This window comes from Umezawaea tangerina, assembly GCF_003002815.1.
Lineage (GTDB): Bacteria > Actinomycetota > Actinomycetes > Mycobacteriales > Pseudonocardiaceae > Umezawaea > Umezawaea tangerina.
On the sequence record NZ_PVTF01000001.1, the window covers coordinates 341736 to 453705 of the forward strand.

The window sequence follows — 111970 nt, forward strand, 5'->3', positions numbered from 1 at the left end:
TACGAGCACGCAGCTGAGGAGGTGGCGATCCGCAAGTTGTTGGGGGACAACATGTTCGAGCACGCCGCCGACATCGGTGGCGGCTACGGCAGGCTGAGCCTGCTGCTGCGGCGGTACGCCGAGCGGGTCACCCTGGCCGAACCGAGCAAGCGGCAGCTCGACGTGGCCGCCGACTTCCTGGCCGGGCACCCGGAGATCGAACGCCTGCAGACGCAGGCCGACGACCTCGCGTTCGCCGACGGGTCGCTCGACCTGGTGACCATGATCCGCGTGTCGCACCACCTGCCGACCCCGGCCGTCGAGTTCGCCGAGCTCAGCCGGGTCCTGGTCAGCGGTGGCACGGCCATCGTGGAGGTCGCCAACGTCGCCCACGCCCGCAACCGGCTGCGCTACCTGCTGCGCCGCCGACCGCTGCCGGTCAAGCCGGTCGACATCCGGTCGCCGGAGAACCGGCACGACGGCGAGATCCCGTTCGTCAACCACAACCCGCACGTGGTGATCGACCAGCTGGCCGCGGTCGGACTGCGCACCGTCCGGGTGCTGTCGGTGTCGAACCTGCGCAGCAGGACGCTGAAGAGGGTGCTGCCGCACCGCACCCTCGTCGCGCTGGAGAGCTTCCTCCAGCCGGTGCTCGCCCCGTTGTTCTTCGGGCCGAGCATCTTCCTCCTGCTGCGCAAGCGGTGACGGGTCAGCAGCCGCAGGTGTAGTACACGACGTCCCAGTGGTCGACCTCGCGGAAGTAGACGTTGCCCGAGGGCGCCTGCCACTTGTCGCCGCCCAGCGGGGCGAACGCCGTGGTGATGTGGTTGTTCAGGCAGGTCGACAGCGAGAAGTCGAGCTTGTAGCCGTTCCAGTGGCTGAAGGTGTCGGTGGCGTGACCGACCTCGGTACCGCCGGTCACGTTCACCGCGCACCCGGTCGCCTGCTTGAGCGCGATGACGCCCTGGACGGACGCGAGGTTGACCTGCTCGAACGACGTGCAGGACGGGTTGTCGCGGTCGACGCAGCCGCCGCTGGAGGACCAGGTCACGCCGGCGGCGGCCAGCCTGGCCACCGCGTCGGCGTGGGTCAGCTTGACGGGGTCGGCCTCGGCACTGGCGGCGGTGGACCCCAGTGCCAGTGCCGCGACGGCCAGTGCGAGTGCGGACAGTCCACGGGCGATGCGCACGTGTTCCCCTTCGACGTCGGGACCTTCCACCGACCACTACGAGTGGCACCGCCGCGGGGTTGAGCGTCGACCGGGACTACTCCTTGATGCCGCTCTCGACCACGCCGCGCACCAGGAACCGCTGCAGCACCAGGAACACGACGACCAGCGGCGTGATCGAGACGGCGGCGGCGAGGAACAGCTCGTGCACGTTGATGCTCTGCGCGGTCAGGAACACCGACAGCGCGACCTGCACGGTCCACGACCCCTGGTCCTGGGCGATGACCAGCGGCCAGAGGAACTGGTTCCAGCTCGTCATGAACGCGATGACGCCGAGCGCGGCGAAGAAGCCGCGCGAGTTGGGCACGACGATCCGCCAGTAGGTGCCCCAGTGGCCGAGGCCGTCGATGCGGGCGGCCTCCTCCAGCTCGCGCGGGAAGGTGCGGAAGTACTGCCGGAACAGGAAGGCGGTGAACCCGCTGAACAGGCCGGGGATCACGAGCCCGCGCAGGTCGCTGACCCAGCCGAGCGCGGACACCACGACGAACGTCGGCACGAACGTCACCGCGGCCGGGATCATCAGGGTGGCCAGGACGGCGTAGAACACCTTGTCCGCGTGCCGGTACGGGATGCGCGCCAGGCCGTACCCCGCGAGCGAGCACAGCAGCAGCTGGCCCGCGGTCTGCAGGACCGCGACCACGGTCGAGTTCAGCACGCTGCGCAGGATCGGCACCGCCGGGTCGCCGAACAGCTCGCCGAAGTTCTCCCAGTGCGGCTGGTCCGGGAAGAACCGCCAGTCCCGCGCGGTGATCTCGGCCTCGGTCGCGAGCCCGTTGCGGACGATCAGGTAGAACGGCAGCAGGAACACCACCGCCGCCACCGACAGCGCCAGGTAACGCAGGACCTTCACCGGGTGATCGCCTTGCCCTGCACCAGGGTCACCGCGGCGATCACGAGCGCGAGCAGCACCGCGCCCGCGCCGCCGTGCCCGAAGTCCTGCTCACCGCTGCCCAGGGACGTGTAGTACAGGTACACCAGCGGCGGCCGGGCGAACGGCGGGTAGCCCTGCGCGGTGCCGAGCACGTTGTAGAACTCGTCGAACGCCTGGTAGGCGGCGATCAGGTTGAGCAGCAGCACCGCGACCGACGTCGTGCGCAGCTGCGGCAGCGTGATGTAGCGCAGCGTCTGCCACCCCGGCTTGGCGCCGTCGATCCACGCGGCCTCGTAGAGGTGCTTGGGGATGCGCTGGAGCCCGGCGATGAACAGGATCAGGTAGAAGCCCAGCTGGAGCCACAGCCGCAGCGTCACCAGCACGACCCAGTACCACGGCGGGTCGGTGGACCCGACCCACGCGATCGGGTCGACGCCGAACCAGCCCAGCACGGTGTTCGCCAGCCCGTAGCGGACCCCGTTGAAGATCGACAGCTTCCACACCAGCGACGCCACCACGTAGGAGCACGCGGCGGGCAGGAAGAAGACCGACCGGAAGAACGCCTGCATGACCGTGATCCGGTTGACCAGCAACGCCAAGCCCAGCGACAGCACGAACGTCGTCGGCACGATGAACAGCGCGAACGCGCTGAACGTGCCGAGGCTGCGCAGGAACGGCCCGTCGGTCAGCATGTCCGCGTAGTTGGCCAGCCCCACGAAGTCCGTCGGCGTGACCGTGTTGCGCGCGTCGAAGAACGACAGCGCCGCGCTCCAGCCGATCGGGACGTAGACGAACGCCAGCAGGCCGACGGCGAACGGGCCGACGAACAGCCAGAAGGCGCGGGTGTCCGACCGCCTCATCCGTACAGGCGCTTGAGCTCGTCGCGCGCTTTCTGGGCCGCGGCCCTCAACTCGGTGTCCGCGTCGGCGCCTTCGCGGACCACGCGCGACACGGCGTCGTCCAGCGCCGAGCTCATCGACGGCGCCCAGTCCGGCGGGTTGGAGGACTTCGCGTTGTCCCGGACGAACCTCACCGCGTCGGCGGCCACCCCCGTGGTCAGCTTGCCCGCCTTGGCGGCCAGGCTCTCGCGCGGCGGGATGTGGAAGCCGTAGGAGAGGTTGAAGTCCTCCTGGTAGTCGGTGCGGTCGACCCACAGCCACTTGATGAACGCCTTGGCCTCGTCGACGTGCTTGCTCTTGGCGTTCACCATCGCGCCGTACGCGCCGACCGGCACGCTCGCCCGCCCGTTGTCGTCGAGCTTCGGCCACGGCAGCACGCCGAAGTCGTCGCCCAGCGCCTTCTGCACCGCGGGCACCGTCCAGAGGCCGGTCCACTGCATCGCCACGAGACCCTGGGTGAACGCGTCGGGCTCGGCCCAGTCCTTCACCGCGCCCTGGAGCATCGCCCCGCTGGCGTAGAGCTCCCGCAGCTTGCCGATCGCCACCGCGGCGGACGGCTCGTCGAACCCGACGTCGTGGCCCGCCGTCACGTAGTCCAGCCCGACCGACCACAGCGCGGGCCCGCCCAGCACGGCGACGCCGCCGTCGTTGCCCGCGAAGATGCCCTTCACGTCCCCCTTGGTCAACCGCCGCGCCGCGTCGACCAGCTCGTCCACAGTGGACGGCGGCTTGACCCCCGCCGCGTCGAACATGCTCTTGCGGTAGAACAGCATCTGCATGTCCACGGCCTGCGGGACGCCGTACACCTGCCCGTCGACGGTGTGCCCGGCGAGGATGGTCTTGGTGAAGTCGTCCTTCGCGGACGCGATCACGTCGTCCAGCGGCACGATCTGCCCCGACCGGACCGCGCTGATCTGGGTCACGGACTCGAACACGTCCGGTTCGCCGCCCGCGGCCAGCAGCGCGGCGGCGAGCTTCGAGTCGTAGTCGCCCGGATTCCACTGCACGCTCACGGTCGCCTTGTCGTAGGACCCGGCGTACCGCTCGACGGCCTGCTGCACCCCCGGCTCGCCGTAGGCGTGGTACCACTGCTTGAGCGCCTGGCCGCTCCCGCCGCCGCGGCCGGTGTTCGAGCCGCAGGCGCCGAGCAGGCCCGCCAGCGCGGCGGCCCCGGTCGCGGACAGGACGGTGCGTCGACTGATGTCCCCGGAGTTCACACGGTCCGTACTACTACGGCTGCGCTGTGTGCACAAACCATCCCACCCGCCGGCGACCGGTTCGGAGCAGCGGCGGGGAGGACGGCCACGAGGGGTCTGCCGTGCGGCCGAGCGCCCCACGGCGTGTCCGCCGGATGCCGGTGCACCGCTTCGGGCTGCCGCAGTGCGCCACCCGTCGGGTCGGTGCCGAGCCCGGTGGCGAAGGGCGGGGTCGCCCCCGCCCCCCGCTCACTTGCGGAAGAACCGCTCCCGCTGGCCGAGGCGCACGAGCTTGAGCCACTCGACGAACGCCTTCGGGTCCTTGCGGACGGCGATGAAGTACAGGCCGAACCGGAAGACCTCCAGCGCGCCGAGCTTGCGCATGCCCGGCTGCGACAGCAGGTACCCGCGGTTGCGGTAGGTGTAGTACCGCTTGATCGGGTTCTCGGGGTCCTGCGCGTGGAACCGGCCGCCGAGCATCGGCTTGAACTCGTCCGAGCCGTCCGGGTGCAGGTAGGCCACCTTGAGCGACGTGCCGAAGCGCAGCCCCGTGCGGACGAGCCTGCGGTGGATCTCGACCTCGTCGCCGCGGAAGAACAGCCGGTAGTCCGGCACGCCGATGACGTCCACCGTGGACGCGCGGAAGAGCGCCCCGTTGAACAGCGACGCGATGCCGGGCAGGAAGTCCGTGCCGAGCTCGCCGGTGTTGCGCTTCCACGTCAGGCCGCGGCGCAGCGGGAACGCGAGCTTGTCCGGCGCCTCGATGTTCGACACCACCGGGGAGATCGCGGCGAGCTTGCGCTTCTCCGCCTCCTCCAGCAGCACGGCCAGCACGGTCTCGTCGGCGGGCCTGCCGTCGTCGTCGGCCAGCCACAGCCACTCCGCGCCCAGCGACAGTGCGTGCAGCATGCCGAGCGCGAACCCGCCCGCGCCACCGAGGTTGCGGTGCGAGGCGAGGTACGTGGACGGGATGGGGCACTGGTCGACGAGGTCCTCGACGGGCTGGTCGGGACCGTTGTCCACGACCACCAGGTGGTCGGGGACCCTGGTCTGCGACGCCAGCACCTTGAGCGACTCCGAGAGGAGGTCGCGGCGGTGCCGCGTCACGACCACGGCCACGACGGAGCCCTTGGGCAGTGCCTCGATCACGGTCTAATCGCCACCATTCGTGCTGAGCACGGGATCGCCGCCGATGCGGGCAAGGGTCTCCGGGCTGAGGTACTTGAACGGGTCCTGGCCCTTGTACGCGGTGAGCACCTCGCGCAGGGAGCCCTGCTGCTTGACCATGCCCTCGTCCATCCAGATCGCCGAGTCGCAGAAGTCGATCAGCGTCTCGTCGGAGTGGTTGGCGAACACCAGCAGGCCGGAGCGCTTGACCAGGTCCTTCAGGCGTTCCCGCGCCTTCGACATGAACGCCGCGTCGACCGCGCCGATGCCCTCGTCGAGCAGCAGGATCTCGGGGTCGATGGACGTCACGACACCGAGCGCCAGCCGGACGCGCATACCGGTGGAGTAGGTGCGCAGCGGCATCGACAGGTAGTCGCCGAGCTCGGTGAACTCGGCGATGTCGTCGACCCGCTTCTCCATCTGCTTGCGGGTCATGCCCAGGAACAGGCCGCGGATCATGATGTTCTCGTACCCGGAGATCTCCGGGTCCATGCCGACGCCGAGGTCGAACACCGGCGCGACCTTGCCGGTGATCCGGGAGCTGCCCCTGGTGGGCTCGTAGATGCCCGCCAGCAGGCGCAGCAGCGTCGACTTGCCCGCGCCGTTGTGCCCGACCAGGCCGACCCGGTCGCCCTCCTTGATGGAGAGGGTGATGTCGTGCAGGGCCTCGATTATCGGGACCCGGCCTTCGGAACCGATCTTGCCGCCGACCTTGCCGAGGGCGAGCTTCTTCAGCGACCTCGACTTGGCGTCGAAGATCGGGAAGTCGACCGATGCGTTCCAGACTTCGATGCTGACCATGAAGTGCTGCCTCACTCAGACCCAGTAGGAGACGCGGGCACGGTAGTTGCGCAGCGCCACGAATGCCAATGCCCAGCCGCCGATCGTGAACGCGCCGACCACCACCCAATGGTGCCAGTACTGCGCGTGCCCGATCAGCGGTGCCCGGACGATCTCCACGAAGTGGTAGAGCGGGTTGAGCTCCGCGATCAGGATCCGCCAGTTGCCCTCGCCGTTCGTGACCTTGTTGAGCACACCCGTGTGCCACACGATCGGCGTCATGAAGAAGATCAGGTTGATGAAGCTGTTGATCACCGGCGGGATGTCCCGGAACCGGGTGCTGATGATGCCGAACAGCAGCGCCACCCACACGGCGTTGACGACGACGAGCGCCATCGCGGGGATCACCAGGAGGATCGTCCAGGTGATGCCCGGATGCATGAAGTCGTCGCCCTCCATGTGGTAGGGCTTCGTCAGCGCGGGGAAGAAGACGATCAGCACGATCACGTAGACGGCCAGGTTGTGCGCGAAGAAGAGCAGCTGGCGCCACACCATCCGCAGCACGTGCACGGTCATCGGCGCAGGTAGGTGCTTGATCAGCCCCTCGTTGGCGATGAAGACGTCGGTGCCCTCGGTGATCACCCCGAGGATGAAGTTCCAGATGACGAACCCGACCGTGACGTACGGCAGGAACGTCGCGATGTCCTGGTTGAACAGCGTCGAGTACAGCAGGCCGAGCGCCAGCGCCGTGGAACCCATGGAGATGGTGATCCACAGTGGACCGATCACCGAGCGGCGGTAGCGCTGCTTGATGTCCTGCCAGCCGAGGTGTCCCCAGAGTTCTCGGTGCTGCCACGCGTCTCGCACATCGGCGAACGCGCGCGCGAAGGTGCGCGAGTTGGACGCGGGGGGTGCCTCAGGTCGGTCGACCGTACTCGTGGGTTGCACGAGAGCTGAGACTACCGGCGGCAGGTGTGCGCACTTGCCGCCGGTCGGTCACGGAGCGGTTACCGATCTTCGGAACCGGCCAACACGCTGGTCACCTTCACGATCACCTGTTCGTGGTCGTAGGTGTACCCCTCGTAGCTGAACTCGATGCCGGACTTCTCCACGTACTCCATCCAGGCCCTGTGCTCGTGCTGCTCCCAGCCGGGGAAGTTGAAGTACTCGTCGAACGCGACGACGCTGCCGGGCACCAGCCGGGGGCCCACGAGGTCCAGGACGGTCTTCGTGGACGAGTACAGGTCGCAGTCGACGTGCAGGAACGCCACCGGCCCCTCGTGCTCCTTGAGGAAGCCGGGCAGGGTGTCGTCGAACCAGCCGACGACGAGCTCGGCGCCCGGCACGTCGGGCAGGCCCTCGACGTTGAACATCCCGGCGGGGAAGCCGTTGCGCCAGTCCTCGGGCAGGCCCTCGAACGAGTCGAAGCCGTAGACGTCCTGCTCGCCGCGCGAGGCGGCGATGATCTTCAGGGTGCTGCCGGTGTAGACGCCGAACTCCAGCGCCAGGCCGTCCTGCTCGACCAGCCCCAGCGCGAACTCGAGCGTCTGGTGGGGGTGGCCGAACTGCGGCACCTTGGGCATGTGGTCGCGCACGAACTGCGCGCTCTGCAGCGCGGCCTCGCGCTCACCGGCGAAGACCAGGTCGCGGCGCGCCCTGATCTCGAACTGCCGGGTGGTCTCCACGATCCGGTCGGACTGGTGCCGCACGTCCTCGCGCAGGCCGTCCAGTTCGCGCTGGAGCGCGTCGATCCGCTCGGTCTGCGCGCGGTGGTAGGGGCCGACCACTTCGTCGATCGCCCTGGTCACCTTGTCGCGGAGGGATCGGCGGACCTGTTCGGCTCGCAGGGTGCGGCGGACTCGGTCGAGCACGTCGGGTTCTCCTCTCGGCGCACCAAAGTCGCCGCTTCGTCCATCGGTGTGCGGGTGGCCCCCGGCACCGTCGTGCGTGAGAGGCGCAGTCTGCACCGAACTCAGAGGTACTGGCCAGACCCCGAGATGTGCGGACCTTCGGGAGCTTCCAGTCCGCCGCTGCCCGCGGGCAGCGCGCGACCGCGCATCTGCTCCAGCTGGACCCGCGCCGCCATCTGCTGGGCGAACAGCGCGGTCTGGATGCCGTGGAACAGGCCCTCCAGCCAGCCGACCAGCTGCGCCTGCGCGATCCGCAGCTCCGCGTCGGAGGGGATCCCGTCCTCGGTGAACGGCAGCGACAGGCGCTCCAGCTCGTCGCGCAGCTCCGGCGCGAGGCCGTCCTCGAGCTCCTCGATGGACCTCTTGTGGATCTCCTTGAGGCGGGCGCGGCTGGCCTCGTCCAGCGGTGCCGCGCGCACCTCCTCGAGCAGCTGCTTGATCATCGTGCCGATCCGCATGACCTTCGCCGGTTGCTCCACGAGCTCCGACACGTCCTGCCCGCCGTTGGTGTCGGCGTCGGCGGGGATCCGGGCGGTGCCCACGGGGGTCCCGTCCGGCCCGACCACCACGACGTGCCTCTCGTTCTCGCCTGCCTCGCTCATGCGTCCATCCTGGCCCGATCGGCGGAACGCGCACCAACCGGGTCCTGCCCCTGCTGCAGGCGGACTCGTCCACCTCCGTACGGTGTGCGGCATGGCGTTCGACGTCGCTCGGGTCCGGGGTCTCTTCCCCGCTCTCGGCGACGGCTGGGTGCACCTGGACGCTCCGGCGGGCATGCAGGTGCCCGAACAGGTGGCCACAGCCGTCTCCACCGCACTTCGCGCCCCGGTTTCCGGGCCGGGTGGCATCTTCCCCGCCTCCCAGCGCGCCGAGGCCATCGTGGACGCGGCCCGCCGCGCCATCGCGGACCTCGTGGGCGCCGACCCGGCGGGCGTCGTGCTCGGCCCGAACTCCGCGGTCCTGCTGCAACGCCTGGCCGACGCCATGTCCGACGGCTGGTTCCTCGGCGACGAGGTCGTGGTGTCCCGGCTCGACCACCCGTCGAACATCGCGCCGTGGCAGCGGGCCGCGCAGCGCACCGGCAGCGTCGTGCGGTGGGCCGAGGTCGACATCGAGACCTGCGAGCTCCCCGGCTGGCAGTACGACGAGCTGGTGACCGACCGCTGCAAGCTGGTCACGGTGACCGCGGCCTCCGGCGCCGTCGGCACCCGCCCGGACCTCCGCAAGATCGCCGAGGCCGCCCGCCGCAAGGACGCGCTGGTCGTCGTCGACGCCTCGTCCGCCGCGCCGTTCGTGCCGCTGGACATCACCTCGATGAACGCCGACGTGGTCGCCGTGTCCGCGAACACCTGGGGCGGCCCGCCCGTCGGCGCGCTGGTGTTCCGCGACGCCTCGATGCTCGACCACCTGCCGTCGTGCTCGGTCGAGCCGGGCGCGCGCGGACCGGAACGGCTGGAGCTGGGCCCGCACGCCTACCCGCTGCTGGCGGGCCTGGTCGCGTCGGTGGACTACCTCGCGGGCCTGGACGACGCCGCCATCGGCCCCCGCCGCGAGCGCGTGCTGACGTCGTTGGGCTCGGTGAAGGCCTACCAGGCCGGCCTGCTGGCCAACCTGATCAACGAGCTGCGCTCGCTGCGCCACGTGATGGTGATCGGCGACGCCATGCGCCGGGTCCCCGCGCTGGCGTTCACGATCGCGGGCGTCAAGGCCGCCGAGGGCGTGGAGCACCTGTCCGAGCGCGGTGTCTGCGCGTTCGCCGACCCCGGCCAGCACGGCGTGTTCTCGGTGCTCGGGGTGGGCGAAGTGGGTGGTGCCATCAGAGTCGGCCTCGCGCACTACACGAACGCGGTAGAAGTGGACCAGCTCGTGCGGGCGGTCGCCGAGCTGGGATAGGGGAAGCGGGGAGGCCTGGGTGGACGACTCGCTGGCACGGGAGCTCGCCGACCTGGCGGCGCTGCAGCGGTTGGCGCCGATCATGTCCGACTACCTGCCGAACACGGCGCAGGAGCTGCGGCCCGCCGCGCTCGCGGCCGTGGTCGACGAGATCCTGCTCGGCTCGCGCACCGTCCTGGTGGAGTGCGGCTGCGGCTCGTCGTCGGTGATCCTGGCCCGGTTCCTGGCCAGGCGCGGGTTCGGGCACCTGCTGTCCATCGAGCACGACGAGCGCACCGCCGCGTTCGTGGCCAGCCAGCTGCGCCGCGAGGGCCTCGGCCGGGTCGCGCGGGTCGTGTACGCCCCGCTGGACGCCCACCCGGCCGCGCTGGGCACGTCGACCTGGTACGCCCCGCAGCTGGTGCACGACGAGGTGTCCGACTTCGTCGGCCGCTTCGGCCTGGTGGACCTGCTGCTGGTGGACGGGCCGTCGCTGGGCGACGCCCGCTACCCCGCCCTGCCGGTGCTGAGGGCGGTGCTCGCGCCTGGTGCCGCGGTGCTGGTCGACGACGCCGACCGGCCGGGTGAGCAGGCGGTGCTGGTGCGCTGGGCGGAGGAGTTCTCGCTGCGCTTCCGCACCACCCCGCGCACCTCGCTGGCCACCGCCACCGCGTTGGACTGAGCATCACGCGCAGTGCGCCTGTTTTGTGTTACCCGTTCGTAGAGTAGTTGCGGAATTGGTGTTTGGAAAAAGTTTAGTCGCGTTGAGCTGGGTAAATGCATTTCTCTCCACTTCCGGGTGAACCTGCTCGAAGGGGCATCCGAACGTTCCTCTGTAACAGGTGCCGATTCGTGGAGGGAGGTGAATTTCATGAAGACAACCAGTTCCACCTATATCCGACGAATGCTCATTTCCGCCGGATTCCTGATCGGTTTCGGTGTCCTCGCCGTGGGGACGGCGAACGCCGAGGAGGACAGCTCCTCGGGTCTGCTGGGCGGCCTCTCGCAGGTCGTCGCACCGGTGACCGACCAGGTCGTCGCACCCGTGGCCGATCGACTGGCCCCGGTGACCGACCGGCTGGCGCCCGCGGTGAGCGGGGTGACCGCGGTGGCCGAGCCGGTGCTCGCACCGGTGACCGCCGCGGTCGGTCCTCTGACCGAACCGCTGCGACCGGTGGTCGACCAGCTCGCGCCGACCGCCAACGGCGTCGCGGACCTGGTCGCGCCGGTGCTCGAACCGCTGCGACCCGTGGCGGAGCCCTTGCTGGGCCCGGTGGTCGACGTGGTGGACAGGACGCTCCCGGTGGCGACACCGGTGCTCCAGCCCGTCACCGGACCACTGGTGGACACCCCCGTGGTGCCCACGACCCCGGTCGTGCCCGACGTGTCACCGCCGGTTCCGGCGGAGGCGGCCGCTCCCGCAAGGGACGCACGGCCTTCCACGGGAGTCCCCGCTTGGGGACCCTCGTCGAAGACCGCGACCACACCGCCCCCGTCGACCTCGACGGCCACCACCGCGCCTGTCCCGCGGTACCAGGGTGACGTGCCCGCGGTACCGCACGACATCCCGTTCGCGGTGCAGGGGATGACGACGTCCGCTTCGACGGGTGGTTCCACCGGCTCCGCGCCGGCCGACCTCCCCGTCTCGTCGAGGGCGAAACCGCACAAGACCGCGTCGACCGTCATCACCGGCGGTCCACCCGGTGGGTCGTGGTTCTACGACTACGGCCTCAGCCATCCCAGTTGACCCACCTGATCGACCGAGCCGACAGATCACCGAGCTTGATCATCAGGAAGGTCAGACATGCACAAGTACGTCCAACGCGGCTTGCTCGCCGCGGTCCTGTCCGGCGGGTTCGTCCTGCTGGGGCAGACGATGGCGAGCGCCGACACGTCCCACACCGGACCGCTCGGCCTCGGCGGCGTCGTCAACACCGTGACGTCCTCCATCGCGGGCGACGGCGGTGACTCGGGCGACGGCGGCAACGCCTCCAGCTCGAACAGCGCCACCTCGGGTGGCTCCGGCAACTCGGGGAACTCCGGTTCCACCGGCGGCAACTCGGCCTACGGGCTGTGCGTGCTGGCGGAGTGCAACACCACCGTCGGTTCCGGCGACTCGGGCAACACGGGGTCGACCGGTGACACGGGCAACGCCTCCAACAACAGCAACACCGTCGGCGGCAACTCGGGTTCCGCTGGTGACGGCGGCAACGCGGTCGGCACGGGTGGTTCTCGTGGTGACTCGTCCGCTGTCGCCGAAGGTGGCAACGGCGGTGACTCGGGCAACGGCGGCAACGCCTCCAGCTCGAACAGCGCCACCTCGGGCGGCTCCGGCGACTCCGGTGACTCGGGGTCGACCGGTGGCAACTCGGCCTACGGCCTGTGCGTGCTCGCCGAGTGCAGCACGAGCGTGAGCTCGGGCGACTCGGGCAACACGGGCGCGACCGGTGACACCGGCGACGCCTCCAACACCAGCACGACCGTTGGCGGCAACTCCGGCCCCGCGGGCGATGGCGGCAACGCCACGGCCGAGGGCACCCGGGGCCACGGCAAGTGGAACCGCGGCGACTCCGACGTGAGCGCGGTCGCGGGTAGCGGCGGCAACTCGGGTGATGGTGGGAACGCCAGCAGCTCGAACTCCGCTGTGAGCGGTGGTTCGGGTGACTCGGGTGCCTCGGGGTCGACCGGCGGCAACAACGCCGTCGTGTTCGACCTCGGCGGCAGCCGGTGGAACCACGACGAGTCCAGCACCAAGGTGACGTCCGGCGACTCGGGCAACACCGGTGCGACCGGGGACACGGGCGACGCGACCAACCACAGCAACACGGTTGGTGGGAACTCGGGTTCGGCGGGCGATGGTGGGAACGCCATGGCTTGGGTGTCGGGTGGCCAGGAGAAGTGGGGCCACGGCGACAAGTGGGGCCACGGCGACAAGTGGGGCCACGGGGACAAGTGGGGCCACGGGGACAGCTGGAACCGTGGCGGCTCCGATGTGAGTGCGGTTGCGGGTAACGGCGGTAACTCGGGTGATGGCGGGAATGCCACCAGTTCGAACTCCGCGGGCTCAGGGGCTTCCGGGAACTCGGGTGACTCCGGGTCCACGGGGGGCAACACGGCCATCACCGGGACCCGTGGCGGCGATCACGGGTGGATGAAGTCCGGGTGGATGAAGTCCGGTTGGAAGCACCACGAGGGTGTGAAGTCGTGGACCAAGGTGACTTCGGGCGACTCGGGTGACACCGGGTGGACCGGGGACACGGGTGACGCGACCAACCACAGCAACACGGTCGGTGGGCACTCTGGTCCGGCGGGTGACGGCGGCAACGCCAAGGCGCACGCTCGGGTGTAGGTGGCCATGAGGTGATCAGGGCGGGGTCGGCTGGTGCCGGCCCCGCCTTCTTTTTGGGGTCAATCGGCGGGGGTCGCATCCGCCGTGGGGGGTGCGGCCGGCTTGACTTGGGGCCCCTTTTTTGGGCTTCGTCGGGCGAAAAAGGGCAGGTGGTAGAGCCTGCCCGCCGCCGCAAGTCTAAGCCCAAAAACCCCAAGTCAAGCCGGCCGCCAGCGGACGGGCGTGCTCGCTTCCAGCATCGTGGGCAGGTTGCTCGTTGCCGGCATCGTGGGGCGGTTGCTTGTTGCCGGCGTGGTGGGGCGGTTGGGTTTTTCTCGTTTTCTAGTCGGTTTTCAACAGCAGCTTTCCGAAGACGTCGCCGCCGTTTTCCAGGGCTTGGTGTGCGGCGGCGGCTTCGCGCATCGGCACCACGTCGTGCACGATCGGTTTCACCTGGCCGGAGGCGATCAGTGGCCAGAGGCCCTGGCGCACGGCTGCGACGATCTCCCCCTTGCTGCCGGGTCCTTCGACCGGCCTGCTGCGCAGGCGGGTGCCGGAGACGGTGCCAAGTTTGGCCATGAGCTTGCCGAGGTTCAGTTCGGCGGACACGCCGCCCTGGAGGCCGATGACCACGAGCCTGCCGTTGAGGTTCAAGACGTCGATGTTGCGGTCCAGGTACTTCGCGCCCATGTTGTCCAGCACGACGTCGGCGGCCTTCACCTCGGTGACGAAGTCCTGTTCGCGGTAGTTGACCGTGATGTCCGCGCCGAGCTCGGCGCAGCGGGTGAGGCGGTCGGCTGAGCCGGCGGTCACGGCGACGCGTGCGCCGAGCGCCTTGCCGACCTGGATGGCGTGCGTGCCGATGCCGCCCGCGCCGCCGTGCACGAGCAGCAGTTCGCCGGCGGTCAGCTTGGCGTGCATGACGACGTTGGACCACACGGTGCAGGCCACTTCGGGCAGTGAGGCGGCGGTGACGAGGTCGACGCCGTCGGGCAGGGGGAGCAGTTGGGGGGCCGGTACGACGACCTTCTCGGCGTAGCCGCCGCCCGCGAGCAGGGCGCAGACCTCGTCGCCGACGTTCCAGCCGGTGACGCCCTCGCCGAGCGCGGTGATCGTGCCGGAGCACTCCATGCCGAGGATCTCCGAGGCGCCGGGTGGTGGTGGGTAGAAACCCTGGCGCTGCAACAGGTCCGCGCGGTTGAGCGCGCCGGCCGCGACGTCGAGGAGCACCTCGCCCGGTCCCGGTGTCGGATCGGGGACCTCGGTCCACTCGAGGACGTCGGGCCCGCCTGGTTCACGAATCGTGATCGCGTACATGGTGCCGACGGTAATCCGGTCGCGCCGCGGACGTCGGGTCCGGGAGCATCACGACGCATGGATCCGTGGCCCTTCCGACACCTCGTCCTCCGCACACCCCGGCTCGAGCTGCGCCCGGACGACGACGAGGGCCTCCTCGAGCTCGTCGAGGAGGCGCACCACGGGATCCACCCGCCCGACCAGATGCCGTTCGGCGTCGGGTGGAGCGACACCCCGGCTGAGGACCTGGGGCGCACGATGCTCCAGCACCACTGGCGGGTGCGGGCGGAGCTGACCGCGGCCAAGTGGACCCTCAACTTCCTGGTGCGGTTCGACGGCCGGGTGATCGGCACCCAGGGGATCGGGGCGGAGGACTTCGCGGTCACCGGCGAGGTGCACACCGGGTCGTGGGTGGGGCTGCGGCACCAGGGCAAGGGCATCGGCACCGAGATGCGCGCCGCGGTGCTGGTGTTCGCGTTCGACCACCTCGGGGCGACCAGGGCCCGGTCGTCGGCGTGGAGCGAGAACGCGAAGTCGTTGGGCGTCAGCCGCAAGCTCGGGTACGTCGACGACGGAACGCAGAGAGTCACCAGGCGCGGGCAAGCGAGTGATGACGTCCGGTTGCTGCTCACTCACGATCGGTTCATCAGGCCTGCTTGGACCCTTGAGGTGGCCGGTTCGTCCGGGTGCCTGGGCCTGCTCACGCAGGGCGAACCCGCCGAGTGACGGATTGATTTCGGACAGTCGGCGCTTGCATGGTTCTCCATCCGAACGATTGGGGAATTTCGATCATGTCCGGAAGAACACGACGCGCGGGTCTGAGCGCGATCGCGGCCGCCGCCGCACTGGCGCTGATCGTCGCGCCGACCGCCCACGCAGCACCCAAGGCCGAGCCCGTCGGGCCCGCCCTGGCCACGAAGCTCGTCAAGGCCGTCTCCGCTGACGGCATCAACCGCCACCTGATCGCCCTGCAGCGGTTGGCGGACCGCAACAACGGCACCCGCGCGGTCGGCACGCCCGGCTACGACGCGAGCGTCGAGTACGTCGCGACCAAGCTGCGCGGCGCGGGCTTCGACGTGACCACACCGGAGTTCACCTACCCGGTCCAGGTCACCGACGCCGCCACGACCAAGGTCGGCGCCGCGACGTACGAGACCCTCCCGATGGAGGAGTCGCCGCAGACGCCGGTGGGCGGCATCACCGGCCCGCTCCGCGCGGTCCCCGAGGACGCCACGCCCGGTTGCGAGGCGAGCGACTTCGCGGGCCAGGACTTCACCGGCGCCATCGCCGTGATCCGCCGCGGCGCCTGCACGTTCGACATCAAGCACCGCAACGCCGCCGCCGCGGGCGCCATCGCCGTGGTCGTGGCGAACAACGTCGACGGCAAGCTGTCCGGCGTCACCCTCGGCCAGCCCGGCGTCATCCCCACCGGCGGCGTCAGCAAGGCCGACGGCACCACGCTGTTCGGCCTCGCGGGCCAGACCGCAACGGTCGACATGCGCTTCCACGAGGACATCAAGACCGCGCGCAACGTCATCGCGCAGACCAAGACGGGCCGCAAGGACAACGTCGTGATGGCGGGCTCGCACCTCGACAGCGTCGAGGCGGGCCCCGGCATCAACGACAACGGCTCCGGCTCCGCGTCGCTGCTGGAAACCGCTCTCCAGCTGGGCTCCAAGCCCAAGGTGGGCAACGCCGTCCGCTTCGCCTGGTGGGGCGCCGAGGAACTGGGGCTCGTCGGCTCCACGGAGTACGTCCGGGCGCTCACGTTCGAGCAGCAGCTCGACATCGCGCTGTACCTGAACTTCGACATGGTCGCCTCGCCCAACGCCGCCTACTTCGTCTACGACGGCGACGACTCCGACGCCACCGGCGCAGGTGCGGGCCCCTACGGCTCCGCCCAGATCGAGAAGGCGTTCGTCGACTACCTGACCACGGCGAAGAGCGTGCAGACCGAGGGCACCGACTTCACCGGCCGTTCGGACTACGGCGAGTTCATCAACGTCGGCATCCCCGCGGGTGGCCTGTTCACCGGCGCCGAGGGCATCAAGACCCCGGCGCAGGCGGCCAAGTGGGGCGGCACCGCCGGTGTCGCCTACGACAAGTGCTACCACCAGGCCTGCGACAACCTCGGCAACCTGGACCGCGTGGCGCTCGACCGCAACGGCGACGCCATCGCCTGGGTGACCGCGTCCTACGCGATCAGCACCGAGGACGTCAACGGCGTCCCGCCGCGCGTCCAGCGCGCCGCGGTCCGCGCCGCGGTCCGCGCCGCGTCGGCCAAGGGCTTCAAGGTCGCCGAGCACCACTCGCACGGCCTCACCGCGTAGTACCCAGCACGGAAAAGGCGCGTCCGGGCACCAGCCCGGACGCGCCTTCCGCGTGTGGAGACCTGCGGTCAGCCCAGGTTGTTCGTGTCGAACGTCCCGCACTTCGCGGGGTCGCCGCTCTCGTAGCCGGTGCGGTACCACTTCTGCCGCTGGGCGGACGAGCCGTGGCTGAACTGGGTGGTGTCGACCTTGCCGCCGCCCAGGTTCTTCTGGATGTAGTCGTCGCCGATGCGGCTGGCGGCGTCCAGGGCGGCGTTCACGTCCTCGTCGGTCACGCCGGTGATCAGCGGCTTGCCGGACGCGGTCGGGGTGGTCGTGGCGTGGTTGGCCCAGGCGCCCGCGTAGCAGTCGGCCTGCAGCTCCAGGCGCACCGAGTCGGAGGTGGGGCCGGTGCCCTCCTTGACGCGGCTGGAGGTGCCGAGCAGGTTCTGCACGTGGTGGCCGTACTCGTGGGCGAGGACGTACGCCTCGACGAACGGGCCGCCGGTCGCGCCGAACGTGGTCTTCAGCTCCTGGAAGAACGCCAGGTCGATGTACACCTCGGAGTCGGCCGGGCAGTAGAACGGGCCCGCGGCGGAGGTGGCGCTGCCGCAGCCGGTGTTCACGCCGCCCTGGAAGAAGTTCGTCTTGACCGCTTTGTAGGTGTTGCCGGAGCGGGCGAACTGGTCGCTCCAGTAGGCCTGGATCGAGTTGATGAACGCGACGGCCCGGCAGTCGTCCTCGCGGTTCGCGTCCGCGCCGGTCTTGCACTTGTCGCGCAATGCCGACGAGTCGACCTGCTGGTTCTGCCCGACGTCGCCGAAACCGCTGGGGATCTGGATGCCCCCGCCGCCACCGCCGGCGAACTGGGACAGCAGGAAGTAGATGATCAGCCCGACCACGCTGAGCCCGCCGCCACCGACCGCGACCCGACCACCGATGCCCCCGCCGCCACCGCCACCGCGCTGGTCGTCGATCTGGGAAGTGTCGAGTTCGGCGTCCTCGTTGAACTGCACCGTATGTCCTCCCGCCAGGGCCCGTAGCGGCTCACGATAGCCCGGCGCGCACGCCTGGGCGCGGCGCCCGACGTCGGGGCACCGCACCCAGGTGTTCAAACGTGGAAGTCGACGATCGCCGTCGTCGCGAGGTTGGCGTGGAGGTCGACCGGTCCGCCCCTGAGAGTGGACCGACGTCGAGCTCAACAGCGTCGATGTGCGCGGATGACACCGGTGGCGCCTGCGCACCCGATACCCGGCGGTCTGCCGCTCGCATTCGCGACCGGATCGAAGGATCAGGTCCGATCGCGGGGATGCGGCCGACGACGAACATCAGTGCGAAGAGTTACCTGCACGGCACCACCTGACCCCTTCCGGGTGCGCCATCGGAAATTGTTTTCCGGTTTCTCCGGTGGCCTGTCCCTGCATCGACTATGCGCTTGATCAGCGCGAACCACAACCGTTCGGCACGTCCCTGAAGTGGTGAAATGTTCCATCCACCGGAAGGGTGCACGGAGAGCGCGCAATGGTCGCGGAGAGCGAACGGTTTAGGAGATCACACCCAGGAAAAGGTCCAGGCGATCTTTTCCTGGATCTGCTTTCCGTACCCAACGAGCGAATCCGAATGCTTTTCCACGTTGTTCGGGCAGAACACCCAGTGCTCGGCCGCCACGTGCACCGCGTGCTCGTCGGCGACCGGCGGCGCGGCGGCGGCGAGGTTCATGCCGAACTCGCCGACCCGCACGACCCGGACGCCGAACCGCTCCTCCCACGACCGCAGGAACGCCGACAGCGGCACGGTGTCGGCGTGGCTCGCCGCGCCCTCCCAGCCCATGGCGGTCGGTGCGTCCGCGCTGCGGTCGACCGGCACCAGCGCCAGCCGCGGCCCGTCGGCCTCCAGGATCCCGGCGTACCAGTCCGCGACCGCGTCCGGGTCCCGCTCGGGCTCACCGGCCGCCGTCAGACCGGGGCAGTGCTCGCCGAACGGCGCCAGCAGGTCGAAGTCCTCGGCCCGCTCCACCCAGTCGTCCCAGGTGTCGGTCATGAACTCGTCCGGGTCGTGCTGGTCGACGTACCCGGTGTCCTCGGGCGTGCCGCTGCGGGTCCACCAGGGCGCGTCCTGGACGACCAGGACCGGCCAGAGGCCGGAGGACTCGTGCTTGTTGCGCAGCAGCGCCCACAGGCCGGTGGGGGTGGCGTCGTCGGAGAGCCAGAACGCCGGTTCACCGCCGACCTCGACGATCCGCCCCGGCGGGAGGGCGGCGGTGAGCGCGTCGAGTCGGTCCTGGAGGTCCACGGTGCTCCTAGCGGTGGCGGTCGGGGCGGCGGGACCACCTTGCCAACAGGCTCCGCGCGGCACGTCCAGGGGGCCCCGAACACACCCGTGGGGCGGCGGGCCGAAGCCCACCGCCCCACGGGGTCGCAGCTCGCTACGCGGTGGTCTTGATCCGGCCGAGGGCCGGGGGCGCCTGGTTCGGGTGCGAGCCCAGGTAGGCCGCGAAGGCGTCGAGGTCGATGCCGCCGCCGGTGATGGCGGTGCCGACCGTGAAGCCGGGGAAGCCGTCACCGCCGCCCTGCAGGAAGCTGTTGATCGTGATGCGGTAGCTCGCCGCCGGGTCGACCGGCGTGCCCGCGATCGCCAGGTCGGTGATCTTCGAGCCGATGGGCGCGGAGGTCGACCAGGTGTAGGTCAGGCTCGACGACGGCTGCAGGATGATCTGCCGGGTCGCCGACCACTGCTGCTCCAGCACCGCCTTGAGCTGGGTACCGGTCAGCGTGACCGTCTGCAGGATGTTGCCGAACGGCTGGACGGTGAACGCCTCGCCGTAGGTGACCACGCCGTTGCCCTCGCCCGCGGGGGAGCTGGGGAACGTGAGGTCGGCGCGCACGCCGCCGGGGTTCATCAGCGCGGCGACCGCGCCGTTGCCGGTGGTGGCGGCGAGCTGCGAGTCGGCGATCAGGTTGCCCAGCGGCGACTCGCCGGTGGCGGCCTGCGCGCGCAGGATGTCCGCGCTGATGGTGCCGATCTGCTTGTTCGCGATCGGGCCCGACTTGGACTTCGCCTTGTCGATGATCGCCTGGATGCCGGCGTCCGGCGCGACGTCCTGGGTGACGATCTTGTTCTCGGCCTTGGTCTCCGAGCGGATGACGTCGCGGGTCTTGCGGTCGATCTTCAGGTCGACCACGGACAGCTCACGGCCGAAGGCCAGGCCCTCGATGAACGGGCGCGGGTTGCCCGCCGGGTCCTTCACGGTGCAGTTGTAGTGCTGGTGGCTGTGGCCGCTGAACACCGCGTCGATCTTCGGGCTGACCTTCTCCGCGATCAGCTGACCGGGACCGGGGGTGTTCGTGCAGCCGTTGGGGCCGGTCTGGCCGACGGGGTTGTCACCCTGGTGCACCAGCAGCACGATCGACTTGATGCCGATCAGGTTGAGCAGGTCCGCGTACTTGTTCGCGGCCTTGATCTCGTCGCCGAACTGCAGCTCCTTGATCCCGTTCGGGTCGACCAGGATCGGCACGTCCTTGAGCGGCATGCCGATGAAGCCGATCGGGACGCCGTCGCGGAGCTCCACCCAGAACGGCGGCAGCGCGGGCAGACCCGACCGCGCCTTGGTCACGTTCGCGCCCAGGATCGGGAACTTCGCACCCCGGTAGGTGTCGTCGAACTGGCAGCCGTCGACCGGGTGGCAGCCGCCCTGCTGGATGCGCAGCAGCTCCTTGTAGCCCTCGTCGAACTCGTGGTTGCCCGCGGCGGTCGCGTTCAGGCCCACGGTGTTCAGCACGTCGATGGTCGGCTCGTCGTGGAACAGCGCCGACACGATCGGCGAGGCGCCGATCAGGTCGCCCTGGCCGACGATGACCGAGTTCTTCACCTCGGACTGCAGCTTCTTGATGTGCGTCGCGTTGTACGCGGCACCACCGGCGTTGACCGTCGTGCCGTCGGCCAGGGTCACACGACCGGACGAGCCGGTCGGCGGCTCGATGTTGCCGTGCAGGTCGTTGATGCCGATCAGGCGGACGTCGACCGCGCGCTGGGCGCGCTGGGCGTCGACATCTGCCTGGGCCGGGCTGCCGGCGAACGTGATCGCCAGTCCAACCCCGGCGGTCGCCACCAGCGCGGCGGTCCGTCTGAACGAGCTCATGTTTCCTCCTGCGGGGCGCCTGAGTAGGCAGGCGCGCTACGGCGCAGGAGTTTGCCCTCCCGGGCAGTCGGAAACCAGACATCCGCGTCGATCGTCGGCGAATGGAGATGTCACCGCCCCTCGGCATTAACCTGGGAAGCGTGACGGATGCCGGGCAGGAGCCGCGTTGGCTCGATCAGGACGAGATGCGCGCGTGGCGCAACTACGTGACCGGGGCGGCGATGCTCGAAGACCGGCTGCACCGCGAGCTGCAGACCGGCCACGGACTGTCGCTGGCCGACTACGAGCTGATGGTTCGGCTCTCCGAACAGCCCGGCGGCCGGATGCGCATGTCCCAGCTCGCCGAAGACGTCGCCTCCTCCAAGAGCCGGGTCTCCCACCAGGTCGCCAGGATGGAACGCGAAGGCCTCCTCGCCCGCCGCGAATGCCAGGACGACGGCCGCGGCGTCCTCGCCGAACTCACCCCGAAGGGCCTCGAAGCCCTCAAGACCGCCGCCCCGACCCACGTCGACGGCGTCCGCGAGCACATCATCGACCTGCTGACCCCGCAGGAGCAGGAAGTGCTGGCGAAGGTGTTCGACCGGGTCATCACCCACCTGCGGTCGCTGGACGGGTAATCTCACAGCGCACCGGGAAGCGTGGCAGAGCGGCCGAATGCATCCGCCTTGAAAGCGGAAGACGGGTAACCGTCCGGGGGTTCAAATCCCTCCGCTTCCGCTGGCTTGACCAGCACGAACAGGGGCGGCCCGCCGCACGGTGGGCTGCCCCTCGTGCGTCGTCGTCCCGATCGTCGTCCCATTCGTCCGCGGGCACTAACCGGCGCGGTGCACGGTGGTGCGGGCGGTGCGGGACCACACGGCCTGGTTGCAGTTGGTGAAGGTGGCGATCAGGTCGCCTCCCAGGGTGCCGATGGTGGCGATGGTGCCGCGACCGGGAACGGTGTCGCCGGGCCTGAGGTCGGTGACGGGCAGGTCGGGCAGTTCGCGGAGCATGGCGGTCCTTTCCGGGGTCTGGTGGGGCCGTGGTCCAGCGACGGGGCCTGCTGGTTCGGGACAGCGTGAAGAGAGGGCACCCCGCGCAGGTCGGCCGTGGTGATGTCGACGACGTCGCCCGTGGCGTGCAGCGGCGGACCGAGCCGGGTGACCGGTGCGGCGGTGTCACGTGGATCCCGGTGGTTCCGCGGCGACACCGGAAGTCCCTGCACCCGGGTTACCGCACCGACGGTCGTGCGGATCCCGTGGATTCGCACCGTGGAACACAGCACCCAGCACGTCGGCCCACCGGGCCGAGGCGGGTGCGGGTACGGCGGTCGCCGCCCACTGGGCCGGTGCCGTCGGCCGGGCGGGGACCGCGGTGGCGCGAGGCGAACCACGTGGGGTGGTCACGAAACGGGAAAGATCGCTGGTGAGGGGCCTGTAGGGGTAACGGGCCCGTGGGTGGGGGCGATTGGCCCTTTGAGCGGGCGTGGTCCGTTCCGGTGGCGGCCTGGGGGAGGTCGGCCGAGTGTCGCGGTACCACTTCTCGGGGGAAGGCTCAGCTCTTGTCCAGTCGGATCACGAGCGGACTCGTCGCGGTCGCGGCCGTGTTCGCCATGGTGTTGCCGGGTACGGCGGCGGCGCAGCCCGCGGGTGCCGAGATCGAGGTGACGGGGGCGTTCGACAAGCCCGCGTTCGACTCGGGCGAGGCGATCACCGCGACCATCACGATCAAGAACACCGGGTCGGCCGCCGCGGAGAAGGTGCGGGTCGGGACGAGCGGCGGTACGTCGGGTTTCCGGCCGGAGACGAGCTCGTGGGGGCCGGTGGCGCAGACGTCGACGGGCATCCGGCTCGCGCCGGGCGCGTCGCAGGTCGTGCACCTCACCGGCAAGGTGAGCCAGGTGGTGGACGGGCAGCTGGTGCTCCAGGTGCAGATCGTCACCAGCTCCGCCGAGGGCGACAAGTCGAACAACTCGGTGAACGCCAAGGCCGCCGTCACGTTCGGGGCCGGTACGGCGGCGTTCACCGTGTACGGCGACGCCAACGGCAACAACAAGGTGGACGCCGGTGAGGGCATCGCGGGGGTGGCGGTGCACCTGATCGGGCCCGCGACCGCCTCCCGCGAGCAGGAGCTGACCACCGGCCCGGACGGCAAGGCGGTCTTCCCCGGCCTGGCCACGGGGTCCTACCGGGCCACGTACGTCGGCGCGGCCGGGTACCAGGTGACGCCGGACCTCGCCGTGGTCGTGCAGACCGGCAAGCAGGTCGACGTGATCCGCAAGGCCGACAAGGGCTTGTCCGACCGGCTCGACGCGAAGCTGGCGTTCGACAAGGACGCCTACGCCGCGGGCGACGCGCTCACGCTGAAGGTCACGCTGACCAGCAAGGGCACCGCGTTCCCCGCCGTGCACGCGTACTGCACCGGCGCGGGCGAGCCCTACGAGCTGGTCAACACCGACGACAGCTGGGGCGACCTGAAGTACGAGGGCAACGGCGTCGCGCTCGCCGCCGGCCAGACCAAGACCGTCGAGGTCAAGACCGCCATCCCGCAGGGCTCGTCCGCCTTCGGGTTCGTGTCCGCCACCTGCCAGTTCGGCCCCGAGGTCGACGGCGGCGAGGGCTACCCGCAGTCCGTCGACACCGCCAAGGTCCCCGGCGACCCGGCCGACGCCTCCGGCAGGCTCTCCCAGGACGGCGACCAGCCCGTTCCCGCCACCAAGATCGTCCTGGTGGACACCGGCACCACCCACCCGGTCGCGAGCGCCACCACCGACGCCGACGGCAAGTTCGAGTTCAAGGGCGTCCCGGCGGGCCGCTACGACCCCGTGGTCGTCGGCCCCTGGCAGCTCGTCGCGGGCAAGGACAACCTGTTCAGCCTGGTCAAGGACGTCCCCCACGTCCACGACCTGGCCGTCGTGGCGGGTCCCGAGGTCGCCGACCCGGAGACCGCCACCCCGTCGACCTCCGAAACGCCCACGTCCGAACCGACCTCCGAGGCGCCCGTCGCCGCGGACGGCGCGGACAACGACTCCGGCTTCCTCGCCTCGACCGGCGCCAGCGTGCTCGGCCTCTCGCTGCTCGGCCTGCTCGTGCTGGTCGGCGGGGCGGCGATCGTGGTCACCGTCCGCCGCCGCAAGGGCAAGGGGGACGTCGGGCCCGAGCAGGTCTGACCCGAGCCGATCGCGGGGGTGGTGTCGCGCGGCGGCGCCGCCCCTGCCATGTTTGACGGATGACCGCTCGATTCAAGGACCTCTGCCTCGACGCCGGTGACCACCACGCGCTCGCGGACTGGTGGTGCACGGCCATCGGGTACGTCCGCCGCACCGTCGAGGGCGAGGCCGAACGGCCCACGGCGTGGCCCGTGCCGATCGAGGACCCGACGGGTGCGGGGCCGCTGATCTGGGTGGTGCCGGTCGAGGAGGAGAAGGTCGTCAAGAACCGCATGCACATCGACGTCTTCGGCAGCGTGGACGAGCTGCTGTCGCTGGGCGCGACGCTGGTGCGGCGCAGGGACGACGAGATCGAGTGGGACGTCCTGGCCGACCCCGAGGGCAACGAGTTCTGCGTCTTCACACCCTGACGGCCCTCCCGGCGACCCGGCGCGTGAGCCGTCGAAAGCCCTGAGCCGCGCTAAGGAACTGTCGCACTTGCCACACATCCGACGTCTCGTCCGCCGGGGCGGGCATAGTGCTCGCATCGCGAACCAACCGGGGGAGGCAGCGTGACGCCGCTCGAGATGCTCGCCGTGGTGGTCGCCGGGGTGTTCGCGGGCGGCATCAACACGGTGGTGGGCTCGGGCACGCTCGTGACGTTCCCCGTGCTGCTCGCCGTCGGCTACCCGCCGGTCGTGGCGAACGTGTCGAACAGCCTCGGCCTGGTGCCGGGGTCGCTCAGCGGCGCGTTCGGCTACCGCAACGAGCTCAAGGGCCAGGGCGGCCGGGTCAAACGGCTGCTGCCCGCGTCGATCCTCGGCGCGATCGTCGGGGCGATCCTGCTGGTCACGTTGCCGGAGAAGGCGTTCTCGGCGATCGTGCCGGTGCTGATCGTCATCGCGCTGGTGCTGGTCGTCCTGCAGCCGTGGCTGAACCGCAAGCTGTCCGAGCGCACCGCCGAACGCCCGGCCGACGGCGGGCTGCTGCTCTGGTTCGGCGTGTTCGCGGGCGGCATCTACGGCGGCTACTTCGGTGCGGCGCAAGGCGTCCTGGTGATGGGCATGATGGGCGTGCTGGTCACCGAGCACCTCCAGCGGCTCAACGCGCTGAAGAACGTGCTGACCGCGTTCGTGAACCTGGTCGCGGGCATCCTGTTCATCTTCATCGCCCACGTGGCGTGGCTGCCGGTGCTGCTGCTCGCGGTCGGCTCGGTGGTGGGCGGCCAGATCGGCGCGAAGGTCGGCCGGAAACTGCCCCCGGTCGCCCTCCGCGCCGTCATCGTGGTCGTCGGCCTCGCCGCGATCGCGAAGCTCCTACTCGGCTGACCAGGCCTTCGCCGCGGCCAGGAAGGCGTCGTTCTCCTCCGGCTCGCCGATGGTCACGCGCGCGCCGTCCCCGGCGAACGCCCGCACCACGACCTTGTGCGCCAGGCAGTGGTCGTTGAACGCCAGCGTCCGCTCACCCAGCGGCAGCCACACGAAGTTCGCCTGCGACGGCGGCACCTCGAACCCGGCCGCGACCAGCTCGTCGCGCACCCGGCCGCGTTCGGCCACGATCGCGCGGCACCGCTCCATCAGCTCGTCCTCGGCGTCGAGCGACGCGATCGCGGCGACCTGCGCCAGCGCGTTGACGGAGAACGGCACGTACACCTTGCGCAGCGCCTCGACGACCCGCTCGGACGCCACCGCGTAGCCGACCCGCAGCCCGGCCAGGCCGTAGGCCTTGGAGAACGTCCGCAGCACGGCCACGTTGTCCCGGCCCTGCTCCCACTGGGTCTTCGCGAACTCGACGCCGTCGGGCACGTGCGGGTCGTCGACGAACTCCTTGTAGGCCTCGTCGATCACCACCAGCACGTCGTCGGGCACCCGTGCGACGAACGCCTCCAGGTCGGCGGTGCGCACGGCGGTGCCGGTGGGGTTGTTGGGGTTGCACACGAACAGCAGCCGCGTCCTCGGCGTGATCGCGGCGAGCATCGCGTCCAGGTCCAGCTCGTGCCCGGACGTCAGCGGCACGCGCGTCTGCGCGGCGCCGACCACGTGCGTGAGCAGCGGGTAGGCCTCGAACGAGCGCCACGGGAACAGCACCTCGTCGCCGTCGGCGCAGGTGGCCTGGATGAGCTGCTGGCACAGGGTCACCGAGCCGCTGCCGGTGGCGATCCGGTCCGCGGGCACCCCGAGCTTGTCGGCGAGCCGGTCGACCAGCTCGACGCACCCGGTGTCGGGGTAGCGGTTCATCGCGGTCGCGGCCTCGGCCACCGCGCGGACCACGCTGGGCAGCGGACCGGCCGACACCTCGTTGCTGGCGAGCTTGATCGCCCCCGGAACGGTCTTGCCTGGCACGTAGGACGGCAGCGCGTCCAGGTCGGCACGGGTTCGCACGGACATCCCAGAACTCCTTCCGGCCTGCACCGACGCGGGCCTGAGCTGGACGTTATCCCGTCGGGGGCCCGCGGCGGGACACTGGTCCGTCTGGTTGGTCACGTTGACCGTTGTTCACCCCGGCGTGGAAGGCTGGTCCCATGACTCAGACCCGGACCGAGACGTTTCCGCTCACCGACGGCCGTGAACTGCGGTTGACCGTCGCCGAGCCGGAGAACGCCGTCCGCGGCGGCCTGGTCGTGCTGCACGAGGCGCGCGGTGTCACGGACACCGTGCGCGGCCTCGTGGGCACGCTCGCCGACGAGGGGTGGCTCGTGGTCGCCCCGCACCTCTACCGCGACGCGGACGAGCTGGCCGACGGCGACGTGCCGGACCGGGTCAGCAAGCTGTCCGGCGAGGCGGTGCTGGCGGACACCGACGTGGCGTTCGTCTGGCTGGGCCAGCAGGGCGTCCCGGCCGACCGGATGGGCGTGCTGGGCTTCGACCTCGGCGGCTCGGTCGCGATGGTCGTCGCGGCCAGCAGGACCATCGGCGCGGCGGTCACGATCGGCGGCGGCGGGATCCTCACGCCGCTGTCGGACGGCCTTCCCCCTCTGGTGGAGGCGGCCACCGAGCTGACCTGCCCGTGGCTCGGCCTCTACGGCGACGACGACAGCCAGATCGCGCAGGCGGACGTGGAGAAGCTGCGCGACGCGGCGGCGGCCGCCGAGATCGCCACCGACGTCGTCCGGTTCGCCGACTCGAGCCACCGGTTCGACACCTCCCCCGCCGCGAGCGCGGAGGCGTGGCAACGGGTGCTGAACTGGTTCGATTCACACCTCCGATAAGACGTCTTTCCGGCGGATTGGAACCGAACGTCCTTCCGAGTACATCTAAGGACGTATCCGCGACGGACTCGCGGGTACTTGCTGTGCAAGGGGGTAGTCGATGTCCGAGGACGCAAGCACCGTGCCACCGGTCGGGGGAACGGTGGCCGCACAACCCAACTTCACCGCCGTCGCGCAGGCCGACCTGGTCACGGCGCACAGCGCGGTCGCGGCCGTCGACCAGGCCGTGGACAAGGGCAAGGTCCAGCTGGACAAGGGTTCCGCCGCCGACCTGATCAAGGCGATCGGCGACGCGCGGGACCGGGTGCAGGACCTGTACACCGCGGTCCGCGACCAGCTGGACATCCCGCTCCAGTTCGGCGACAACTGGGTCGGCCGGTCGATCAGCCGCCGGCTGCGCGAGGTCGCCACCGGGGACCACGAGTCCGCCGTCTTCGTGATCCGGGAGTTCCTGGAGGTGCTGGAGGACGTGGAGACCACCGTCCGGCAGGCGTCCAAGCACACGGAGAACACCGACGACGACCTGGCGCACACGATGGGGGGCAAGTACTGATGGTGGACCACAAGAAGGACAGCCCGCCGAACCCCTACCCGGAGCACAAGTCGTCGAAGGAGCCCTCGGAGCTGGGCGAGAAGGTCGACTGGATGACCTACACGCACCAGGAGCTCTACGACATGGTGCACACGGGCGTCGACCTCACCAGCGCCGCGGCGGTCAAGGACAACTGGACCAAGCTCGGCACCACCCTCGCCGAGGTCAAGGACCAGCTCATCGGCGCGATCTTCGCCTCCTCCAGCGGGTGGGAGGGCGAGTCCGCGGAGAAGGCGCGCGACGGCCTGCTCACCGTCGTGAAGTGGGCGGAGAACACCAGCGACCACGCCACCAACGTCGCCGAGTGCATCTCGGTGGAGATCCAGCACGTGCAGACCGCGCGCGAGCAGATGCCCGCGCCCGCACCGGCCCCCGCGGTCGTGACGCCCGCCCCGTCGACGATCGCACCGGTCGCCGTGCCGGGCAGCCCGGTGGCCGCGCCCGCCGTCCCGACCGGCATCGACGCGCTGGCGCCGGTCGCCACGCCGACGGCGCCCGTCGCCCCGGTCAGCGGGGCGCAGTCGCCGTTCACGGGCATCGACTCGATCGGCGCGCCGGTCGTCGACGCGACCGTGGCCGCCGACGCCGGGCACCGCACGGCCGCGCAGGTGATGGCCGCGTTCCAGCAGGGCTCGTTCGCGGTCGACCAGACCGTGCCCGCGTTCAGCCCGCCGGTGAACCCGGTGGCGCCGCCGGAGGTCAAGTCGCCGGTGGGCGGCGTCGACCGGATCGCGGCTCCCACGACCGGGTCCGCCGCGCCCGTGGTCGGTCCGGCGATCGTGCCGCCCGTCGCGGGTCGCACGCAGGCGATGACCACCGGTTCCGGCGGCGGCGGTGGTGGCGGTGGCGGTTACGCCCCGGCCGCCCGCGGTGGCGGTTACTCGTCCGGTGGTGGTTACCAGCCCGTGCCGTCCTCCGGCGGCAGCGGTGGCGGAGGTGGTGCGGGCGGTTCGGCCGCCCCGTCCGGTCCCGGCGGGGCCAGCGGCGTGATCGGCGGCGCGGACTCCCGTGCCGCGTCCGCCCAGCCGTCGGCCGTCCAGGGCCCCAAGTCCGCGGGCGGCCCGGCGGGAGGCGGCGGCATGATGGGCGGCGCCCCGATGGCCGCCCCGATGGGCGGGCAGTCCGACCAGACCGACCACCGCCGTGCCAAGTACCTCGAAGAGGACGACGACCTGTTCGGGCTGGGGAACAAGGCCGCGCCGCCGGTGATCGGGACGTGATCGACGACGAACCGCGGGTCTTCCGGCTCGCCGCGCAGGAGTTCTTCGTGCTGTGGACCTCCGTCCACGGCGACCGCCACCCGCCACCGGTCGGCACCCGGCACTACGGGCGCACCGAGGCCGACCGCGCCGAGCTGCTGGCGACCTGCTCCCGCACGCTCTCCGCGCGCGGCCTGGGCACGGTGGAGCGGCCCGACGGCGAGCTGCACGCGCTGCTGCGCGGCCTGGTCGAGTTCGACGTGGGCCTCGAGCTCGTGTTCTCCCGGCGCGGCGAGACCGCCCGCGGCCTGGCCACGGCGGGCTGGCACGGCGCGTTCGTGGCGCGCGTGGGGGAGCAGGTCCAGCTCGCCGGGTTCCGGCCCACCGCGCTGGCGTCGACGACCGTGTCGACGCTGCCCGCGGCCAGGCCGGGCGCCGGGCGTTCGGTCAACCTCCGCTGGGACGACTACGTGGCCGCCGGTGCAGCGGGCGAACGCGACGGCGTGCCGGGGTTCCTCGGCTCGCTGCGGTACGCCGGGGTGCGCGAACCGGAGGCGACGACGCTCATGCGGGCCCTCACCACCCGCAGCGGTGGCGGGCAGGTCGCCGTGATCGGCCGCAACCGGGCCGGGTACCTGCACCCGACCGGGCGGACGCTGTCGTGGCTGGACAGCTCGGACGGCCGGTACCTCGTGCGCAACGAGGCGGGCTGGTTCGTGATGGCCCCGACCGACCCGGCGCGGCTCACCACCGAACTGGAGGACCTGGTGGAAGGCGCCAGCCGCGACTAGCGCGTTGTGTGGGTCCCAGCTGTGGTTCTCGGCCGTCGGATCGGCTAGGAACTGGGTATGACCGACACGCACGCCGAGGCCGAACTCCTGTGGCGGCCCGACCCCGACCGGGTCGCGGACAGCCGGATCGCCGCGTTCCGCGACTGGCTGCGAGCCGAGCGCGGGCTCGACCTCGCCGACTACGCCGAGCTGTGGACGTGGTCGACGACCGACCTCGAGGCCTTCTGGGGCGCGATCGCCGAGTTCTTCGACGTCGCGTTCCACACCCCGCCCGAACGCGTGCTGGGCGCCGCGACCATGCCGGGCGCGCAGTGGTTCCCCGGCGCCACGCTCAACTACGCCGAGCACGCCCTGCGCCCCGGCCCCGGCCGCGCGGACGACGACCTCGCGGTGATCTTCCACCGCGAGGACGGGCTGGCCGAGAACCTCACCTACGGCGAGCTGCGCCGCCGGGTGGCCGCCGTGCGGGCCGGTCTCGTCGCGCTGGGCGTCGCGAAGGGCGACCGGGTGGTCGCCCTGGTGCCCAACTCGCCGGAGGCGCTCATCGCCTTCCTGGCGGCCGCGAGCCTGGGCGCCACGTGGTCGTCGTGCTCACCGGACTTCGGCGCGCGCGCCATCTCCGACCGGTTCACCCAGATCGAGCCCACGGTGCTGATCGCCGTCGACGGCTACCGGTACAACGGCCGCGCGTTCGACGTGCGCCCGACCGTGGACAAGCTGCGGTCCGAGATCGGCTCCCTGAAGGCCACCGTGCTGGTCGACTACACCGGCGGCGCGCTGCCGGACGCGGTCGGCTGGGCGGACCTGCTGGCCGAGCACGACGGCGCGCCCATGGCGTACGAGCCGGTGCCGTTCGACCACCCGCTGTGGGTCCTGTACTCCTCCGGCACCACCGGGCTGCCCAAGGGCATCGTCCAGGGGCACGGCGGGATCGTGCTGGAGCACCTGAAGATGCTCGGCCTGCACGCCGACCTCGGCCCCGGCGACCGCTTCTTCTGGTTCACCACCACCGGCTGGATGATGTGGAACTACGTCATCGCGGGCCTGCTCGTGGGCACGACCGTCGTCCTGTTCGACGGCAGCCCCGGCTACCCCGACCTGAACGCGCTGTGGCACCTGGCGGAGCAGCACCGGGTCACCTACTTCGGCACCTCCGCGCCGTACATCCAGTCGTGCCTCAAGGAGGAGCTGCGCCCCGGCGAGCGCTACGACCTCACCGGGCTGCGCGTCGTCGGCTCCACCGGCGCCCCGCTCACCCCCGAGGGCTTCCGCTGGATCGCCGACGCCATCGGCGAGGACGTCCAGATCGCCAGCGTCTCCGGCGGCACCGACCTCTGCACGGCCTTCGTCTGCGCCGCCCCCGACCTCCCGGTGTGGCTCGGCGAGCTCTCCTGCCGCGCGCTCGGCGCCGCCGTCACCGCCTACGACGAGGCGGGCCACGAGGTCGTCGACCAGGTCGGCGAGCTCGTCGTCACCAAGCCCATGCCGTCCATGCCGGTGTTCTTCTGGGGCGACGACGACGGCTCCCGGCTCCGCGAGGCCTACTTCGAGGACTTCCCCGGCGTCTGGCGCCACGGCGACTGGATCCGCATCACCCCGCGCGGCTCGTCGGTCATCTACGGCCGCAGCGACTCCACCCTCAACCGCGGCGGCGTCCGCATGGGCACCAGCGAGTTCTACCGCGTCGTCGAAGCCGTCCCCGGCGTCGCCGACTCCCTCGTCATCGACACCTCCGGCGCGGGCCTCACCGACGGCCAGCTCCTCTGCTTCCTGGTCCTGGCCGACGGCACCGCGCTGGAAGACGTCGAACCCACCCTCCGCAAGGACCTCCGCACCAACCTGTCACCGAGACACGTCCCCGACAGGTTCATCACCGTCACCGAGATCCCCCGCACCCTCAACGGCAAGAAGTGCGAGGTCCCCGTCAAGAAGATCCTGGCAGGCACCCCACCCACCAGCGCCGTGAGCCTCGACGCCCTCCGCAATCCCGACTCCCTCACCCCATTCCTCGACCTCGCCCCGAACTAGTCGACGAGACGAAGATCACGATCATGCGCGTCACGCCCCGTTAACCCGCGTTCCGGCGTGACCGCATGATCGGTGCTTGAGTCGTTGACCAGGGGATACGAGGTGCGGAGGGGGTGGCTGAGGCGTTAGAGGGGGGCCGTTTTGCTTGTCAGGTGGGGGCATGTGTAATCTATGCGTCGTAGCCGAGGGCTCCGGGAGGCTTCGCCTAGTCTGGTCTATGGCGCCGCACTGCTAATGCGGTTTGGGTTTATCGCCCATCCCGGGTTCAAATCCCGGAGCCTCCGCAACACCCGGCCTCGGCCGGGTGACAACTGAATACACGCGCCCGTAGCTCAACGGATAGAGCATCTGACTACGGATCAGAAGGTTAGGGGTTCGAATCCCTTCGGGCGCATCTGGAGAGAGTCCCCGTCGAGTTCGCTCGACGGGGACTCTGTCGTTTGACGGCTGGAAACGAATGTGGGCCCCGACGGACGTACCCGTCGGGGCCCACATCGGTTCGAGGGGTCAGTTGTTGGTGTTGTCCTCGACCCTGACCGCTGGCAGGAAGCTGGGGATCGTGTCGTCCAGCAAGGCCGTTCTGGGGACCTCGTGGTGTTCGGTCGGCTTGGGCAGGCGGACGGTGTCCTCCGGGTCGAGCAGAGCGCTCGCTGACGATTCGATGATCGTGTGCGTCGTCGTCTTGGTGTGGCGTCGTGCGCCCAGCGCGCCGGGGCCAACTGGCATCGAGCCCTGGTCGGTGGTGGTCACAACGGTGGCGATCCTGCTGATGGCGCGTTCCAGCCACTTGGCGGGGTGGTCGTCGCCGTCGAATTCCACTCGTCGGTTCGGGAACACCGAGATGAGGTTGTGGACCAACTGGACGACGGCCTCCGGCAGATCGGGGAGGAGTTCGTCGAGCCTGGTGCAGGAAGCGCCGTCCTGGATCTGCTTGGCGATCTCCTTCGCGCCGGATCCCTGGTCGAGGTGCTGGTACGGGGGACGGCCGGTCAGCAGGAAGTACCAGGTCGCGCCAACCGAGTAGAGGTCGGCGAGTTCCGGGTCGTGGCTGGCGCGCAGCAGGACCTCTGGTGCTGTGTACATCGGAGTGCCGCCGACCGCGCCGGTGTCCTCGGTCTGGTTGAGGAGGCGGGCGAAACCCCAGTCGACCAGTACCAAGGTCGGCCCGTCGAGCACCGCGTTCGTCGGCTTGATGTCGCCGTGGGTGACGTTCTCGCTGTGCGCGTAAACGAGCGCTCTGGTGAGTTGCCGAATGTGGTCGATCGAGTGCTGGAGGGTGTAGCCGTCGCCACCCCGTTCGGCGGTCTTCGTGATCCAGTGCACGAGGCTGCCGGGGGAGTAGAGCGGCGAGACGGTCCAGAGGTAGCCGGACTCGACGCCCGAGGTGATGATCTGGCCGATGTTCGCGTTGTCCAGCCTCCGTGCAGCGTCGACCTCGCGCTGCCACATCCTCCGCAACGGGCTTCGACGCACGAGCCTGTTGTCGCCGTCCGCGTCGCGGACGGCCTTGATGACGACGCGCTCGTTGGTCTGGAGGTCGCGCCCCATGAGCATCCGGCCGAACGCACCCCTGTCAGCGCCCTCCAACGGTTCCACCGCCCGGAAGCGCTCGTCGAACAGGTGTCCGATCAGCTCGCGGTCCTCGTCGGTCCAGTCGTCCGGGATGGGCGGCGGGTCGGCGGGGCGGTCTTGCGCACTGACTGGGGGGTTTCCGCGTTGCGAGGGCATGTCGATCGACGGCGGTTCGGTGCCCAGTCGCTCGAACTCGGCTTCCACCCACAGGCGCTGCCGTTCGGCCTCGATCTTCGTCGACGACTCGGCGCGCAACCTGGCCAAGTCGACATCGAGGCTCTGGTCGATGCGTTCGCGAGCCAGTACGCGGTCAAGAGACTCGCGGTGGCGCTGTGCGGTGTACGTGATCTCCCGCTCCCGCCGTTCGCGGCTCGCCATCACCGTCATGTCGTACCCGGTCCGACCTCGCCATATCTTGAGCAGCAGGGGGATGAGGTCCAGCAGCACGCAGAAGATGACGATCAACCAGTGCATGAACATCGCGGTGGTGTCGCGGGTGGTGAAGTCGAGCATCGCGCGCCACCGGGCGGGTACGCCGTCGCTGGCCTTGGCGGCTGCCTGGGCGGTGTCGAGGTCGGCGGTGAGCTTGCCGTCGAGCTCGGCGATGCGATCGTCCAGATTCGTGCTCTGAGCGGCCAAGGCGGTCTTGGCCTCGGTCAACTTCGCCTCCGCGGCCGCGTGCTCGCTGTCGCGCACGGCCGTTTTGTCGCCATCGCCACCGGCCCCGGTGATCTCACCCGACTGCACCAACTCCTGGCACCCGCGCGGATCGCGTTCGCACGCCGCGAGTCGACGGGTCCGGTCGGCTTCCGCCTGTGCCGCCGCGACATCCGTGTCGAGCTTGGCCCTGTCCGCTTTGAGGCCCTTGAGTTCGGCCATTCGGCCGTTCGGGTTGCCGTCGGTCCCGACAACGAGCACGCGGGAGTCGGTGACCTGCTGGGAGATGGTGTCCCGCATCGTCCGTTCGACGTCGTCGTGGAAAATGGCCAGTGCACCCGCCTCGGCGATGATGAAACCGATAAGGCACGCGCAGAGCCCGCGCACCACGTAGCTGAAAGCCCCGCGCGCTTTGCCGTTCGGGTCGGCCGGTTTCGATGCTATGGCGCGGTCGAACGCGGCGATGAACAGTCCCCACACCGCGGTGTACGGCGCCGCCGTGCCGAAGTCCGGCACCACTCCCATACCCACCGCGGCGAGCGTGAACAGCCCCCACGCGATGACGCCGTTGAGCAGGACGAACAATCCCGACAACTGGTAGGAAGACCGGTCGTGGCGGTCGCGGACTCCGCGCCACGAGGCGCCCCCGAGCCACACGAACCCGTTGCCGAGCCACCAGATGGGCATGACGGGCCAGCGAGGTCGTGCTGTGGCGAGGACGTCGTCGGCGTGCTGGGAATTCGGTTTGTCCACAGTGGTCATACCTCGTTCGGATTACCGGGTGGTGGGTGTGGTCCGCCGTTGTCCACGACAAGTCAGACGCTGTCGTAGAGCTCCAATCGCAAGCGCACCGTTCGGCCGAGCCCGAGGATGTCGCCGTGGTGCAGCACACCCATTTCCGTGGTCCTTGAGTTGATGGTCATGCCGTTCGCGCTGTCCAGGTCCTCCACCGTGAAGCCGTCGGCGCGTGGACGGATGCGTGCGTGCTGCCGGGAAACAGTGGGTGCGTCCACCACGATCTGGCACAGTTGTGCGTCTCGACCTATGACGCCTCCACCGGCAGGTAGCCGTAGGTGCGCTCCGGGTTCTGCCACCTGCACCAATCGCGCGCTGCGGCGACTGGCCGTCGGGGGCTCCGGGGGTGCCTCGCCGTCGAAAAGACGGGTGGAGGGGACGGGTGTTCGCGCGCTGGTCGCTGTGACCCGCACCCGGCCGCGGACGACCGTGTCGTCGTCCACGTACTCGCGTATCCGCACCCGGCGGCCGTCCACACCGGCCAGGAGCAGGTTCACCTCTCGTTCGTCTTCGATGAGGTCCTTGCCGACCAACCCCTTGTCGGCCTTGTGGAGGCCTATCGAGACGAACTCCGCTCCTCCTGACTCCGGGTGGGGCAGGCGGACCACGGCTCGGGCGATGCGGTGCAGAAGAGCTTGTCTCCGATTTTGGTATTCACCGTCCATCTCGGACACGGCGGGTTTCGCCAACTGCCTGCGCCCTTTCGCCCAAGCAGCGCGCGCGTGCTCCACGTCCCAGTTCCACCCGCGGTGTCGTGAAAGGGCGAACACAGCGGCGCAACTGGTCAGGATGATGAGCGCAGCCCACATGGCGCATCACATTCCTTCAAGGGTTGACCTGAGAAACAATCATCATTCGAATCGAGGGCAGCCCAATGGGGGCGCTGTTCGCGCGTTTACCCCCAGGTTGCGGTGTCGTCTGTCGTCGTACCGCGTATCGACTGAGGGTGTCGGATTGTTTCAGTGCTGCGGATATTCATTCGAAGGTGTGATAAACGGACCGCAGGCGTCTCGAAACTGCGGTGCTCATTCGGCATGTGTTGCACGTTCGAATGAGACCGCATTCGTGCGGAGTTGATCCCGTGGCTGCGCGGCCGGAGTTACTCCGGGTCCGTTGCCTTCCTGGGTTTGTCGGGGATGGCGATGAGGGTGATGACGTGGCGGGTGCGGGGGGTGGGGGGTGTGGGTGTGCCTGCGCGGGCTAGGACTGCGGTTTCAATTTCTTCGATCATGGTGGCGAATTCCTCTTCCGTGGCCCACACGGCTGCCTGGCGGTAGACGACGCCGTCCTCGGGTGGGGTGGCGCCTGGTTGGGTCAGGTAGCGGTCGAAGTCGCCCAGCAGCGCTGTGGTGAACGTGGTGAACGACCTGCGGTGGTCCTCGGTGGTCATGGCGGCGCGGGCGGCCGGGTCGACGACGGCCTCTTCCTTGCGGATGCGGTAGCTGCGTTCGACGGTGCCGCGCACCCGCTTCTCGCCGACCACCTCGAGCACGCCCGCGTCCGTGAGCACGGCGATGTGGCGGTACATCGTCGCGGGTGGGATGTCGGGCAAGCGCTCGCGCAGCTGGGCGGTGGTGAGCGGGTCGGCGTCGAAGAGCGCCTGCAGCACGCGCATCCGGACTGGGTGGAGGAGGAGGTCCGCGGTTGCCATGCGTTCATGTTCTCATATACGGTAATGTTCTCACAGATGATAAAGTTCCCATCAGTGAGAGTGATGAGAACCCGAACCCCTGGAAGGGGAGAGAAGTGGCCACCGTTACCCCTGCTCGTCACCGCGGCGACCTCGCGCTGTTCTGGACCACGACGTTCGCGACGACCTGGGCGTTCTGGCTCGTGGCGATCGTGCTCGGCGGGTCGCCGACCAGTTCGCCGACCGTGATCCCCTACGTGCTCGGCGGGTTCGGGCCGGTGGTGGGGGCGGTCGCGGTGCGGATCCGACGGCGGCGGCGCGGGGAGCCGGTGCCCGCGCACACCGTGAAGACCCGGCTGAACGTCTGGGTGCCGGTCCTGCTGGTCCTGGCGGTGGCGACGGTGGTGGCGGGCGCGGTGCTCGCCGACCTCCTGGGCGGGCCCGCGGTGAGCCTCACCGAAGGTGAGGAGCTGGTGGCGAAGGTGGGTGGGCCCGTGGCGTTCTTCGTCAGCATGCTGATCGGCGGCCCGCTGGCCGAGGAGCCCGGTTGGCGCGGCACGGCCTACCCGCGGCTGCGGGCGTCGATGAGCCCGTTGCGGGCGGGTCTGCTGATGGGGGTCGTCTGGGCGGTGTGGCACCTGCCGCTGTTCCTCGTCTCCGGCACGGTGCAGGCCGGGTTCGGGCTGGTCAGCTGGAGCGGGCTGCTGTTCACGCTGAGCGTGGTCCCGATGGCGCTGCTGACGGGGTACGCCTACGAGCGCGGGGGTGTCCTGGCGTCGATCGCGGTGCACCTCGGCGTGAACGCGACGATGGCGCTGCTGACCGCCTACTCCCCGGTGACGCAGGCGGTCGTCCTGGCGGTGCAGGTCGTGGCCGTCGGCGCGCTGCTCGCGGCACGGCGCGGTCGCAACGGCGACCTGCCCGCCCGCGCGCTGCCTGCACCGGTCGGGCGCTGAGCCCGATCCGTTGTGGACTCGTGCCTGCCGGGGTTGGTGGTGGGCGTGAGAACGTTGTGGTTGTCGGTGACCACGGCGGGCGGGAGGTGCGGGGTGGCTCTGGCGGTGACGGTCACCGGGGCACGGGCCGTGGAGCACCTGACCGCCGAGGAGCTCGTCGAGGTCTTCGAGGCCTACGTGCTGCCGTTCGCGGTGCCCGGAGCGCACTTCTACCTGGGCGGGGCGGTGGGCGTGGACACCGCGGCGCTGGACTGGCTGGCCGAGGTGAGCAAGGCGGACGTGTCGGTGGTCGTGCCGAGGACCGTGCGCGACCAGCCCGACGAGGCCGCCGACGTGATCGTGAAGTGGCGCGAGGCCGGGCGGTTGGCGGAGCTGGTGGAGCTGGACACCGACGAGGTCGGGACGGACGGCTACCTGGAGCGCAACCGGTGGATGGTGGACCGGTCGGAGCTGGTCATCGGCTTCCCGCGCAGCGGCGACCAGGGCAGCGGGACCGGGTACACGCTCGGGTACGCGGCGTCCAAGGGCAAGGCGCTGCTGGTCGTGCCGATCTGAGCGGCACCGTCGGCTGAGCGGGTGTTATTCCGCCGCAAGACGGGCGCGGGGTGGGATCGTTCGGTTCATGCGCAACGAGGAGATCATGCAGCGGGCCATCGGCGTGCTGACGCTGATGCACGGCGGCGAGGGTGAGGCGGACGACCTGCGCCTCGCGCTGAAGCTCCTCCAGGAGGACGTGTTCAGCTACTCGGTGGCGGTCCCGGACGGCAGTACGGAGGACATGGCCGAGTTCGTCCGGGTGGCGCTGGAGCAGGTGATGGCGCGGGTGGCGGCGTTCACCGCGGGGCTGACGCTGGGGTTCCAGGCGGTCGCGCACGCCTACGAGGAGCAGTGCGAGGACGCGAACGTGCCGGGTGTGCTGCAACAGCTGGCGTTGCGGCTGGAGGCGCAGGAGAGCTGAGGAACGGCCTGCCGGGGCAGGCCGTTCCCCGTGCGGTCAGCGCAGCTCGCACTCCACGAGCGCGGCGAAGGCCGCCTGGCCCGCCCTGCTGGGGTGCAGGACCGCGACGACGCCTTCCTGGCCGGGCGTGAAGACGGCCTCGAGGCCGCGGTAGAACGGGGTGTCCGCCTGGCACATCGAGTGGCCCTCGAGCTCGGTCCGCAGGGTGCCGCCGTCGGTGAACGCGCTGGCGTACGCCGCGTTCACGCCCTGGGCACGGGCGTCGCTGGTCGCGGTGCGCAGCGCTTGGTCGACGCTCGTGGCGACCGTCGCACCGTCGGTCCGCTCCTGCGGGGTGAGGATGCCGTCGCCGCAGATCGGGTCGAGCGCCACGCCGGTGGCGTTCTCACCGGGGTTGAACTGGCGGCCGTAGCCGCTGAGCACGATCCGCGCCCGCGGGCTGCGGGCCTTGATCTCGCCGAGCAGCGCCGTGAGCTTGGCCGTCATGGCCGGCAGCCGGTCGAGCAGGGCCTGCGTACCGGCTCCCGCGCAGTCCGACTGGATGCACTGGCCCGCGTAGGCGGCGAACTCGATGTCGTTCCCGCCCATCGTCATCAGGACCAGGTTCGTGTCCGCCTTGAGGGCGTCCAGCTGCGGCGGTTCTTCCTTGAAAGTGGTGCTCAGATCGGCGATCGCCGCACCGCTGCACGTCACGTTGGTGAAGTCGACCTGCTTGCCGCGAGCCCGCAGACCGGCCACCACGACGGCCGATCCCGAATTGGCGCTGCGGTAGCAGTTCCCGTCGGTCCCCGCCTCGTAGTCACCCGCTCCGACACCCGACGCGTACGAGTCGCCGAGTGCCACGACCTGCAGCGGACGGTGCGAACCAGCCTGGGCCGCCGGTACCACGACCAGCGAAAGAACGCCCGCGAGCACCGCTGTGCAGAGTTTCCTCATCTTGCCCCCATCCGATTAACGCCGAATGCGTCGGAAGTTAGCACGATGGGAATTGACAATCGGTTGCACGAATGGCCAAATGAGATAAGGGCTTGTCAGGCCGACAGTTCGGCGAGAATCGAATCGGTGAACGCGGGCCACGTCTGGACCGCCCATTTCCCGAATGCCCGGTCCGCCAGTGCCACGCACGCCGCTCCCGCGACCGGGTCGACCCACAGGAAGGTGCCGCTCTGCCCGAAGTGGCCGAACGTCGACGGCGAGCTCGACGCCCCCGTCCAATGCGGCGACTTGTCGCCGCGGATCTCGAACCCGAGCCCCCAGTCGTTCTCGCGCTGGTTGCCGTAACCGGGCAGGACACCGGACAGGCCGGGGAACACCACCGCCGTCGCCTCGGCGACCAGCCCCTCCGACACGAGCTTCGGCGCCTGCAGCTCGGCGGCGAACAGGCCGAGGTCGGTCACCGTCGACACCGCGCCCGCCGCGGGGCTGCCGTCCAGCGCCGTGGCCGTCATCCCGAGCGGCTGGAGCACGCCCTCCGCCAGGTAGTCGGCGAACGCGATCCCGGTCGCCTCGGCCACGGTCTCGGCCAGCACCTCGAAGCCGGTGTTGGAGTAGATCCGCCTGCTGCCCGGCGTCGCCTGGGCGGTGCGGCTGTCGAACGCGAGTCCGGAGGCGTGGGCGATGAGATGCCGCACGGTGGACCCCTCGGGCCCGGCGGGCTGGTCCCACTCGACCGCGCCCTCCTCCACGGCGACCAGCACGGCGTACGCCACCAGCGGTTTCGTCACCGACGCCAGGGCGAACGGCCGGTCCACCTCGCCGTGGCCGCCCAGCACCCGCCCGTCGGCGGAGACGACCGCGGCCGCCGCGTTGTCGACCGGCCACTCGGACACCGCGCGCAGGCTCTCCATGGCCCCAACGTTAACGTCGTGCGGTGTCGATCCGTGAGTTGATCGTGCTGGGCACCGCCAGCCAGGTCCCGACCCGTGCGCGCAACCACAACGGCTACCTGCTGCGCTGGGACGCCGAGGGCCTGCTGTTCGACCCCGGCGACGGCGCCCAGCGGCAGATGCTGATGGCGGGCGCGGCGGCGAGCGACATCACCCGGATCTGCGTCACGCACTTCCACGGCGACCACTGCCTCGGCCTGCCCGGCATCGTGCAGCGGCTGTCGCTGGACAAGGTGACCCGCCCGGTGTTCGCGCACTACCCGGCGTCCGGGCAGCACTTCTTCGACCGGCTGCGGCACGCCAGCTCGTTCTACGACGTCACCGACATCCGCCAGGAGCCGGTGCACGACGGGGGCGTGCTCGCGACGGGACCGTTCGGCACGGTCGAGGCGCGCAGGCTGGACCACTCGCTGGACACCTTCGGCTACCGGCTCGTCGAGCCGGACGGCCGCCGGATCCTGCCGGACCTGTTGGAGCAGCACGGCATCGCGGGGCCGCGGGTGCGCGAGCTCCAGGAACGCGGGGTGCTCGGCGACGTGACCCTGGAGCAGGTGAGCACCCCGCGACCGGGCCAGCGGTTCGCGTTCGTCATGGACACCCGGCTGTGCGACGGGGTGTACGCGCTGGCCGAGAACGCCGACATGCTCGTGATCGAGTCGACCTACCTGCACGAGGACGAGCGGCACGCGGTCGCGCACGGCCACCTGACCGCCCGGCAGGCCGCGACGGTCGCCGCGGAGTCCGGGGTGCGCAAGCTCGTGCTCACCCACTTCTCCCAGCGCTACCCGGACCCGACGCGGTTCCAGGCGGAGGCGGCCGAGGTGTTCGACGGCGAGGTCGTGGTCGCTAGGGACCTCCAGCGGATCCCGGTCCCCAAGCGCGGCTGAGCCACTGGTCGCGGACCAGGTCGTCGAGCGCCGAGTGCCTCGGCCGCCAGCCCAGCACCTCCCGCGCCCGGCTCGTGTCCGCCCGCAGCACGGGCACCTCTCCCTCGTGCGCGGGCGCGTGCGCGAGGGGCACGGGTCTGCCGGTGACCCGCTCGACCGCGGCGACGACGTCCCGCACGGAGGCCGCCGTCGCGCCGATGTTGAACACGTCGTGGTGCCCGACGTCGATGTGCCCCAACGCGAGCACGGCGGCCGAGGCGATGTCCCGGACGTGCACGAAGTCGCGGACCGCCGAGCCGTCGCCGAACACCGTCAGCGCCCCCACCCGTCCGGCCGCGGCCTCGACCGCCCGCGTGACCACGCGGGTGGTGTCCGGGTCGCCGCCGCCCGCGGCGTTGAACAGCCGCAGGGTGGCCGCGCCGACCAGGCCCGCCCGCGCGGCCCACGCCACCGCGTCCTCGGCGGCGGCCTTGGAGGCCGAGTACGGGTTGGCGGGCGCTCGCGGGTCGTCCTCGGTGAGCGGGTGCGCGGCGGGGGCGTAGACCGTGCCGGTGGAGGCGAACACCAGCCGCTCGGGCCGGGCGGCGAGGACGTTGAGCGTGCCCGTGACGTTGAGGTCGTAGTAGCGCAGCGGCTGCTCGAACGACTCCCGCACCCGGCCGACCGCCGCGAGGTGCACGACCGCGTCCACGTCCGCCGCGGCGCGCGCGACGGCGGCGCGGTCCAGCAGGTCGCCGTGGACGGCCTCGACCCCGTCCGGACCGGACGTGGTGTGCGTGAGAACCCGTGGCTCGTGACCAGTGGCCAACAGGTGTGCGACGACCGCGCGGCCGATGAAACCGCTCGCGCCCGTGACCAGGACCCTCATGTCGCCCATCCCAGCAGAACGATCCCCGATCGGCTTACGTACAACTGGCCAAAACTGCCCCTAAAGGTCTCGATCGGGTGGACCGATATAACCCAAGTGAGTTACCCGCATCCAGCTGTGCACATGAGCATCGATGGCGCCTTGGCCGGGCACGCCGACCTGATGGCCAAGCGCCAGCGGTTCCTCGAGGACGCCGCGGCGATCGTCGCCGCCGCTCCCGCTTCGGAGGACGAGCTGTCCTCGCTCCACATCGCGTTCCCGAGGCCCAAGGGCGCACGGGCGTTCCTCAACCGTGTTGACCAGGTACTTCGCGACGCCGCTCGCTGATCCGCAGGTCCGGGACAGCCGTTGTCGGGGGGCTGTCCCCCGACTTTCACGCGGTTGTTGCCGGACCGTGCTTCGCCGATCCACCCGGGTGCATCTACAGTGCGGATCACCCGGCGCTCGCCGGTGCTCTCCTCTGCTTCTCTTCAAAGCGAGTCTCGGCGATGAATACTGTCTTCTCCGCGCTCCACGAGCGCCTTCGCACGTTGTTCGGCGACCGCAAGGTCGTGCTCGCCGGGGGTACGCGACTGAGTAGTCGCGTGACCGAGCTGCACCAGCTCGGTGCTCGCCATACGCTCGTCCTGTCGACTGACGACCACGCCCCGCTGCACGACTCCGAGGTGGCCCGCTGGGTGCCGCTCGGGATCGCGGGCGGGTTCGTCGCGGTGGAGCAGCGCAGGCTGACCGGGCTGCTGGAGAACCCGTCCGCCGAGGTCAGGAGCGTCCTGGACGACTTCGACCCGGACGGCGAGGCGCTGGTCGTCAGCACCCCGTACATCTCCACGGCCGAGTTCGCGGGCCGCCCGGTGCTCAACCACCGCCGCCAGGCGTGGGTCGAGCTGGAGAACAAGACCACGATCGACGCGCTGTGGGACGAGCTGTCCGCGCCGCGCGCCCCCGCCGTGGTCCTCGACCTCGACTTCGACGCCCTCTGGCAGGCGACCGTCGAGCTCGACCGCGGCGCGGGCGTCGTGTGGTCCGGCGACGGGCCCGAGATCAACGGCGGTGCGAACTTCGTCCGCCGCGTCCGGTCCCGCGAAGAGGCCGCCGACGCGTTCAAGGTGCTCGCCCGCAAGTGCGACTTCGTCCGCGTGATGCCGTTCCTGGAAGGGATCCCGGTCAGCGTGCACGGGATCGTGTTCCCGGACGGCACCGCCGTGCTCCGCCCGATCGAGATGGTCGTGCCGCGCCGCGCGGGCTCGGCGAGGTTCCTCTACGCGGGCTGCGCGTCCTACTACGACCCGCCCGCGTGGATCCGCGACGAGATGCGCAACCTGGCCCGCCGGGTCGGCGAGCGGCTGCGCGAGACGGTCGACTACCGCGGCACGTTCACCCTCGACGGCATCGCCACCGAGGACGGCTTCCTGCCGACGGAGATCAACACCCGCTACGGCGGCGCGATGGTCTGCTTCGAGGACGCCCTGCCGCAGCTGCCGCTGTCGCTGGTCCAGGTCGCCCTGGTGGCGGGCCACGACCTCGGCGTCTCGTCGATGGAGTTCGAGGAGCTGCTGCTCGCCGCGGCGGACGGCTTCCGGGCGGGCTCGGTCGGCGCGAACGTCCGCGCGGTCAACCCGACCGAGGTCGTGGAACGGCCGGTCGTCTTCACCGACTGGTCGTGCCGCTTCGCGCACCCGGAGGAGGCGCCGCAGGCCACGTTGCGGCTGCGCCCGTCGCCGCTCGGGGCCCGGCTGGAGGTCGACTTCCACGCCGAGCAGGTGCCCGGCGGCCGTCCGGTCGCCGCGCTCACGGTGGCCGCGTTCGCGCTGGCCGACCAGGAGTGGGGCACCAACCTCGGCCCGCTGGAGCCCGCGATCCCGATGGGCGAGGACGTCCTGACGACCGTCGAGCTGGGCGAAGCCGTCACGGCTTAGGGGCTAGTACCCCGGTTGGCCTTCCGCGCTCTCCTCGCCGTAGGCGGCGCGGAAGGCCAACCGGTAGCCCATCAGCGCCATCGTCAGGTCGCCGGGCTGGTTCGGCGGGAACTCCTCGTCCTCGTAGGCGCGCAACAGGTCCGGGTGGTCCTGGGCGGCGCCCAGCAGCGCCCAGTGGTCGGACTCCTGGCCCTGCACGAGGTGGTGGGCGACCGCGGCCGCGTCGACGAGCACGGCGGAGGCCTGGCGGCTCGCGCCGTGTGCGATGCCCCACACCACGTGCGCGGTCTGGGTCGGCACGACCTCGGGCACCGCGGTCGCCAGCGCGACCACGCACGCCACCTCGGCGTTGCTCAGCGACTCGAACACCTTCGGCGCCGCTTTCGCGACGGCGTAACGGGTCTGGGTGACCCAGTCCGGGGACAGCCGGGGCAGCTCGCGGCCGACCGCGTTCCACCGGCGCCAGGTGCGCTTGCCGTCCTCGGTGAACCCGCACCCCGCCAGCGCCAGCGCGGCCAGCAGGAAGATCACCCGGTCGCGGGCGTCCGGCGCGACCTTGTAGTTCGCGCCCAGCTCGGCCAGGAACGGCACGGCGAACGCGCTGGCCTCCGACACGGTGTCCTCGGGCAGGAGCCTGGCGACGAGCCCGTCGAGGGCGGTCGCCCGGACGTCCGGGTCCTCGTCGGTCACCCGGCGCAGCAGCTCGTCGACCCCGCGCGCGGTCCCGCGCCCGTCCGACAAGTCGTTCCAGGGCACGGCTTCCAGACCACGCAACGGATCCGGCCGTTGCCAGGCGGGCGGCAGCTCCATAGCCGGGAACCTACGGGATGCCGTGTGCGCTGCGGTGTCGCCGGGCTGACGGGTCGTCTGCGACAACGGGTGACACCCGCCCGTACGATCACGCTCGTGCCGGCGCCCGTACCCCTCCGCGGTGCCACCTACCGGGTGGCGGACCTGTTCTCCGGAGCCGGTGGGATGAGCCTCGGCTTCCACGCCCACCCCGACTTCGCGGTCGTCGGCGCCGCCGACGCCCAGATCGGCAAGCCCTCGTCGAAGCTGGGGTCGTTGCGCTGCAACGGCACCTACCGGGCGAACATCGGCATCGACCCGCTGGAGCTGGACCTGGCCGCGGTCGACCCGGCGGTGGTGCGCGAGGCCTGGGGGCTGCGGCGCGGTGAGCTGGACGTCCTGGTGGCGTGCCCGCCGTGCTCGGGGTTCAGCCGCACGACCGCGGCCAACCACCTGCGCGACGACCCGCGCAACTCGCTGGTGGGCAGGGTGGCGGCGTTCGCGGCCGAGCTGCGGCCTCGCGTGGTGCTGATGGAGAACGCCCGCGAGCTGGTCAAGGGCAGGCAGCGGCACCACCTCCAGGGCCTGGCCGACGAGCTGGAGAAGCTCGGCTACCGGGTCGCGGCCGGGTCGCACCTGCTGTCCCGCTTCGGCCTGCCGCAACTGCGCGAGCGGGCGCTGGTGGTGGCGGTCGACGCCGGGCTGCCGCTGCGGACCCTGGAGGACATGTGGGACGGCTGGGAGGTGCGGCCGTCGGCGATCACCGTGCGCCGGGCCATCTCGCGGCTGCCCGCGGTGCCCGCCGGGTTCGCGCACCCGAAGGACCCGACGCACGTGTCGCCGTCGTTCCGCCAGGACCGGACGCTGCACCGGATGCGCGCGATCCCGGTGGACGGCGGCTCGTGGGCGGACCTCGTGGGGTCCGAGGCGACGGCCGCGCTGCTCAACCCGGCCCAGCTCAAGATCATCGAGACCGGCCGGTGGGGGTCGCACCCGGACGTCTACGGGCGCATGTGGTGGGACGAGCCCGCCCGCACGATCAAGCGCGAGTGCGCGCACGTCGGCAACGGCCGGTACGCGCACCCGCAGCAGCACCGGCTGTGCACCGTGCGCGAGATGGCGCTGCTCCAGGGGTTCCCGCGCCGGTTCCGGTTCGACGTGTCCATCCTGGGCAACGCCTACCGGCACATCGGCGACGCCGTGCCGCCGATGATCGCCTACCAGCTCGCGGGCCTGGTGCGGTGGATCCTCGGCGGCCAGGAGCCCGACGCCGCCGCGTTCTGCCTGCCGGGCACGTCGCTGCGCGCGGGGGACATCCGACCCGCGGAACGGGCCGAGCTCGTCGCCTGATCACCGGGTCAGGTGACGAGCCGACCCTGTTCCGGTGAAGAGTGCGACCTGCCGTTGCCGGGTGGTGCCGTCCTGTGTGGAATTGCCCGCACCAGGGCCGCGCGACGGGAGTCCCGCCGTGCGGGCCGGTGCACCCGTCGGTCCGGTCGTGACGCACCAAAGGTGAGGCCCGGTGCGCGACCGGTGGACAGCACCGTGGTGGTGAGGCCCCGTTCTTCGTTCGGGTGGTGGGCCGCCGGTTCGACCTCGGCGGACGCCAGCGGAACGGTCACGCCCGCCACCCACGAGCTCGCTGCGGCGGTGCGGGCGGGCGGTGGATCACGCGGATCCGCCGCCCGTGCGCCGATCCCGAGGATCACCGTTCGGTAACAGTGTGACCACAGATCGGTCAGTCCTTAACCGTTGAATCCTCAATAACAGCGTTCGACCTGGGGAAACGTCGGAATGGACCACGCGGTCTGTCTGGCAACATGGACGGGTTCAGCACCGTGGACGAGATCATCCGGTGCCATTTGATCGTCCACTGTGGACGTTTTACTCGCGTTGTAGCTGTTCGTAGCTGTCGACGCACGACGTGTAACCCGAACTCGATCGGGGGTAACCCGATCGGATAGTGTTCCGCCGATTCCTGTCGGATCCGCGTGAATAGGGGGTCCTGCGCCCCTGCTGGACGACAGATCCCACTTCTTTTCTCACCCGATTCGGGCTAGTTAGAGAGCTTGAAGGAGATCCATGGCATCCCGGTTGAGCGCGTCGCGCGTTGGTGCGGCAGTCCTCGGCGCCTCCATCGCCCTGCTGGCTTCGGCCATCCCGGCTTCGGCTGAGGTCCACGTCAAGCCCAAGGGCGAATGGGACCAGGAGGGCATCGGCGTTTTCCTGGAGGGCAACGGGAACTCGCTGACCACGAGCCTCATCGGCCTCCAGATCGACAACACCGACACCAAGGTCCAGTCCTACTGCGTCGAGCTCCCGACCCCCCTCAAGGGCGGTCACGGGCTCAAGGAGGTCGCGTGGGACAAGCACCCCAACCCGAAGACGAAGTTCAAGGAGAACGCCGCCAAGGTCAGCTGGATCCTGCAGAACAGCTTCCCCCTGGTGAAGGCGGAGGACCTCGGGAAGGTCGACGCCCTCAAGGGCCACGACATCAGCGAGAAGGAAGCCATCGCGGCCACCCAGGCGGCGATCTGGCACTTCAGCGATGACGCCAAGCTCGACAAGGGCAAGGTCGTCAAGTCCGACGACAAGGACACCAAGGGCGACGTCCTCGCCGTCTACGAGTACCTGACCGGCGACGCCAACAAGGGCAACGTCGAGCAGCCGACCCCGACGCTGGCGCTCGACCCGGCCGACAAGACCGGTGCCCCCGGCGACCTGATCGGCCCGTTCACCATCACGACCACCGCGGGTGAGGTCGTCCTCAAGGCCGACCTGCCGCAGGGCGTCACGCTGGCGGACAAGGACGGCAACACGCTGTCCGACCCGCAGGGCGGCACCTTCGCCGTCAAGGACGCGGGCACCAAGACCAAGGAGTTCTGGGTCAAGGTCCCGGCCGACGCCGCCGACGGCAAGGCCTCCTTCTCCGTCGAGGCGAACGCCACCCTCACCCAGGGCCGCCTGTTCGTCAGCAGCAACGACCAGCTGCAGACGCAGTCCCTGATCGTGGCCTCCCCGTCGAAGGTCAGCCTCAAGGCTCCGGGCACCGCGTCCTGGAAGGCGGGCGAGGTGACCCCGCCGTCCAGCACGTCGGAGTCGGCCCCGCCGACCTCCACCACGGAGACCGCGCCGCCGTCGGAGACGCCGCCCACCACGACCACCCAGCCCGTCCCGGCCGGTGGCAGCAGCGGTGAGACCGGTGGTCTCGCCAGCACCGGTGCGTCGATCTTCGTGCCGCTCGTCATCGGCATCGTGCTCGTCGGCGGTGGCGCCGGCGCGCTGCTGGTGATGCGCCGTCGCAAGTCGACCCCGCAGCAGTAGTCCGACCCGCACGCCCCGACGCCCCCGTGAGCACCCGCTCACGGGGGCGTCGTCGTGCTACCGGCGGGCGATGCCCGCCACCGAGATGTCGCCGTCCGCGACGGCCACGTCCCTGGCCGAGGAGGCGCCGGACAGCAGCACCCGGACCGGGTCGCGGAAGTGCCCGACCAGCTCCACCCGCTGCACCGGCTTCGCGGTCGGGATGACCGCCTCCGCCGTCCAGGTGCGACCCGGCACCACCCGGTAGGTGGTGACGTTCGGCTTGCCGTCCTCGGTCGCGTAGACCCGCCACGTGGTCGGGGACAGCGGCTCCATCTCGCGCACCCGCAGCCCGCGCGCGACCTCCTCGGTCTGCCAGCGGACCCCGTTCCACCACGACAGGTTGTCGTGCAGCGGGCCACCCGCCTCGTCGCCGCCGAACCAGAGCACGAACGGCCTGCCGAGCGCCGTGCCGACGAGCTGGACGTAGTCCGGGGACTTGACCGCGCCCGGCAGCGCCAACGGCGTCTCGGCGACCTTCAGGTACCGCTCCTGGTCGGCGTCGTCGACCTGCGTGCCCAGGTCACGGCCGCCCGCGGAGGAGAAGTGCAGGGTCCGCGGGTCGAACCAGGTGTAGTAGACGTTGCGGTGGTAGCGGTCGTGCAGGTGCCCCTCGGGGCCGCCGCCCGCCAGCGTGTAGACGATCCGCACCCGGCCGTCCGGCTCCTGCCGCAGCTGCCCGATGTAGACCTCGTTCATGTTGTCCGCCCGGTCGGTGGAGCCGATGGCGAACGGGTTCCCGGTCAGCTCCGCGGAGGTCCGCCAGGTCGCGCCGTCGTCCCTGGACACCACGTACTTACTGCACGGGACGGGTGTCGGTCGGGACCGAGGGCGTCAGGTCGTGCGCGGTCTCCCGGAAGAAGACGAAGATCGTGCCGTCGGCCAGCACGAACGGCATCGGGTAGGTAGCCGCGTCCGTCGAGATCACCCGCTCGGACCAGACGCCCTCCGACGAGTGCGCCTCCGGTGACCGGTTGAGCACCAGCTCGACGTTGTGCCTGCCGCGGAACGAGAGCAGGTGCCCGTCCCCGGCCTGCACGAGCGTGGGGTAGTTGTGCGAGTCGGAGTCGCCGTCGGCGTACTTGACCGGCGACGACCACGTGCCGGACCGGTGGTCGAACGACTGGGCGTAGTTGTCCTCGTACCGCCCCGCCCAGGACACGAAGGTCCTCTTCGCGACGGGGTCGTACAGCCCTCCCGCCACGGGGCGGCGGTCACTGCGGGCCGCGACCGAGGTGGCCGTGGTGGCCGTTGTGAACTTCACGGTCCTCTCCGGGGTGGCGTGCACCGGAGCGGTCAGGACCGAGAGCGCCAGCAACGGCGGCGCCATCAGGCGCATGAGCCGAAACATCTGTGCGTTCCTCCTGGTGATGGCCGTGTGATACGGCCGACCAGGCGGCGGCGCGGTCATCCTCGCACGCGACACGGGGGCGACGTCCAGAGTTGACCGGGCCGATCTTCGGCATCGGGCGTAGCGTGACCGCCGTCCGTTTGGCAGTGGGGGATCGGAGGTCTGCTCCGGTACCCTTCCCCAGGAGTGCGAAGGAGCACCATGAACTTCGATGAGATCAAGAACAAGGCCAGCGAGCTTCTGGAGCAGAACCACGAGAAGGTCGACCAGGGCATCGACAAGGCCGCCGAGTTCGCGGCGGGCAAGTTCGGGCACGACGACCAGATCAAGTCTGTTGCCGAGAAGGCCAAGGACTTCCTCCCGGGTGGGCAGTGAACTCGTTCAACACGGATGAGCGGGTAGCCCCCCAGGGGGAGACCCGCCCTCCCTCAGCGTCCGCACGCCGTCCCGAGATGGTGACCTGGCAGGGCTACCGGGAGCCCCGGCTCGAGCAGGTCCGCCTGCTCCTGTCCGACCAGCGGCGCCTCCGCGCGTCCGGACGACTCGTCACAGCAGGACCCGACGAGGCCTTCAGCGCCTCGTTCGAGGTCGGCGTCGGCGAAGAGGGCACGGTGAAGCGGCTGCTGCTGCGCAGCGCCACCGTGGAAGAGGAGAAGCAGATCTCACTGAGCCGGACCGCCGACGGCGCCTGGCTCGTGGACAGCGGCAAGGGATCCGAACGCGCCGAGTTCGACGGCGCGATGGACGTGGACGTGCAGTTCGTCGTGCTGTTCAACTCGATCCCCATCCGGCGGCTGGGACTGCACCGGGAAGCCGGGGAGCACGTGCTGCCGGTGGTGCGGGTGTCGTTGCCGGACCTGTCGGTGAGGGTTGTGGAGCAGACCTACCGGACGGTGTCGGTGGGGGAGGAGACGTCGGTGGTGAACTTCAGTTCGGGGGAGTTCTCGGCGGATGTCGTGGTGGACGGGGCGGGGATCGTGCTGGATTACCCGGAGGTCTCGCACCGGATTTGAGGGTTGGGGCTTGGCGGTTGGGTGTGTTGTGTCCACCGACTGGTGAAGCCCGGTCCTGGGTTGTGGTGCGCTTGTGGCTGAGCCCTGTCCTCGTGTGTGTTCCGGGGTTTCCGCCGCTGAGAAGCCTGGCCTCCGTGTGTGTTCCGGGGTGCCCACCCTCCCCCGCGAAGCCCGGCTCCCGGCGCGCAATTGTCTCAATGCCCTGCCCTAGTTTGTCAAGACGGTAAAGCTGTCTTGACAAACTAGGGCAGGGCAGGAGGGCGCTGTGTATCGGGGGCAGGGGTAGGTCTGGCTTCGCCAGCATCGAGCTGCGCTCGACACGGCATCCTCGGCTTCGCCGTCGGACAAGGCATCGGCTGGCGCCGACAAGGCCCCAGGCGCTCCGCGCCGGATGCGCGCTGGCGGGCTTCGCCCATTGGCGGTCCGTGCGTGCTCGCTTCGCGTCGGTGGGTAGGTGTTTGCTGGTCAGGCGCGGATGGCGATGGCCATGGCTTGGCCGACGCCGACGCATGCGGCTGCTACGCCCAGGCCGCCGCCGCGGGCGCGTAGGTGGCGGCAGAGGTCGAAGATGATGCGGGGCATGGAGGCGCCCAAGGGGTGGCCGTAGGCGATGGCGCCGCCGTGGACGTTGACCTTTTCGGGGTCGATTTCGGGTAGGTGGTGCAGGACTGAGAGGGCCATGGCGGCGAAGGCCTCGTTGATCTCCCAGAGGACCACGTCCGAGGCGGTGAAGTTGCGGCGGGCCATGAGTTTGCGGATGGCGGTGATGGGGGCGAGGGTGAAGTGGCGGGGGTCGGTGGCGGTGGTGGTGCTGCCGATGATCTCGGCCAAGGGGTCCAGGCCGAGGTGGGTGGCGGTGTCGTCGGTGCCCATGAGAGCCGCTGCGGCGCCGTCGTTGAGGGGGGAGGAGTTGCCCGCGGTAACGGGGCCGTCGGAGGAGAAGGCGGACTTGAGCTTGCGCAGGCGTTCGGTGCTGGTCTCCGGGCGGACGGACTCGTCGCGGCGGAGGGCGGAGCCGTCGGGGAGTTGGACGGGGAAGGCGAAGCCGTCGTGGACGCCCGCGTCCCAAGCGGCGGCGGCGCGGCGGTGCGAGCGGAGTGCGAAGGCGTCCATCCGGTCGCGGGTGATCCCCAGCTCGACCGCGACGTCCTCGGCCGCCCTGCCCAGCGGAACGGTCCACTCGGTGGGCATCCGCGGGTTGACGAGGCGCCAGCCGAGGGCGGTGGGGGCGGGTTCCATGCGGTCCGGGAAGGGTTTGTCGGACTTCGGGACCACGAAGGGGGCGCGGGTCATGCCCTCCACGCCGCCGGCGATGAGGAGGTCGGCGTCGCCGAGGGAGAGGGCGCGGGCGGCCTGGACGACGGCCTCGCCGCCGGAGGCGCAGAGGCGGTTGACGGTGGCGCCGGGGACGCTGGTGGGCAGGCCCGCGAGCAGGGCGGCCATGCGGGCGACGTTGCGGTTCTCCTCGCCCGCGCCGTTGGTGTTGCCGAGCAGGACGTCGTCGACGCTGGCCGGGTCCAAGCGGTCGTGGTGCCTGCGGAGCAGCTCGACGATCGGCAACGCGGCCAGGTCGTCCACCCTGACCCCGGACAACCCGCCCCGGTAGCGGCCGAACGGGGTGCGGGCTACGTCGAGGACCAGGGCTCGCGACATGGGTCCATCCTGCCCCGGAACGCCCGGTTCCGCGCTTCGCTACTCGGCGACGAAGAACGACACGAAAGCCGAGGACGGGCGGGTGGAGGACTCGGTGCTGAAGGCCTTGACCTCGATCATGTGCGGACCCGCGGACAACGAGCCGGTGTTGAGCGCGAGCCGCCACTGACCGGCGACCGCGGGGCCGTCGACGGTGGTCGGGACGCCCGCGACCTCGTCGCCGTCGAGGCGGACGGTGAACCCGGCCAGACCCGGCAGGCGCGCGGTGGTCCGCCTGCCCTCCAGGCCGTCCAGCACGACGTCGAGCACGAGCCTGCCCCGTTGCAGCGGCTTGCCGTCCGGGATGGGCTGGCCGCTCGCGTCGAGCACCTTCCCGTTGACCCGCGCCAGGTCCAGCTCGACGCCGTTCAACGCCTCCGTCGGGGTGCTCGGCGGTGCGACGGTGGGCGCGCCGGGTCGGGGCACCAGTTCGAGGTCGACGTGGGACAGCTGGATCCGCATCGGGGACGGGGGCAGCACGCTGACGGTGAGGTGGTCGTCGGGGCCGAGGAGCGCCAGCGACTCCGGTGGCAGGTCGGCGACCACGGGGTAGCCGCTGTCCGCGCGCCACGCCGTGTCCGGCACGGCGGGCCGCAGCGGCACCGTGACCGAGTTGCCGATCAGGGCGTTGAACTGGGGCGCGACCCCGGAGCCGTCGGTGTGCACGATGGTCATCCGCAGTCTGCCGCCCAGCACGTCCGGCACCAGCTTGGGGTTCGCGGTCGTCGTCGGGGGAGCGGCACCGAGGTCGGCCCGGATGGGCGGTGGGGGCACGAGCGGCGGGGTCGCGGCGGGCTTGCCGACGAAGCCGACCAGGTCCACGTGCACGCGTTCGCCGGACGGGCCGACGATGGAGACCAGCGCGGTCGCCTCGGTCCACTGCGGCGCCACCTCGCCCTTCGCGACGAGCGCGCCGTCGCGCAGCACGCGGACGCCGTCGCGGCGCAGCACGACCTCCCAGCGCTGGCTGATGCCCAGCTTCGCGGCGGGCACCGGGTGCGGCTGCTCGCCGGTGGGCGCGATCCGCGGCGTGCCCGGCGCGACCAGCACCTGCGCGGTCGTGCTGCCCGCGCTGGAGGCGATCCGGGCGCGGACGCTGCCGGGAGGGAGGCCGGGGGCGTCGACGGCCCGGTCGGACACCTGCTCGGCGGGGGTACCGGACACGGTGCTGACGGGGCCGGGCACGAGGTCGAGGAACAGCTCGCCGTCCACGCCGGGAGCGTCGGTCTCCACGACGAACCGGCCGAGCTCGTCGGCGTCGGCCAGCGCGAACGGCGTCCGCGACCGCAGCGCCACCGGCGCGGCGGCGCAGTTGCTGCTGATCACCAGCCGCCGGGCGTCATCACCCTGGCCGGGGGTGGCGCGCGCGCAGTTCTCCCGCGTCGCCAGCCGCCACCGGGTCGGGTCGGGGGCGTTGGCCTGGTCGAACCGGTCCAGCAGCGCGTACTTGTCGTCCGAGGACCGGTCGGTGACCGGTGTGCCGGACCCGGCCGTGGGCGCCGAGCGCCTGCCGAACTGGTCGACCGAGCGGACCTCGACGCGGTACTTCACGCCGTCGTCGAGGCCGTTGAGCTGGGCGAGCGGCTGCGCCACCAGCACCGAGTGGTCGAGGGCGTCGTCCTTGCCCCACCGCACCTCGAACCCCGGTGACCCGCCGGTCCAGCGCAGCTGGAGCCGCTGCGGACCGGTCTGCACCACGAGGCGTTCCGGAGCCTGCGGCTTCTCCGTCGACGACGGCAGCACGACCCCCTGTCCGGCGAACTGCGTCAACGACGTCGGCGGAGGTGGGACCGGGGTCGTCGTCACCGACGGGCCGGTCAGCCCCGTGCCCCGCAGGACCGCGATCGTCCCGCCGATCAGCACGAGACCGGCGGCCACCACGGCGATCCGACGACGGTCCATGGCGTCAAGCTAGGCGGACTCCCGAGCGGGGTCACTAGTCGTTGTCGAGCCGAGATCAACCGGTCCGGATCTCGAACGACTGCTGGGTGTCCCTGGTGGGCACCGCGGGGTCGACCGGCTGCACCCGCGCGGACACCTTGTGCGCGCCCGCGCTCAGCCCGGTGGCGTCCAGCCAGAACTCGTACCGCCCGCCCGCGGACGGGCCTCCTGCCGTGGTGGGCAGCGTGACCAGGGGTTGGCCGTCGAGCTCGACGACGATCCCGGCCGTGGGCGCGATGACGTGGTCGTGGTCGCCGACCAGCTCGACGACGAGCCGGATCTTGCCGCCCTCGGGGAACCGCGTGGGCGGGCTGGTGTTCGACTCGTGCGTGACGCCCAGCCGCGGCGTCGCGACCTTCGGGACGGTCGGGCCCAGGTCGGCGAGCTTCGGCAGCTTGCGCGGGGGCGCGTCCGGCTTGTCGCGCAGGACGACGCTCGCGCTCACCGAGTCGATGTCGGTGGTCGACGTGAGCCGCAGCTTCGGGCTGTCTCCGATGGCCGGGTCGGGCAGCGGGAAGTCCGCGTACAGCGTCGTCGACACGGTCGGCCCGACCGCGCCCCAGGGGAACATCGGCTTCGCGACCACCTCCCGGTCGCCGAGGTGCACGGTCACCCGCGCGTCGTTGTTGCCGTACACGCCCGCCACGACCCGCAGCGACTCCGCCCTGCCGAACTGCACGGACGACAGGGTGCCCAACGTCGTGGCGTACGGCTCCCGCGACGACGGGCCCAACGTGATGATCGACGTGGACTGCGGGTTCTCCGCGGCGCCGCCGACGCCGAACGAGTCGATCGTGGTGCCCTTCGCGTCCCGGAACGCCAGCCGGGCCCGCGCCACCTTCCACGGCACGGCCGCCGGTGCCGCCGCCATCACCTCGCCGTCGCGCAGCGCCACCAGCGCGTCCGGCAGGATCCGCAGCTCCCAGCGGTGCCGCACCCCGGTGGACGGCACGATCGACCGCCCGCTCACCGGCACGACCCGCGACGTGCTCGGCACGTCGACGCCCTGGCTGAAGCTCGCGCCGAACGGGTTGACGTGCATGATCACCGCGCCGGGCGGGATCCGGGTCGGCGCCGACATGCTGTCGTACATCCCCAGCCACGGCAGGTCGTCGAACGGCTCCGGCAGCAGCGTGATCGACACCTCCTGGTTGAGGCCGTTCGGGTCCGTGCCGGGACCGTCCATGGTGAGCACGACCCGGCCGACCGCGCCGTCGTCCTTCGGCTCGGACAGCACCAGCTGCATGTTCGACTGGAGCTCGGCGTTGTCGCAGGTGATCTCCACCCGCTTCACGCCCGGCAGCGACCGCAGCCCGAGGCAGTCGTCCGCGCCGAGCGCGCGCCACCGGTGCGACGACAGCGCGGCGGGCCCGTCGAAGTGGTCGACCGGCGCCACCAGGTGGTCGGCCCACGCCTCGTTGTACTGCAGCCGCGGCACCGCCTTCATGCTCGCGGGCGCCGACCGGTGGCCCTCCGCGTCGACCGCCCGCACCTCGATGGTGACCTCGTCGTTCGCGGTCAGCCCGGTGATCTCGGTCTCCGGCACGAGCACCAGCCGGACCTGGTCCGACCAGCGCACCTCGTAGCCGTAGCCCACCGTCGGCGTCCACGTCGCGCGCAGGCTCGTGACGTCCAGCGAGGTGAGCTTCAGGTCCGACGGCGCCGCCAGCGCCTGCCGCTCCTCGCGGTACTCCACCCGGTCGTCGACGAACCGCGAGAGGCTGACCGGGCCCGTGGACGTCGGCGCGGGCGGCGACGCCTCGTTGCGCAGCACGAACACCGCGCCCACGAGCACGGCGAGCCCACCGAGGAGCGCGATCAACCTGCGACGTTGCACCGGGCCGACATTACGAGGTCTGGGCGCGCGCGGTCGCTCCGTCCAGCGAAACGATACGGCCTCCCCGCGCGCCCACGGCCCGCAAGGCGTCCCGCGCGCCGGGGGAGTCGAGGTCGATCGTCACGTCGGTGCGCACGGCCGACCGCTGCGCGTCCAGCGCCTTCCGCGCGGCGTGCCCCGCCTCGATCGTCTTGGCCAGGCCGCCGGTCGAGGCCAGCGACCCGCGGGCCGCGCCGAGGCGGCCCAGCGCGTCGTCCACGGCGTCCAGGAGCGCGGTCCGGTTGCCCTCGCACATGGCCTGCGTCAGTTCGGGCCTGGTGCCCGCGACCCTCGTGCCGTCGGTGAACGAGCCCGCGGCCAGCGCCAGCGCCAGCGGCCCGCCGTCGGCGCCCACGGCCGCCAGCACCGCGGCCAGGACGTGGGGCAGGTGCGAGATCCGGCCGACCGCGGCGTCGTGCTCGGCCGTGCTCGCCGGGACCACGTGCGCCTCGACGGCCAGCGCGAACGCGACCACCTCGGCCAGCACGGCCATGTCGGAGTCGTCCTCCACCGCCACCACCCAGGCGGCACCGCGGAAGAGGTCCGCCCGCCCCGCGCCCCACCCGGACGTGGACGTGCCCGCCATCGGATGCCCACCCACGTACCTGGTCCGGGGCGCCAGCCGTCGGACCGCGTCGTGCACCGGCCCCTTCACGCTCACCACATCGGTCAGCTTCGCCGTGGGCACGACCGCCGCCACCCGCCTGAGCACCTCGTCGACCGCCGGCAGCGGCACCGCGACGACCACCAGCGCGTCCGCCGCCCTCGCCCGCTCCAACGCGACGTCCAGGTCCCCGCCCGCGTCGAACCCCTCCGCTCTCGCCGCCGTCACGTCGTCCGACGACCTCGTCGCCCCCCACGCCGTCCAGCCCGCCGCCTTGGCGGCGCGCAGCACCGAGCCACCGATCAACCCCAGTCCGAGCACGCACAGGTCAGGCACGGGGCCCATCCTGCCGGCGCGGGGCGGCAAAGCGGAGCAGCGACCGATCTTGGCGGCTCACGCCCCGGACCTGTCGGTGCGGGGATCCGGAACTGCCGGGTTCGGGGGTCCCCCGACGGCGACCGCGGCTACCGCAGGGCGTCCAGGGCGAAAGCGGCGTAGAGGGTCACGCCGTGTTCCATGGCGGTGTCGTCGAACAGGACGCGGTTCGAGTGGTTGGCCTCGGCGGTGGCGAGGTCGACGGTCGGGGGGCAGGCGCCGAGGAACGCCATGGCGCCGGGGACCTGGTTGAGGATGTAGGAGAAGTCCTCGGCGCCCATGAGCGGGTCGAGCATGGGCTCGGAGTAGGACTGGCCGATGGTGGCGGTGGCGAGGTCGAGGACGTGGGGGCCGACGGTGTCGTCGTTCACGGTGACCGGGTAGCCGGGGACGACGGTGACCTCGGCGGTGCAGCCGTGGGCCGCGGCGACGTGCTCGCAGACCTGGCGGATCTCCTTGTGCACCAACGCCCTGGTGGCCTCGGACAGCGTGCGGATGGTGCCCTCCATCAGCGCCGTCTCGGGGATGATGTTGGTGGTGGTGCCCGCCTTGAGGTGGGCGACGGTGACGACCGCGGGCTCGTGGACGCTGATCTTCCTGGCTACCATCGTCTGCAGGGCGCCGACCATCGCGGCGGTCGGCGGGATGGGGTCGATGGCGTCGTGCGGCATGCCGCCGTGCCCGCCGCGGCCGGTGACGGTGACGTGGAAGGTGTCCGCCGACGCCATGATCGGGCCAGGACGGCAGGTGATGACGCCGGAGCGCAGGGTGGACGTGATGTGGATGGCGAGCGCTTTCCCCACGCGCGGGCCCGCGGCGTCGAGCAGGCCCTCGTCGAGCATGATCCTGGCGCCGTGCTGGCCCTCCTCGCCCGGCTGGAACATGAACACGACCCGGCCCGCCAGCTCGTCGCGGCGCGCGCTGAGCAGCCTGGCCGCCGACGCGAGCATCGCCACGTGCGTGTCGTGGCCGCAGGCGTGCATCGTGCCGTCGACCTCGGAGGCGTAGTCGAGACCGGTGTCCTCCTGCAACGGCAACGCGTCCATGTCGCCGCGCAGCAGCACGGTCGGCCCCGGCCGGGCGCCTTCGAGGACGGCGACGACCGAGCTGAGCCCCCGCCCGGTCGTGACCGCGAGGGGCAGGTCCGCCAGCTCGGCCAGCACGGCGGCCTGGGTGACCGGCAGGTCCAGGCCCTGCTCGGGGTGGCGGTGGATCGTCCTGCGCAGCGCGGTGGTCCGCGGCTGCAGCGCGCGGGCCTCCTCGAGCAGGCCGGCGAAGCGCGGTTCCTGGGTCTGCGGCAGCGTTGTGCTCATGGGTCGATACTGACATCGGACGGTCACCCGGCGCTGCTCCTGGAGGCCCCGTGCTACCGGGTCGGTCGACTGCCCCCTACGGTGTCACCATGGCAGAGCAGGAGCCGGTCAACGGCTTCGCTGTCGCGGTCGTCCGGGAGGACGGCCGTTGGCGGTGCAGCACGATGGACAGCTCCGCGCTGTCCGAACTGGACGCGGCGATCACCGAGCTGCGCCAACTCCGCTCGACAGGCGCGGCCTTCGGCCTGCTCGCCGTCGACGACGAGTTCTTCATCATCCTGCGACCGGTGCCCGGCGGGGTGTCGCTGCTGCTGTCCGACGCCGCCGCGGCCCTCGACTACGACATCGCGGCGGACGTCCTCGACCTGCTGCGGGTCGACCCGCCGGACGAGGAGGACGAGGAGCTGTGGCCCGAGGGCGACCTCGGCGTGCTCAGCGACCTCGGGATGCCGAAGCACGAGATGCAGATCGTCGTGGACGAGGTGGACCTCTACCCGGACGAGCAGCTGCAGATGATCGCGCAGCGCTGCGGGTTCGACCAGGAGTTCACCAAGCTGCTCGACAAGATCCAGGCGTGACCGCCGACCACGAGGACATGGTCCGCGCCGCACTCGCCGTCGCCCGCCGGGCCTCGGCGACCGGTGACATCCCCGTAGGCGCGGTCGTGTTCGGCCCGGACGGCACCGAGCTCGCGGCGGCGTGCAACGCCCGCGAGGCCACCGGCGACCCCACCGCGCACGCCGAGGTGCTCGCCCTCCGCGCCGCCGCGGCCGCCCACGGCGACGGCTGGCGGCTGTCCGGCTGCACCCTGGCGGTCACCGTCGAGCCGTGCACGATGTGCGCGGGCGCCCTCGTGCTCGCCCGCGTCGACAAGGTCGTCTTCGGCGCCTGGGAACCCCGCACCGGCGCCGTCGGCTCGCTGTGGGACGTCGTCCGCGACCGCCGCCTCAACCACCGCCCCGAGGTCGTCGGCGGCGTTCTCGAGGACGACTGCGCCTCCCTGCTCGCCGACTTCTTCGCCGACCACCGGGCCGTGTGACCCTCCGCACGGTTCGCACGGGTCCGTTCGGGGCAACCGGAGGACATGAGCATCGTGGACAAGGCGAAGGACAAGGCGCAGCAGCTGATCGGTGAGGTCAAGGAGAAGATCGGCGACCACACCGACAACCAGAGCCTCAAGGTCGAGGGCCAGGCCGACCAGGTCGCGGGCCACACCAAGGAAGCCGGTCACGACGCGCGCGACAGGGCTGTCGACGGCGTCGACAACCTCAAGGACAAGTTCAACCGCTAGAGCCCTTCGCGCTGCCCCCGCGACCCGCACCGGGACGCGGGGGCAGCCGCGTGCCGGGGGTTCTCGATCACCACACCACCCCGATTTCAGTCCTCGGGCACCCGTCTTGTATTGTTCTCGGCGGTGGCGTGTCCGAGCGGCCGAAGGAGCACGCCTCGAAAGCGTGTGAAGTGAAAGCTTCCGTGGGTTCAAATCCCACCGCCACCGCTCAGTCGGAGAGCCCCGCACCTCACGAGGTGCGGGGCTCTCCGCGTTCCGGTGGCACTAGCCCTGGTCAGCCGGTCGAGACTGAGCTTCCACCTTGGCCAGAGTCGACTGCGGCGCACGTGCAACGTGTCCTGTTGACGTCGCAGTCAAGGACAAATGGAGCCTTGCTGCGCCGCGGATTTCCAGACCATGCTGGCACAGGACACCGACTACACAGCTCGACTTGCAGACAGGCACCACCGCCATGGAGGGGGAGGTGGTGCCCATGACTCCGGAGGTCATGCAAGTGAGTGGTGTTGTCGGTGTGGTGGTGGCGCTCAGGTGGCTCACCGAGTTCGTGGTGATCGTTTGGTCGTTGCGGGCCGATGAGCAGGGTCGCAGACATGCGATCCGTCTCCTCGAACACTTGAGGTGGACTCGTCGTGAGCGTCGTAAGCCACCGTGACCCCCTGACGTCTCCCCCTGACGCCGGGGGGTCGGCCTTAACGGGTACTTGGCGCTTTCGTAGGGGCTCAGTTCGGGTCTTAGTTCAGGTGCGTACGGCGGTGGCAACACCACGAACGCCAAGTGGCAGACCGCGAAAGTGTGTGAAGTGAAAGCTTCCGTGGGTTCAAATCCCACCGCCACCGCTCAGTCGAAGAGCCCCGCACCTCACGAGGTGCGGGGCTCTTCGCGTTCTGGTCGCGCTAGCCCTGGTCAGCCGGTCGGAACTGAGGTCACCACAGCGGATTGGGGGCAGCCCCCAGCGGTAGGGGTGGGCTGGCCCCAGGTCGGATCGGCTGGTTGGCCGGATCGTTTGCGGGAAACCGAATTCCTAGGTTTGGCACATGGTCAAACACCCCGTTCCCCTGCGCCGCAAGGCGATCGCCCTCACCTCCGCGGTGCTCATGGCCGCCGCGCTCACGGCGTGCGCCACCCCGACCGCCGCGAGCAGCCCGTCGTCGAGCGCGCCCGCGAGCACGTCCGCGGCCTCGTCGAGCACGTCCACGCCCGTCGAGTTCCAGACGCGCAAGGTGACGAACGCCGAGCACGAGCTGGTCTTCCACGTCGTCGACGGCAAGCTGCCCGCACTGGTCCTGGACGCGGGCGGCGGCCTGAGCTCGTCGTACTGGAAGGACCTGGCGCCGCGGCTGGCGAAGGCCACCGGGTCGAAGGTCATCACCTACGACCGCGCGGGGGAGGGCGAGAGCGACGAGGTGTCGGGGCCGTGGCGGGTGGAGAACGCGGTGTCGGACCTGGAAGCCGGGCTCAAGGAGCTCGGGGTCACGAAGGACGTGGTGCTGGTCTCGCACTCGATCGCGGGTGAGGTCGCCACCACCTTCGTGAACAAGAACCCCGGCTGGGTCTCCGGCGCGGTCCTCGTGGACGCGAACGTGCCCGACTTCTTCTCCGACGAGATGCTGACGGCGTTCGCCCCGGTCGTCGAGGAGCAGAAGGCCGCGCTGATGGCCCAGCCCTCGACCAAGAAGAACCGCCAGCTGCTCGCCGTGATGGTCGACTACGCCCCCGTCCACCGCGCCTTCCACAAGCTGACCTGGCCCAAGGACGTGCCGGTGAACGTGGTCGTCTCGGGCGGGACCCCGTTCGACAGCCCCGACGCGGCGCAGCTGTGGCGCGACGCCGAGGCCCGCTTCGCCCAGGCCGCGCCGAACCGCAAGCACGTGGTCGCCGAGAACACCTCGCACGAGGACATCGTGACCCAGCGGCCGGACGTCATCACCGACGCGATCGACGACGTCCTCAAGGGCATCCGCTAGCCCAGTCGCACCGGCAGCGAGCGCAGGCCGCGGAACAGCGGCGAGTGCTGGTAGCGCAGGTCCTCGGCGGTGAGCTCCCACGTCGGGAAGCGGTCGAGCAGCTTCCCGAACGCGATCTCGCCCTCCAGCCTGGCCAGCGGGGCGCCGAGGCAGAAGTGGGCGCCGTGGCCGAACGCCAGGTGGCCGCCGGGCCTGGTCGGGTCGAACTCGTCGGGGCGGCCGAAGCGGGCCGGGTCGCGGTCGGCCGCGGCGAGCGAGATGAGCACGACCCCTTGCTCGGGGATGGGCACCCCGCCGATCTCCACGGGTTCGGCGGTGAACCGCGGGGTGGCGGTGACCAGCGGGCCGTCGTAGCGCAGGAGCTCCTCCACGGCGCCGGGCAGCCGGGAGCGGTCCGCGCGCAGCGCCGCCAGCTCCTCCGGGTGGCGCAGCAGCACCAGCACCCCGGTGGAGATCAGGTTCGCCGTCGTCTCGTACCCGGCGGTCAGCACCAGCAGCGCGGTCGACACCAGTTCGGCGTCGTCGAGCCCGGAGTGCACCAGCGCGCCCAGCAGGTCGTCGGCCGGGGCGGTCCGCTTGGTCTCGACCAGCCCGCCGAAGTAGGCGGTCATCTCGCGGGACGCGGCCTCGAACTCCTGGTCGTGGCTGTCGGTCGACAGCACCGCGCCCCACGCCCCGAGCACGTCCCGGTCGGCCTCGGGGACGCCGAGCAGCTCGCAGATCACCAGGAACGGCAGCGGCAGCGCGAGGGCCGCGACCAGGTCGACCTCGCCGGTCATCGACTCCAGCAGCCGGTCGGTGGTGGCTTCGATCCCCGATCGCAGCCCCTCGACCCGGCGAGCGGTGAACGTCCTGGTCAACGGCTTGCGCAACCGGGCGTGCTCGGCGCCATCGCTGTTGAGCATGTGGGCCAGGGGCTGCTCGCCCGGCGGTGTGGAGCGCTTGCGCAGCCGGGGGTCGGCCAGCGCGGCCCTCGCCTCCGCGTACCCGGTGACGACCCAGATCTCCCGCCCGCCGGGATCGGTGACCCGCTCGACCGGTGCCCTCGCCCGCGAGCGGGCGAGCACCGGGTGCGGGTCGGCGTAGTACTGCTCGCTGAAGAACATCCGCATCCCCCCAAGGACCGATGTTCCCGTGATCGGGAGGCGGGCGATAGGTCCACTACGGGGGTGCGCACAGCACGAGGCGCCTGCCACCTCGTCAGGTCGCAGGCGCCTCGTCCTTGATCCGCTGTGTGGTGCCGGCGCTGGGAGGGCCACCGGCTCGCACCCTCGAGATCAGCCTAGCGCATCTTCGAACACACGTTCGAGTGATCCTGTCACCTTTTGGTTGCGACGCGGACCGCGAAGCGTGAGGTGACCATACCTATCCACGCGTGCCGGCTGTTCGTTACCGAAGATGTCAACCTCCCGATCGGCGGGTTAACCGTTAGTTACTGCACCTTCCTTCGTTCACTCGATCCGGGGAGGATCTGCGGACCCGCCAACATCCGGAGGACGTTTTGAGACCATCACTGCCCCGCGTCGGACTGGCGGTCACCGCCGCCACCGCCGTGACGCTGGCCGTGGCGCTGCCGGTGACCGCGAACGCCGTGCCGAGCCCGGACGCGCTCATCGCCGAGGTGTACGGCGGTGGGGGCAACTCCGGCGCGACGCTCACCCAGGACTTCGTCGAGCTGGCCAACAAGGGCACCGCGCCGGTCTCCCTGGACGGCTGGAGCGTGCAGTACCTGCCCGCGAGCGCCAGCGCGGCCAGCACGTGGCAGCTCACCCCGCTGGCGGGCTCGGTGGCCGCGGGCGGTCGCTACCTGGTCGGCGAGGCGAAGGGGACCGGCGGCACGGTCGAGCTGCCGACGACCGACGCCACCGGCACGATCGCCATGGCCGCGGGCGGTGGCACGGTCGCGCTCGTCTCCGGCACCACCGCGCTGACCTGCAAGACCGCCGCGGACTGCGCCGCCGACACCCGCGTGAAGGACCTGGTCGGCTACGGCTCCGCGACCGTCGTCCGCGAGGGAGCGCCGACCGCCACGCCGGCCAACACGACCTCCGCGGCCCGCGGTGCCGCGCTGGCCGACACCGACGACAACGCCGCCGACTTCACCGTCGGCGCGCCCACGCCGGTCAACAGCAAGGGCCAGACGCCCGGTGGTGGCACCCCCGATCCCGACCCGGATCCGGACCCCGTGCCGGGTGACAAGCGGATCCACGACATCCAGGGCCCCGGCCGGGTGTCACCGCTGCTCGGCCAGCAGGTCGTGGGCGTGCCCGGCGTCGTGACCGGCACCCGCACGTCCGGCGACCGCGGGTTCTGGATCCAGGACGCGCAGGCCGACGCCGACCCGCGCACCAGCGAGGGCGTCTTCGTCTACACCAACGCCGTCCCGTTCACCGTCGTGCCGGGCGACTCCGTGCTGGTCAACGGCACCGTGGCCGAGTACCGGCCCGGTGGCGACACCGGCACCAACCAGACCCTGACCGAGATCGCCACGCCCACGAGGATCTCCGTCGTGTCGCAGGGCAACCCGGTCCCCGCTCCCGAGGTGATCACCGCTACGTCGATCCCCGAGGCCTATGCCCCGGACGCCGGCGGCGCGACCATCGAGACCATCCCCCTGGAGCCGGCCAAGTACGCGCTCGACTTCCTGGAGTCCCGCGAGGGCCAGCTCGTCCAGGTCGACGACGTCCGCTTCACCGGTCCGACCAACGAGTTCGGCGAGGGCTGGATCACCACCAAGCCCCTGCAGAACCCGGCGGTCCGCGGCGGCACCGTGTACACCGGCTACGACCAGCCCAACAGCGGTCGGCTGAAGGTCAAGGCGGGCAGCGCGGCGCTGCCGACGGCCAACACCGGCGACGTGCTCAAGGGTGCGACCGTGGGCGCGCTGGAGTACACGAACTTCGGCGGCTACACGCTGGCGACCACCTCGCTGGGCACCTACACCTCCGGTGGCATCAAGCCGGAGGTGACCGGCTCGCAGAAGCAGAGCGAGCTGTCGGTCGCCACCTACAACGTGGAGAACCTGGCCCCGACCAACCCGCAGGCCAAGTTCGACCGGCTCGCGGGCGCGGTCGTGACCAACCTGAAGAGCCCGGACGTCGTGGTGCTGGAGGAGATCCAGGACAACAACGGCGCCACCGACGACGGCACGGTCGCGGCCGACGTGACGCTGGCGAAGTTCGTCGACGCCATCGCCGCGGCGGGCGGCCCGCGCTACCAGTCGCGGTCCATCAACCCCGGCAACAAGACCGACGGCGGTGAGCCGGGCGGCAACATCCGGGTCGCGTTCCTGTTCAACCCGGCGCGGGTGTCGTTCGTGGACAAGCCCGGCGGCGACACGACCACCCCGGTCGCGGTCGTGAAGGACAAGGGCCGGGCCGCGCTGTCGGTCTCGCCCGGTCGCGTCGACCCGGCGAACCCGGCGTGGGCGAGCAGCCGCAAGCCGCTCGCGGGCCAGTTCACCTTCCGCGGTCGCACCGTGTTCGTGGTCGCCAACCACTTCAACTCCAAGGGCGGCGACCAGGCGATGCACGGCCGCTTCCAGCCGCCCGCCCGCAGCTCCGAGGTGCAGCGGCAGCAGCAGGCCGCGGTGCTGCGCGCGTTCGTGGACCAGGTGCAGGCGATCGACAAGGGCGCGAACATCGTGCTCGCCGGTGACATCAACGACTACCAGTTCTCACCCGCGGTGCAGAAGCTGACCGCGGGCGGGGCCGTCGTGGACCTCATCGGCACCCTGCCGCCCGCTGAGCGCTACAGCTACGTGTTCGAGGGCAACGCCCAGGTGCTCGACCACATCTTCCTGAGCAAGAACGTCAAGCGCTTCGGCTACGACGTCGTCCACATCAACGCGGAGTTCGCCGACCAGGCGAGCGACCACGACCCGCAGGTGGTGAAGGTGCGGCCCAGCACGGGCAGCGCGCTCGCCGACGAGATCCTGTTCCTGGTCGAGGACCTGCTGGAGCACCTCCAGCGCCAGGTCTGACGTTCCGGGGGACGGGGCCCGCTCCGGCGGGCCCCGTCCGCGTCCTCAGGAGCCGCTGGAGCCCGAGGAGGACGCCACGACGACGGCGGCGGTGACGGCGGCCTGGATCGCCTGCACGGCCTTCTTCACGGCCACGCCCACCCAGTCGCCCTCGCTGATCTCCTTGGCGCGCGCCTTGAGCGCCTTCTTGTCGCCCTCCACGACCTTCGGCACCACGCCGATGGCGTGCAGGAGCGCGATCAACGTCCCGGCCCGCTCGCTCGGCTGCTGACCGCCCACGAGCGCCGCGGTCAGCTCCGCCCGCACGGAGTCCTCGTGCGCCGAGTCGACCGCGGGCCACGTCTTGCGCGGGAACAGCCCGAGCACCTTGTCCTTCTCCTGCTTGATGAGCCCGCGCCCGGTCAGCGCCTCCAGCACGGCCTCCCGCACGTGCTTGGTCAACGCCTCGACGGCCCGCTGCGGCTTCGCGGGGGCCTTCTCCGCCAACCGCGCCAGGCCCGCCTCCAGCACCGGCTCGTCGAGCGAGGCGGTGTCCATCACGTGCAGCTTCCCGCCGTCCTCCGCGACCCGTCCGGCGGCGACCAGGTCCACCAGCACCGCACCCGCGAGCGCGTGGTCGGTGGAGGTGCCGTCCGTGATCAGCTTGCCGGAGTCGTCGTCCAGCAGGAGCAGCAGCAGGTCCTCGGCGAGAGTAGGCATGACCTCGACGCTAGCGCAGACCACGGCTTCCCGAACCCCGGATCGGCGAGTGCCGGACCCGCCCCCGCGGTCCCGGCCAGAATGCCCCGATGACCGTGGAGTTCCCCGCCGTGTGGGCCGCCTCCGCCCTCGGCGAGCACCGCCCGTGCGAGGACACCTACGGGCGCTTCCCGTACAGCGGCGTCCCGTCGTTGGACCACCTGGCGTTCACCGGGGCGTTCGAGTGGTTCGGCGACCTCGGCGAGCCGGTGGACGACAAGTTCACGGCCGCGTTGCGCGAGGTCGAACGGGCCGCGGCGGCCGCGGGCGTCCCGCTGCCCGCCGACTTCCTGACCTACCAGAGCAGGTCGAGGATCCGCGTCGCGCTGGACGGGGTGTCCTGCTGCTGGGGCGACCTCTCCGACCTCATGCCGAGCCCGTTCGAACCGGGCGCCCACCTCCTGCGCTTCCTGCGCGACCAGCAGGACTGCGTCATCTGGTACCTCTACCTGCGGCCCGGCCAGGACGCCTTCGTCGTGCACTCCCACGAGCTGGCCTACCACCTGGACCACCCGTTCGAGGACGACAGCTGGGAACCGCTGCCCGAGCTGTCCGCGGAGGAGCTGGCCGCCGAGGTGTCGTGGTGCGCGCCGTCGTTCGAGCAGTTCGCCTACCGCTTCTGGATCGAGAACCGGCTGCACGAGGTGCTCACCGACGGCGGCCGCGACCTGGAGCCCGCCGAACGCGACTACCTGGACCGGTACCCGCCGCGCCGATGACCCCCGAACGCAGCAACGCCCCGGACGTGGAACACGTCCGGGGCGTCGACCTGCGGAGGATACGGGATTTGAACCCGTGAGGGGGTTAACCCAACACGATTTCCAGTCGTGCGCACTAGGCCACTATGCGAATCCTCCGTGGTCCAGCCTAGCGGACCCCCGTGGCCCGAACCAAAACGGGGTCGGGGCGGCGGGTGCGGATCACGACCGGTTACACTTGCGCCGGACCTCGTGCGGTACTCATCTCGCGAATCTCCCCAGGGCCGGAAGGCAGCAAGGATAAGCGGGCTCTGGTAGGTGCACGGGGTCCCCTTTTTTTGCCCTGGTCCGAGCCGGTCCGCTCCCAGTGCGTCCAGAGCTGTCGTACCCCACCGGTAGGGTCTCGCACGTGGCGCTCGCCCTATACCGCAAGTACCGACCGGCCACCTTCGCCGAGGTGGTCGGGCAGGAGCACGTCACCGATCCGCTGCGCACGGCGCTCGGAGCGGGCCGGATCAACCACGCGTACCTGTTCTCCGGGCCGCGCGGCTGCGGCAAGACGTCCAGTGCCCGGATCCTGGCCCGCTCGCTGAACTGCGCGAAGGGCCCGACGCCCGACCCGTGCGGCGAGTGCAACTCGTGCGTCGGGCTGGCGCCGAACGGGTCCGGCACGGTCGACGTGGTGGAGCTCGACGCGGCCAGCCACGGTGGTGTGGACGACGCCCGCGAGCTGCGGGACAAGGCGTTCTACGCCCCGGCCGAGGCCAAGTACCGGGTGTTCATCGTCGACGAGGCGCACATGGTCACGACGCAGGGCTTCAACGCCCTGCTGAAGATCGTGGAGGAGCCGCCGGAGCACCTGATCTTCATCTTCGCGACCACCGAGCCGGACAAGGTGCTGCCGACCATCCGGTCGCGCACGCACCACTACCCGTTCCGGCTGATCCCGCCGGGCGCGATGCGCTCGCTGCTGGAGCGCAACTGCGCGGCCGAGGGCGTGACCGTGGCCCCGGCGGTGTTCCCGCTGGTCATCCGCGCGGGCGGTGGTTCGGCGCGCGACACGCAGTCGGTGCTCGACCAGCTGCTGTCCGGCGCGGGTCCGGAGGGCGTGACCTACGAGGGCGCCATCGCGCTGCTCGGGGTCACCGACGTGGCCCTGATCGACGACGCGGTGGACGGGCTGGGCAACGGCGACGGCGCCGCGGTGTTCGGCACGATCGACCGGCTCGTCGAGGCGGGCCACGACCCGCGCCGCTTCGCCTCCGACCTGCTCGAACGGCTGCGCGACCTGGTGCTGCTGTGCGCGGTGCCCGACGCCGCGGACCGCGGGCTGGTGGCCGCGCCCGAGGACGAGCTGGTCCGGATGGTCGAGCAGGCCAAGAGGATCGGCCCGGCGACGCTGACCAGGTTCGCCGAGATCGTGCACACCGGCCTGGTGGACATGCGCGGCGCGACCGCGGCCCGGCTCGTGCTGGAACTGGTCTGCGCGCGGATGCTGCTGCCCGCGGCGAGCTCCACCGAGGCCGCCGTGCTGCAGCGCGTCGAGCAGTTGGAGAAGCGCGGACCGGCCCCGGCCGCCGCCGTGGCCCCGGCCGCCGTGGCCCCGGCCGCGTCGGCCCCGGCGCAGCAGGCGCCCGCGCAGGCCCCCCAGGCCGCGCCCCCGGCGCCCGCGAACGGCAAGCCCGCCTTCCAGCGCCCGTCCCAGCGCGCCGCCGAACCGGAGCCCGCCCCCGCGGAGCCGGTGGCCACGCGCCCCGCGGCGCCGACGAGGCCCGCGGTCGTGCCGCCGAGCCGTCCGGCCGCCGCCGCGCCGACCCCCGAACCCGCCGCGCCCGAGCCGGAGGCCCCGAGCGCGGGCCTCGACGTGGCCGCGGTCCGCCGCCGGTGGTCCGAGCTGGTCGCGGCCGTGCGGTCGATCAACACCGTCACGGCGGCGATGCTCGCCAACGCGATGGTGACGGACGTGGACGGCATGTCGGTCGTCATCTCGCACCCGTCGGCCCCGGTCGCGGGCAGGCTCACCGACGCCCGCGCGGTCGGTGCCCTCACCCAGGCGTTCGCCGCGGTCCTGAGCGGGTCGTGGCAGGTCACCGTCGTGCACGGCGACCCGGCGGCGGCCGGTCCCGCGCGCCCGGAGAAGACGAAGGCCGCCAGGCCCGCGCCGACGCGGCCGAGCCAGGCCGGCAAGGCGGCGGCCGTGCAGCCGCCGCAGCGCCAGTCGTCGGGCCGTCCGCCCGCCGACGACGTGCCGCCGCCTCCGGAGCCGCCGGACCTCGACGAACCCCCTCTGCCGCCGGAGCCGGTGGACGAGGAGGAGATGCTGGCCGAGGCGTCGCTGCCGACCGACCCCGATGCTCCGCGCCAGGACCCCGAGGCCGCTGTGCTGCAGCTCCTGGCCGATGAGCTGGGGGCGCGTCCCCTGAAGACGGAGCGCGCCAAGCGCTGAGTACTACCCCGGTCTGAGGGGCGTACCGCGCTCGCGGTACGCCGAGGTGTCTGCGGCGGTACGACGATCTTGGGGCGTCATCGGACGACTCTTGGGAAACCACAAGCGATCCCCAGGAGCAGCGATGATCGAGGTAGCGAACCTCACCAAGCGGTACGGGGCCAAGACCGCGGTCGACGGGCTCACCTTCACCGTCCGGCCCGGCACGGTGACCGGGTTCCTCGGTCCCAACGGCGCGGGCAAGTCGACGACCATGCGGATGCTCGTCGGCCTGGACACGCCGACGTCCGGCACGGCGAAGGTCAACGGCAAGGTCTACGCCGAGCACAGGGCGCCGCTGCGGGAGATCGGGGTCCTGCTGGAGGCCCGCGCGGTGCACCCCGGCCGCTCCGCCCGCGACCACCTGCTGGCCATCGGTGCCACGCACGGCATCACCGCCCAGCGGGTGGACGAGGTGCTGGAGCTGGTCGGCCTCACCGAGGTGGCCCGGCGCCGGGTCGGCAACTTCTCGCTCGGCATGGGCCAGCGGCTGGGCATCGCCGTGGCGCTGCTGGGCGACCCGCACACCGTCATGCTGGACGAGCCGGTCAACGGCCTCGACCCGGACGGCATCAAGTGGATCCGCACCCTCCTCAAGGGGCTGGCCGCCGAGGGCCGCACGGTCTTCATCTCCTCGCACCTGATGAGCGAGATGGCGCTGACCGCCGAGCACCTGATCGTCGTCGGCCGCGGCAGGCTCATCGCCGACGTGTCGGTCGCCGACCTCATCGCCTCCGCCACCCGCGGCGTGCACGTCCTGAGCCCGCGCTCGACCGACCTGGTCCGCCTGCTCAACGGCGACGGCGTGAAGATCAGCTCGGTCGGCGGCGGCGTGCTCGACGTGGTCGGCCTGTCCACCGAGGACATCGCCCTGCGCGCCCTGGCCGCCGGGATCCCGATCTACGAGCTCACCCCCCAGCGCGCGTCGCTGGAGGAGGCCTACATGGAGTTGACCGAGGAGTCCGTCGAGTACCACGGCGGCACCACCACCACGTCGTTCGGAAAGGCAGCCTGATGAGCACCACGACGATGGAACGACCGGTGGCCAGGACGGCCGTCGACGAGCCCGAACCGCGCCTGCGCTTCACCGGGGTGCTGCGCAGCGAGTGGGTGAAGCTGCGCAGCGTCCGGTCCAGCGCCATGACGCTGCTGGGTGCCGCGGTCGCCATGCTCAGCGCTGGCCTGGTCTTCGCCTCCACGCGGACCAGCGGCGGCAACGGGCCCGGTCCGCGGGACCTGGTCGACCCCACGGCGATCTCGTTGGCGGGCGTCAACATCGCGCAGCTGATCATCGGCGTGCTGGGCGTGATGATCGTGTCCAGCGAGTACTCGACCGGCATGATCCGGTCCACGCTGACCGGCGTTCCCTCCCGGCTGCCGGTGCTCGCCGCCAAGGTCTCCGTCGTCATCGGCACGGTCTTCCCGGCCATGCTGCTGACCGCGCTGACCGCGTTCCTCGGCGGCCAGGCGATCATGGGCGGCGCCGACCTGCCGACCGCGGCGCTGGGCGACCCCGGTGTGCTCAAGGCGGTCATCGGCTCCGCCGCCGCGCTGACCGGCATCGCCGTGATCGGCGTCGCGCTCGGGTCGATCCTGCGCAGCACCGCGGGAGCCCTCTCCACGCTGTTCGGCCTCGTGTTCCTGGCGCCCGGCCTCGGCCAGCTGCTGCTGCCGACCTCGTGGCGCGACGACGTGCTGAAGTTCCTGCCCTCCAACGCGGGCGGTTCGTTCACCAGCGTCGTGCCCCCGGCCGACGGCCTGGGCACCACGGCGGGCGTGCTGGTCTTCGCCGCCTGGGTGGTCGTGCCGCTGATCGCCGCCGCCGTGCTGCTGCGCGGCCGTGACGCGTGACCGGCCTAGGGTGACGGGGTGTCCACGGTGAAGAGGTTCCGCGCGACGACGCGGAGGCACCCGACCGCCGTGGACGCCGTCGGTGCCGCGTTCCTCTACTTCGTCGCCGCCGCCCCGCACGGCCCCGGCTCGGTGCCGGTGTTCCGGTCGCCCGCGGTCCTCGCGCTGCTGGGACTGGGGTTCGCGGCGCTGGTGGTCCGCCGCAGGTGGCCGTTGGCGACGCTGGCCGTCGCCACGGCGGTGGTCGTGCCCGCGGTCGCGGTGGGCGCCCAGATCGAGCCGTTCCTGATCCCGGTCGTGGTCGCCACCTACACGGTCGCGGTCCGCACCGACCGGTGGACGGCGCTGCGGTCCGCGGTGCCCACGGCCCTGTTCCTGGTCCTGGTGGTCGTCCTGCTGACACCCACCCCCGGCTTCACGCTGGAGAGCTTCGCCCGGTTCGCCTGGATCGGCATGGCGGCGGCGATCGGCGACGCGGTCCGCAGCCGCCGGGCGAACATCGCGGCCATCGAGGAGCGCGCGGTGCGGGCCGAGCGGACCCGCGAGGAGGAGGCCCGCCGCCGGGTCGCCGAGGAGCGGCTGCACATCGCCCGCGAGCTGCACGACGTGGTCGCGCACCACATCGCGGTGATCAACGTGCAGGCCGGGGTGGCGGGCCACCTGATCACCTCGCAGCCCGAGGCCGCCGCCGAGGCGCTGGCCCACGTCCGCCGGTCCAGCCGGGCCGTGCTGGACGAGCTGGGCGGCCTGCTCGGCGTGCTGCGCAGGCCGGAGGAGTCGAACACGCCCACCGAGCCCGCCCCCGGCGTGGCGCAGCTGGAGTCGCTGGTCGGCTCGTTCCGCGCCTCCGGCCTCGACCTGCGCTCGACGTTGTCCGGCGAGGTCCGCGACCTGCCCGCCACGGTCGACCTGGTCGCCTACCGGGTCGTGCAGGAGGCGCTGACCAACGCCCACCGGTACGGCACCGGCTCGGCGCGCCTCTCGGTGTCCTACACGGAGTCCGAGATCATCCTGGAGATCACCAACGCGGTCGGTGAGGCCCGCGAGGGCGGCACCGGCCTCGGCCTCGTCGGCATGGGGGAGCGGGCGGGCGCGGTCGGCGGCACCATCCAGGCGGGCCCCGACGGCGGCGACCGCTTCCGCGTCCTGGCGACCCTGCCACTGCACCTCGGGAAGAAGCCATGACGATCCGCGTCCTGCTCGCCGACGACCAGGCGCTCATCCGCGCCGGGTTCCGCGTCCTCATCGACTCCGCCCCGGACCTGGAGGTCGTCGGCGAGGCGACCAACGGGCTGGAGGCGCTGGAGCTGGTCCGCACCACCCGCGCCGACGTGGTGCTGATGGACATCCGGATGCCCGAGCTGGACGGGCTGGAGGCGACCCGCCGGATCAGCGAGGACGAGGACCTCGCGGGCGTGAAGGTGCTGATCCTGACCACGTTCGAGATCGACGACTACGTCGCCAAGGCGATCAGGGCCGGTGCCAGCGGGTTCCTCGGCAAGGGCGTCGAACCGGCCGAGCTGCTGACCGCGATCCGGACCGTCGCCGAGGGCGACGCCCTGCTGTCCCCGAAGGCGACCCAGTCGCTGATCAGCCAGTTCCTGTCCCAGCCCACGACGAACGCGGCCACCCCGGAACGCCTGACCGTGCTGACCCAGCGCGAGCGCGAGGTGGTCGCCCTGGTCGCGAACGGCCTGTCCAACGACGACATCGCCGCCCGCCTGTTCGTCTCGCCGCTCACCGCGAAGACCCACGTCAACCGCGCGATGACCAAGCTCCAGGCCCGCGACCGCGCCCAGCTCGTCGTGATCGCCTACCAGACGGGCCTGGTGCGGCCCTAGCGCCCCACGTAGGTCAGGATCGAGGCCGCGATGGCGTTCGCGTACCGCTGCTTGCCGTCCTCGCTGCTGAGCACGGCGGCCTCGGCGGCGTCGCGCATGTTGCCGCACTCGACGAACACCGCGGGCCGCTCGGACAGGTTCAGCCCGGCCAGGTCGTCGCGCCCGTCCAGGCCGTCGCGGCCGATGTAGTTGGCCGGGGAGAACCCGGCCGCGACCATGCCGTCGCGCAGCACCGACGCGAGCCGCGCGGACGGCTCGCCCTGCGCCTCGTTGAGCGCGGGCGCCGGGTAGGCGACGTGGAAGCCGTTGGCCCCGGCCGCCTCCGAGCCGTCGGCGTGGATCGACACGACCGCCGCGGCGTTCGCGCGGTTGCCGATGGCCGTCCGCTCGTCCACGCACGGCCCGACGCCGGTGTCGTTCTCGCGGGTCAGCACGACGGTCACGCCCTTGGCGGCCAGCACGGCGCGCACCCGCTGGGTGACGTCCCAGGTGAACGCGTGCTCGGGGTAGCCCGCGTTGGTCTGGGTGCCGGTCGTGTCGCACGCCTTCACCTGCCCGCCACCCGCCGGGACCTGGGCGTTGATCACGTCCGGGCTGGCCGCGTTGCCGCCGTTGTGGCCGGGGTTCAGCACGACCACGACCTCCTCGCGCGGCGGTGCGGGCGAGGTCGTCGTGGTGGGGGCGGGGGTCGTCGTGGTGGTCGCGGCGGGGATGTCGACCGACGGGATCGGGTCCAGCAGCGGGGCGCGCGTGGCGGCCGGGGCCTCGCTGCCGCAGCCCGCCAGCAGGAGTCCGACCACCGTCACCACCATCCACCCGCGCACGCCGCACACGGTGCCAGACCGGACGCGACTACGCTCGGGGGCGGTGGCAAATCCGACGAGAGGAACCGCGGTGCAACCCGGTCAGCCCAACATGCAGCAGATCCTCCAGCAGGCGCAGAAGATGCAGCAGCAGCTGGTCACCGCGCAGGAGGAACTCGCCGACGCCGAGGTCACCGGCACGGCCGGTGGCGGTCTGGTGACCGCCGTCGTGTCCGGCGCGGGCGAGCTGAAGAGCCTGGAGATCGACCCGAAGGTCGTCGACCCCGACGACACCGAGACGCTGGCGGACCTCGTGGTCGCCGCCGTGCGCGACGCCAACCGCGCCGCCCAGGAGCTCGCCGCCCAGAAGATGGGCCCACTCGCGGGTGGCATGGGCGGCATGGGTGACTTCGGCGGTCTTGGCGGGTTGCTCGGCTGATGTACGAAGGTCCCGTTCAGGACTTGATCGACGAACTCGGCAGGCTGCCGGGCGTCGGGCCCAAGAGCGCGCAGCGCATCGCCTTCCACCTGCTGGCGGCCGAGCCGGCCGACATCGGGCGGCTTCAGGACGCCCTGCAGAAGGTCAAGGAGGGCGTCGTGTTCTGCGACGTCTGCGGCAACGTCTCCGCCGAGACCACCTGCCGCATCTGCCGCGACACGCGCAGGGACGTGACGCTCATCTGCGTGGTCGAGGAACCGAAGGACGTGCTCGCGGTCGAGCGCACCCGCGAGTTCAAGGGCCGCTACCACGTCCTGGGCGGGGCCCTCGACCCGTTGTCCGGCGTCGGCCCCGACCAGCTGCGCATTCGCCAGCTGCTCCAGCGGATCGGCAACCAGGTCGACGGCAAGGACGTCGCGGAGATCATCATCGCGACCGACCCCAACACCGAGGGCGAGGCGACCGCGACCTACCTGGTCCGCATGCTCCGCGACTTCCCCGGCCTCACCGTCACCCGCCTGGCCTCCGGCCTGCCCATGGGCGGCGACCTGGAGTTCGCCGACGAGCTGACGCTGGGCCGGGCGATGTCCGGCAGGCGGGTCGTCTGACGCCGTGAGACTGGTCGCTGTGGACGGTCCGTCGGGCGCGGGAAAGTCCACAGTGGCCAGGACCCTCGCCCTGGAGCTGGGCGCACTGGTCGTCCCGACGGACCACTTCGCCACCTGGGACGACCCCGTCTCCTGGTGGCCGCGCCTGGTCGAGGGCGTCCTGGATCCCTTGGCACGCGGCGAAACCGGCCGCTACCGCAGGACGGACTGGACGGACGGGTGGCCGAAACCCGGCGACTGGCTCACCGTCGACCCGCCGGAGGTCCTGATCGTCGAGGGCGTCTCCTCGGCCCGCCGCTCCATCGCCCCCAGGCTCGACCTGGCCGTGTGGGTCGACGGTCCCGATGAGACCGAACGCCTGGAACGCGCGGTCCGCCGCGACGGCGAACGCAGCCGCGCCCACCTGCGCCGCTGGCAGGAGTTCGAACGCGGCTGGTTCGCCGTGGACGACACCCGGTCGAGGGCGGACCGGATCGTCTAGCGCGGTGACCGCGGGAAATTTCGCCTGAGCCCGGAAACGCCCCCGAGGGGTGCGGTCACCGCATTAGCCCAGCAGGCTTCGCAGCGGGTGCGCTTCCGGGGCCCCGATCTCCGCGAACAGCTCCAGGGCCTCCCGCCACTTCCCCGGCGCCCCTTCCACGTCCCCCACCAGCTGCAGCGCCCGCGCGTGCACCAACCGCTGCCCCGTCACGGCGCTGAGTTCCACGGCCCGCCGCGCGCACTCGCCCGCCTCGCGTTCCGCGCCCTTCTCCAGGTGCAGCCTGCCCAGCAGCACCAGCACGTCCACCTCGGCGATCCTCAGCCGGTAGGACCGCGCGCTGTCGTGGGCCAACGACGCCGACGCCATCGCCTCGTCCAACCGCTGCGCGGTCCGGTACGCCTGCGCCATCCCCTTGCGGGCCGCGCAGATCCCCCACGGGTAGCTCGTCTCCTCGGCGATCCGCAGCGCCTCGGTGTGCTGCCGCAGCGCCTCGACGTGCTCCTCCAGCCCGTTCAACGCCTCCCCGAGCACGTTGCGCGCGTCGCACACGCCCTTGAGGTTCCCCGACTCCTCCGCCGTCTCCAACGCCTGCCGCGCCTCGGACACCGCCTCGGCGCACCACCCGCGCATCGTGTGCGCCTGCGCCAGCCCCTCGTGCGGGAGGTTCGCGAACCCGCGGGCGGCGGCCTGCTCGTAGAGGACGCCCGCGCGGTCGAACAGCTCGGCCGCCCGGTCCGGGTACCCCTGCAGCAGGTGCACCTCGCCGAGCGCCCGGTAGCTGTTGGCCTGGGTCATCCACGCGTCCAGCCGGGTGCCGACCTCCAACGACCCCTCGAACGAGTCGACCGCCCGGTCCAGCTGCCCGAGCAGCAGGTACACGCCGCCGAGGTTGAGCTGGGCGATCCCCTCCTGCTGCGGCGCGCCGATCTCGCGGGTGATGGCGAGCGCGCGTTCCAGGTGGTGCGCGGCCTGCTCCAGCTCGCCCAGGTCGATGTAGACGCTGCCGAGGTTGGACAGCACGGCGGCCTCGGCGGCGGGGGCGGTGACCCCGCGCTGCTGGATCGGGAACGTCCGCCGGTAGTAGTCGACGGCGACCCGGTGCTGGCCGATGCCCCAGTACAGGGTGCCGAGCGAGGACAGCATCGCGACCTCGCCGATCTCGTCGCGGATGCTCTGCGCCACCGCCAGCCCGGCCTTCGCGGTCGCCAGCCACTCCACCGGCAGGCCCTGCACGTAGAAGTAGCGCCGCAGCGCGTCGGCGAGCTGCCAGCAGTCGGCGCTCGGGTCGCGGTCGGCGGCGTGCACGACCAGCGCGACGAGGTTGGCGCGTTCGGCGTCGAGCCAGGCGAGGGCGTCGTCGGGGGCGATGAAGGTCTGCGGGGTGACGTCGGACTGCGACGCGGTGCGGGGCAACCGCATCAGGGTGTTCTTCAGCGCGTCGGTCGCGTTGTCGACCGACCGGATCGCCCAGTCGATGAGCCGCCGGAACGCCAGGGTGCTCTTGGCGGCGCCGTCCTCGAACGCCAGCCGCTCGGCGGCGTAGTCGCGGAGCAGGTCGTGGAACTGGTAGCGGCCGGGGGCGTGGTTGTCGACCAGGTTCGCGGTGGCGAGCCGGTCGAGCCGTCTTCGGGCGTCCTGCGTGGTCAGCCCGCCGAGCGCGGCCGCGACGTCGGCCGTCATGTCGGTGCCGGGCGCGATGCTGAGCAGCCGGAACAGCTGCGCCAGCTCCGGTTTGAGCGCCGCGTAGGACAGGTCGAACGCGGCGTGCACGGCCGCCCGCTCGTCGCCCTCGACGGTGAGCGCGGCCAGCCGGTTGCCCGCCCGCAGCTCCTCCACGTAGGAGGCGATGGTGACCTCGGGGCGGCTGAGCAGGTTCGCCGAGGCGATCCGCAGCGCGAGCGGCAGGTGCGCGCACAGCGCGGCGAGCTCCTCGGCGGCGGCGTCCTGGCTGTCCACGACGTCCTCGCCGAGCATGCCCGACAGCAGCGACCTGGCCTCGTCGTCGTCGAGCACGTCGAGCCGCACGTTGCTGGCCGCGTGGCTGACGGCCAGGCCGCGCAGGGTGTCGCGGCTGGTCACGAGCACCGCGCAGCCGGGCGAGCCGGGCAGCAGCGGGCGGATCTGCTCGGCGTTGGCCGCGTTGTCCAGCACCAGCAGGACCTGCTGGTCGGTCATCCGCGACCGGAACATCGCCTCCTGCTCGTCCTGGTCCAGCGGCACGGCCTCCGGTGCGACGCCGAGCGCCCGCAGGAACCGGGGGAGCACGTCCATCGCGCTCAGCGGCGCACCCGGCGCGTACCCACGCAGGTTCACGTACAGCTGCCCGTCGGGGAAGTCCGCCCGCATCTTGTGCGCGGCGTGCACCGCCAACGCGGTCTTGCCCACGCCCGGCGGGCCCGCCAGCGTGACGACCGGCACGCCCTGCGCGGTCCGCAGCAGCGCCTCGATGAGCACCACGGCCTGCGCGCGGCCGACGAAGTCGCCGATGTCGGCGGGCAGCTGGGCGGGCACGACCCGGTCCCGCTTGGCCAGCGGGGACGCCGCCTTCACCAGCTGGAGCTCGGGCGCGCCCACCAGCACCTGCTGGTGCACCCGGCGCAGCTCGTCGCCGGGGTCGATGCCGAGCTCCTCGGCCAGCTGGTCGCGGACGCGGTGGTAGGCGGCGAGCGCGTCGGCCTGCCTGCCCGAGCGGTAGAGCGCCAGCATCAGCTGCGCCCACAGCCGTTCGCGCAGCGAGTGCTCCGCGGTCAGCCGGGACAGCTCCGGCACCAGGTCGGCGTGCCTGCCGAGGTCGAGGTCCACCTCGACGCGGCGCTCGACCACGTGCAGCCTGCGCTCGCCCAGCCTCGGCACCTCGTCGCGGTGCAGGATCTCCGACGGCACGTCCAGCAGCGCCGGGCCGCGCCACAGCGCCAGCGCGGTCGTGAACAGGCCCGACGCCGCGGCCAGGTTGCCCAGCGCCCGCTCCTGCTCGCCCTGCTCGGCCAGGCCGCCGAACCGGACGAGGTCGATGGTCTTCTCGTCCACGTCGATCAGGTAGCCGTCGGGCGCGGTCCGGATGGGCACCTGCGGCCCGAGCACCTGCCGCAGCCGCATCACGTAGGTCTGCAGGGTGCCGCGCGCGCGGGCGGGCGGGTCGGCGCCCCAGACGTGCTCGGCCAGCTCGTCCACCGAGACGGCGGAGCCCGCCTTCAGCAGCAGCGACACCAGCAGCGACCGCTGCCGCCCGGCGCGCACCGGGATCAGCTCGCCGTCGATCACCACCTGGAGCGGTCCGAGGAGGCGGAACTCGAGCTGCGAGCCCATCCGCGACCTCCTCCGCAACAGTGACAGGGCGAACATCTCCCGTTGTACAGCCTAGGAGAGCGCTCACCGGATCGTCCGTGGTCACGTTGGGTCAGCGGGTGTGCGCCGGACGTACCACAATGGCCCCTCGCGTGGCCGTATCGTGACCTCTGCGGTTCCGGAAGGGCAACTTGCACCGGTTAGGGTCGGCGACCACACCGTGAGATTGTCGGATTCACCAAGGGGTGTTTGATGCTTCAATCCCGAACGGCTCGGAGGCGCTGGCTGGCCGCGATCGGCCTGGTCAGCGTCTCTGCGCTCGCCTTGTCCGCCTGCGCCCAGTCCGACCGCGGGACCGACAGCTCCGGATCCGGCAAAGTAGGTGGCACCTTCACGTTCGGTGCGGCCGGCGCGCCGAAGCTGTTCGACCCGTTCTACGCGACGGACGGCGAGACGTTCCGCGTCGCCCGCCAGATGTTCAACGGGCTGACCACGTTCAAGCCGGGCACCGCCGAGCCCGCTCCCGAGCTCGCGGAGAGCTGGTCGCCGAGCTCGGACGGTCTGACGTGGACCTTCAAGCTGCGCCAGAACGTCAAGTTCCACGACGGCACGCCGTTCAACGCCGAGGCCGTGTGCGCGAACTTCGACCGCTGGTACAACCAGAAGGGCGCGGGCACCTCCGACGCCGTGTCCCAGTACTACGTGGACAACTTCGGCGGTTTCGCCGACGGTGCGAAGCCCTCCCTGTACAAGTCGTGCAGCGCGAAGGACGCCAACACCGCCGAGGTCGTGCTGACCAGCTCGACGTCGAAGTTCCCGGACATCCTGGGCCTCCCGTCGTTCTCGATGCAGAGCCCGACGGCGCTGAAGCAGTACGACGCCGACAACGTGCAGGCGCAGGGCGACTCGTTCACCTTCCCCGCCTACGCCACGGACCACCCCACCGGCACGGGCCCGTTCAAGTTCGGCTCGTACGACAAGGCGAACAACACGATCGAGCTCGTCCGCAACGACGACTACTGGGGCGAGAAGACGAAGCTGGACAAGCTCGTCTTCCGCATCATCCCGGACGAGACCGCCCGCAAGCAGGCCCTCAAGTCCGGTGACATCGACGGGTACGACTTCCCGGCCGCCGCCGACTGGGAAGGCCTAAAGAAGGACGGCTTCAACGTCCAGATCCGGCCCGCGTTCAACGTCATGTACTTCGGCATCAACCAGGCCGGGAACCCGAAGCTCCAGGACCTCAAGGTCCGCCAGGCGCTGGCCTACGCCATCAACCGCGAGCAGCTCGTGAAGTCGCAGCTGCCCGAGGGCGCCAAGGTCGCGGACGAGTTCATCCCGGAGACCGTCGGCGGCTACGCCAAGGACGTCACGAAGTACGAGTACAACGTCGACAAGGCCAAGTCGCTGCTCGCCGAGGCGGGCGCTTCCGACCTGACCCTGAAGTTCTACTGGCCCAGCGAGGTCACCCGCCCGTACATGCCCAGCCCGAAGGACATCTTCGGCGCCATCTCCGGTGACCTGGAGAAGGCGGGCATCAAGGTCGAGGCCATCACCAAGCCGTGGAACGGCGGTTACCTCACCGACGTCGACCAGCACGTGCCGGACGTCTTCCTGCTCGGCTGGACCGGCGACACCGGTAGCGCCGACAACTGGATCGGCACGTTCTTCGGCAACCCGGAGAACCGCTTCAGCACCGGCAAGTCGCCGTGGGGCGCCACCCTCGCGGCGGACCTGAAGAAGGCCGACTCCACCCCGGACCGCGACGCCCGCCTGAAGGTGTACGAGGGGATCAACAAGCAGATCATGTCCGAGTACCTGCCCGCGATCCCGATCTCGCACTCCCCGCCCGCGCTGGTCGTCAAGTCGGACGTCAAGGGCATCGTGCCCAGTCCGCTCACCGACGAGAAGTTCGGTCCGGTCAGCAAGGGCTGATCCAGCCCACTAACGAGAACAACGGGGTAGGTACGTGCTCCGCTACACCGTACGGCGGCTTATCCAGCTGCTCGGCGTGGTGCTGGTGCTCTCGTTGCTCGTCTTCGCGTGGTTGCGCGCACTCCCAGGAGGGCCGGCTTCGGCCCTCCTGGGGGACCGCGGGACCGACGAGTCGCGGGCGGCGTTGAACAAGCAACTCGGTCTCGACCAGCCGATCTTCATCCAGTACTTCAAGTTCCTCGGCCGAGCCCTCACCGGGGACTTCGGCAACTCGACCGGTGTCCAGCCCGGCGACTCCGTGGTCGACATCTTCGTCCAGCGGTTCCCGGCGACCATCGAGCTCAGCGTCTTCGCGATCATCCTCGCGGTGATCGTCGGCATCCCGCTCGGCTACGTCGCGGCCAAGCGCCGCGGCACCTGGTTCGACAACCTCAGCGTCGGCGGGTCCCTGATCGGTGTCGCCGTCCCGGTCTTCTTCCTCGCCTTCGTGCTCAAGGAGGTCCTCGCCTCCAAGCTCGGTCTCCCGTCCGTCGGCAGGCAGGACGCCATCGGCGCGACCAGGGTCACCGGTTTCTTCGTGCTCGACGGCATCCTCACGCAGGAGTGGGACGCGGCGTGGAACGCGCTCAAGCACCTGTTCCTGCCCGCCATCGCGCTCGCCACGATCCCGTTCGCGGTGGTCTTCCGCATCACCAGGGCCGCGGTGCTCGACGTGATGGACGAGGACTACGTCCGCACGGCCGAGGCCAAGGGCCTCACCGCGCAGGTCGTGCGCAGCCGCCACGTGCTGCGCAACGCGATGCTCCCGGTCGTCACCACCATCGGCCTGCAGATCGGCGCGCTGCTCGCGGGCGCCGTGCTGACCGAGAAGGTGTTCGCGTTCTCCGGGGTGGGCGAGGCGCTGGCGCTCGGCTTCGAGCGCCGCGACTACCCGGTCCTGCAGATGCTCATCATGGTCGCCGCGGTCGTGTACGTGGTCGTCAACCTCCTGGTCGACCTGTCCTACGCGCTCATCGACCCGCGGATCAGGACGAGGTAGCGACGTGGCCATCGGAAGTGCGAAGAAAGAGCGCATCGACTCGCTCGCCGAGTCGACCGCCGACGACTCCGGGGTGAGCCTCGCGGCCAGCGCGTGGAAGCGCCTGCGCCGCAGCCCCGTGTTCCTGTTCGGCTCCTTCATCATCGTGGCGTTCGTGATCATCGCGATCATCTCGCCGTGGATCGCCCCCCACGACCCGTCCGCCCGCGACCTCGCGGACCAGGTCATCAAGGCGCGCAACGAGATCCCGAAGCCGCAGCCCGGCTACCCGCTCGGCGGTGACCTGCAGGGCCGCGACTTCCTGTCCCGCCTGCTCGTCGGCGCCCAGCAGACGTTGCTGGTCGGCGTGTTCGCGACGCTGATCGGCCTCGTCGGCGGTCTCGCGCTCGGCACGCTCGCGGGCGCGTTCGGCGGCTGGGTCGACTCGCTGGTCATGCGGTTCGTCGACGTGATGCTGTCGATCCCGCAGCTGCTGCTGGCGTTCGGCATCGGCGCGCTGTTCGCGAAGCCCAACCTGTTCACCGTCATCCTCGCGGTGTCGATCGTGCAGATCCCGGTGTTCGCCAGACTCCTGCGCGGATCCATGCTCGCGCAGCGGGAGAGCGACCACGTCCTCGCGGCGACGTCGCTGGGCGTGAAGCACGGCGCGATCGTGTTCCGGCACATGCTGCCGAACTCGCTCGGCCCGGTCATCGTCCAGTCGACGCTGGTGCTCGCCACGTCGATCATCGACGCGGCCGCGCTGTCGTTCCTCGGCCTCGGCAACCCGGACGACCGGATCCCGGAGTGGGGCCAGATGCTCGGCGGCGCCCAGACCGTGATCGACACCCACCCGCAGCTGGCCTTCTGGCCCGCGGGCTGCATCATCGCCATCGCGCTCGGCTTCACGCTCGTCGGCGAGTCGCTGCGTGACGCCCTCGATCCGAAGAACCGGCGGTGACGTTCGATGGCACTACTGGAAGTCCGTGACCTCACCGTGCAGTTCCAGCGCAAGGGCGAACCGTCCTTCACCGCTGTGGACCAGGTCAGTTTCGACGTCGAACCCGGCCAGACCGTCGGCCTGGTCGGCGAGTCCGGCTGCGGCAAGTCCGTCACCTCGCTCGCGATCATGGGCCTGCTGCCCAAGCGCGGCGCGAAGGTCAGCGGGACGGTGGACTTCGAGGGGACCGACCTGCTGCGCCTGTCCGACAAGCAGCTGCGCGACAAGCGCGGCCGCGACCTCGGCATGGTGTTCCAGGACCCGTTGTCCTCGTTGAACCCCGTCATCCCGATCGGCGTGCAGGTCACCGAGGTGCTGGAACGGCACCGCGGCCTGAGCCGCAAGACGGCCATGGTCGAGGCGGCCGAGCTGCTGGAGAAGGTCGGCATCCCCGACCCGACGCGGCGGCTCACCGAGTACCCGCACCAGCTGTCCGGCGGCATGCGCCAGCGCGCGCTGATCGCGATCGCGTTGGCGTGCAGGCCCCGCCTGCTCATCGCCGACGAGCCGACGACCGCGCTCGACGTGACCATCCAGGCGCAGATCCTCACGCTGCTCAAGGGCCTCGTGAAGGACCTCGGCACCGCGCTGGTCATGATCACGCACGACCTCGGCGTCGTCGCCGGTCTGTGCGACGAGGTCAACGTGCTCTACGGCGGCCGCGTCGTGGAGAAGGCCCAGCGGCACGAGCTGTTCGCGCAGCCGCGCCACCCGTACACGCACGGGCTGCTCGCCTCGATCCCGCGGCTGGACGCCCCTCGCGGCGAGCGGCTGAACCCGATCCGGGGTTCCGTGGCGGACAACATCCCGTGGGACAACGGGTGCGCGTTCGCACCGCGCTGCCCCAACGCGCTCGACATCTGCCGTGAGCGGACGCCGGTCCAGGAAGACCTGGGCGGCGGCAGGCTGTTGCGCTGCCACAACCCCGTTCAGCCCGAGGTGCCGCAGGAGGTGTCGGCATGACCGCTCCGCTGGTGTCCATCGAGGGCATCAAGGTGCACTTCCCGATCAAGCGGGGCGTCGTCCTCGACCGCACGGTCGGCCACGTCTACGCCGTCGACGGCGTGGACCTGGAGATCCACCGCGGCGAGACCTACGGGCTCGTGGGCGAGTCCGGTTGCGGCAAGTCCACCCTGGGCCGCGGCGTCCTGCGCCTGACCGAGCCGACCGCGGGCCGGGTCGTCTTCGACGGCACCGACCTCACGTCGCTCAAGGGCGAAGAGCTGCGCACCATGCGCCGCCGCATGCAGATGGTGTTCCAGGACCCGATGTCCTCTTTGGACCCCCGCCAGTCGGTGGAGTCCATCCTGGTCGAGGGTCTGCACGCGCACGGCATGGACAAGGACAAGGCGGCGACGGCCAAGCGCCTGCGCTCGCTGCTGTCCTCGGTCGGCCTGCCGTCGACCTCGCTGCGCAAGTACCCGCACGAGTTCTCGGGCGGCCAGCGCCAGCGCATCGGCATCGCCAGGGCCCTCGCGGTCGAACCGGACCTCATCATCGCCGACGAGCCGGTCTCGGCGCTGGACGTCTCGGTGCAGGCCCAGGTCGTCAACCTGCTGGAGGACCTCCAGCAGGAGTTCGGCCTGACCTACCTGGTCATCGCCCACGACCTGGCCGTCGTCCGGCACATCTCCGACCGCGTCGGCGTGATGTACCTCGGCGGCCTGGTTGAGGAGGCGACCTCGGACGACCTGTACGCCGAGCCGCTGCACCCCTACACCAGGGCCCTGCTGTCGGCGATCCCAGTGCCGGACCCCGAGGTCGAGGACCGGCGCGAGCGCATCCTGCTCCAGGGCGACCTCCCGTCACCGGCGAACCCGCCGACGGGGTGCCGGTTCCACACCAGGTGCCCGTGGAAGCAGAACACCAAGTGCGACACGGACCGCCCGGTCCTGCGCGAGGTCGAGCCCGGCCACAAGGTGGCCTGCCACTGGGCGGAGGACATCCGCAGCGGGCAGATCAAGCCGCACGAGGTCGAGGCCGTGCTCATCGAGGAGGACGGCATCTCGCCGGACGTCCCCCTCGTCGGCCCCGTCTCCGTGACGGAAGCCCTCAACCCCTAGGGCGTGTGTCGAAGTCCGTGTTCGCGGCCGCCTCAGGCGCGACTCCCATCGAACGAGACTTCGACACACGCCCTAGCGCGGTGGCCGCTCCCCGGCGGGGAGCGGCCACCGCACCAGCGCAACGGCCCGCGGACCCCTCCGCGGGCCGTTCGCGTTCCGCGGTCAGGCGGGCCAGCGCGGCGAGCGCCCCAGCCGTCCCACGAGCCGGTCGGTCACCGACGCCCCCGCGTCGACCTCCACCGGCGGCGCGAACGCCGAGATCCCGTGCGGGTACCTCGCCACGATCCGCAGCGCGGCCTCGGCCAGGTCCGCCTCCAGCTCGTACTCGCGGCCCAGGGACCGGGCCAGGTCCCAGGCGTGCACCAGGTTGTCCACGAAGTGCGCGGCGACCAGCACCCGCCCCTTCTGCGGCCCGTAACCGGGGAACTCGACGTCGCGGTCCATCAGCCCCGGCGAGCCGAACACGCCCCACGCCAGCTCCATCGTGGCCCGGTAGACCCCCAGCGGGTCGTCGCCCAGCGGCCGCGACTCCCCGAGGGGCACCCCGCGCGCCCCGGCCGTGAACGACAGCGTCGAGTCGACCTGGTGCTGCACCAGACCGCGCACCGTCCACTCCGTGCACGGCGTGGCCATGTCCAGCTCCGCCTCCGTCAGGCCCTCGATCAGCTCGACGTTCAGCGCGCAGGCCCGCCGGTCCATCTCCAGCAAGTCCGACATCCCAACCCCCAAGACCAAAGAAACTGTACGAACGGTCGTACTATTACCTGGTGCCCGAACCCTGTCAACAGGAGAGCTACGGTGGACCTCGTGACACGCGTGGACGGCCGGATCGAACGCGGCGAGCAGACCAGGCGCCTCATCCTGCGCCGGGCGGCGGACATCTCGTCGGTCGAAGGCCTCGAAGGCCTCTCGATCGGCAGGCTCGCGACCGAGCTGGAGATCAGCAAGAGCGGCGTCTTCGCGCACTTCGGCTCGAAGGAGGAGCTCCAGCTGGCCACGGTCGCGCTCGCCACCGACATCTTCGTCGACCGGGTCGTCAGGCCCGCGTTCCATGGCCCGGCGGGGCTGCCGAGGCTGCGCGCGCTGTGCGAGGGCTGGCTCGACTACTCCGAGCGCCGCACGTTCCCCGGCGGCTGCTTCTTCGCCGCCGTCCAGCCGGAGTTCAGCTCACGTCCCGGCCGCGTCCGCGACGCCGTCGCCGAGGCGGGCACCAAGTGGACCGCGCTGATCCGCGACGCCGTGGCGAAGTCCGGTCTCGACGACGACCCGGACCTGCTGGCGTTCGAGCTGATCGCGTTCCTGGAGGCGGCCAACGTCCAGGCCGTCCTACACGACGCCCCCGGCGCCTACGAGCTGGCCCGCAGGGCCGTGGACGCCCGGCTCACGCGGCCATCGGCGTCGGCGTAGCGGCGGCGGCCTCCACGACCCGCCGCTGGGTCGCCCTGACCAGCATCCCGGCGGGCACGCTGACCAGCAGCGCGACCCCCAGCGAGATCAGCATCGCCAGCACGGGCTCGGTGACGACCTGGCCGCCGACGTACCCGAGCAGCGCCGCGTACGCGCTCCACAGCGTCGCGCCGACCACCGCGACCGGCAGGAACCGCCGCCGCGGCCAGCGCAGCGACCCGGCCAGCAGCGCCCCGATGATGCCGCCGCCGGGCACGAACCGGATCGCGACCAGGATCGACTCACCCCGGTCGGCCAGCTGACCGGCGGTCCACGACACCACCGCCCGCGACCCCGAGCTCCGGTTGAACCGCCGCAACGCGCGCATCCCCAGCCCGCGCCCGATCCCGAAGTTGACGAAGTCCGCGAGCGTGCAGCCCACCGCCGCCACGACGATCACCCACACCAGCGGCAGCTCGCCCGAGGCGGCCAGCACGCCGTACCCGATCAGAACCGCCTCGGTCGGTGCCAACGGCACCACCGCGACCAGGAAGAGCACGAGCAGACTGGCTGTTGCGGCGTCCATGAACCGTGCAACGCCCGTGCCGTGGAATCGGCGCCCGAGCCGGGAGACCTTCAGCATTCCCACAGCCACCGCCCGCCCAGGACGCCACGGGCGCGGGAAACCCCTGTGGAACTTCAGCATTCCCTCAGCTCCTGGCAGGATCCGGAGGTGCACATCAACGAGTGGCTCCAGACGATCCCGCCGCTGGCGATCATCCTCCTGGTCGGGTTCGTGATCGGCCTGGAAAGCCTCGGCATCCCGCTGCCCGGTGAGATCGTGCTGGTCAGCGCCTCACTGCTGGCCGCACAGCACGTCGTCAGCCCGGTCGCCGTCGCGGGCGCCGCGATGACCGGCGCGATCGTCGGCGACTCGATCGGCTACGCCATCGGCCGCAAGGGCGGCAAACCCCTCTTCGTCTGGGCGGGCCGGAAGTTCCCGAAGCACTTCGGGCCCGCGCACCTCGCGACCGCCGAGAAGGCGTTCGAGCGCTGGGGCATGTGGGCCGTCTTCTTCGGCCGCTTCATCGCCCTGCTCCGCATCTTCGCGGGCCCGCTCGCGGGCGCCCTGCACATGCGCTACTGGAAGTTCCTCACCGCCAACGCCCTCGGCGGCATCGTCTGGGCGGGCGGCACCACCGCCGTCATCTACTACCTCGGCATCGTCGCCGAGAAGTGGCTCAGCCGCTTCTCCTGGATCGGCCTCCTCGCCGCCGTCCTGTTCGGCATCGGCACCGCCTGGTTCATGAAGCGCCGCGCCGCCAAGGCCGCCGCCGAACTGGAGTCGGACGCCGAACCCGACCCGGTCTCCAAGCCGGCCTGAGAACGCCGATGGCGTGACCACCAGGACGGGTGGCCACGCCATCGGCGTCAGGAGCCGCTACCGGTTCGCCCGGTTCACCGCCGACACGATGCCGGTCAGCGCCGCGGCCGTGGTGGAGTGGTCGATGCCGACGCCCCACAGCACCCGGTCGCCCACCGCGCACTCCAGGTACGCCGCGGCCCGTGCGTCGTCGCCCGCGGTGAGCGCGTGCTCGACGTAGTCCAGCACCCGCACGTCGTAGCCGACGGACGCCAGCGCGTCCACGAACGCCGCGATCGGGCCGTTGCCGTTGCCGGTGATCTCGACCTTCTCGCCGTCGGCCCAGATCGAGGCGGTGATCTCGGCGTGGCCGCTGTCGTCGCTGGAGATGCGGTGCCCCACCAGCTTCAGCGGCACGGCCGGGTTGAGGTACTCGTCGGCGAAGGCGTCCCACATGTCCTTCGGGCCGATCTCGCCGCCCTGGGTGTCGGTGACCTCCTGGATGACCCGCGAGAACTCGACCTGCAGCCTGCGGGGCAGGTCCAGGTGGTGCTCGGTCTTCATCAGGTAGGCCACGCCGCCCTTGCCGGACTGCGAGTTGACCCGGATCACGGCCTCGTAGTTGCGGCCGACGTCCTTGGGGTCGATCGGCAGGTACGGGACGTCCCACGGGTAGGCGTCGACGTGCTGGCCCGCGGCCTTGGCCTCGTCCTCCAGGGCCTCCAGGCCCTTCTTGATGGCGTCCTGGTGGCTGCCGGAGAACGCGGTGAACACCAGGTCGCCGCCGTAGGGGTGCCGTTCGGGCACGGGCAGCTGGTTGCAGTACTCGACGGTGCGGCGGATCTCGTCGATGTCGGAGAAGTCGATCTGCGGGTCGACGCCCTGGCTGAAGATGTTCATGCCCAGGGTCACCAGGCAGACGTTGCCGGTGCGCTCGCCGTTGCCGAACAGGCAGCCCTCGATGCGGTCGGCGCCCGCCAGGTAGCCCAGCTCGGCGGCGGCGACACCGGTGCCGCGGTCGTTGTGCGGGTGCAGCGACAGCACGATGGAGTCGCGGCGGGCCAGGTTGCGCGACATCCACTCGATGGAGTCGGCGTAGACGTTCGGGGTGGCCATCTCGACGGTGGCGGGCAGGTTGATGATCATCGGCAGCTCGGGGGTGGGCTGGACGACCTCGGTGACGGCGTCGCAGACCTCGAGCGCGTAGTCCAGCTCGGTGCCGGTGTAGGACTCGGGGGAGTACTCGTAGCGGAACTCGGTCTCCGGGTACTCCTTGGCGACCTCCAGCGCGTACTTCGCGGCGTCGACGGCGATCTTCTTGATGCCCTCGCGGTCGGAGCGGAACACGACCCGGCGCTGGGTGATCGACGTGGAGTTGTAGAAGTGCACGATCGCGCGGGGCGCGCCGTCCAGCGACTCGAACGTCCGCTTGATCAGCTCGGGGCGGCACTGGGTCAGCACCTGGATGGTCACGTCGTCCGGGATCGCGCCGTCCTCGATGATCTCGCGGACGAAGTCGAAGTCGGTCTGCGAGGCGGCCGGGAAGCCGACCTCGATCTCCTTGTAGCCCATCCGCACCAGCAGGTCGAACATCTTGCGCTTGCGCGCCGGCGACATGGGGTCGATCAGGGCCTGGTTGCCGTCGCGCAGGTCGACCGCGCACCACTGTGGCGCGGTCGTGATCGTCTTCGACGGCCACGTGCGGTCGGGTACCGATACGGGCTCGACCTCGTCGGCGAAGGAGCGGTAGCGGTGGAAGGGCATCGAGCTGCCGCGCTGGGTGTTCCACTTCGGCTGCTCGGACGGCGCGGGCCGGGACGGCGGGCGCAGACGGCTGGTGCCGGAGGTGTACGCGTCGGGGCTGGTGGTCATGATCTGGTGGCTCCTGCGGTCGCTGGGGTGCAGACGACCGGCGGCAACGCTCGACTCCGCGACGGGGGGCCGGTCTGGTCAGACCCCGTCACGGCAGCGAAGCAGGAGGGCACGCGCCACGTCCGACACAGTACCCAGAATTCCCGCTCGGCCGGAACCATTCGTCCACATGGTGGAACTTCACCCGAACGTGTCCAGATCGTGTTTGGTGGAGCATCTCGACGGGAATCTCTTTCACATGTCCAGATGGCGTACAGGAACTCGCAGCGGCAGCTACACGGCTGCCAGGGTGATCAGCGGTGTTGGCGCGCTGTTCGCGGTCATCGAGATCGTCTACATCCTGATGATCGTGCTCGGCGCTAACCAGGCCAACGCGTTCTTCTCGTTCGTGAAGTCGCTCGCCGAGCCCTTGGCGCTCTTCTTCCCGGGCCTGTTCAGCTTCGAGAGCTACAACCTGAGCATCATCATCAACTACGGTCTCGCTGCCGTCTTCTGGCTGGTCGTCACGGGTCTCATCGCCCGTCTCCTCGCTCGCTAGCCTGCTACTGGCCGGTAAGTTCGTGCCACACTGGTGGCATGGCCGAAAACCAGACAGCCGCCGGTCGCGGCGTCCGCACCAAGGTCGTGGGCGCCGTGGCCGGTGTCGTCGGTTGGGCGGGGCTGGCCGTCGCGCTGGTCCTCGTCGCCCACGTCGTGCTGACCGTGGGCCACGCCAACCCCGACAACGGCATCACGTCCTTCGTCGCCGGTTGGGCGCGTCCGCTCGCACTGGGCTTCCACGACCTCTTCGCACCGCAGGACGCGACGCTCGGGGTGGTCGTGAACTACGGCGTCGCCGCGCTCTTCTGGCTCGTGGTCAGGTCACTCGTGCTCAAGCTGGTCCGCAGGCTCGCCTAGCTCGACCGGCCCGCCCCACGTGCCGCCGAACACCAGCTCGGTCAGCGGACGCCGCCTGCGCGGCCGCGTCTCCCTGGCCTGGAGCTCCTCCGGCAGGTCCGCCACGTCACCGAGGTGGCCGAGGGCGATGGCCACCACCGGTTCCACGTCGTCGGGCATCCCGAACTCCGCGCGCGCAGCGTCCTTGTCGAACCCGCCGATCTGGTGGGTCACCAGCCCGAGGTCCACGGCCTGCAGCACCAGGTTCTGCACCGCCAGCCCCAGCCCGTACACCGTGTTCGGCAGCTCGCCGCGCTCGTCCGCGGTGACCACGGCCCCGATCAGCAGCACGGACGCGCGGTGCGCCCACGTCCGGTTGCGCGGCCGCAGCGTCGCGAGGATCCGCCGGTGGGTGTCGTCGCCGCGGTAGCCCAGCAGGAACCGGGCGGGCTGGGTGTTGCCGTGCGAGGCGGCCCACCGCGCGGCCTCCAGCACCACCCGCATCCGCGCGGGCGACACCTCGGCCACCGGGTCGAACGCCCGCGGGCTCCACCTCTGCTCGATGGCGGGGATCATCAGATCGCGTACTGCCAGGCCGTGATCGCGTAGGCGCCGAACCACGCGCTGAACACCGCGAGCCCCGACAGCAGCGCCACCGCGGTCGACGTCCGCCTCTTCGCGATCGCCAGCGCCGCCGGGACGAGCAGCGTGAACGCGGGCAGCAGCAGGCGCGCCTTCGAGTTCATCAGGCCGTTCGAGTCGAGGTCCATCAGCAGCACCCCGATCCCGTAGACCAGCAGCGGCCACTCCAGCCTCCGGCGGAAGCCCAGCACCACCAGCGCGACCGCGATCAGCAGGATCCACACCGTGGTCAGCTCCAGCACCGACCGGGGCTCGCCCAGGTTCGCCAGCGCGAACTTCCAGGTCGCCGCGCCGCCGTCGAACCGGGAGTCCCAGCCGCGCTGCTGCACGGCGAACCAGCCGTCGAGCTGCCCGGTCCGCGCGGCCACGTAGCCGAGGTAGCCCAGCAGGCCCAGCGGCGCGAGCAGGCCGCCCACCCACGGCTTCCAGCCGTCCTTGCGGGTGAGCACCGAGACCAGCGCGGCCAGCCCCACGGCCAGCAGCAGCGCCGCGGCCGTCGGCCGGACCAGGCCCGCCGCCGCCGTGCACAGGCCCGCCAGCACCCACTTCCGCTCCACCACGCCGACCAGCGCCCACGCGGCCAGCGCGCAGAACGTGGCCTCGGAGTACGTCATCGACAGCACGACCGCCATCGGCGACGCCGCGAACAGCGCCACCAGGACCAGTCCGGCCCTCGGCGAGCCCTCCCGGATCTTCGACCCGAGCCGGAACAGGCCGTACGCGCAGAACAGCCCGCTCACCAGGCTCACCGTGAACGCCGCGCCGCGCAGCTCGACACCGGGCAGCCCGTCGACCCAGCGGACCAGCGCGGGGTAACCGGGGAAGAACGCCAGCGGCGTCTCCGCGCTGCGCCTGCCGAACGCGTCGACCAGGTTCCGCGGCACACCCCCGTAACCGCCCTCGGCGATGCCGAGGAACCACTGGCCGTCCCACGAGGTGAGGGCGGTGGTCACGTTCTTGTGCCAGCGGTTTGCCATCAGCTGGAGCACGAACAGGCCGAGCTCGCGGACGAGGAGGAACACGACGCCGGGGGCCATCTGCAGGGCCACCGGGTGTCTCAGGAACCGCTCCAGCCGCTCGCGCAGCGCAGGTGCGCCGCTGGGCACGTCCGGGGGAGCTGACACCGCCTCGACTGTCGACACCCGCACGAGAGTAGTGCCCGTCACGGGCCCGGCTGTCCACTCCTTGACACAGGTAGGCTGCCCGCGACGTGGGAATTTGATCCGCAAGGAGGTCAGTCGGTGGCGCTCGTCGTCCAGAAGTACGGCGGTTCCTCGGTCGGAAGTGCCGAGCGGATCAAACGGGTGGCCGAGCGCATCGTCGCGACCCGCAAGGCGGGCAACGACGTCGTCGTCGCGGTCTCCGCGATGGGCGACTCGACCGACGAGCTGCTCGACCTGGCCCGCCAGGTGTCCCCGGTGCCGCCCGCCCGCGAGCTCGACATGCTGCTCACCTCCGGTGAGCGCATCTCGATGTCGCTGCTGGCGATGGCGATCCACGCGCTGGGCGCCGAGGCGCGGTCCTACACCGGGTCGCAGGCGGGCGTGATCACGACGTCCGTGCACGGCAAGGCGCGCATCATCGACGTGACGCCGAGCCGGATCTCCGACGCGCTGGCCGACGGGGCGATCGCGATCGTCGCGGGCTTCCAGGGCGTGAGCCAGGACAGCAAGGAGATCACCACCCTCGGTCGGGGCGGCACGGACACGACCGCGGTGGCGCTGGCCGCCGCGCTCAAGGCCGACGTCTGCGAGATCTACACCGATGTGGACGGCGTGTTCACCGCCGACCCCCGCATCGTGCCCAACGCCAAGCGGCTCGAGACCATCACCTACGAGGAGATGCTCGAGATGGCGGCCTGCGGCGCCAAGGTGCTCATGCTGCGCTGCGTCGAGTACGCCCGCCGCTACGGCGTCCCCGTGCACGTCCGCTCCTCGTTCAGCAACAAGCCAGGGACCATCGTGTCCGGGTCAGTGGAGGACCATCCCGTGGAACAGGCGATGATCACCGGTGTCGCGCACGACCGCTCGGAGGCCAAGGTCACCGTGACCGCGGTGCCCGACCACCCCGGCGTGGCGGCCAAGATCTTCCGCGTCGTCGCGCAGGCCGAGATCGACATCGACATGGTCGTGCAGAACATCTCGCGCGCCGCCGACGGCCGCACCGACATCACGTTCACGCTGCCGAAGGACGACGGCCCGCGCGCCGTCGCGGCGCTGAACAAGGCGCGCGAGGACATCGGCTTCGACGCCGTCCTCTACGACGACCACGTCGGCAAGGTGTCGCTGATCGGCGCGGGCATGCGCTCGCACCCCGGCGTGACCGCGACGTTCTGCGAGGCGCTGGCCACCGCGGGCGTCAACATCGAGATCATCTCCACCTCGGAGATCCGCATCTCGGTGATCTGCCGCGACACGCAGCTCGACGACGCCGTGCGCGCGCTGCACGACGCGTTCGAGCTGGGCGGCGACGAAGAGGCCGTGGTGTACGCGGGGAGTGGACGATGACGGGCCCGGTTCTGGCACTGGTCGGCGCGACGGGTGCCGTCGGCACCGTCATGGTCGACATCATGAACGGCCGCGAAAGCGTGCCGTGGGGCGAGATCAGGCTGATCGCCTCGGCCCGCTCGGCGGGCAAGAAGATCACCGTGCGCGGCGAGGAGCTGACGGTCGTCGCGCTCTCGCCCGAGGCGTTCGACGGTGTCGACGTCGCGATGTTCGACGTGCCGGACGAGGTCTCCGCGGAGTGGGCGCCGATCGCGGCGTCGCGCGGCGCGGTGGCCGTGGACAACTCCGGCGCGTTCCGCATGGACGACGAGGTGCCGCTGGTCGTCCCCGAGGTCAACTCGGACCAGATCTCCAACCGGCCCAAGGGGATCATCGCGAACCCGAACTGCACGACGCTGTCGATGATGGCGTCCCTCGGTGCCCTGCACCGGGAGTTCGAGCTGCGCGAGCTGGTCGTCGCGTCCTACCAGGCGGCCTCCGGTGGCGGCCAGGCCGCGATCGACCGGCTGCGCGCGGAGCTGGAAGCGGTGGCGGGCAAGGACGTCGGCGTCCGCGCGGGCGACGTCCGCGAGGTGCTCGACGCGGCGGGCCTGCCGGTGGCGGACTCCCCGTTCCCGGCTCCGCTGGCGCTGAACGTGATCCCGTGGGCCGGGTCGCTCAAGGACGAGGGCTGGACGAGCGAGGAGCTCAAGGTCCGCAACGAGTCCCGCAAGATCCTCGGCATCCCGGACCTCAAGGTCTCCGCGACCTGCGTCCGCGTCCCCGTGGTGACCACGCACTCGCTCGCGGTCCACGCGGTGTTCGTCCGCGAGGTCACCGTCGAGGCGGCGCACAAGATCTTCGCGGCGCAGCCGTCGATCGTGCTGGTCGACGACCCGGCCGCGAAGTCGTTCCCGACGCCGGCGGACGTCGTCGGCGGCGACCCGACCTACGTCGGCCGGGTGCGCCAGGCGCTGGACTTCCCGAACGCGCTGGACTTCTTCGTGTGCGGCGACAACCTGCGCAAGGGTGCCGCGCTCAACACCTACGAGATCGCCGAGGGCCTCGCCGACCGGCTGTAGGCCGACCGGAACCTCGACCGGGGCGCTTCCGACTCACGTCGGGGGCGCCCCGTTGAGTAGCGTCTCCCGCATGGCGCAGGCAGTGCTCGGAGTCGACCTGGGAACGACCGCGACGAAGGTCATCGCGGTCGACGAGACCGCTCGCGTGCTGTTCGGCGCCGAACACGGCTACCCGCTGCACACGACCCCGTCCGGCGAGGCCACGCACGACCCGGTCCAGGTCCTGGACGCCGCTTTCCAGGCGCTGCGCGAGGTCGCCGCCTGGTGCGCGTCCTCCGGTGTCGAGGTCGTGGCCCTGTCGTTGACCGGTGCCATGCACACGCTGCTGGCCGTGGACGCCGAGGGCACCCCGCTCACCGGCTCGCTGAGCTGGGCCGACAACCGCGCCACCGAGCAGACCGCGCTGCTGCGCGGCACCGAGGAGGGTGCCGCCCTCCACCAGGTCACCGGCACCCCGATCCACCCGTTCGCCCCGCTGTCGAAGCTCGCCTGGTTCACCCGGTACGAGCCCGAGCTGGCGCGGACGGCCCGGTGGTGCGGTCTGAAGGACTTCGTGGCCCTGCGCCTCACCGGCCACCTCGCCACCGAGCACTCCTCCGCGTCGGGCACCGGCCTGATGGACATCCACCGGCTCGCCTGGCACCCCGGTTCGTTGGCGTTCACCGGCATCACGGCCGACCAGCTGCCGAACCTGCTGGCCCCCACCGACTCCCTCCCGCTGACCGCCGACCTCCCCGGCCTGCCCGCGGGCCTGCCCGTCGTCATGGGCGGCGGCGACGGCCCGCTGGCCAACCTCGGCGTCGGCGCCGTCACCCCCGGCGTCGCGGCGCTGTCGCTGGGCACCAGCGGCGCCCTCCGCGTCGTCCGCGACCGCCCCGGCGTCGACGACCGCGGCCGCGTCTTCTGCTACGCCATCGCCGAGGGCCTGTGGGTGCTCGGCGGCGCCGTCAGCAACGGCGGCGTGGTCGCCCAGTGGGCCGCCGACACCTTCGGCACCGACGTCGGCACCCTCCTCGCCGAAGCCGCCGACGTCCCCACCGGCGCCAACGGCCTGCTCGCCCTCCCGTACCTGCTGGCCGAACGCGCCCCCTGGTGGGACCCCGACCCGCGCGCCACCCTCGTCGGGCTGCGCCGCGAACACACCAGGGCCGACATCACCAGGGCCCTCGTCGAAGGCGTCGGCCAGCAGCTCGCACTGGTCCTCGACGCCGTCCGCTCCACCGACGCCCGCGTCGACTCCATCCGCGTCACCGGCGGCGCCTTCCGCAGCGACCTCTGGGCCACCGTCCTCGCCTCCGCCCTCGGCATGGACCTAGAGCTCGCCGACGACAGCGAGGGCTCCGGCGTCGGCGCCGCCCTGCTCGCCTGGCGCGCCCTCGGCACCCTGCCGTCCCTCACCACCGCCGCCGACCTCGTCGTCCCCACCGCGACGATCAAGCCCGACCCCGACGCCGTCACCCACTACGCCCGGTCCCGCCCCCTCGTCGAACGCACCTACCACGCCTTCCGCGACCTCGCGGGCGCCCTCACCGCCCCCTGACCACCCAGAAGGCATCCGGACGCCGACCGCGCCGACCGCGGCCGCGCGGACACCGCTCGCCGCTCGCCGCTCGCCGCTCGCCGCTCGCCCGAGCTTCGACCACCCCGGACGTCGACCACCTCAGGCATCGACCACCCGAAAATGTCGTACCCCACCCGTAGCGTGTGCGTCGGGGGGTCCTCACGACGGGGGGACCCGTGGTCCAGGCCGTGCTCCGCGCCCTACACCTCCACCAGGTTCGCGGCGCGGCGGTCCAGCAGCACGCCGATGCCCGCGATGCTCACCCCGACCGCGCCGACGACCACGAACCCCCACCCGGCCGACGAGTGGTCGATCACGAACCCGGCCAGCGGTGCCCCGGCCGCCGCTCCCAGCGTGAACGCCGACCCCTGCAACCCCATCGCCTCGCCGCGCACGGACGCGGGCGTGAGGCGGGTGATCACCTCGCCGGTGCTGGCGATCACCGGTGCGGCCATCAGGTTCGCGGGGACCAGTGCCAGTGCGAGCACCCACACCGAGCCGGTGGACAGGCCGACGGGGATCGCCAGCGCGCCCAGGGCGGTCATCAGCATCCGCGGTGACGGCGGGCGGCTGACCGCGCCGTAGACGAACCCGCCCACGAGCGACGCGGCGCACATCACGATCACCAGCACGCCGGTCCACTCGACCCGCCCCTGCTCCTGCAGTGCCGCCACCAGCGCGACCTCCATGCCCGCCAGCACGATGATCGCGCCCGCCGAGGTGAGCAGGACGCCGAGCACCGGAGGGGTGAGCCACTCGCGGCGGGCGGGTCGTTCGACGACCGCGTTCTCCTCCTCGTTGCGGATGGGCGGGTTGACGACGTAGAGCGCGATCCCGGACGCGACCATCGCGGCGCCGACGCTCCACAGCGCGACCTGGCTGGTGGCGCGCGTGGTCAGCAGCACGCCGAGCGCCGGGCCCGCCATGTAGGCGACCTCGACGGCCATCGAGTCGACGGCGAGCGCCGTGCGGCGCTGGTCGACGGGGACGAGCGCGGTGAGGACCTGCCTGCCGATGGACATGGTCGGGATCGTCACGAGGCCGCTGAGCAGCGACGTCACCAGCAGCACGGGGTAGGGGAGCACCGGGGCGCTGAACCAGAACAGGCCCTCGGTGATGGTGCTGAGCACGAGCATGGCGCGCAGGCCGCGGCGGTCGGTGAGCCTGCCCATGAGCGGGGCGCCCAGCGCGATGCCGATGGTGCCCGCGGTGCCGACCAGGCCCGCGGCGCCGTAGCCCTTGTCGAGGGACAGGACCACGTGCAGCGTCAGGGTCATGCCCGCGGCCGTGGTGGGGATCCGGGCCAACAGCATCAGCACCATCACCGGGCGGACTCGGGGCAGGCGGAGGACGCTGAGGTACCGGGCGATGTTCACCGACCCATGTTCCCCTGATGGGGCAACGACTTTAACCCCTCGTTTTCTTGACTCGTTCCAGAAAACGTGGTCACATGGAACGGCCATGACACCAGGACCCCGCGAGCTCCTCGGAGAAGCCGGACTGCGGATCACCGCGCCCCGGCTGGCGGTGCTCGAATGGCTCGCCGACCACCCGCACGCGACGGCCGACCAGGTCGCCGAGGGTGTGCGACGGCGGTTGGGGACGGTGTCCACCCAGGCCGTCTACGACGTGCTGAACACGTGTTCCCGCGTGAAGCTGGTGCGGCGGATCGAACCCGCGGGCCACCCGGCCCGGTTCGAGACCCGCACCGGCGACAACCACCACCACCTGGTGTGCCGCCGCTGCGGCCGCACCGTGGACGTCGACTGCGTGCACGGCGCCGCCCCCTGCCTCGAGCCCTCGGACGCCGCGGGCTTCACCGTGGACGAGGCCGAGGTGACCTTCTGGGGGCTGTGCGGCGACTGCCAGGTACCACGACAGGACGAGGAGCTACCCGCGTGACCGAACCGCGTCACACCACGAACAACGTCGGCATCCCGGTCGCGAGCGACGACCACTCGCTCACCCTGGGCGCCAACGGGCCGATCCTGCTCCAGGACCACTACCTCATCGAGAAGAACGCCCAGTTCAACCGTGAGCGCGTGCCCGAGCGCGTGGTGCACGCCAAGGGCGGTGGCGCCTTCGGGCACTTCGAGACGACCGAGGACGTCAGCCGGTTCACCAAGGCCGCGCTGTTCCAGCCGGGTGTGAAGACCGACACGCTGCTGCGCTTCTCCACGGTCGCGGGCGAGCTGGGCTCCCCGGACACGTGGCGCGACCCGCGCGGGTTCGCGCTGAAGTTCTACACCTCCGAGGGCAACTACGACCTCGTCGGCAACAACACCCCGGTGTTCTTCCTGCGCGACCCGATCAAGTTCCCGGACTTCATCCGCTCGCAGAAGCGCCGCGCCGACAACGGCCGCCGCGACCACGACATGCAGTGGGACTTCTGGACGCTCCAGCCGCAGACCGCGCACCAGGTCACCTGGCTGATGGGCGACCGCGGCATCCCGAAGACGTGGCGCCACCAGAACGGCTACGGCTCGCACACCTACCTGTGGGAGAACGCGGCGGGCGAGAAGTTCTGGGTGAAGTACCACTTCAAGACCGACCAGGGCATCGAGACGCTCACGTCGGAGGAGGCCGCGAGGATCGCCGGTGAGGACGCCGACGCGCACCGCGCCGACCTGTGGCACGCCATCGAGCGCGGCGAGTTCCCGAGCTGGACGCTCAAGGTCCAGGTCATGCCGTACGCGGAGGCCGAGAACTACCGGTTCAACCCGTTCGACCTGACCAAGGTGTGGCCGCACGCCGACTACCCGCTGATCACGGTCGGCAAGCTGACCCTGGACCGCAACCCGGCCGACTACTTCGCCGAGATCGAGCAGTCCGCGTTCGAGCCGACGAACCTGGTGCCCGGCATCGGCACGTCCCCGGACAAGATGCTGATCGGCCGCATCTTCTCCTACCCGGACGCGCACCGGTACCGCATCGGCGCGAACTACGCCCAGCTCCCGGTGAACCGGCCCAAGTCGCCGGTGAACTCCTACTCCAAGGACGGGGCGATGCGGTACACCAACTCCGCCGACCCGGTCTACGCGCCGAACTCCTACGGCGGCCCGCACGCCAACCCCGCGCTGGCCGGTGAGGTGACGACCTCCTACGGCGTCGAGGACGCCCCCGTGCGAGCGGCGTACAAGCTGCACGTCGAGGACGACGACTTCGGCCAGGCGGGCACGATGGTCCGCGAGGTGTTCACCCAGGAACAGCGCGACCGCCTCGTCGACACCGTAGTCGGCCACGCGAGCAACGGCGTCTCCGCGCCGGTGCTGGAGCGCGTGTTCGAGTACTGGCGCAACATCGACAAGGAGACCGGCGACCGCATCGCGGCGGCCTTCGGCAAGTGAGCAGCTAGCCAGACCCGCACTCCCACCACGGCGGAACGGCCCCGGAAGCGCTTTCCCGAGCGCCTCCGGGGCCGTTCCACGTCGTCTCACGGGTCGACCTCGTCGTCCGAACCCGTCCCTCCTCCGGTCCTCCCGTTCCACGGCGCGTACAGCAGTGCGACGACACCGGCGGCGGTGGCCACCTCCGTCACCGGTCGGGCGGTGAAGCACATGAGCGCGAGCACGCCGGTGAGGGCGGCCAGGAATGCGACGAGGTCGAGCATTCGCAGTCGGTAGGTGCGACGACCCTTCTCGGACATGGCGACTCCCGCGGTTGGACTCCCGGTCGGACTCGGGTCGACCGGGACGACGAATTCGGTGCTCCTCCATTGAGCCCGCGCGGAGACCGACCTTCAACTTTCACCGCCGTCACCGGGGCCCTTCCGTCCCGTTCAGCGCACTCGGCGCGCTGACCTGCCCTTTCCGGGAGCTTTCGGCGTCGGCTGAAGAATTCGCACGAGCGGCTGCCGGTTCGGTCGCGTTTCGGCGTGGATGAGGGCACAAATGGGTTCGACCAACAATGCCCTGATGTGGTGGATTTTCGACTAACGACCCGATGCTTTTCGGCGATACGGATTTTCAGCAGCTCGTGAAAAGCGAATGGGAGTACGCGTCTTGGTCGAATCGGGTGGTGAGAAGGGTCCCGACTACCGGATTTTCGGAGATCAGCTCAAGGAGTGGATCCGCAACAAGGGGATCACGCAGACCCAGCTGGCCGTCGAACTGGGCACGTCGGGTGCCAGGGTGTCCAACTTCGTCCGCGGCAAGCAGCTCCCGAGACGCGGTGAGGTGCAGCGGGTGGACGAGCTGGTCGGCGCGGACGGCGACCTCGTGCGCCAGTACGACGCGCTGGTCGACAAGCCGGGGGAGGGCGTCCCGGACGCGGCCGAGGCGCGCGGCGCGCTGCGCGACTTCCTGCAGCGGGCCGAGGTCCGGCTGTCCACCTTCACCCGGTCCGCCTGCTACCTGCTCGGCGGCGCGGGGCTGGTGGTCCTCCTCCCCGTCCTGCTCAACAGCGTCCTGCCGGGGGTGGTCGGGGGCGTGGTGGCGGTCTGGTCCGTGCAGGGCGACGCCGCGGTGCTGCTGGGCGCGGGGATCGCGGTGGCGCTCGTCCTGCCGTTCTGGGGCTTCCTGCTGATCCTCGAGGACCTCACCGCGTTCTTCTTCACCGGCCACAGCTTCGGCGCCGAGCACGCGGTTCCGCACCACGAGGACGACGAGCCGTCCGTCGTCTTCAACCCGAGGTTCGCGCTCACCGGCCTGCGGGTGCCCGAGGGCGAGCTGACGCCTCGCATGTACGACGTGGTCGCGGGGCTCCACACCGAGCACGGCCGGGTCGTCATCCCGGACGACGACAGGTGGCGGCGGCGCTTCGACGAGCGGGTGCACCGCGTCTTCGACACGCCGCCCGCCCGGCGGATCCCGGCGGGCGCGGCCGGGGACGACCAGAGGCTGGGGTACGTCTTCCGGTTGTCGGCGAGCCTGCCCAGGACGCTGGAGTCCGAGGCGGCGAAGATGGAGCTGTCGCTGGCGAAGCACAACCTGACCGTGCGCGTCACCGTGCTGCGCTACCTGAAAGCGGTGCTGCTGACGGTCAGCGCCGGTGTCGCGGCACTGGTCGCGGGAGGGGCCGTCGCCGTCGTGGAGGAGCTGGCCCTGCCGCCCGAGGTGCTCGTCCACGTGCTGGCGGCGGTGTTCCTGGTCTGGGCGCCCGTCGCGGTCGGGGCCGTCACCGCGCCGCTGCGGTGGGTGCACCGGGCGAGCCCCGGTGGCGGCCACCTCGCGGAGGCCTACCGGGACTCCAGGCTCGTCCGGTTCGAGAGCGCGGTGGTCTTCCTGTGCCTGCTGTCCAGCGCCTCGATCCTGGCCGCCGTGTTCGCGGCGGCCATGCGGGCCGACGACCTGCCCCTGTTCCTGGTCTTCTTCGGCGGCTCCGCGTGCGCGTGGGCCTTCGCGTTGACCAGGTGGTGGCCCGGCAGGCTGGCCAGGACGCCCGCGGCGTTCGCCACGCTGCTCAAGGACGGCGCGAGCAGGCAGTAGGTCAGGCCGTCTCGGACAGGTCCTGGCGGGAGTTGGCGAGTGCCAGGCCGGTGCGCAGCGAGCCGACGGCCTCGGACACCGCCTCGCGGTAGATGCCGCCGAGGCCGAGGACGTTGGCGAAGCCGTGGAACAGGCCCTCGTGGCGGCGCAGCACGACCGGCACGCCCGCCGCGGCCAGCTTCTCCGCGAAGGCCTCGCCCTCGTCGCGCAACGGGTCGAAGCCCGCGACGGCGAGGTAGGTGGGCGGCAGGCCGCCGAGGTCGTCGGCGAGCAGCACGGACAGCCGCTCGTCGACCCACGACGCCTCCTCGGGCGCGTAGTGGTCGCGGAACCAGTCCATCTTGGCGTCGGTGAGGAAGAACCCGTTGCCGAACAGCTCGCGCGACCGGCGCTTGGACGAGGCGTCCACGGCGGGGTAGAGCAGCAGCAGGAACACCGGTTTCGGGCCACCGGCGCGGGCGGCGCGCAGCGCGGTCACGGCGGCCAGGTTGCCACCCGCGCTGTCCCCGCCCAGCGCGATGCGCGCCGGGTCGATCCGCAGGTCGGCGGCGTGCTCCACGGCCCACTCGAACGCGACCATCACGTCGTCCACGGCGGCCGGGAACGGGTGTTCGGGGGCGAGCCGGTAGTCGACGGCCAGCACCCGGACGCCCGCTTCGAGCGCGAGGAACCGGCACAGGTTGTCGTGGCTGTCCAGGTCGCCGCTGACCCAGCCGCCACCGTGGTAGAAGACCAGCAGCGCCGAGTCCGGGGCCAGGCCGACCGGCTCGTACACGCGGCCCGCGATCTCCCCGCCGTCGCGGGGGATGCGCACCGGGCGCACGCCGACGCCCTCGACGACCGGACCGCACACCAGCGCGCTGCTCTGCGCGAGCGCGGCCCGGTTGTGCGCGGGGGACGCGGTGTCCCAGTCCTGGCCGGCGAGCTGCTGGAGCCTGAGCAGGAGCTGCGCGTCGGGGTGCAGGCGCTGGCCGTCCAGCACGACCGGCTTGCCGGTGATGAGCCGCCGCACGGGGGCGGGGAGGCCGAACGCGAAGCGCAGCGCGCCCGCGAGGACACCGACGGGGAGTGAATCGGCGAGCTTCGACATGGACCAGAGGTTACTCGCCGGTAGCCGATGTGACGAGCATCCCGACCGGGTGGACCTCCAGTGCGCTGGAGGTCGTACGGTGCAGACCGGCACTGTGGAAGGAACTCGACGAATGACGGTCACCGTGGTGGGCATCGGCGGCTCGATCCGCCCCAACTCGCAGTCCGAGCGGGCGATGCGGATCGCGTTGGCGGGAGCACGGGAGGCCGGGGCGCACACCGTCGAGATCACCGGCCCCGACCTGGTCCTGCCGTTCTACGACCCGCAGGTGCCGGACCGGCCGGAGGCCGCCGCGCGGCTGGTCGAGGCGCTGCGCACCGCCGACGGCGTGGTGCTGGTGTCGCCCGGCTACCACGGCACGGTGTCCGGTCTGGTGAAGAACGCCCTGGACTACGTCGAGGACCTGCGCACCGACGAGCGCCCGTACCTCACCGACCGCGCCATCGGCTGCGTCGCCGCCGCCCAGGGTTGGCAGGCTTCCGTCACGACGCTGACCGCGCTGCGGTCCATCGTGCACGCGCTGCGCGGCTGGCCGACGCCGTTGGGCGCGGCGGTGAACTCGGGTGACGTGGCGTTCGACCTGGACGGCGGCTGCTCGGACCCCGCCGTGGCCGAGACCCTGCGGCTGATCGGCCGCCAGGTCGCCGAGTTCGCCCTCACGCGGACGGGTTGAGCCTCACGCCTTCGGGTACGCCTTGGGCGGGTGAGTTGCCCCACGACCGGGAGTCGAACAGTGTCGTGGCGTGGTTGTACGGAGTACAAAGCTCCGGACATCCACCTCCAGCTCAAGGGAGAGCGTCACATGAACGTGCTCTACACGGCCGAAGCGGTCGCCGTCGGTGAAGGTCGCAACGGCGAGATCCGCTCCTCGGACGGCGTGCTCGACGAGCTCGTCGCGATCCCCAAGGAGATGGGGGGTCCTGGTGGTGGCACGAACCCGGAGCAGCTGTTCGCCGCCGGTTACGCCGCGTGCTTCAACAGCGCGCTGCGGGCGTCCGCGCGCATCGCCAAGATCGAGATCGGCGTGACCGAGGTGACCGCGAAGGTCGGCATCGGCCGCGTCGACGACGTTCCCGGCATGCACCTGACCGTCGACCTCGTCGCCCGCGTCGAGGGTGTCGAGCAGGCCGTGGCGGACAAGCTCGTCCACGAGGCGCACCAGCTGTGCCCGTACTCCAACGCGACTCGCGGCAACATCGAGGTGGCCGTGACCGCCACCGTCTGAAGGAGGCGCTGAAGTCATGCCAGTCAAGTCCCCGATCAGTTCCCCGCTGGCCCAAGCGGAGAAGGACGCGGTCGGAGCGGTGCTCCAGAGCACCCTGGTCGACCTGGTCGACCTGTCCCTGATCGCGAAGCAGGCGCACTGGAACGTCGTCGGGAAGAACTTCCGCAGCGTGCACCTCCAGCTCGACGAGCTGGTGGACCTCGCCCGGACCTACACCGACGAGGTCGCCGAGCGCGCGAGCGCCATCGGCGTCTCGCCCAACGGCAAGGTGCGCACCGTCGCCGACGGGTCCGTCTTCGACTTCCCCGAGGGCTGGCAGGACGAGGACACCGTGATCGCCGCGGTCGTCACGACCCTGGCCAAGCTCGTCGAGCGGCTGCGGGAGCGGATCGAGTCGACCGACAAGTCGGACCTGGTCACCCAGGACCTGCTGATCGGGATCACCAAGCAGGTCGAGCAGGCGCACTGGATGTGGCAGGCCCAGCAGGCCTGACCGGGCGGCCGCCGCGGGATCCTCCCCGCGGCGGCCGATCCGGTGCTACTCGCCCAGGTGCCGCAACGCGAACGCGACCTCGGCCGCCGTCTGCTTCAGCGACTCGTCGATGACCAGCGACCCGTGACCCGCGTTCCAGCGGTACACCTCGTACACCGAGCCGTTCTCCGCCAACCGGTCCAGGTAGTTGTCGATCTGCCGGATCGGGCACCGAGGGTCGTTCTCGCCCGCCAGCACCAGCACGGGGGCGCGCACCGCGTCCACGTAGGTCAGCGGCGAGCACTCGCGGTACAGGTCGGGCAGCTCCTCCGGCGACCCGCCGAAAAGCGCCCGGTCGAACGCCCGCAGCGGCTCCATCTCGTCCTCGTAGGCGGCCAGGTAGTCGGCCACCGGGATCATCGACGTGCCGACGGCCCAGCGCTCCGGCTGCGTGCCCAGCGCCAGCAGGCTCAGGTAGCCGCCCCACGAAGCGCCGTTGACCACGCACTTGGCCGGGTTGGCGAAGCCCGACTCGACCGCCCAGTCGTGCACCGCGGCCACGTCGGCCAGCTCGGTGAGCCCCGGCCTGCCCTCGATGGCGTCCCGCCACGCCGAGCCGTACCCGGTGGAGCCGCGGTAGTTCACGTGCACGACCGCGAAGCCCGCGTCCAGCCACACCGCGCGGTAGCCGGAGAACCGGTCCTCGTCGGCCGACTGCGGACCGCCGTGCAGGCTGAACACCGTCGGCAGCGGCCCGTCCGGCGCACCGGCGGGCCGGGCGACGAGCGCGTGCACGCGGCCGCCGGGGCCGTCCACGAACACGTCCGCCACGTCCTGCGAGCCGGGTGCCTTCGCGCCCTCGGCCTCCAGCAGCACGCGTTCCGCGCCGTCCGCCGCCAGCGCGCGGATCACCGGCGGGTGCGCCGCGGACGACCAGGAGTACTCGACCGTCCCGTCCGGACGCACGGCCGCGGCCCCGATCGTCCCGTGTGGAGTGTCCAGTTGGGACAGTTCGCCGGTCATGAGGTGGTAGCGGTACAACGTGTTGCGCGCCTCGAACGTGTGCACGAGGAGCAGTGCGGTCGCGTCCGGGTACCAGTCCGCGACGATCTCGCCCGGCAGGTCGACCACGATCTCGGACTCGGTGTCCGCCTCGACGTCCCAGAGCAGCAGCTCCTCGCGGCCGCGGCGCTCGTGCAGCACCAGCACCCGGTTGTCGCCCACCACCGGGCTGAACGCGATCGTGCCGAGGCCCTTGCCCTCGCCGTCCCACTTCTCCGCGACCGCCGCGCCGGTCTCCACCGACAGGACCCGCAGCGCGGGGTGCCTGCTGTCGCCGTGCTCGGAGTGCGAGATCACCAGCAGCGTCTCGTCCTTGGACAGCGCGTCCAGCCCGCCGTCGTTCTCGTGCGAGTACACGACCTCCGCCGCGCCGCCCTTGCGCGACAGCCACACCGACGTGCCGTCGTCGGTGGACACGCCGACCGCGGTCACGTCCTCGCCGATCTCCAGGCCCGCCGAGTACCCCGCGGGCACGCCCTCGACGGCCGTCCACGCATCCCGGCCGTCCGCGGCGAACGGCTCGTTCACCCAGAGGCCGAACTCGTCGCCGTCGTGGTCGGCGAACCACCAGATCGACTCGCCGTCCGGGCTGATCCGGTAGTGCGACGTGCCGTTCGGCCGGTCGGTCACCTTGCGGTGGAAGTCGTCCGCGCGGTCCCAGGCGTAGACCTCCCACACCCCGTCCGCGTTGGACAGGTACAGGTTCCGGTCGGGCGCGTTCTCCGCCCAGGACGGGGCGGACATCCGCGGCGCCGTGAAGCGGGCGCGCCACCTCGCCTCGGTCTCGGGATCGGTGAACAGGGGGTTCGGCACCACGGCAGCGGGATGTGTCGTCACGCTCCCGATCCTGCCTCAACGGGTCGTCGCGCGGTCACCAGGTAGTAGTCGGCCAGCCCGCGCGCCACGACCTTGACCCAGTTGCGGTCCCAGTCGTTGCGCACCCCGCCCTGCTCGATCCACTTGTCCAGCCCCGGCCACACGTGCTCCCCGATGTTCTCGGCGGCCACGTCGACGAAGCCCGCGGTCCGCAGGTCGGCCAGCACGGCGCCGATCGGGTGCGCCAGGTCGAGGCCGTTCTCGAACGTCGCCAGCAGCCGCGCGATCTGCGGTTCCGTGCCCGTGCGGTTGGCGAAGAACGTGGTCACGGCCAGCCTGCCGCCCGGCGCGAGCACCCGGTGGGCCTCGCGGGCGAACCCGGCCACGTCCTCGAAGTGCTGCGCGGCCTCGACCGACAGCAGCCGGTCGAACGCCCGGTCGTCGAACGGCAGGTCCGAGGCCGACCCCTGCACGAACGCCAGCCGCTCGTCCCGGTGCGCCCCGGCGGCCCGTGCGACCTGCTCGGGCACCAGGTCGACGCCCTTGACCAGCGCGGGCCCGCGCCGCAGCATCGAGGCGGTGCCGTTCCCGCGCCCGCAGCCGATCTCCACGACCCGCTTCCCGGCCACGTCGAGCCCGTCCAGCAGCAGGTCGTAGAGCGCCTGCTGGCTGGCGATCCGCTGTTCCAGGGTGAGGTCGCCGTCGAGCGGGATCGCCCGCCAGTAGCCGAAGTTGATGAAGCCGCCGCCGAAGATCGGGATGCTGCTGAGATCACCGGTCCCGTAGATCCGCTTCCGCAGCTCGATCCGCGCCCGTTGATCAGTCATCACCCGATCGTGTCACCAGATCGGGTTGCCGGGGCGGTCAGTTCGTGCCGAGCGCGGCCTCCGTGCCGAGGACCAGCGCGCGCAGCCCGTGCTCGAAGACGTCCTCGCCCAGCAGGCCGCCGCCATCGCGGACGGCGACCACCAGCACGGCCTCCGGATCGCCGCCCAGCACCGCCACCAGCCCGGCCAGCCGCTCATCGGTCGGGGCGGCGGACTGGCCGGGCCCGCTCTGCTCCTGGAGCACGAACCCGTGCACGTACCGGGTGATCGTCGCGATCGTGCGCAGGGCGAGGATCAGGGGGGAAACCGCACCCGACCAGCGCGGTCAGCTCGTCGTTGAACGCCACGACCGTCGAGGGGCTCAACGCGCTCGCGGTGGCGACCACGCGGGCGCCGTCGCGGTGGGCGAGCAGCGACCGCCGGTAGGCGCGGGCCCGGCGGACCAGCCAGTCCTGCCACGTCTCGCCGTCCTCGGGCGGGCCCATCGTGGCGCCGACGACGATCGCGTCGGCCATCCCGTCGCTGGAGGCGCTCGACCGGCTCGGCGTCCGCACCGACGTCTACGCCCGCATCGGCGTGCGGACCGTCCTGCTCGGCGGCGACCGCAGCCCGGCCCGCCTGACGGCCTGGGTCGACGCGATCGCCCGCGTGATGCCCAACGCCGAACGCGTCGTCCTGCCCGGCATGGACCACGGAGCCGACCTCAAGCACCCCGAGGCGGTCGCGGGCGTGGTGGAGAGGCTCGCCGACGACGTGCTGGGCGGCTAGCCGCGGGGCCTGGTCGACACCGAGACGTAGTCCACGACCATCGGCTGGTCCGGCCGGGTCTCGGGTGTCGGCGTGTCCACCTTGGCCACGCCGTTGGGGAAGCCACCGCCGATGGCGACGTCGAGCAGCAGGAAGTACCCGGCGTGCGAGGTCATCTTCGCCCAGCTCGCGGCGTCGATCCGGTCCTGCCGGATCGTCGTGTACTGGTGGCCGTCGACGAACCACCGCAGCTCGTTGGGCGTGGTGCCGGCGTCCCACTCGAACCGGTAGGTGTGGAAGTCCGCCTGGCACGGCTGCCCTGGGCACGCCGTCGAGCCGCCGATGCCGTTGGACTCGTCGCACGGACCGCCCTGCGCCACCCCGCAGTGCAGCAGGCCCCACACCTGGTCGAGGCCGTTCACGTTCTCCATGAACTCGACCTCGCCGACACCCGGCCAGTTCCAGTAGTCGCCCCGGTAGGGCGAGCCCAGCGCCCAGAACGCCGACCAGTAGCCCAGTCCCGCCGGGCCGGTCGCGTCCGGCATCCGCACGCGCCCCTCGACGCGCAGGACGCCGCCCTCGGGTGCCTTGAAGTCGGCGCGCCTGGTCTCGATCCGGGCGGACGTCCACTTGCCCTCGTCGTCGCGCCTAGGCGTGATCCGCAGGTTCCCCCGCCCGTCGAGGGCGAGGTTCGCGGGGTCGGCGGTGTAGGTCTGGATCTCGCCGGTTCCCCAGTTCGGCGCGCCGCCCGGATACCCGGTGCCGGTGTCGACGAGCCAGTCGGCCGGGTTCGGCCCACCGCCCTCGTCACCGGTGAAGTCGTCGCGCCAGGCGAGCTGCCAGCCCTCGTCGCCGGCCTCGTGCGCGACCGGTCGCCCGTGCTCGGCGCACGCCGTCGTGCCCAGCAGCAGCAGGGCCACCGCGACCGCCTTGCCCATCCGGTCGCGTCCCATGCATGACCCCTCCGCCGCGGTACCTGCGCCGGACTCCGCGCCGCGGGGCCACCGGGGTGACCGCTCGGCACGACCGGTCCGGCCGCGCGCCAGGGGCCTACTGCTCGGAGTTCTCGAGCCGCTCGATCCTGTGGCGCCCGGACCGGTCGTCCAGCTCCTCGCTGAAGATCGTATCCATGGTGCGCGAGGCCCGTGCCAACGCGAACGCCGCCGCGGTGACCAACGAGCAGGCCGCGGCCGTGAGGAAGGCGAAGAACGGCGTGGTCAGCACACCGACCACGCAGGACAGCGTGACGATCGCCATGGTCGTCGTAGCGGTGGCCAACCACGTTTTCCGGGCATGGCCTACCGAGGAGATGATGCTCATGGGTTGCTCTCCCGACTGGACGTGGCGCCTGGTGCGAACGCCATGTCTCGTTGTCGCGAACGACCCCATTCTCGTTACGCTTAGTCAGACGAATGCGGAGTATTCACCCGATTGCGCGCGCATCGTGTCTTTTGGTGGTACGAATCTGTGTGTTGAGTCACGACCGAGCTTTACTCGCTTTAGCATCATCGCAGGTCAGAGGCGTGCAACATGCAGATGGCCGCTATATAGGTGAACGCCATTCCGGTTCTTTGCCCGGTCGGCTGGAATTTCTGGATTCAACTACTATTTGTGCAGCTCGCCGCCGCTGCGGACAGTGAGCGCAAGTGGGAGTTGGTCGGGGTCCGAGTTGCACGTTGACCCTGAAAAGTGCACGAACGAGTGAATGCGTTGACTCGGAGAAACGGCTTCGCCCGGTGAAAACGATCACTCGGATGGACACCGGCCGTAACCCATCCGAGGAAACCCATGAGCCAAGAACACCGCGACGCCGCACGCGCCGCGCGGACCCCTACAAGACCGGCCACGCCCGCGGGCGTCGACGACGAGGCGGTCCCGGACCGCGGTGCGGTCGTCGCGATCCACCCGGCACGGGCGACTACCGCCCCGCACGGCGAGGGCGCTGCCTGATCATGCGATGGAGCACCGCCCGTCCACCCCGGACCGGCAAGCAGGCCGTGGATCCCCGGCGCGGCGCGAAGGGCGCGGTCCGCGGGGTCGCCATCCGCGCGCTGTGCGTCCTCGCCGTGGTCGTCGCCTGGATCGGCGGGGTGTCCTACGCCGCGGCGGCCGTCGCCGTCGAGGACACCCCCGTGGCCGCGTCCCCGATCGGGACCCTAGCCCGCACCCGCGCCGACTGTCGGGTGCTCGGCGTCGACCAGGCCGGGCAGGCCACCAGGTTCCGCGCCGTCAACCTGTCCGACCGCGCGCTGCGCTGCGTCCTCGACGGCATGCTGGCGCCCGAGTACCTGTCCGGCGACATCGCCGGGACCTGGCCGCTGGACGGCCGCAAGCGGGCCCACTGGGACCGCGTCACCGCCGAGTGGTTCCGCAACCCCGACCCGGCCGTCGGACTCGACGTCACCATCCGCGTCGAGCCCTAGGGCGGTCCTTCCCCTGCAACGTGATCACTTGCTCAGGGGGTGCCCACTCGCCGTGGTCTTGCCCAGCGCCGCCAGCACCTCGTCGGCCAGCTCGGCCGGTCCGAGCAGGTCCGAGCGCAGCACGAGCGTCCCGGCGGGCTGGCGGGACGCGGCGGCCGCGTCCATGCGCTTGAGAGCCCAGTCGTTGGCCTGACCGGGAACGGGGGCGCGGGCGTTGAGCCGCCGCACCAGCACGTCGGTGTCCGCGTCCAGGAAGACGTGCAGGACGTCCTCGCCCGCGTCGGCCAGGCCGCCGAGGATCTCGGTCCGGTAGGCGTCGCGGACGAGCGACATCGGCACGACGAGCGTGTCCGCGTGGTGCCTGCGCAGCGCCAGCGCCGTGGCGACGACCAGCTCCCGCCAGCTCGGCAGGTCCTGGAAGTCGTCGTTGGGCGGCAGCCACTTCCACAGCAGGATGCCGACGTCCTCCGGGTCGTACACGACCGCGTCGGGGAGCCGCCGGTGCAGCTCGGCCGCCAGCGTCGTCTTGCCCGCCCCGAACCCGCCGTTGAGCCAGATGATCACCGGCCCACGGTATCCGGGCGCGCGGTGCCCCGACCCGCCACGGGGTCGGGACACCGCGGGGCTCACCCGGCGAGCTTGGCCTTCACGGCACCGGCCACCCGGCCGCCCTCGGCCCGTCCCGCCACCTTCGCGTTGACGGCCTTCATGACCTGGCCCATCTGCCGCTGACCCGGCTGCTCGCCCAGCTGCTCGGCCACCTCCGCGACGGCCGCGTCCACCAGCGCCACCAGCTCGTCGTCGCCCAGCTGCGCGGGCAGGTAGTCCTCGAGGATCGTCCCCTCGGTCTTCTCCAGCTCCGCCTGCTCCGCGCGCCCGGCGCCCGCGAACGCCTCGGCGGCCTCCTTGCGCTTCTTGACCTCGCGCGTCAGCACCTTGAGGACGTCGTCGTCGGAGAGCTCGCGCGCGACCTTGCCCGCGACCTCCTCGTTGGTGATCGCGCTCAACGCCATCCGCAGGGCTCCGACCTTGACGGTCTCCCGGCCCTTGATCGCGGCAGTGAGGTCGTTCTGCAACCGTGTCTTCAGCTCCGCCATGGGGCCGAACGGTACCGGGAACAGCGGATTACTCCTCATCCGTTATCCGCCGTAGGCTCGTTGGTGTGAACAAGTTCGGCCGCGCCCTGCTCGCCACGACCGCCGTCGGGACCGCCACGCTCGCCTACTCGGTGGGCTTCGAGAGACGCCATTGGACGTTGCGGCAGGCCACCGTGCCGGTGCTCGCACCCGGCTCCCGGCCGTTGCGCGTGCTGCACATCTCGGACCTGCACATGACGCCGAACCAGAAGTCCAAGCAGCGCTGGGTCGCCGCGCTGGACGAGCTGGAACCGGACCTGGTGGTGAACACCGGCGACAACCTCGCGCACAAGCAGGCCGTGCCCGGTGTGGTGCGCGCCCTCGGCCCGCTGCTGAACCGGCCGGGCGTGTTCGTGTTCGGCAGCAACGACTACTACGCGCCGCGGCCCAAGAACCCGGTGCGGTACCTGCTGCCGTCGGCGAAGACCAAGCGCGTGCACGGCATCAACCTGCCCTGGCGCGACCTCAGGGCCGCGATGGTGGAGCGCGGGTGGATCGACCTCACCCACGTGCGCCGGACGTTCGAGGTGGCCGGTCAGACGGTGTTCGCGGCGGGCCTGGACGACCCGCACCTCAAGCGCGACCGCTATGAGGACATCGCGGGCACCCCCGACCCCGACGCGGCGCTCCGGCTCG

The 111970-nt window shown here is 71.1% G+C and carries 111 protein-coding genes, 5 tRNA genes and 1 other RNA gene (2 of these 117 only partly in view); 67 read left to right on the forward strand and 50 right to left on the reverse strand.

Features of this window, described 5'->3' with window-relative positions:
* Positions 1–684: the 3' portion of a class I SAM-dependent methyltransferase gene (locus CLV43_RS01580; protein WP_106185142.1), read on the forward strand. The gene continues 75 nt to the left of window position 1, outside the view; only the last 684 of its 759 coding nucleotides appear in the window; its start codon lies beyond the left edge, outside the window; its stop codon occupies positions 682–684.
* Between the two features lie 4 nt (positions 685–688).
* On the opposite strand, the gene CLV43_RS01585 is transcribed toward CLV43_RS01580, so the two are convergent.
* From CLV43_RS01585 to CLV43_RS01625, 9 genes are all read right to left on the reverse strand, one after another.
* A complete protein-coding gene (locus CLV43_RS01585; RefSeq protein ID WP_106185907.1) occupies positions 689–1168 on the reverse strand; it encodes a hypothetical protein in 480 nt (159 codons plus the stop codon).
* A gap of 76 nt (positions 1169–1244) precedes the next feature.
* Positions 1245–2027 carry a carbohydrate ABC transporter permease gene (locus CLV43_RS01590; protein ID WP_211304232.1) on the reverse strand — a complete coding sequence of 261 codons (783 nt, stop codon included), beginning with the start codon at positions 2025–2027 and terminating at the stop codon, positions 1245–1247.
* 26 nt (positions 2028–2053) lie between these two features.
* On the reverse strand, positions 2054–2938 hold the full coding sequence (locus CLV43_RS01595; protein WP_106185144.1) for a carbohydrate ABC transporter permease: 885 nt from the start codon (positions 2936–2938) through the stop codon (positions 2054–2056).
* On the reverse strand, positions 2935–4194 hold the full coding sequence (locus tag CLV43_RS01600; protein WP_170155664.1) for an ABC transporter substrate-binding protein: 1260 nt from the start codon (positions 4192–4194) through the stop codon (positions 2935–2937). The genes CLV43_RS01595 and CLV43_RS01600 overlap by 4 nt, the downstream gene beginning before the upstream one ends.
* Positions 4195–4422: 228 nt before the next feature.
* Positions 4423–5319 (reverse strand): galactofuranosyltransferase GlfT1, encoded by an 897-nt coding sequence (gene glfT1, locus CLV43_RS01605; protein WP_106185909.1) that lies wholly within the window; start codon positions 5317–5319, stop codon positions 4423–4425.
* Positions 5320–5325: 6 nt separating this feature from the next.
* Positions 5326–6141, reverse strand: coding sequence for a galactan export ABC transporter ATP-binding subunit Wzt/RfbE (gene wzt / locus CLV43_RS01610; protein WP_106185910.1), 816 nt, complete (start codon positions 6139–6141; stop codon positions 5326–5328).
* Positions 6142–6156: 15 nt separating this feature from the next.
* A complete protein-coding gene (gene wzm, locus CLV43_RS01615; protein WP_106185145.1) occupies positions 6157–7068 on the reverse strand; it encodes a galactan export ABC transporter permease subunit Wzm/RfbD in 912 nt (303 codons plus the stop codon).
* Positions 7069–7127: 59 nt separating this feature from the next.
* On the reverse strand, positions 7128–7991 hold the full coding sequence (locus CLV43_RS01620; RefSeq protein WP_106185146.1) for a class I SAM-dependent methyltransferase: 864 nt from the start codon (positions 7989–7991) through the stop codon (positions 7128–7130).
* A 101-nt stretch (positions 7992–8092) separates the two neighbouring features.
* Positions 8093–8632 (reverse strand): bacterial proteasome activator family protein, encoded by a 540-nt coding sequence (locus CLV43_RS01625; RefSeq protein ID WP_106185147.1) that lies wholly within the window; start codon positions 8630–8632, stop codon positions 8093–8095.
* A gap of 91 nt (positions 8633–8723) precedes the next feature.
* On the opposite strand from CLV43_RS01625, the gene CLV43_RS01630 reads away from it, so the two are divergent.
* From CLV43_RS01630 to CLV43_RS01645, 4 genes are all read left to right on the forward strand, one after another.
* Positions 8724–9923, forward strand: a complete 1200-nt coding sequence (locus tag CLV43_RS01630; RefSeq protein WP_106185148.1) for a cysteine desulfurase-like protein — start codon at positions 8724–8726, stop codon at positions 9921–9923.
* Positions 9924–9942: 19 nt separating this feature from the next.
* On the forward strand, positions 9943–10584 hold the full coding sequence (locus CLV43_RS01635) for a class I SAM-dependent methyltransferase (protein ID WP_245886058.1): 642 nt from the start codon (positions 9943–9945) through the stop codon (positions 10582–10584).
* Positions 10585–10806: 222 nt separating this feature from the next.
* A complete protein-coding gene (locus CLV43_RS01640; RefSeq protein ID WP_106185149.1) occupies positions 10807–11649 on the forward strand; it encodes a hypothetical protein in 843 nt (280 codons plus the stop codon).
* A 57-nt stretch (positions 11650–11706) separates the two neighbouring features.
* On the forward strand, positions 11707–13251 hold the full coding sequence (locus tag CLV43_RS01645) for a serine-rich family protein (protein WP_106185150.1): 1545 nt from the start codon (positions 11707–11709) through the stop codon (positions 13249–13251).
* Positions 13252–13572: 321 nt separating this feature from the next.
* Here the strand turns inward: CLV43_RS01645 and CLV43_RS01650 are convergent, their stop codons facing one another.
* Positions 13573–14547 (reverse strand): NAD(P)H-quinone oxidoreductase, encoded by a 975-nt coding sequence (locus CLV43_RS01650; protein ID WP_106185151.1) that lies wholly within the window; start codon positions 14545–14547, stop codon positions 13573–13575.
* 57 nt (positions 14548–14604) lie between these two features.
* Between CLV43_RS01650 and CLV43_RS01655 the strand changes: the two genes are divergently transcribed.
* Both CLV43_RS01655 and CLV43_RS01660 read left to right on the forward strand, forming a co-directional pair.
* A complete protein-coding gene (locus tag CLV43_RS01655; RefSeq protein ID WP_106185152.1) occupies positions 14605–15252 on the forward strand; it encodes a GNAT family N-acetyltransferase in 648 nt (215 codons plus the stop codon).
* A gap of 65 nt (positions 15253–15317) precedes the next feature.
* Positions 15318–16856 (forward strand): M28 family metallopeptidase, encoded by a 1539-nt coding sequence (locus tag CLV43_RS01660; protein WP_106185153.1) that lies wholly within the window; start codon positions 15318–15320, stop codon positions 16854–16856.
* 68 nt (positions 16857–16924) lie between these two features.
* Here CLV43_RS01660 and ypfJ read toward each other — a convergent pair whose 3' ends face one another.
* From ypfJ to CLV43_RS01675, 3 genes are all read right to left on the reverse strand, one after another.
* A complete protein-coding gene (ypfJ, locus tag CLV43_RS01665) occupies positions 16925–17851 on the reverse strand; it encodes a KPN_02809 family neutral zinc metallopeptidase (protein WP_106185154.1) in 927 nt (308 codons plus the stop codon).
* 535 nt (positions 17852–18386) lie between these two features.
* Entirely contained in the window at positions 18387–19127 is a 741-nt protein-coding gene (locus tag CLV43_RS01670; protein ID WP_106185155.1) for a DUF4253 domain-containing protein, read from the reverse strand.
* Between the two features lie 133 nt (positions 19128–19260).
* A complete protein-coding gene (locus CLV43_RS01675) occupies positions 19261–20973 on the reverse strand; it encodes a bifunctional metallophosphatase/5'-nucleotidase (protein ID WP_106185156.1) in 1713 nt (570 codons plus the stop codon).
* Between the two features lie 107 nt (positions 20974–21080).
* Between CLV43_RS01675 and CLV43_RS01680 the strand changes: the two genes are divergently transcribed.
* Positions 21081–21590, forward strand: a complete 510-nt coding sequence (locus tag CLV43_RS01680) for a MarR family winged helix-turn-helix transcriptional regulator (RefSeq protein WP_211304233.1) — start codon at positions 21081–21083, stop codon at positions 21588–21590.
* A 15-nt stretch (positions 21591–21605) separates the two neighbouring features.
* Positions 21606–21690, forward strand: a tRNA-Ser gene (locus CLV43_RS01685).
* 95 nt (positions 21691–21785) lie between these two features.
* Here the strand turns inward: CLV43_RS01685 and CLV43_RS01690 are convergent.
* On the reverse strand, positions 21786–21965 hold the full coding sequence (locus CLV43_RS01690) for a hypothetical protein (protein ID WP_106185157.1): 180 nt from the start codon (positions 21963–21965) through the stop codon (positions 21786–21788).
* Between the two features lie 548 nt (positions 21966–22513).
* Between CLV43_RS01690 and CLV43_RS01695 the strand changes: the two genes are divergently transcribed.
* From CLV43_RS01695 to CLV43_RS01705, 3 genes are all read left to right on the forward strand, one after another.
* A complete protein-coding gene (locus CLV43_RS01695) occupies positions 22514–24121 on the forward strand; it encodes an SdrD B-like domain-containing protein (RefSeq protein WP_106185158.1) in 1608 nt (535 codons plus the stop codon).
* A 59-nt stretch (positions 24122–24180) separates the two neighbouring features.
* Complete coding sequence (locus CLV43_RS01700) at positions 24181–24531, forward strand: VOC family protein (RefSeq protein WP_106185159.1); 351 nt, start codon at positions 24181–24183, stop codon at positions 24529–24531.
* 156 nt (positions 24532–24687) lie between these two features.
* Positions 24688–25428: a sulfite exporter TauE/SafE family protein gene (locus CLV43_RS01705; protein WP_425445728.1), complete on the forward strand. Its 741-nt coding sequence runs from the start codon at positions 24688–24690 to the stop codon at positions 25426–25428.
* Here the strand turns inward: CLV43_RS01705 and hisC are convergent.
* Complete coding sequence (gene hisC / locus CLV43_RS01710) at positions 25417–26487, reverse strand: histidinol-phosphate transaminase (protein WP_106185161.1); 1071 nt, start codon at positions 26485–26487, stop codon at positions 25417–25419. The genes CLV43_RS01705 and hisC overlap by 12 nt on opposite strands.
* 134 nt (positions 26488–26621) lie before the next feature.
* Between hisC and CLV43_RS01715 the strand changes: the two genes are divergently transcribed.
* The 7 genes from CLV43_RS01715 (at position 26622) to CLV43_RS01745 (ending at position 32312) form a co-directional block, all read left to right on the forward strand.
* Complete coding sequence (locus tag CLV43_RS01715) at positions 26622–27308, forward strand: dienelactone hydrolase family protein (protein WP_106185162.1); 687 nt, start codon at positions 26622–26624, stop codon at positions 27306–27308.
* Positions 27309–27408: 100 nt separating this feature from the next.
* A complete protein-coding gene (locus CLV43_RS01720) occupies positions 27409–27861 on the forward strand; it encodes a hypothetical protein (RefSeq protein ID WP_146174610.1) in 453 nt (150 codons plus the stop codon).
* Positions 27861–29120, forward strand: coding sequence for a PPE domain-containing protein (locus CLV43_RS01725; RefSeq protein WP_106185164.1), 1260 nt, complete (start codon positions 27861–27863; stop codon positions 29118–29120). The genes CLV43_RS01720 and CLV43_RS01725 overlap by 1 nt, the downstream gene beginning before the upstream one ends.
* Entirely contained in the window at positions 29117–29890 is a 774-nt protein-coding gene (locus tag CLV43_RS01730; RefSeq protein ID WP_245886060.1) for an ESX secretion-associated protein EspG, read from the forward strand. Before CLV43_RS01725 ends, CLV43_RS01730 begins: the two co-directional genes overlap by 4 nt.
* Positions 29891–29947: 57 nt before the next feature.
* Complete coding sequence (locus CLV43_RS01735) at positions 29948–31918, forward strand: acetoacetate--CoA ligase (protein ID WP_106185165.1); 1971 nt, start codon at positions 29948–29950, stop codon at positions 31916–31918.
* A 194-nt stretch (positions 31919–32112) separates the two neighbouring features.
* Positions 32113–32202 (forward strand) — tRNA-Ser (locus CLV43_RS01740).
* A gap of 37 nt (positions 32203–32239) precedes the next feature.
* A tRNA-Arg gene (locus tag CLV43_RS01745) sits at positions 32240–32312 on the forward strand.
* A gap of 113 nt (positions 32313–32425) precedes the next feature.
* Here CLV43_RS01745 and CLV43_RS01750 read toward each other — a convergent pair.
* The 3 genes from CLV43_RS01750 to CLV43_RS01760 form a co-directional block, all read right to left on the reverse strand.
* Positions 32426–34900 (reverse strand): DUF4407 domain-containing protein, encoded by a 2475-nt coding sequence (locus CLV43_RS01750; RefSeq protein WP_170155665.1) that lies wholly within the window; start codon positions 34898–34900, stop codon positions 32426–32428.
* 62 nt (positions 34901–34962) lie between these two features.
* Entirely contained in the window at positions 34963–35751 is a 789-nt protein-coding gene (locus tag CLV43_RS01755; protein ID WP_106185167.1) for an FHA domain-containing protein, read from the reverse strand.
* 290 nt (positions 35752–36041) lie between these two features.
* A complete protein-coding gene (locus tag CLV43_RS01760) occupies positions 36042–36593 on the reverse strand; it encodes a helix-turn-helix domain-containing protein (protein WP_106185168.1) in 552 nt (183 codons plus the stop codon).
* 95 nt (positions 36594–36688) lie between these two features.
* On the opposite strand from CLV43_RS01760, the gene CLV43_RS01765 reads away from it, so the two are divergent.
* The 3 genes from CLV43_RS01765 (at position 36689) to CLV43_RS01775 (ending at position 38486) form a co-directional block, all read left to right on the forward strand.
* Positions 36689–37528 (forward strand): CPBP family intramembrane glutamic endopeptidase, encoded by an 840-nt coding sequence (locus tag CLV43_RS01765; RefSeq protein WP_106185169.1) that lies wholly within the window; start codon positions 36689–36691, stop codon positions 37526–37528.
* 45 nt (positions 37529–37573) lie between these two features.
* A complete protein-coding gene (locus CLV43_RS01770) occupies positions 37574–38083 on the forward strand; it encodes a hypothetical protein (protein WP_245886061.1) in 510 nt (169 codons plus the stop codon).
* A 67-nt stretch (positions 38084–38150) separates the two neighbouring features.
* Entirely contained in the window at positions 38151–38486 is a 336-nt protein-coding gene (locus tag CLV43_RS01775) for a hypothetical protein (RefSeq protein WP_106185170.1), read from the forward strand.
* 36 nt (positions 38487–38522) lie between these two features.
* Here the strand turns inward: CLV43_RS01775 and CLV43_RS01780 are convergent, their stop codons facing one another.
* Positions 38523–39422 carry an SGNH/GDSL hydrolase family protein gene (locus CLV43_RS01780; RefSeq protein ID WP_106185171.1) on the reverse strand — a complete coding sequence of 300 codons (900 nt, stop codon included), beginning with the start codon at positions 39420–39422 and terminating at the stop codon, positions 38523–38525.
* Between the two features lie 95 nt (positions 39423–39517).
* Complete coding sequence (locus CLV43_RS01785) at positions 39518–40333, reverse strand: serine hydrolase domain-containing protein (protein ID WP_106185172.1); 816 nt, start codon at positions 40331–40333, stop codon at positions 39518–39520.
* Positions 40334–40356: 23 nt separating this feature from the next.
* Here CLV43_RS01785 and CLV43_RS01790 point away from each other — a divergent pair, with 23 nt between their 5' ends.
* Positions 40357–41259, forward strand: a complete 903-nt coding sequence (locus tag CLV43_RS01790; protein ID WP_106185173.1) for a ribonuclease Z — start codon at positions 40357–40359, stop codon at positions 41257–41259.
* On the opposite strand, the gene CLV43_RS01795 is transcribed toward CLV43_RS01790, so the two are convergent.
* Positions 41219–42127, reverse strand: a complete 909-nt coding sequence (locus tag CLV43_RS01795) for an NAD-dependent epimerase/dehydratase family protein (RefSeq protein ID WP_106185915.1) — start codon at positions 42125–42127, stop codon at positions 41219–41221. The two genes, CLV43_RS01790 and CLV43_RS01795, sit on opposite strands and share 41 nt — an antisense overlap.
* A 123-nt stretch (positions 42128–42250) precedes the next feature.
* On the opposite strand from CLV43_RS01795, the gene CLV43_RS01800 reads away from it, so the two are divergent.
* Complete coding sequence (locus CLV43_RS01800; protein ID WP_146174611.1) at positions 42251–42454, forward strand: hypothetical protein; 204 nt, start codon at positions 42251–42253, stop codon at positions 42452–42454.
* A gap of 257 nt (positions 42455–42711) precedes the next feature.
* Complete coding sequence (locus CLV43_RS01805) at positions 42712–44043, forward strand: ATP-grasp domain-containing protein (RefSeq protein ID WP_245886062.1); 1332 nt, start codon at positions 42712–42714, stop codon at positions 44041–44043.
* Between the two features lie 3 nt (positions 44044–44046).
* Here the strand turns inward: CLV43_RS01805 and CLV43_RS01810 are convergent, their stop codons facing one another.
* Entirely contained in the window at positions 44047–44853 is an 807-nt protein-coding gene (locus tag CLV43_RS01810; RefSeq protein ID WP_106185176.1) for a hypothetical protein, read from the reverse strand.
* 96 nt (positions 44854–44949) lie between these two features.
* On the opposite strand from CLV43_RS01810, the gene CLV43_RS01815 reads away from it, so the two are divergent.
* Both CLV43_RS01815 and CLV43_RS01820 read left to right on the forward strand, forming a co-directional pair.
* Positions 44950–46182: a DNA cytosine methyltransferase gene (locus CLV43_RS01815; protein WP_245886063.1), complete on the forward strand. Its 1233-nt coding sequence runs from the start codon at positions 44950–44952 to the stop codon at positions 46180–46182.
* Between the two features lie 732 nt (positions 46183–46914).
* Complete coding sequence (locus tag CLV43_RS01820) at positions 46915–48156, forward strand: thioester domain-containing protein (protein ID WP_106185177.1); 1242 nt, start codon at positions 46915–46917, stop codon at positions 48154–48156.
* Between the two features lie 57 nt (positions 48157–48213).
* Here CLV43_RS01820 and CLV43_RS49945 read toward each other — a convergent pair whose 3' ends face one another.
* Both CLV43_RS49945 and CLV43_RS49950 read right to left on the reverse strand, forming a co-directional pair.
* Positions 48214–48987: a hypothetical protein gene (locus CLV43_RS49945; RefSeq protein ID WP_106185178.1), complete on the reverse strand. Its 774-nt coding sequence runs from the start codon at positions 48985–48987 to the stop codon at positions 48214–48216.
* A gap of 4 nt (positions 48988–48991) precedes the next feature.
* The gene (locus CLV43_RS49950) at positions 48992–49534 is read right to left on the reverse strand and encodes a BNR-4 repeat-containing protein (RefSeq protein ID WP_170155666.1); all 543 of its coding nucleotides are present in this window, start codon (positions 49532–49534) and stop codon (positions 48992–48994) included.
* A 213-nt stretch (positions 49535–49747) separates the two neighbouring features.
* On the opposite strand from CLV43_RS49950, the gene CLV43_RS01835 reads away from it, so the two are divergent.
* Together CLV43_RS01835 and CLV43_RS01840 are read left to right on the forward strand one after the other, a co-directional pair.
* On the forward strand, positions 49748–49921 hold the full coding sequence (locus tag CLV43_RS01835; RefSeq protein WP_106185180.1) for an antitoxin: 174 nt from the start codon (positions 49748–49750) through the stop codon (positions 49919–49921).
* A 77-nt stretch (positions 49922–49998) separates the two neighbouring features.
* A complete protein-coding gene (locus tag CLV43_RS01840) occupies positions 49999–50559 on the forward strand; it encodes a putative glycolipid-binding domain-containing protein (RefSeq protein WP_245886064.1) in 561 nt (186 codons plus the stop codon).
* Between the two features lie 465 nt (positions 50560–51024).
* Here CLV43_RS01840 and CLV43_RS01845 read toward each other — a convergent pair whose 3' ends face one another.
* From CLV43_RS01845 to CLV43_RS01865, 5 genes are all read right to left on the reverse strand, one after another.
* Positions 51025–52212: a thiolase family protein gene (locus CLV43_RS01845; protein WP_106185182.1), complete on the reverse strand. Its 1188-nt coding sequence runs from the start codon at positions 52210–52212 to the stop codon at positions 51025–51027.
* Between the two features lie 39 nt (positions 52213–52251).
* Positions 52252–54153 carry a hypothetical protein gene (locus CLV43_RS01850; RefSeq protein WP_146174612.1) on the reverse strand — a complete coding sequence of 634 codons (1902 nt, stop codon included), beginning with the start codon at positions 54151–54153 and terminating at the stop codon, positions 52252–52254.
* Positions 54154–54208: 55 nt separating this feature from the next.
* Positions 54209–56029 (reverse strand): fibronectin type III domain-containing protein, encoded by a 1821-nt coding sequence (locus tag CLV43_RS01855; RefSeq protein ID WP_146174613.1) that lies wholly within the window; start codon positions 56027–56029, stop codon positions 54209–54211.
* Positions 56030–56039: 10 nt separating this feature from the next.
* Positions 56040–57017: a prephenate dehydrogenase gene (locus tag CLV43_RS01860; protein WP_170155667.1), complete on the reverse strand. Its 978-nt coding sequence runs from the start codon at positions 57015–57017 to the stop codon at positions 56040–56042.
* A gap of 119 nt (positions 57018–57136) precedes the next feature.
* Entirely contained in the window at positions 57137–58360 is a 1224-nt protein-coding gene (locus tag CLV43_RS01865; RefSeq protein WP_106185186.1) for a M20 metallopeptidase family protein, read from the reverse strand.
* An 89-nt stretch (positions 58361–58449) separates the two neighbouring features.
* On the opposite strand from CLV43_RS01865, the gene CLV43_RS01870 reads away from it, so the two are divergent.
* The 5 genes from CLV43_RS01870 (at position 58450) to CLV43_RS01895 (ending at position 61615) form a co-directional block, all read left to right on the forward strand.
* A complete protein-coding gene (locus CLV43_RS01870; protein WP_106185187.1) occupies positions 58450–58938 on the forward strand; it encodes a tRNA adenosine deaminase-associated protein in 489 nt (162 codons plus the stop codon).
* Positions 58939–58955: 17 nt separating this feature from the next.
* A complete protein-coding gene (locus CLV43_RS01875; RefSeq protein ID WP_106185917.1) occupies positions 58956–59399 on the forward strand; it encodes a nucleoside deaminase in 444 nt (147 codons plus the stop codon).
* Positions 59400–59444: 45 nt separating this feature from the next.
* Positions 59445–59651 (forward strand): CsbD family protein, encoded by a 207-nt coding sequence (locus CLV43_RS01880; RefSeq protein ID WP_106185188.1) that lies wholly within the window; start codon positions 59445–59447, stop codon positions 59649–59651.
* A gap of 122 nt (positions 59652–59773) precedes the next feature.
* Positions 59774–59858 (forward strand) — tRNA-Ser (locus CLV43_RS01885).
* Positions 59859–60685: 827 nt separating this feature from the next.
* Entirely contained in the window at positions 60686–61615 is a 930-nt protein-coding gene (locus tag CLV43_RS01895) for an alpha/beta fold hydrolase (RefSeq protein ID WP_106185190.1), read from the forward strand.
* Here CLV43_RS01895 and CLV43_RS01900 read toward each other — a convergent pair.
* Positions 61612–62721, reverse strand: a complete 1110-nt coding sequence (locus tag CLV43_RS01900; RefSeq protein WP_245886065.1) for a cytochrome P450 family protein — start codon at positions 62719–62721, stop codon at positions 61612–61614. The two genes, CLV43_RS01895 and CLV43_RS01900, sit on opposite strands and share 4 nt — an antisense overlap.
* Before the next feature lie 395 nt (positions 62722–63116).
* Here CLV43_RS01900 and CLV43_RS01905 point away from each other — a divergent pair, with 395 nt between their 5' ends.
* Positions 63117–65597, forward strand: a complete 2481-nt coding sequence (locus CLV43_RS01905; RefSeq protein ID WP_106185192.1) for an endonuclease/exonuclease/phosphatase family protein — start codon at positions 63117–63119, stop codon at positions 65595–65597.
* Between the two features lie 45 nt (positions 65598–65642).
* Here CLV43_RS01905 and CLV43_RS01910 read toward each other — a convergent pair whose 3' ends face one another.
* Entirely contained in the window at positions 65643–66296 is a 654-nt protein-coding gene (locus CLV43_RS01910; protein ID WP_106185193.1) for a GOLPH3/VPS74 family protein, read from the reverse strand.
* An 89-nt stretch (positions 66297–66385) separates the two neighbouring features.
* Between CLV43_RS01910 and CLV43_RS01915 the strand changes: the two genes are divergently transcribed.
* On the forward strand, positions 66386–67054 hold the full coding sequence (locus CLV43_RS01915) for a hypothetical protein (protein WP_106185194.1): 669 nt from the start codon (positions 66386–66388) through the stop codon (positions 67052–67054).
* A 53-nt stretch (positions 67055–67107) separates the two neighbouring features.
* Here the strand turns inward: CLV43_RS01915 and CLV43_RS01920 are convergent.
* Positions 67108–67192: transfer RNA gene (locus CLV43_RS01920), tRNA-Ser, on the reverse strand.
* An 82-nt stretch (positions 67193–67274) separates the two neighbouring features.
* Between CLV43_RS01920 and ffs the strand changes: the two genes are divergently transcribed.
* The 6 genes from ffs to CLV43_RS01950 all read left to right on the forward strand — a co-directional run bounded on the left by ffs (position 67275) and on the right by CLV43_RS01950 (position 73210).
* Positions 67275–67371: signal recognition particle sRNA small type (gene ffs, locus CLV43_RS01925), an RNA gene on the forward strand.
* Between the two features lie 71 nt (positions 67372–67442).
* Positions 67443–69479 carry a DNA polymerase III subunit gamma and tau gene (locus tag CLV43_RS01930; protein WP_106185195.1) on the forward strand — a complete coding sequence of 679 codons (2037 nt, stop codon included), beginning with the start codon at positions 67443–67445 and terminating at the stop codon, positions 69477–69479.
* Positions 69480–69603: 124 nt separating this feature from the next.
* The gene (locus tag CLV43_RS01935; RefSeq protein WP_106185196.1) at positions 69604–70533 is read left to right on the forward strand and encodes an ABC transporter ATP-binding protein; all 930 of its coding nucleotides are present in this window, start codon (positions 69604–69606) and stop codon (positions 70531–70533) included.
* The gene (locus CLV43_RS01940; protein ID WP_106185197.1) at positions 70533–71369 is read left to right on the forward strand and encodes an ABC transporter permease; all 837 of its coding nucleotides are present in this window, start codon (positions 70533–70535) and stop codon (positions 71367–71369) included. Before CLV43_RS01935 ends, CLV43_RS01940 begins: the two co-directional genes overlap by 1 nt.
* 18 nt (positions 71370–71387) lie before the next feature.
* Entirely contained in the window at positions 71388–72554 is a 1167-nt protein-coding gene (locus CLV43_RS01945) for a sensor histidine kinase (protein WP_106185198.1), read from the forward strand.
* Positions 72551–73210: a response regulator transcription factor gene (locus tag CLV43_RS01950; protein ID WP_106185199.1), complete on the forward strand. Its 660-nt coding sequence runs from the start codon at positions 72551–72553 to the stop codon at positions 73208–73210. Before CLV43_RS01945 ends, CLV43_RS01950 begins: the two co-directional genes overlap by 4 nt.
* Here the strand turns inward: CLV43_RS01950 and CLV43_RS01955 are convergent.
* On the reverse strand, positions 73207–74022 hold the full coding sequence (locus CLV43_RS01955) for an N-acetylmuramoyl-L-alanine amidase (protein ID WP_106185918.1): 816 nt from the start codon (positions 74020–74022) through the stop codon (positions 73207–73209). The genes CLV43_RS01950 and CLV43_RS01955 overlap by 4 nt on opposite strands.
* A gap of 103 nt (positions 74023–74125) precedes the next feature.
* On the opposite strand from CLV43_RS01955, the gene CLV43_RS01960 reads away from it, so the two are divergent.
* Genes CLV43_RS01960 through CLV43_RS01970 form a run of 3 tightly spaced genes read left to right on the forward strand, consistent with a single transcriptional unit; the run spans position 74126 to position 75541 of the window.
* Positions 74126–74452 carry a YbaB/EbfC family nucleoid-associated protein gene (locus tag CLV43_RS01960; protein WP_106185200.1) on the forward strand — a complete coding sequence of 109 codons (327 nt, stop codon included), beginning with the start codon at positions 74126–74128 and terminating at the stop codon, positions 74450–74452.
* Positions 74452–75060, forward strand: a complete 609-nt coding sequence (gene recR, locus CLV43_RS01965) for a recombination mediator RecR (protein ID WP_106185201.1) — start codon at positions 74452–74454, stop codon at positions 75058–75060. The genes CLV43_RS01960 and recR overlap by 1 nt, the downstream gene beginning before the upstream one ends.
* Before the next feature lie 4 nt (positions 75061–75064).
* Positions 75065–75541, forward strand: coding sequence for a uridine kinase family protein (locus CLV43_RS01970; RefSeq protein WP_106185202.1), 477 nt, complete (start codon positions 75065–75067; stop codon positions 75539–75541).
* A 63-nt stretch (positions 75542–75604) separates the two neighbouring features.
* Here the strand turns inward: CLV43_RS01970 and CLV43_RS01975 are convergent, their stop codons facing one another.
* Positions 75605–78847, reverse strand: a complete 3243-nt coding sequence (locus tag CLV43_RS01975; RefSeq protein WP_106185203.1) for an AfsR/SARP family transcriptional regulator — start codon at positions 78845–78847, stop codon at positions 75605–75607.
* A 231-nt stretch (positions 78848–79078) separates the two neighbouring features.
* Between CLV43_RS01975 and CLV43_RS01980 the strand changes: the two genes are divergently transcribed.
* From CLV43_RS01980 to CLV43_RS02000, 5 genes are read left to right on the forward strand one after another with little or no spacing between them, the layout of a single operon-like run.
* Positions 79079–80761 carry an ABC transporter substrate-binding protein gene (locus tag CLV43_RS01980; protein ID WP_106185204.1) on the forward strand — a complete coding sequence of 561 codons (1683 nt, stop codon included), beginning with the start codon at positions 79079–79081 and terminating at the stop codon, positions 80759–80761.
* Between the two features lie 34 nt (positions 80762–80795).
* Positions 80796–81800 (forward strand): ABC transporter permease, encoded by a 1005-nt coding sequence (locus tag CLV43_RS01985; RefSeq protein WP_106185205.1) that lies wholly within the window; start codon positions 80796–80798, stop codon positions 81798–81800.
* A 4-nt stretch (positions 81801–81804) separates the two neighbouring features.
* Positions 81805–82740 carry an ABC transporter permease gene (locus CLV43_RS01990; RefSeq protein WP_106185206.1) on the forward strand — a complete coding sequence of 312 codons (936 nt, stop codon included), beginning with the start codon at positions 81805–81807 and terminating at the stop codon, positions 82738–82740.
* 6 nt (positions 82741–82746) lie between these two features.
* On the forward strand, positions 82747–83742 hold the full coding sequence (locus CLV43_RS01995) for an ABC transporter ATP-binding protein (protein WP_106185207.1): 996 nt from the start codon (positions 82747–82749) through the stop codon (positions 83740–83742).
* Positions 83739–84842, forward strand: coding sequence for an ABC transporter ATP-binding protein (locus CLV43_RS02000; RefSeq protein ID WP_106185208.1), 1104 nt, complete (start codon positions 83739–83741; stop codon positions 84840–84842). Before CLV43_RS01995 ends, CLV43_RS02000 begins: the two co-directional genes overlap by 4 nt.
* Positions 84843–85004: 162 nt before the next feature.
* Here the strand turns inward: CLV43_RS02000 and CLV43_RS02005 are convergent, their stop codons facing one another.
* Entirely contained in the window at positions 85005–85559 is a 555-nt protein-coding gene (locus tag CLV43_RS02005; protein ID WP_106185209.1) for a TIGR03086 family metal-binding protein, read from the reverse strand.
* Between the two features lie 90 nt (positions 85560–85649).
* Between CLV43_RS02005 and CLV43_RS02010 the strand changes: the two genes are divergently transcribed.
* Positions 85650–86249: a TetR/AcrR family transcriptional regulator gene (locus tag CLV43_RS02010; RefSeq protein ID WP_106185919.1), complete on the forward strand. Its 600-nt coding sequence runs from the start codon at positions 85650–85652 to the stop codon at positions 86247–86249.
* Here CLV43_RS02010 and CLV43_RS02015 read toward each other — a convergent pair.
* Entirely contained in the window at positions 86224–86814 is a 591-nt protein-coding gene (locus CLV43_RS02015) for a DedA family protein (protein WP_106185920.1), read from the reverse strand. The two genes, CLV43_RS02010 and CLV43_RS02015, sit on opposite strands and share 26 nt — an antisense overlap.
* A 147-nt stretch (positions 86815–86961) precedes the next feature.
* Here CLV43_RS02015 and CLV43_RS02020 point away from each other — a divergent pair, with 147 nt between their 5' ends.
* The gene (locus CLV43_RS02020; protein ID WP_106185210.1) at positions 86962–87612 is read left to right on the forward strand and encodes a DedA family protein; all 651 of its coding nucleotides are present in this window, start codon (positions 86962–86964) and stop codon (positions 87610–87612) included.
* A gap of 57 nt (positions 87613–87669) precedes the next feature.
* Here CLV43_RS02020 and leuA read toward each other — a convergent pair whose 3' ends face one another.
* Complete coding sequence (gene leuA / locus CLV43_RS02025; protein ID WP_106185211.1) at positions 87670–89463, reverse strand: 2-isopropylmalate synthase; 1794 nt, start codon at positions 89461–89463, stop codon at positions 87670–87672.
* Positions 89464–89671: 208 nt separating this feature from the next.
* Between leuA and CLV43_RS02030 the strand changes: the two genes are divergently transcribed.
* A complete protein-coding gene (locus CLV43_RS02030) occupies positions 89672–90001 on the forward strand; it encodes a hypothetical protein (RefSeq protein WP_245886067.1) in 330 nt (109 codons plus the stop codon).
* Positions 90002–90039: 38 nt separating this feature from the next.
* A complete protein-coding gene (locus CLV43_RS02035) occupies positions 90040–90360 on the forward strand; it encodes a hypothetical protein (protein WP_106185212.1) in 321 nt (106 codons plus the stop codon).
* Here CLV43_RS02035 and CLV43_RS02040 read toward each other — a convergent pair.
* Together CLV43_RS02040 and CLV43_RS02045 are read right to left on the reverse strand one after the other, a co-directional pair.
* Positions 90325–90915 (reverse strand): nitroreductase family protein, encoded by a 591-nt coding sequence (locus CLV43_RS02040; RefSeq protein ID WP_106185213.1) that lies wholly within the window; start codon positions 90913–90915, stop codon positions 90325–90327. The genes CLV43_RS02035 and CLV43_RS02040 overlap by 36 nt on opposite strands.
* Complete coding sequence (locus CLV43_RS02045; RefSeq protein WP_245886068.1) at positions 90915–92123, reverse strand: hypothetical protein; 1209 nt, start codon at positions 92121–92123, stop codon at positions 90915–90917. The genes CLV43_RS02040 and CLV43_RS02045 overlap by 1 nt, the downstream gene beginning before the upstream one ends.
* Positions 92124–92222: 99 nt before the next feature.
* Here CLV43_RS02045 and CLV43_RS02050 point away from each other — a divergent pair, with 99 nt between their 5' ends.
* The 3 genes from CLV43_RS02050 to CLV43_RS02060 all read left to right on the forward strand — a co-directional run bounded on the left by CLV43_RS02050 (position 92223) and on the right by CLV43_RS02060 (position 96089).
* The gene (locus CLV43_RS02050) at positions 92223–93488 is read left to right on the forward strand and encodes an aspartate kinase (protein ID WP_106185215.1); all 1266 of its coding nucleotides are present in this window, start codon (positions 92223–92225) and stop codon (positions 93486–93488) included.
* Positions 93485–94549, forward strand: a complete 1065-nt coding sequence (locus tag CLV43_RS02055) for an aspartate-semialdehyde dehydrogenase (RefSeq protein ID WP_106185216.1) — start codon at positions 93485–93487, stop codon at positions 94547–94549. Before CLV43_RS02050 ends, CLV43_RS02055 begins: the two co-directional genes overlap by 4 nt.
* A 70-nt stretch (positions 94550–94619) precedes the next feature.
* The gene (locus tag CLV43_RS02060; protein WP_106185217.1) at positions 94620–96089 is read left to right on the forward strand and encodes a gluconokinase; all 1470 of its coding nucleotides are present in this window, start codon (positions 94620–94622) and stop codon (positions 96087–96089) included.
* Positions 96090–96310: 221 nt separating this feature from the next.
* Here CLV43_RS02060 and CLV43_RS02065 read toward each other — a convergent pair whose 3' ends face one another.
* Positions 96311–97486 carry an MFS transporter gene (locus CLV43_RS02065; protein WP_211304196.1) on the reverse strand — a complete coding sequence of 392 codons (1176 nt, stop codon included), beginning with the start codon at positions 97484–97486 and terminating at the stop codon, positions 96311–96313.
* 85 nt (positions 97487–97571) lie between these two features.
* On the opposite strand from CLV43_RS02065, the gene CLV43_RS02070 reads away from it, so the two are divergent.
* Both CLV43_RS02070 and CLV43_RS02075 read left to right on the forward strand, forming a co-directional pair.
* Positions 97572–98012 (forward strand): Fur family transcriptional regulator, encoded by a 441-nt coding sequence (locus CLV43_RS02070; RefSeq protein WP_106185219.1) that lies wholly within the window; start codon positions 97572–97574, stop codon positions 98010–98012.
* Positions 98009–99457, forward strand: coding sequence for a catalase (locus tag CLV43_RS02075; protein ID WP_106185220.1), 1449 nt, complete (start codon positions 98009–98011; stop codon positions 99455–99457). Before CLV43_RS02070 ends, CLV43_RS02075 begins: the two co-directional genes overlap by 4 nt.
* A gap of 86 nt (positions 99458–99543) precedes the next feature.
* On the opposite strand, the gene CLV43_RS46945 is transcribed toward CLV43_RS02075, so the two are convergent.
* Positions 99544–99756 carry a hypothetical protein gene (locus CLV43_RS46945; protein ID WP_146174614.1) on the reverse strand — a complete coding sequence of 71 codons (213 nt, stop codon included), beginning with the start codon at positions 99754–99756 and terminating at the stop codon, positions 99544–99546.
* A gap of 355 nt (positions 99757–100111) precedes the next feature.
* Between CLV43_RS46945 and CLV43_RS02080 the strand changes: the two genes are divergently transcribed.
* Positions 100112–101536, forward strand: a complete 1425-nt coding sequence (locus CLV43_RS02080) for a helix-turn-helix domain-containing protein (protein ID WP_170155668.1) — start codon at positions 100112–100114, stop codon at positions 101534–101536.
* 1 nt (position 101537) lies between these two features.
* On the opposite strand, the gene CLV43_RS02085 is transcribed toward CLV43_RS02080, so the two are convergent.
* Positions 101538–102626: an alpha/beta hydrolase gene (locus tag CLV43_RS02085; RefSeq protein ID WP_106185222.1), complete on the reverse strand. Its 1089-nt coding sequence runs from the start codon at positions 102624–102626 to the stop codon at positions 101538–101540.
* A gap of 112 nt (positions 102627–102738) precedes the next feature.
* On the opposite strand from CLV43_RS02085, the gene CLV43_RS02090 reads away from it, so the two are divergent.
* From CLV43_RS02090 to CLV43_RS02100, 3 genes are all read left to right on the forward strand, one after another.
* Positions 102739–103299 carry an NADPH-dependent FMN reductase gene (locus CLV43_RS02090; protein WP_106185223.1) on the forward strand — a complete coding sequence of 187 codons (561 nt, stop codon included), beginning with the start codon at positions 102739–102741 and terminating at the stop codon, positions 103297–103299.
* A 129-nt stretch (positions 103300–103428) separates the two neighbouring features.
* On the forward strand, positions 103429–103851 hold the full coding sequence (locus CLV43_RS02095) for an organic hydroperoxide resistance protein (RefSeq protein ID WP_106185224.1): 423 nt from the start codon (positions 103429–103431) through the stop codon (positions 103849–103851).
* A 16-nt stretch (positions 103852–103867) separates the two neighbouring features.
* Complete coding sequence (locus CLV43_RS02100) at positions 103868–104344, forward strand: Dps family protein (RefSeq protein ID WP_106185225.1); 477 nt, start codon at positions 103868–103870, stop codon at positions 104342–104344.
* 45 nt (positions 104345–104389) lie between these two features.
* On the opposite strand, the gene CLV43_RS02105 is transcribed toward CLV43_RS02100, so the two are convergent.
* From CLV43_RS02105 to CLV43_RS50410, 4 genes are read right to left on the reverse strand one after another with little or no spacing between them, the layout of a single operon-like run.
* The gene (locus tag CLV43_RS02105) at positions 104390–106222 is read right to left on the reverse strand and encodes a S9 family peptidase (RefSeq protein WP_245886069.1); all 1833 of its coding nucleotides are present in this window, start codon (positions 106220–106222) and stop codon (positions 104390–104392) included.
* On the reverse strand, positions 106219–107028 hold the full coding sequence (locus tag CLV43_RS02110) for a class I SAM-dependent methyltransferase (protein WP_106185226.1): 810 nt from the start codon (positions 107026–107028) through the stop codon (positions 106219–106221). Before CLV43_RS02110 ends, CLV43_RS02105 begins: the two co-directional genes overlap by 4 nt.
* A gap of 37 nt (positions 107029–107065) precedes the next feature.
* The gene (locus CLV43_RS02115) at positions 107066–107284 is read right to left on the reverse strand and encodes a hypothetical protein (protein WP_146174615.1); all 219 of its coding nucleotides are present in this window, start codon (positions 107282–107284) and stop codon (positions 107066–107068) included.
* On the reverse strand, positions 107223–107543 hold the full coding sequence (locus CLV43_RS50410; protein ID WP_106185228.1) for a TetR/AcrR family transcriptional regulator C-terminal domain-containing protein: 321 nt from the start codon (positions 107541–107543) through the stop codon (positions 107223–107225). Before CLV43_RS50410 ends, CLV43_RS02115 begins: the two co-directional genes overlap by 62 nt.
* Between CLV43_RS50410 and CLV43_RS02125 the strand changes: the two genes are divergently transcribed.
* Positions 107515–107796, forward strand: coding sequence for an alpha/beta fold hydrolase (locus CLV43_RS02125; RefSeq protein ID WP_106185229.1), 282 nt, complete (start codon positions 107515–107517; stop codon positions 107794–107796). The genes CLV43_RS50410 and CLV43_RS02125 overlap by 29 nt on opposite strands.
* Here the strand turns inward: CLV43_RS02125 and CLV43_RS02130 are convergent.
* Both CLV43_RS02130 and CLV43_RS02135 read right to left on the reverse strand, forming a co-directional pair.
* Positions 107793–108728, reverse strand: a complete 936-nt coding sequence (locus tag CLV43_RS02130; RefSeq protein WP_106185230.1) for a glycoside hydrolase family 16 protein — start codon at positions 108726–108728, stop codon at positions 107793–107795. The genes CLV43_RS02125 and CLV43_RS02130 overlap by 4 nt on opposite strands.
* Before the next feature lie 97 nt (positions 108729–108825).
* Positions 108826–109095 carry a hypothetical protein gene (locus tag CLV43_RS02135; protein WP_146174616.1) on the reverse strand — a complete coding sequence of 90 codons (270 nt, stop codon included), beginning with the start codon at positions 109093–109095 and terminating at the stop codon, positions 108826–108828.
* 468 nt (positions 109096–109563) lie between these two features.
* Between CLV43_RS02135 and CLV43_RS47575 the strand changes: the two genes are divergently transcribed.
* Together CLV43_RS47575 and CLV43_RS02140 are read left to right on the forward strand one after the other, a co-directional pair.
* Positions 109564–109725, forward strand: a complete 162-nt coding sequence (locus CLV43_RS47575) for a hypothetical protein (protein ID WP_170155669.1) — start codon at positions 109564–109566, stop codon at positions 109723–109725.
* Positions 109726–109727: 2 nt separating this feature from the next.
* Entirely contained in the window at positions 109728–110198 is a 471-nt protein-coding gene (locus CLV43_RS02140) for a hypothetical protein (protein WP_146174617.1), read from the forward strand.
* 24 nt (positions 110199–110222) lie between these two features.
* On the opposite strand, the gene CLV43_RS02145 is transcribed toward CLV43_RS02140, so the two are convergent.
* Positions 110223–110762: a P-loop nucleotide/nucleoside kinase family protein gene (locus tag CLV43_RS02145; protein ID WP_106185233.1), complete on the reverse strand. Its 540-nt coding sequence runs from the start codon at positions 110760–110762 to the stop codon at positions 110223–110225.
* 62 nt (positions 110763–110824) lie between these two features.
* Complete coding sequence (locus tag CLV43_RS02150) at positions 110825–111295, reverse strand: GatB/YqeY domain-containing protein (protein ID WP_106185234.1); 471 nt, start codon at positions 111293–111295, stop codon at positions 110825–110827.
* 65 nt (positions 111296–111360) lie between these two features.
* Between CLV43_RS02150 and CLV43_RS02155 the strand changes: the two genes are divergently transcribed.
* Positions 111361–111970 carry the 5' portion of a metallophosphoesterase gene (locus CLV43_RS02155; RefSeq protein ID WP_106185235.1) on the forward strand. 353 nt of this gene lie beyond the right edge of the window, so only the first 610 of its 963 coding nucleotides appear in the window; the start codon lies at positions 111361–111363; the stop codon falls past the right edge of the window.

Bases quoted from the DNA above. Each gene is read 5' to 3' on its own strand.
- hisC (WP_106185161.1), bottom strand. From the start codon at position 26,487: ATGTCCGTGCGAACCCGTGCCGACCTGGACGCGCTGCCGTCCTACGTG.
- CLV43_RS01675 (WP_106185156.1), bottom strand. From the start codon at position 20,973: ATGAGCTCGTTCAGACGGACCGCCGCGCTGGTGGCGACCGCCGGGGTT.
- wzt (WP_106185910.1), bottom strand. From the start codon at position 6,141: ATGGTCAGCATCGAAGTCTGGAACGCATCGGTCGACTTCCCGATCTTC.
- CLV43_RS02040 (WP_106185213.1), bottom strand. From the start codon at position 90,915: ATGATCCCCGCCATCGAGCAGAGGTGGAGCCCGCGGGCGTTCGACCCG.
- CLV43_RS01975 (WP_106185203.1), bottom strand. From the start codon at position 78,847: ATGGGCTCGCAGCTCGAGTTCCGCCTCCTCGGACCGCTCCAGGTGGTG.
- CLV43_RS01705 (WP_425445728.1), top strand. From the start codon at position 24,688: ATGCTCGCCGTGGTGGTCGCCGGGGTGTTCGCGGGCGGCATCAACACG.
- CLV43_RS01785 (WP_106185172.1), bottom strand. From the start codon at position 40,333: ATGGAGAGCCTGCGCGCGGTGTCCGAGTGGCCGGTCGACAACGCGGCG.
- CLV43_RS01760 (WP_106185168.1), bottom strand. From the start codon at position 36,593: ATGGCAACCGCGGACCTCCTCCTCCACCCAGTCCGGATGCGCGTGCTG.
- CLV43_RS02000 (WP_106185208.1), top strand. From the start codon at position 83,739: ATGACCGCTCCGCTGGTGTCCATCGAGGGCATCAAGGTGCACTTCCCG.
- CLV43_RS01895 (WP_106185190.1), top strand. From the start codon at position 60,686: ATGGTCAAACACCCCGTTCCCCTGCGCCGCAAGGCGATCGCCCTCACC.
- CLV43_RS01700 (WP_106185159.1), top strand. From the start codon at position 24,181: ATGACCGCTCGATTCAAGGACCTCTGCCTCGACGCCGGTGACCACCAC.
- CLV43_RS49950 (WP_170155666.1), bottom strand. From the start codon at position 49,534: ATGCGCCTGATGGCGCCGCCGTTGCTGGCGCTCTCGGTCCTGACCGCT.
- CLV43_RS02015 (WP_106185920.1), bottom strand. From the start codon at position 86,814: ATGGACGCCGCAACAGCCAGTCTGCTCGTGCTCTTCCTGGTCGCGGTG.
- CLV43_RS01650 (WP_106185151.1), bottom strand. From the start codon at position 14,547: ATGTACGCGATCACGATTCGTGAACCAGGCGGGCCCGACGTCCTCGAG.
- CLV43_RS01680 (WP_211304233.1), top strand. From the start codon at position 21,081: ATGTCACCGCCCCTCGGCATTAACCTGGGAAGCGTGACGGATGCCGGG.
- CLV43_RS01630 (WP_106185148.1), top strand. From the start codon at position 8,724: ATGGCGTTCGACGTCGCTCGGGTCCGGGGTCTCTTCCCCGCTCTCGGC.
- CLV43_RS01820 (WP_106185177.1), top strand. From the start codon at position 46,915: ATGGCATCCCGGTTGAGCGCGTCGCGCGTTGGTGCGGCAGTCCTCGGC.
- CLV43_RS02130 (WP_106185230.1), bottom strand. From the start codon at position 108,728: ATGGGACGCGACCGGATGGGCAAGGCGGTCGCGGTGGCCCTGCTGCTG.
- CLV43_RS01810 (WP_106185176.1), bottom strand. From the start codon at position 44,853: ATGGAGCTGCCGCCCGCCTGGCAACGGCCGGATCCGTTGCGTGGTCTG.
- CLV43_RS01935 (WP_106185196.1), top strand. From the start codon at position 69,604: ATGATCGAGGTAGCGAACCTCACCAAGCGGTACGGGGCCAAGACCGCG.
- CLV43_RS46945 (WP_146174614.1), bottom strand. From the start codon at position 99,756: ATGTCCGAGAAGGGTCGTCGCACCTACCGACTGCGAATGCTCGACCTC.
- CLV43_RS01870 (WP_106185187.1), top strand. From the start codon at position 58,450: ATGGCAGAGCAGGAGCCGGTCAACGGCTTCGCTGTCGCGGTCGTCCGG.
- CLV43_RS01660 (WP_106185153.1), top strand. From the start codon at position 15,318: ATGTCCGGAAGAACACGACGCGCGGGTCTGAGCGCGATCGCGGCCGCC.
- CLV43_RS02150 (WP_106185234.1), bottom strand. From the start codon at position 111,295: ATGGCGGAGCTGAAGACACGGTTGCAGAACGACCTCACTGCCGCGATC.
- CLV43_RS01900 (WP_245886065.1), bottom strand. From the start codon at position 62,721: ATGTTCTTCAGCGAGCAGTACTACGCCGACCCGCACCCGGTGCTCGCC.
- CLV43_RS01645 (WP_106185150.1), top strand. From the start codon at position 11,707: ATGCACAAGTACGTCCAACGCGGCTTGCTCGCCGCGGTCCTGTCCGGC.
- recR (WP_106185201.1), top strand. From the start codon at position 74,452: ATGTACGAAGGTCCCGTTCAGGACTTGATCGACGAACTCGGCAGGCTG.
- CLV43_RS01795 (WP_106185915.1), bottom strand. From the start codon at position 42,127: ATGAGGGTCCTGGTCACGGGCGCGAGCGGTTTCATCGGCCGCGCGGTC.
- CLV43_RS01780 (WP_106185171.1), bottom strand. From the start codon at position 39,422: ATGAGGAAACTCTGCACAGCGGTGCTCGCGGGCGTTCTTTCGCTGGTC.
- CLV43_RS01725 (WP_106185164.1), top strand. From the start codon at position 27,861: ATGGTGGACCACAAGAAGGACAGCCCGCCGAACCCCTACCCGGAGCAC.
- CLV43_RS02100 (WP_106185225.1), top strand. From the start codon at position 103,868: ATGCCAGTCAAGTCCCCGATCAGTTCCCCGCTGGCCCAAGCGGAGAAG.
- CLV43_RS01915 (WP_106185194.1), top strand. From the start codon at position 66,386: ATGACCGTGGAGTTCCCCGCCGTGTGGGCCGCCTCCGCCCTCGGCGAG.
- CLV43_RS02095 (WP_106185224.1), top strand. From the start codon at position 103,429: ATGAACGTGCTCTACACGGCCGAAGCGGTCGCCGTCGGTGAAGGTCGC.
- CLV43_RS01845 (WP_106185182.1), bottom strand. From the start codon at position 52,212: ATGTCGCGAGCCCTGGTCCTCGACGTAGCCCGCACCCCGTTCGGCCGC.
- CLV43_RS01835 (WP_106185180.1), top strand. From the start codon at position 49,748: ATGAACTTCGATGAGATCAAGAACAAGGCCAGCGAGCTTCTGGAGCAG.
- CLV43_RS01910 (WP_106185193.1), bottom strand. From the start codon at position 66,296: ATGCCTACTCTCGCCGAGGACCTGCTGCTGCTCCTGCTGGACGACGAC.
- CLV43_RS01960 (WP_106185200.1), top strand. From the start codon at position 74,126: ATGCAGCAGATCCTCCAGCAGGCGCAGAAGATGCAGCAGCAGCTGGTC.
- CLV43_RS01715 (WP_106185162.1), top strand. From the start codon at position 26,622: ATGACTCAGACCCGGACCGAGACGTTTCCGCTCACCGACGGCCGTGAA.
- CLV43_RS01655 (WP_106185152.1), top strand. From the start codon at position 14,605: ATGGATCCGTGGCCCTTCCGACACCTCGTCCTCCGCACACCCCGGCTC.
- CLV43_RS02055 (WP_106185216.1), top strand. From the start codon at position 93,485: ATGACGGGCCCGGTTCTGGCACTGGTCGGCGCGACGGGTGCCGTCGGC.
- leuA (WP_106185211.1), bottom strand. From the start codon at position 89,463: ATGACCACCAGCCCCGACGCGTACACCTCCGGCACCAGCCGTCTGCGC.
- CLV43_RS02110 (WP_106185226.1), bottom strand. From the start codon at position 107,028: ATGACTGATCAACGGGCGCGGATCGAGCTGCGGAAGCGGATCTACGGG.
- CLV43_RS47575 (WP_170155669.1), top strand. From the start codon at position 109,564: ATGAGCCAAGAACACCGCGACGCCGCACGCGCCGCGCGGACCCCTACA.
- CLV43_RS01860 (WP_170155667.1), bottom strand. From the start codon at position 57,017: ATGGGCCCCGTGCCTGACCTGTGCGTGCTCGGACTGGGGTTGATCGGT.
- CLV43_RS02005 (WP_106185209.1), bottom strand. From the start codon at position 85,559: ATGTCGGACTTGCTGGAGATGGACCGGCGGGCCTGCGCGCTGAACGTC.
- CLV43_RS01690 (WP_106185157.1), bottom strand. From the start codon at position 21,965: ATGCTCCGCGAACTGCCCGACCTGCCCGTCACCGACCTCAGGCCCGGC.
- CLV43_RS01865 (WP_106185186.1), bottom strand. From the start codon at position 58,360: ATGAGCACAACGCTGCCGCAGACCCAGGAACCGCGCTTCGCCGGCCTG.
- CLV43_RS01800 (WP_146174611.1), top strand. From the start codon at position 42,251: ATGAGCATCGATGGCGCCTTGGCCGGGCACGCCGACCTGATGGCCAAG.
- CLV43_RS02140 (WP_146174617.1), top strand. From the start codon at position 109,728: ATGCGATGGAGCACCGCCCGTCCACCCCGGACCGGCAAGCAGGCCGTG.
- CLV43_RS01775 (WP_106185170.1), top strand. From the start codon at position 38,151: ATGCGCAACGAGGAGATCATGCAGCGGGCCATCGGCGTGCTGACGCTG.
- CLV43_RS02135 (WP_146174616.1), bottom strand. From the start codon at position 109,095: ATGAGCATCATCTCCTCGGTAGGCCATGCCCGGAAAACGTGGTTGGCC.
- CLV43_RS01995 (WP_106185207.1), top strand. From the start codon at position 82,747: ATGGCACTACTGGAAGTCCGTGACCTCACCGTGCAGTTCCAGCGCAAG.
- CLV43_RS01875 (WP_106185917.1), top strand. From the start codon at position 58,956: ATGGTCCGCGCCGCACTCGCCGTCGCCCGCCGGGCCTCGGCGACCGGT.
- CLV43_RS01850 (WP_146174612.1), bottom strand. From the start codon at position 54,153: ATGGACCGTCGTCGGATCGCCGTGGTGGCCGCCGGTCTCGTGCTGATC.
- CLV43_RS02085 (WP_106185222.1), bottom strand. From the start codon at position 102,626: ATGTCGAAGCTCGCCGATTCACTCCCCGTCGGTGTCCTCGCGGGCGCG.
- CLV43_RS01950 (WP_106185199.1), top strand. From the start codon at position 72,551: ATGACGATCCGCGTCCTGCTCGCCGACGACCAGGCGCTCATCCGCGCC.
- CLV43_RS01625 (WP_106185147.1), bottom strand. From the start codon at position 8,632: ATGAGCGAGGCAGGCGAGAACGAGAGGCACGTCGTGGTGGTCGGGCCG.
- CLV43_RS01955 (WP_106185918.1), bottom strand. From the start codon at position 74,022: ATGGTGGTGACGGTGGTCGGACTCCTGCTGGCGGGCTGCGGCAGCGAG.
- CLV43_RS02090 (WP_106185223.1), top strand. From the start codon at position 102,739: ATGACGGTCACCGTGGTGGGCATCGGCGGCTCGATCCGCCCCAACTCG.
- CLV43_RS01980 (WP_106185204.1), top strand. From the start codon at position 79,079: ATGCTTCAATCCCGAACGGCTCGGAGGCGCTGGCTGGCCGCGATCGGC.
- CLV43_RS01595 (WP_106185144.1), bottom strand. From the start codon at position 2,938: ATGAGGCGGTCGGACACCCGCGCCTTCTGGCTGTTCGTCGGCCCGTTC.
- CLV43_RS01720 (WP_146174610.1), top strand. From the start codon at position 27,409: ATGTCCGAGGACGCAAGCACCGTGCCACCGGTCGGGGGAACGGTGGCC.
- CLV43_RS01880 (WP_106185188.1), top strand. From the start codon at position 59,445: ATGAGCATCGTGGACAAGGCGAAGGACAAGGCGCAGCAGCTGATCGGT.
- CLV43_RS01640 (WP_106185149.1), top strand. From the start codon at position 10,807: ATGCTCATTTCCGCCGGATTCCTGATCGGTTTCGGTGTCCTCGCCGTG.
- CLV43_RS01755 (WP_106185167.1), bottom strand. From the start codon at position 35,751: ATGTGGGCTGCGCTCATCATCCTGACCAGTTGCGCCGCTGTGTTCGCC.
- CLV43_RS01840 (WP_245886064.1), top strand. From the start codon at position 49,999: ATGGTGACCTGGCAGGGCTACCGGGAGCCCCGGCTCGAGCAGGTCCGC.
- CLV43_RS50410 (WP_106185228.1), bottom strand. From the start codon at position 107,543: ATGGCCGACGCGATCGTCGTCGGCGCCACGATGGGCCCGCCCGAGGAC.
- CLV43_RS02070 (WP_106185219.1), top strand. From the start codon at position 97,572: ATGACACCAGGACCCCGCGAGCTCCTCGGAGAAGCCGGACTGCGGATC.
- CLV43_RS01940 (WP_106185197.1), top strand. From the start codon at position 70,533: ATGAGCACCACGACGATGGAACGACCGGTGGCCAGGACGGCCGTCGAC.
- CLV43_RS02060 (WP_106185217.1), top strand. From the start codon at position 94,620: ATGGCGCAGGCAGTGCTCGGAGTCGACCTGGGAACGACCGCGACGAAG.
- CLV43_RS02035 (WP_106185212.1), top strand. From the start codon at position 90,040: ATGGCCGAAAACCAGACAGCCGCCGGTCGCGGCGTCCGCACCAAGGTC.
- CLV43_RS01735 (WP_106185165.1), top strand. From the start codon at position 29,948: ATGACCGACACGCACGCCGAGGCCGAACTCCTGTGGCGGCCCGACCCC.